Below are 115,343 nucleotides of genomic sequence, written 5' to 3' on the forward strand. Positions count from 1 at the left end.
GGATGAATACAGGCTGATAAGCAGGCGACCCCTGCTGTACATGATCAATAATGAACTGCCAAGCCTCAGGCTCACGGCTCCAGCTCGGTACCCGAAGCTCTGCGGCTGGCGTATACCTGGAATAGCTCCAGGTTAGGCTGGCGTTAGAGGCGTGTAACAACGCTAATAATCTCCCCATCTCTCCAGCCCACAAATGGCAAGGCAGCTCTGGCGGAGCAGGCTGAACATAAGGCTTTCCTGGCAAAAAGGACATAAGCACAGCTGGCATTCCAGCTATACTACCATCTGTATCTCGTGCGATCGCAATAGGTACAGGAAGTCCTGTAGTCGCCGCCGCTCGTAGTGCTTCACTCTCGTGAACGGGCAGATCAGGCTCCTGCTGCAGCCACGCTGCGTCTGTAAAAAGCCTCATTACCACCGCCTGATATGCCGGTAGCCTGTTCGCATCAACAGTAGCATCCGAGATATTGTCAGGTCGAGGACCCGCATACTGTGTCAGATCGCTTGGGCCAACGCTCCATTTCAGCATTTGTGCCGAGGCACCACCCTTCAGTTCTCTGGACTGCAGTGGGACCCCAACATCTATCTCCAGCACTTGTCGCAGCCAGTTCGTGGCAAGACCACCAGTTGGCCGTGTTCGTTCATAATCTCGCTCCAAAGGCTATCCCCCTTGCTCTCAGGAACAGAATGTCCGCACCTGCCAAGCTGTATTTCAAGCGTGAGTATGTTATACTCAAGTCGATTTACACCGTTAGCAGGAGGAAATGCTATGTCCCGACAGTTTGTAACCGAGGCCGTAATGCTCGCCATCTACGGTCAGTTGCTCTCAGCAGCCGAGCCTGTAGAATATATTGTACCCTATACCTCGTTTTTGGAATTATATGAGCTGCAGGAGACGTCCGATCCCCTGATGGACAATACCGCGGATGATGAGTATGTGAAGAAGAAGATCCGGGAGTTGGTCGGATACCTGGAGGAACCGCTGAATCAGAAAAAAATCAGGCGTGCTCTGCTGATGCCCTGGGGCGTCAGCGCTCCGATCCTGGTCGGAGATACTACCGCAGTGACGATTGTCAATGCCGTGGATGCTGCACAATTCGGGGATGATTTTGATCCGATCGAGACCGAGCTTGTGCTTACGGCCCAGCGCAGACAGCTCCCTCTGTTGACAGACCAGATTGAATGGATTCAGCGCCTGCTGGAGCATACCATTCCCGTGCAGGTCTATGATATCGAAGATTTCGAATTCGCGCTGGAGGACCCAATGTTGCATCAGCCTTAGGAGATTATGTACTTCCCTTGAGACCCAAAAGCGGCGCAAGGTGCACGGAGTAGGTCTCCCGTGGCCCTGCAGCCGCTCTTTTTGCATGTAATCTGAATCAATTTCACAATACCTTTAGCTCCTTCAAGCAGGACTACTACAGTCACAAAAATCAACTTGAATGTTGAATGAGCTCTGTCATTGATTCGCTCTAATTAACCCTCGGATTCCTCCGCGTAATTGTACACAATGTCGTCATGCTCTTGCAGATAATTCACTTCCACCCGGTGTCCCTTCAAATACCAAGAGTCCTGATCCTCCATATAGAAAGTAAGCCCCCCGGCGGTATTCTCCATGACAGGACGCTGCGGGGATTCCACTGATATACCCAGTGAAAATCCGGGATGCAGGCCACCACCTGAGCTGTAGCGGGCAAATAAACGAATGCTATCTCCATCCTTCAGCCCCAGCTCCTTCTTGTACCAAGCTGCTGCCTGTTCAGTCACATGGATACTCATATGCTGCCGTTCATCTCCTTATCCTATCTCTAATGCTTAATTTGATTGCATACTCGTATTCTATCATAACACCGCTTCGACGATTAGACCAACCAGTTGATAAACGGAAGTACGGGAAGCACACTTGAATTTTTTGTGAAAAAGGTTTGACAGTCGCCAAAGCCTAGTGATAAGATTCAACCATAACGAGATCAAATTCAAATTTATGACAGCATCGAATCATCTGTTCGGGGATAATGCTCTGGACACCGATGGTCAAGATGACTGACAAGAAAGGGGAATCCGGTAATGATGATTGTATTTACATTTACTACTCAACCAGCAGGTCATTCATTACAATTGCATACCGGAGTAACCGAACTGTCGTCGTCAGAGGAGTCCTGCCAGTAGGTCTGATCCTTTAGCGTACATAATTGCGTCAGGTAGTTAACGGTTACTCACGTCTACACCTGAGCACGCCATATGACATGCATCCAAGGCATATCGTTTGCACACGGTATGTCTTTTTTGTTGTCTTTTAAGCATGATTTCTCATGGCGACAGGTTCACTTTTCGTGAAAGGAAGCGATTTTACATGTTCTCAGTATTAAAGAATTTGGGATGGTTTTTCAGGCAAGAGAAAAAACGCTATACCGTTGGCCTCATCTTCCTCATTGTCGTTGGCGTATTGGAGCTCATCCCCCCACGTCTGCTCGGCACCACAATTGACGAGATCAGCAACGGCTCGGTGACCTGGAATTCATTAACTCAGACAATCCTGCTCATTCTAGGCATGCTCGTATTAATCTACTACATCACCTACATATGGATGCATAGATTATTCGGTGGTGCCAATCTGGTTGAGAGCTTACTGCGCAGCCGCTTCATGCGACACCTGCTCAGCATGACCCCGCCCTTCTTCGAGAAGAATCGGACAGGAGATCTCATGGCGCGAGCCACGAACGATCTACGTTCAGTAGCAGCTACAGCCGGATTCGGCATGTTGACCCTGACGGACTCCACAGTCTATTTGGCCACTGTACTGATCGCCATGTGTACTTTGATCAGTTGGAAGCTTACACTTGCGGCCATTATTCCCCTGCCATTCATCGCCCTCGCCATGAGCATATATGGCAAGGCCATCCATCAGCGTTATACGCTGGCACAGGACGCCTTCGGAGATATGAACGATCAGGTACTGGAATCGGTCGCTGGCATTCGGGTCATTCGAGCCTATGTGCAGGAGCGGCATGATGAGCGTAGATTTGCCCATATTACAGACGATGTCTACCAGAAAAATTTGGCCGTCGCCCGCATGGATGCACTGTTCGAGCCGACCATTCGTCTATGTGTGGGACTCAGTTACGTCATCGGGCTTGGCTATGGGATTCATCTTGTATTTCGCAATGAAATCACACTGGGTGATCTGGTCTCCTTCAACATGTATCTCGGGATGATGATCTGGCCTATGTTCGCCATCGGCGAGCTCATCAATCTGATGCAGCGCGGCAATGCTTCTCTCGATCGCGTCAACGAGACGACCTCTTATCAGCCTGATGTGAAGGATGCAAAACATCCCGTTCAGGTCAGCCATCCCGAATCCATTGTGATGAAGGACGTGACCTTCCGTTACCCATCGTCAACGATGGATAACCTCAAGGATGTCCAGCTTAGGCTGAAGCGTGGGGAGACACTTGGCGTAGTAGGCCGTACTGGTAGTGGCAAGACGACTCTGCTGAAGCAGCTTCTACATGAATATCCTACAGGGAAGGGTGAGATTCTGATCTCGGATACACCTATGGAGAGTATTGCAGTAGATCAGCTTCATAGCTGGCTTGGTTACGTGCCGCAGGAGCAGATTTTGTTCTCCAAATCCGTCCGCGACAATATACGGTTCGGTAAGCCTGGTGCAACGGATGATGACATTATGGAAGCCATTCGTACCGCCGCCTTTGAGCGTGATATTGTGAATTTAACAGACGGACTGGATACGCTTGTAGGGGAAAAAGGCATTGCACTATCCGGCGGGCAGAAGCAGCGTGTATCCCTAGCGCGAGCCTTCATCGCGGACCCTGAAATTCTCATCCTTGATGACGCCTTGTCTGCAGTAGATGCCCGTACCGAGGCTCGCATTATTGAGAATATTCGAAGCAAGCGCGCCGGTAAAACAACGCTGATCTCCACACACCGTCTGTCCGCTGTAGAGCACGCAGACCATATTGTAGTGCTGGAGCAAGGCCGAATTATTGAGGAAGGAACACACGAGGAGCTGCTGCGTGAGCAAGGCTGGTATCATGAGCAATATTTGCGCCAGCAGCTGGAATCGGACCTTTCCTCCAAGGAGGTTAAGTAATTGAAACAGAACATAGGCAGGAGATTATTCCAATACGCCTTGACGACTAAATATACATTCATTGTAGCCCTCATCGCTCTGGCGATCGGTGTGGCTGCCGAGCTGGCGGGGCCATTCCTTGCCAAGTCCATGATTGACAATCATATGCTGGCTATCGAGAAGCCTTTTTATCAGACCAACGATACCCATGAAGCAGCTTCCTACAAGGGAGAACACTTCAAACGAAGTGACCGCTTTACACCGGAAGAGCCTCGCGGCCGCGAGGTACGTATTCTACAGGCTGGCTCTTCCTTCGTATTCGTCAATGAGGTTGTATCCATCGCGGAGGGCGAGCGCAGCTTCAGCGACGGGATATTAACGATTACCCGTGGCGGCGAGACATTCCGTTACCCAGCTCAGGTGCTATCCACGGGCGAGCTGTATGCTTTCTACCAGCCGGAATTGCCGGGAATCTACCAATTGATTATGTGGTACTTCGTATTCCTCGTTATCTCGATTTTCGCTGAATTCGGCAAGACCTATTGGCTTCAATCCGGTGCAAATCGGGTAATCCAGAAGCTTCGACTCGATCTGTATGCGCAGATTCAGCGTTTGCCGGTGAACTTTTTTGACAACCTGCCTGCAGGGAAGGTCGTATCCAGAGTTACCAATGATACCGAAGCGATCAAGGACCTGTTCGTAGCGGTGCTAGCGAATTTCAGTTCAGGCATCGTGACCATCGCAGGAATCTATGTGGCACTGTTCATTCTGGATCTTCGTCTTGGATTGATATGTCTATTCCTTGTGCCGATTCTCGTTCTGTGGGTGGTGCTATACCGCAAAGTGGCTACACGCTACAATACCATCATCCGCTCCCGACTAAGTGAGATTAATGCCATTATTAATGAGTCCATTCAGGGGATGTCTATCATCCGAATCTTCCGTCGGCAGCAGCAAACGCTGGATGAATTCGAGACGCTGAATAAAGATTACATGAAGCATCAGAATAAGATGCTGAACCTAAATGCACTTACCTCCCACAATCTGGTGAATGTGCTGCGGAACTTCTCGTTTGCCATCGTACTGTGGTACTTCGGCGCAGGAACACTGACTGGCTCCTCCGCGATCTCGCTCGGTGTACTCTATGCATTCGTAGACGTACTAAGTCGGCTATTCCATCCGATTACAGGCATGATGAATCAACTTGCGGCTCTGGATACATCCATTGTATCCGCCGGGAGGGTATTCAAGCTTATGGATGAAGACGGAGAGCCTGTCACAGATGGCTCCATGCCACGCTATAAGGGTCATGTGGAGTTCAAGGATGTGTCCTTCGCCTACAAGAATGACTATGTACTAAAGAACATCTCCTTCACTGCCAAGCAGGGGCAGACAGTTGCTCTCGTCGGACATACCGGCTCTGGCAAAAGCTCGATCATCAATCTGCTCTTTCGCTTCTACGATCCGCAGAAGGGAAGCATCACGATTGATGGTCAGAATATACGAGAGCTTCCCAGACAGTGGGTGCGCAGCCACATGGGAATCGTGCTGCAGGACCCTTACCTGTTCACAGGAACAATTGCCTCCAATGTCAGTCTGGACGATGAACGGATTACCCGTGAGCAGATCGAGAAGGCTCTGCAGGATGTAGGCGCAAGCAAGCTCTTGCAGCATTTGCCGCAGGGCTTCGATGAACCTGTCCTAGAGAAGGGGAGTACACTATCCGCAGGAGAGCGTCAATTGATCTCCTTTGCCAGAGCGCTTGCCTTCGACCCAGCCATTCTCATTCTGGATGAAGCGACCGCGAACATTGATACCGAGACCGAAGCCATCATTCAGGCAGCACTTGAGGTGCTGAAGAAGGGGCGTACGACCTTCATCATCGCTCACAGGCTCTCTACCATTCGGAATGCAGATCAGATTCTGGTCCTGCATCAAGGTGAAATTGTGGAGCAAGGCACTCATGATGAGCTGCTTGCCGGTCAAGGTCGCTATCGCCAAATGTATGAGCTACAGCAAGGAAATGTAGGCGGTACGATCCAAGATGTGAACCAGTCAGCTCTTGAAGCTGACGGCACTCATGCGAAGGAGCAGCAAAGCGAGAAAGTCACCGCTGGAGCTGTTCAGGGCTCTAGTGGGCTGAGACCCTCGACCTCAGGCGGCACAGCCTGAGCTGCCGTGAATGCAGAGTGATTCGAAGCAAAGTTCAGATTCAGTAACTGCTGGCTGATAAAGGCCGGAAATGTAAATCTAACCGTTTAGTAGTGATATCCCCTTCTAGTAGACATGAGAAAAAAGACATCTGGTAAGATGGATTTAATCTTGTTGAACGGAGGGGATTATTCCATCCTTCCATCCTTCTGCGGCAGCAATGCTTTGATTCGGAATGCCATGCGAAGACGCAACGTCTCCTCCGGGTCCTTCAGGCTGCGACCGATAATTTCCTCGCATTTTTCCAACCTATAGATCACTGTATTCCGATGAATGTACAGTCTCTTTGCCGTCTCGGCAAGTTGGCAATGGGCCTCCAAATAAACGGATAGCGTCTGGATTAACATATGATGATCCTTGAGCGTCTCATCCTCGAAGCCCTGCATCGTATCGGCGTAAAATTTCCGTAGATGCTCAAGAGGGATCATACGCAAAATCTCCGGCACTTCCTTCGGATGATACATCTCGATAAACCGTGTCTTACCTGCCATGCCGCCGAAGTAAAGGGCTTCGTTCGCCTCTTTGTAGGAGACAGGGATCTGGGCGAGTGGCTGTGCATAGCTGCTGAAACCAAACGACAACTCCGAACCGAAATACGTAGCAATTTTCCCCTGAAGGTGTTCCAGCAGCGCAAAAAAAGAAGGTTTGAGTGTTTTCCATTCCTCGACCATTGGCATGAGCAATACGTAGGCGCGATCGTGAGTGAACAGATGTAGCGGATAGCGAAAATGGACCAGCTCCCCTTCAAGATGCTCAGCGATCCGGTCTTGTTCGGCTTTATACTGCATAAATGAGCTCGTTTTATCTCTGCCGTCGAGTTTGCCGACTGCACAAAGATAGCGGTGATCAATGGATAGACCGAATTCCCTTCCTCGGCTGGCGATCTCCTCGCTGCTTGAAAATGCCCCTCCGATAAAATTGGTAAAAAACTCATTCTGGATGCGCCGGCGATTTTGCTTGAGCGCATTGTCCTTCATCAGCTCGAAAGCAATCACGTTGGTTGCCTGTTCAATAGTCAGAATACTAGAACGTTCCGATGGCGAAACAAATCCTTCAATACAGAGGTAGTGTAGTTGTCTGTGGGTATAGACGGGAAATAACGTCAGTGTCTCCTCTTCTCCGCCCAGCAGGGAAAAAGCAGTGAAATTGGATGTCTCCACATGAAAACGACCGCCGGCAGATAATAACGCTTCGAGCCGCGTGGCGGTGGAGGCGGTGCAACGACCAGATATCCGTTGAAGGTAAGGACCCAGTAAAAAAACAGGTAATCTCAACAAGGAGGACAACTGATCCAATAGCTTCGGGATGCCCTGGCCGCTCATGATATGCTGGGTGAATTGTCGATGTGTCTGCATAGCGTTGTGCAGCTCGGTTGTCCGCACATCAAGGATATGGCTCAGCGACTTGTTGACAATATCGCCGAGCGAAGGCTCGACGGGCAGCTCCATTAGCGGTAGGTCCAACTGGTCAGCAAGCGTGATCGCCGATTCGGGAATGCTGCCGAGGAACCGCTTGCTTTTGATGCCTAAAGCCGCGCAGTTCTGGCGGCTCATTTCCCGAATCAATTCCAACAGCGCTGGCAGATCATCCTTTAAGTGAAAAGCGGTCGTAATGAGTAATTCATTGCTTTTAAGGTATGGAATGATATCTGGGGCGTCCATCATATTGACCGTGTGAACTTCCCGATTCAAGCCCTTTGCTCCCGCGACGATCGTTGTTCCGTCAAATACGGGTAATTTCAGCAGATCATCCATTTTCATCATTCTCACGCCCCCCTTTAGTTAACATGACCAACAATTACTCTGATTCTTCTACATTTTCGTGAATGATTTCCCTTTTGTTTTATTTTACGATTAATTAATAGCATTGCCAAGTTAAACAATATAACACCGATTGGAAAGCTTGGGCTGCCAGATTGGGGGAGATTACATTGATGATCAAACAACCGAAGCCGTCCGCCTTATTCGAACAGGTCGAACATATGATTGAATGGCTGGCTTCGCATGGGGAAGAACAAAGTGGCGGAGTAACACGGTTGCTGTATGACCCGGCTTGGAGCGCGGCCCAGCGGGCGATCGAGGGAAAAATGAAAGAAATTGGACTAACCGCACACTACGACGATGCCGGGAACCTGTTTGGACGTGTCTCTGGACGTGATCCAAAAGCGCGGGTCGTACTGACAGGATCGCATGTAGATACAGTGACCGGAGGCGGAAAATACGACGGAGCTTATGGCATCGTCGCTGCACTAATCGCCGTGCAATATTTGCTTACACATTACGGCCAGCCACTCAAGCCAATTGAGGTTGTGTCCCTATGCGAAGAAGAAGGAAGCCGCTTCCCGATGACCTACTGGGGTTCCGGTAATATTACGGGGGTGAAGAGCCGCGAGGCGGTTCACAACATCAAGGACGCAAAAGGCGTACCGTTCGAACAGGCGATGCGCGATGCCGGGTTCGGAACAGGTCAACACCCGAAGCCAAAGCGCAAAGACCTGGAATGCTTTATCGAATTGCATATTGAGCAAGGCCAGGTGCTGGAACGGGAAGGCAAGTCGATCGGCGTCGTCAGCCACATCGTTGGACAACGCCGTTATGATATTACAGTCCATGGTGAGAGTAATCATGCCGGCACGACCCCAATGCAGTGGCGCCGAGATGCCATGTCTACGGCTGCCGAGCTAATTCGAATACTGACGCATCGAGCCAAAGCAGATGAGAGCGGACTCGTGGCTACCGTGGGTCGAATGGACGTTCACCCCAATGTCGGTAATGTCATTGCACGCGAGGTCACCTTTAGCCTGGACGTGCGCCACAGGGATGCAGAGACGATTCGGAACTTCTGCGAGGAATGCTTCGGGGAATTCGAGATGGTTGCGGCCGAACAAGGAACTCGCGTCGTGTGCTACAAATGGATGGATGAGCCTCCGGTAGCAATGGATCCTGCTCTAAACGCGATTGCTGAGGACATTTTAAAGCGCGAAGGCATTTCATACAAAACTATGACTAGCGGGGCGGGACACGATTCGCAGATATTCGGAACGTATTGTCCAACCGCACTGTTCTTTGTACCAAGTCGGGACGGCATTAGCCACTCACCCGCAGAATTTACGGATACGGAAGATTTGCAGCGCGGCGTGCGCTTGCTGATCGACATGCTGCACAAGTTGGCTTATTGAAGAACAATGAGGAGGCGGTTACGAGATGACGAAGTACCGGGAAATTCATGCACCTTTGAGAACAATCATGACACCAGGGCCAGTTGAGGTCGACCCTAGAGTTCTGCGAGCAATGGCAACGCCGATTCTAGGCCAATTTGATCCGGAATTCACGCGAATGATGAACGAAACTATGGAAATGTTAAGACAAACATTCCAGACGACGAACCAGTGGGCCTTCCCTGTCGACGGTACTTCCCGCTCTGGCTTGGAAGCGGTACTGTGCAGTCTGATCGAACCGGGTGACAAAGTACTAGTGCCCATCTTCGGCCGCTTCGGCCATCTGCTGACCGAGATTGCCGAACGCCATGGTGCAGAGCTTCATCTAATGGAATGTCCTTGGGGAGAAGTATTCGACCAACAGGCGGTCATCAACGAGATTGAGCGAGTACAGCCGAAAATCCTGGCGATTGTGCATGGGGAGACTTCGACGGGCTGTATGCAGCCGTTGGACAAGATCGGCCCGGTCTGCCGCAAGCTCGGCGTATTGACAGTGGTTGATGCCGTCGCTTCAATCGGTGGCACCCCAGTCAAAGTGGATGAATGGCAGCTTGATGCGGTTATCGGCGGTACACAGAAGTGCATTTCCGTACCTTCTGGCATGGCACCCATCACATACAACGAGCGGGTTGAGCGCATTCTGGCGAGCCGAAAAAAAGTCGAGCGCGGTGTCGCAATTGAAAGCGACCATCGGGACGTGGCGCAGCCGATTCGCAGCAACTACTTTGATCTAAGCCAGCTACAGGATTACTGGGGGCCGCGTCGTCTGAACCATCATACGGAAGCAACGTCTATGCTGTACGCGCTGCGCGAAGGCCTGCGCATCCTGCTTGACGAAGGGCTTGAAGAACGCTTCGAACGGCACAAGTTGCATGAAAAGGCGCTGATGTCCGGTATCCGTGGTATGGGCCTAGAGCTATTCAACGATGTGGCATGGAAGCTGCCAGTCGTGACGTGCGTGAAGATTCCGGAAGGTGTCGACGGCGAGTCCGTACGAACAATGCTTCTGAATCAGTTCGGTATCGAGATCGCAAGCTCATTCGGCCCGCTGCATGGGCAGATTTGGCGAATCGGCACGATGGGCTACAGTTGTCGCAAGGAGAATGTGCTATTCGTTCTGTCCGCGCTGGAAGCTGTGCTGATCCGACATCATGCCCCGATCGTGATTGGGCGCGGAGTGCAAGAGGCACTGGACGTGTATGAGCAGGCCCAATCAGGTACCGCCGTACTCGCCTAAATGTGACCATGGTGCAGAAGATGTAGCCCATAGGCCTCTTGCTGTGCACTTGTATTTTAGGGAAAGATAAGGATTCCGGGAATTTCCGGAATCCTTTTGTATAAACTCAGCTTTGTTCAAGGAACCCCGAGTGCGTAATAAATCTGCTCGGATACCATCTCAACGAAGCTCCAAGCGGAGTGTGAAATATGAACAATATCAACTGGCTGCGCTCAGGACTCGCAGGGCTGCAGTGGCTCTTCTTCTTATTTACCAACACGGTAGTCATTCCAATCACGGTCGGAGCAGCGTTTGGGCTACCGCAGGAGAAGATTCAATTTCTGATTCAATGCTCGTTTGTCTTAACAGGGCTCGCTTGCGTAATTCAGGCAGGACTCGGACATAAAAGAGCCGTCATGGAAGGACAGTCTGGCTTGTGGTGGGGTGTCATTCTAAGCCTTAGTGCGGCTGCACCGTCACTGGGCATTTCGTTGACGGAACTGGGCGGTAGCCTGGCCGTTGGAATCTTGATCTCGGGTGTGGTCACCATTCTGATCGGTGTCTGCGGGCTAGCTGCTCCATTGTCGAAACTATTTACGCCGGGAGTGATGGCTGTGTTCATGTTCCTGCTCGGCTGCAGGCTGAACATGATTTTTCTCGAAGGCATGCTCGGCATTTCATCTGGGTCATCGTCTGAAGCCACAGCAATTCAGCCAGCCGTGTTCCTGTTGGCTGCTGCCGTTGCCTTTTTTGTCGCAGTCTTGTCAGTAAAAGCCCGGCCCGCGATCGGGCAGTATGCACTGCTGATTGGTATTTTGGGCGGATGGGTGCTATATGCGCTTAGCTTCGGCAGAGACGATGGAGCATCCAATGTTGGAAGTATAGACATGGGCTGGTTTCCGCTCGGTGGGCCTACGGACGGACTGAACGCCGGTGTGGTAGCGATTGCCGTTATCGCCGGGCTCGTCAACGCCTCCAATACGTTTGGCGCACTGAAGGGAACGGATAGTATTTACGAGCAGGAAGCATCAGGAAGGCAATACAGACGCTCCTTCACGATCAGCGGTGTGCTCGCAGTTGCCTCGGGATTACTGGGACTTGTCCCCTACGCTCCCTACGTTTCCTCTGTAGGCTTCCTCCAGCAGACTCGTATCCGGGATCGGCTTCCGTTTGTAATCGGTGGTCTTTTGTTCGCGGGCATCGGCCTAATTAAGGCGATCAGCGGCGTATTGACGCAACTCCCGCTCAGCATCGGAAGCGCTGTGCTTCTCGTGACGTATCTGCGATTGCTAGGCTCCTCCCTGCAATATTTCGGGCAAATTCGTATGGATGCCGCCAACCTGTACCGAACAGCAGCACCTTTATTCGTAGGGATCATCATTATGGGATTGCCTTCCGAATCGTTCACTTCACTGCCCGCCCTACTGCGGCCGCTACTTGGAAACGGTCTGCTGGTCGGTATTTTACTCGCATTACTATTAGACCGGCTTCGGATCAGCTCTTCCCCACAAGATCAGGCGACTACCTTGAGGAAGATTCAAATCCCTGATACGGTAAAGTCTCATCGTTCCCGTAGCACGCTTACTACGAATTTGAAACCGAAAGGAGAACAGCAATGAGTACGAAAAATGAGAATCAAACGGAGGGATTCCAACTCCACACAAAGTCGAAGATGGTGTCACCCATGTCCGACCAATGGAGAGCATTCGTAGATACTTCCATGAAGCGACCCGCCAACGGAACAGGGTTACTCACTGGACTAACGTTCGCAGTGAAGGACGTCTTCGATATCAAGGGCGCTACAAGCGGAGCCGGCAACCCGGATTGGCTTCGCACACATGAGCCTTCGGAATCTACAGCTCCTTCAATATTGGCATTACTAGCAAACGGCGCAAGGCTTGAAGGCACGACGCAGACGGACGAATTGATGTACAGCCTGAACGGAGAAAACGCCCATTACGGCACGCCGATTAACCCCCACGCACCAGATCGAATTCCCGGGGGCTCGTCAAGCGGCTCGGCCGTAGCTGCTGCTGCAGGACTGGTCGATTTCGCCGTAGGAACGGACACAGGCGGTTCGGTGCGCATTCCATCATCGTATTGTGGCCTATACGGCTTCCGTCCGACGCATGGAGCCGTATCCGCGGAAGGAGTCATTCCGCTGGCGCGAAGTTTCGATACGGTTGGCTGGATGAGTCGGTCTGCCAAGATCTTGCTCGACGTGGGCAGGGTCCTATTGGAACAAAATCCAGCTAATTCTGATGGTGAATCGAGCTTAAGCATCGAGAGTGAACACGACATAGATCTCCTATTCAATATCAGTCCCCCCTCATTCACCCGCTTTCTCACGGCGGAAGAAGCCTGGAGCCTGCCCGAACCGGATGACCGTTCGATCCTCCTTGCGAAGCTACATGGTCTCGGCGACTGGGAGGATAACCACACGGCTATCCGATTAACTGAGCCTGAAGAGAGCCTGGCAGACTGGTCGGCGGCGTTCCGTGTTCTTCAAGGGCTAGAGATCGCGCGTGAACATAGCGAATGGATCGCAAAAGAACATCCGACATTTGGGCCGGGCATTGCGGAACGCTTCGAATGGGCCGGTACACTGGAGGAATCCGCAAGCGCGGTTGAAGCAGCTTTACGTGCTCGTGTACAGCGCACGCTTGTGGAACTGCTGGGTGAAGACGGAATTCTGGCTATACCCACTGCACCTGGCCCAGCTCCACTGTTAGGATTACAAGGTCCAGAAGCTGAGGCATACCGAGCGAAAACAATGCAGCTCTCCTGTATTGCGGGACTTTCCGGTCTGCCTCAGGTTACCGTACCAGTAATCCGTCAGGACGGACTGCCGATCGGACTATCTTTTATCGGCGGTTTGAATACGGATCTCCAGTTGCTGTATTGGGTGACTAAACATTTTACAGAAGAGGTGCATGGATGAAACTCGTGACGATTACGCACAAGGGACGGGAGCAAATTGCTTTTTTGACGGATCGGGGCATGATCCCCCTGGCTTGGCTGAATGAACAGGAAGGCACAGCTTGGAACACAGACCTCTTCACGCTACTGCAACAAAAACGACTGAATTCGCTGCGCCACTGGTATACCAACGGTGGTCAGGAGCACCTCGACAAAGCCCCTGCCCTGCTCGCAGGCGAAGTTTCTTACCGCGCACTTTACAGTCAGCCGGGCAAAATCATCGGCGTCGGCATGAACTATCTGGCAAAGGCGATAGAGCTGTCCGGGCGTCCTCCTGAGGATGAGCCAGTTATTTTCCTCAAGCCGGATACATCACTGATTGGCCCTGGTGAAGCGATCCATCTCCCCACTGGAGCCGGACAGATCACCGCAGAGGCGGAGCTAGCCATCGTCATCGGACACACGTGCAAGAAGCTCCGTGAAGAGGAAGCGATGAGCGTCGTAGCTGGATATACGACAGCACTCGATATGACCGCCAAGGATATCCACGCTCGCAATCCTCGGTTTATGCAGCGTGCCAAAAGCTTTGACACGTTCCTGAGCCTTGGCTCCTCCCTATCCACACCTGACGAATATGACAATCTACCTGATCTTGAGATCGAGACCATACTCAACGGCCAAGTCACTCACAGCAATTCTGTTAGCCGAATGATCTTTTCCCCCGCATACCTGATCTCCTTCCTGTCACATGTGATGACGCTGCAACCGGGAGATGTCATTTTGACGGGGACACCGGGGTCGGTCGTTATTGAGCCAGGAGACGAGGTAGGATGTCGGATTGCAGGGCTGGAGACGCTGAACAATTCGGTAGAGCCAACTCCACCTTTGTAATTTTTCATTCAAAAGATTGTCTCAAAAACAATAACTAACATATATATAACATTATATGATATATTTTTTTGTTCAAATCCAACAAAAAACCTGATTATAATTTACGTTTTTGTCAATGCATTGTGAAACCAAGGTGATAAAATAAGAATCAGTAATCACGAGATAGAATACATTACATATTAAAGTTATGTTATCTAACGATGATTCAATCACCTGTGGTGTATGCAAGGAACTGGCAGAACGACTTAAGTAATCTTGAAGGCGATCAGTTCAGCCTGCGCACCCCATAAAAAAGAGGGAGTGGAGCCGAATATGTCTATGAATTTGACAAGTCGTGTGTTGGAGGAGACACCATTGCAAGAAAATATCAGTGTGGACGACTCCCTAAAACCAAAGCGGGAGAGCGACAGAACGATTGGATCGGTCTCTTACATGTTTATGTGGATTGGGGACGGTGTAAATCTCGGTAACATGACACTCGGCGCGAGCCTGATTGCTGCTGGCATCGCAACGCTTAATCTCTTCCAGACTGTTGTAGCAGCGATCATTGCAATTGGCATCATTTCGGTGCTCTTCGCCTTGAACGACCGCTTCGGCTACCGGACGGGTATACCTTATGTGGTCCAGTTACGGATGTCTTTCGGCATCAAAGGGTCCATCATCTCCTCGTTCCTGCGCGGTGTCCCTGCTATCGTCTGGTATGGCTTCCAAAGTTGGGTCGGAGCAACTGCACTGAACGAGATCGTCAAGGTGCTGAGTAGCGGAAGCTTCGATAGCATCCCGATTTGTTTCGTGGTATTGCAGGCGGCTCAGATTGTCCTTTCGCTTTATGGCTTTCATGCGATCAAGTGGGTGGAGACGCTTGCCTCTGTCGTCATCATGCTAGCACTTGTCTATGTATTCGGCATACTACTCAATTCCCACAGTGCCGCGATTACCGAAAATTGGGTAAATGCACAAGGCACATGGGGACTCCCGTTCTTCGCCTTCATCATGGTGTTCCTCGGCAACTATGCAGCGATCTTCCTGAGTGCAGGTGACTATTCCCGTGAGCTCAAGAGCGGTATTAGCAACAAAAAACGCAGCATGCTGTATTTCTTCCCCATCATTATTGCTTATGGCTTCGTCCTGACAATCGGAGTCATGATGGCTGCTGCCACAGGCATCTCAAATCCGGTCAAAGCATTTGCGGTCATCGTCGACAATCCTTATATCACCGTCGGTGTATCGGCCTTCATCGTCATTGGTGCGGTTGCCGTCAACATGGTCGCCAACATCGTGCCGCCAGCTTACGTTATTTCACTCGTCACCAAGCTTAAATACAAAGCTTCTGTCATTGTAACCGGATTGCTTGCACTCTGCTCCTTCCCGTGGGTTCTCGTGCAGGATTCCTCCGCTAAAGGCTTGAATACATTCATCCTGATTTACTCTGCTTTCTTAGGTCCGATTGTCGCCATTATGTTAGTCGAATACTACATCCTTCGCAAACAGAAGGTCGACACGACAGAGCTGTACCTAGAGAATGGCTCCTTCAAAGGCTACAATCCAAGCGCCATGCTCGCCATGCTCATTGGAGCTGGTGCGGCCTTCCTGCTGGTCGACATCGGCTGGATCATCGGATTTACCGTTGCAGGTATCGCATATCTTTTGCTAAGCAAGCTAGCATTCAAAGGCTCATCTTTCAAGAAGGGTACGATTTTTGAAGAATCTGTCTGAACAATACATTAACACCACCTAATGAGGAGAGATGTGCATGGAACGTTATGATCTGATCGTACGTGGCGGCAGCGTGGTGCTGCCGGATGGGGTCACGAAAGTCGATGTCGGCGTCAAAGACGGAAAAATTGCAGCGATTGCCGCCAAGCTAGTGGGCGAAACGGAGCACGAGTGGGACGCAACTGGATTCCATGTACTTCCTGGTATGATCGATGTGCACGTCCATTTCAGCGAACCAGGCCGTGAGCACTGGGAAGGCTTCACGACTGGATCAGCCATGATGGCTGCCGGGGGCTGCACCACGTTCTTCGACATGCCTCTAAACGGTATTCCATCAACGGTACATCAGGAGGCGCTGCTCGACAAGGCACGTCTTGGAAATGAAAAGTCGCTCGTCGATTTCGGTCTATGGGGTGGACTCGTGCCGGGCAACGAAGACGATCTGCAGCCATTGGCGGAATCCGGTGTAATCGGGTTCAAAGCGTTCCTGTCCACGACCGGCAACAAGGAATTTGAAGCGGTCGACGATATGACACTGCTGACTGGCATGAAAAAGATTGCAGCACTCGGCAAGGTGCTGGCCCTGCATTCCGAGAGCGCAGCAATCACCAACTGGCTGAAAGCAGAAAAAGAAGCAGCGGGGCTCGTGAGCGCCGACGACTATCTAGAGACACGCCCGATCCTGGCCGAAGTTGAAGCCGTGGAACGCGCACTCTACTATTCAGAGATAACGGGTTGCGCGCTGCACTTTGTTCATATCAGCTCGGCAGCGGCTGTAGGTAAAATCGAGGCGGCTAAGGCTCGCGGCATGAATGTAACGGTTGAGACATGCCCGCATTATCTGCTCTTTAGCCACGACAGTCTACGCGAAAAAGGTAGCCTCGCCAAGTGCGCACCTCCCCTGCGAGAAGCAGACGAACAACAACGGCTGATTTCCCTGCTAGCAGAAGGAAAATTCGATATGCTATCGTCAGACCATTCGCCGTGCCCATACGATATGAAGGACCCGAAGGACTATAATCTCTTCCAGGCATGGGGCGGCATTAGCGGCGGTCAGTTCACATTATTGTCAGCGCTGGAACTGGCACAAGCACAAGACATTCCGCTGGAGCAAGTCGCCGCTTGGACAGCTTCGAATCCGGCGGAGCGCTTCGGTCTTGCAGAGCGCAAAGGTCGTATCGCCATCGGAATGGATGCGGATTTCGCCATCGTTGACCTGAACCAAGCGTTTACTGTAACGGAAGAGAACTATTATGCTAAGCATAAACAGAGCCTGTATATCGGACATACATTCCCGAGTAGTGTAATCGGCACGATCGTTCGTGGTCATATCATCGTTCGCGACGGCGAAGTGGCGACTGCTACGGCGAAAGGTAGCTGGCAAAAGCCAGTCTAGACGAACATCAAGAGACCTGAATTTATCATTTCGCTCCTGAAAAATAGACAGCATAAAAACTCCCATCATACGTAGCCATAGAAGTTTTTGCTTCTTCTACTTCTACTATGATGGGAGTACCCTTGGGCCTTCAGAACAGCCCAGCCTTAGTAACGTACGGTACCCGGGCTCGGTTGAGGTAGCTTGGTTCCTGCTACTGGCTTGATGGTTACTTTATACTTACTGTCCACCAGCGTGCTGGTTTGTGTATCGGTGATGACCTGGATATTCATCTCCCCAGGCTTCGGACTCAGCAGCTTGTAGTAGACCACAGCCTCTGTATCATTTACATACTCGATATGATCAACTGCAATCCCATAGCCTGGGTTCGGTGCATCCTTACGTGTCAAAATGACCTTATTCTGGTGATCGTTTTGCTTCTCGATACTCAGCTCAACTCGCTCCTGAATGACTGGCTCTTCAGGCTCAGGCTGTGGCTGTGGCTCATTCTCTACAGGCTGGTTCATCCGGTCTACGAATTCTATCGCATTATAGACCATTTGAGCAGCTTCCATACGAGTGACTCGCTGCTGTGGCAGGAAGTTCTGGTTCTCATCCAGACTGGTAATCTTCGTCAGTAGCAGGAATTGAATTGCCTCCATACTGTTCGGGTTCATTTGCTTCTCGTCAGCAGCCTGGATGTACATTTTAATCGTTGGATACTGTCCAGTTGCATTGATCCCCTCATATAGGGCCTTGGCAAATTGCTCCTTGGTCAGCACTGTAGCAGGCTTCGCATCGGACAACGCAATACCATTCGCCTTGGCGATCTCATAAGCATCTGCATACCATGTCTTGTCATTCTTAGCAACGATAGCTTGGTCAGTCCCCTCTACCTGCAGCTTCAGAGCATTTACGATCATTTGTAGCCCCTGAGCCGCTGTCAACGAGCCCGAAGGGACAAATTGCTGTTCATTCACACCGGATACAACTCCTTGCTGTTGGAGTGCTTGGACAATTTTTGCGTCTTGCGGGTTGCTAATATCGCTGAATGCCGCCGCCGCTGTGGCAGCTGTTAATGAGCAAGTAACCACCAGGGCCATTATCGTTTTTTTTGTATGCTTCATATTCATACCTCCAGATCTTCTCTTTATTATGGATAGATTTCTCAAAATGATGTTCTCTATTCTTACAGACGACATGGAAGACGAATATGTTTCAGTTCATTCGCAAAAGCATCTGCTCCCTCCAACGGCTAGAGAAATAGCAGCCTAGCACCACCCACAACTGTACTCGGTCAAAGTACCACTAATCCAAGCCACTACATCCGCTCAGGTGCCTGAATACCTAGCAGCTTCAACGTACGGGACAGCAACATTGCAGTCACAATCGTCAATTCCCTTCTCCAGACACCACCACCATCTATTCGCTCCTGGTGGTAGAAGCGGTTGAAGGCCTGAGCCGTATCAAGCGCGAATCTCGCTAGCTGCGAGGGCTCCAGCCGTACAGCAGCCCGCTCAAGCGCGGCCTGATAGGTAGCTAATTGCTTCAGCAAGCTCCAGCCAGCCTCACCTAATGTCGGAGCTGATTCCTGTGCATCATTGTTACCCATGCTTGCATTTGCAAGGCCATCTCCACTCGAATCAGAAGCTCGTGCAGACTCTGCCGCTGCAGCTTCAAGCTTGCGAAGAACACTTTGTGTACGAGCGTACGTGTATTGGAGATACGGACCCGTCTCCCCATCGAACTGAACCGCTTCCTCAAGCGAGAAATCAATCTCATTAGTCCGATGATGCTTCAGATCACCGAATATAATAGCTCCTACTCCGACTGCTTCTGCGATAAGCTCGCGCTCGGGTAGCTGAGGGCTCTTTTCTTCAATCACCGCAAGCGCCCGCGCAGCCGCTTCATTCAGAACCTCCTCCAGCTTGAGCACCTTACCACGCCGAGTGGACATTTTCTTACCTTCCATCTTCATCAAGCCAAAAGGTACATGCTCGCAAGCCTGTGCCCAATCATATCCCATTCGCTCCAGAACGGTGAATACTTGACGGAAATGCAGCTGCTGCTCGGCGCCAACCACATACAGCAGGCGATCAGCCTCCATGTTATCATGTCGGTATATAGCGGTCGCCAGGTCCCTTGTTGGATAGATGGTCGTTCCATCCTTCTTCAGAATCAGGCACGGTGGCAACTCCAGATCATCGAGCCGGACCACCAGCGCCCCGTCGCTTTCCTCCAGCAGACCTTTCTCCTTGAGGGCCTCGACTACAGCACCCATCTTGTCATTATAGAAGCTCTCACCGAGCACATGGTCAAAGGTAATACCAAGGCGGTCATACATCCGATTGAATTCCTTCATACTAATGGTCACAAAATAGTGCCACAGCCGCTGTGCCTCCGGATCACCCTGCTCCAGACGTCGGAACCAGTCCCGGGCCTCGTCCTCTAGCTCAGGCTGATGCTCCACTTCCTCATGAAAGCGAACATATAGCTGCAGGGAAGCACCGATCGGATCGGCTTCCAGCAGTTCATCAACACCCCACCGCTTATAAGCTACAATCTGCTTGCCGAACTGGGTGCCCCAATCCCCCAGATGATTGACACTAACGGTCTCATATCCGGCAGCTCGCAAAATGCGATATAGAGCTGCACCAATAACCGTCGATCTCAGGTGTCCGATCCCGAAGGGCTTGGCAATATTGGGCGAGGACAAGTCAATAACGACTCGTCGACCTTCACCCAGTTGAAGAGACCCATAGCTATCCTGGGACATCTGCTCCAGCAGCTTAGGAATATAGGCACTCCGCTCAAATGTCAGATTGAGATAAGCTCCTTCAGCCGAGGCGGATAATCCACCTTCATTCTCTTCCTCGTTCAGTCTTTCGGCCAGCTCTGCGGCGATCCGCTGAGGCGCAAGCCGCAGCCTCTTCGCGAATCGAAAACATGGCAAGGACACGTCGCCCCATTCCGGGCGAGGAGGCGTCTCCAGCAGGTGGATCAATTCCTCCTGCGACTCCTCTACGTACTTGGATAACAGTTGTGCAGCAGCTTGTATCAACATGACAGGTTCCCCCTTTTTTATAAAAGCAAATTTATTGCCCCGCAACCAAAAAAGCCCCCGTCTCTATAAAAGAGACGAGAGCCTAAGTTCCCGCGGTACCACTCTTCGTGAAGAACGAATGCACAGAATCGTTCCTTCCACTCAAACAACGCATAACGTGCGCCACCCGTTCAGACCTGCCTGTATGACGACAATCCATCCCAAATGCGGCATAGACGACGAGCATACACTGAATCTGACGTCTCCCGAGTGCGCTTCACCATGTTTCCCATACCGGCTCCCACCTTCCCGGCTCGCTACAATGGGGATTCACCTGGCTACTCTCCCGTTCCCAGACGTTGGATATTCATATAATGACTCACATTATAGAACAGTTCTGTTGCCAAAAGCAACCTCTACATTACTATTGATGAGAGGCTGGTAGCTATCGGCCATCCATACCACCAATGTCATAAGTTGACATGTAGTCGAAGAATCAAGCAACGCTCATGATGCGGCAGGCTTCGGCACAACGGAGGCAAGCTTCAGCGCATGCCTGGCAATGCTCGTGATTATGCTTACCGCACTCCCTGGCACAGGCCTCACAAGCCTTGGCACACAGCTCGCAAATCTCTGCCGCGAATTCCGTTCCACGACCAAGAGACTGTGCGGCAAATGAACAAATATCGGCGCATTCTCTTGTCAGTCGCAGGCAGTCCCGCAGCAAGGCCAGATCGTATTCCTTCAGACTCGATACATAGCAGAGATTGCATGCGTTCATGGCTTCCAGGCATGCCTCAATGCTTTTATGATAAGAATGATTCATTACACTACCTCCTGGTCGATAAAATACTGTATACCTTTTTACCCATCAGGTACAAAGACTAATCACCCCTTCGGGCTTTCATGCCTGATCCTATGCAATTCATAACAGCATATCAATGTTCACGCGATCCGGCATGTACGCTATCATGATTTCTCCATATGTCTCCTTACCCCGTGACCCGATTACCGTCACACCAGTCGCTTCAAGCTCTGCACTAGCTGCTCCTTATCAAAATGCTCACCAATGAATACAGCAACGTCTCTGATTTGTCCCTGCGGCTCGACCTTCATAAAATCAGACTCTCGGTAAGCGTACTGGAACATGAACCGTCCACTCGTGTCACTAAAGGTCAGAATCCCCTTGGCTCTATAGATATCTCGCGGCAGATTGCGCAGCAGCTCCTCAAAATGTACGCTATTCACCGACTTATCAAAATAATGCGTATACACCATCACATGCTCATGCGATTGGTGGCTATGCCCGGATGAAAGCTGGGCATGCTCATTCCCATGCTCATTCCCATGCTGATGTCCATGCTCATGATTATCGTCATGATTGTACTTAGGCTCAAGATCATGTGTATGCACATCATTATGCGAGTGATCCTCGTGCATATCCTCCTGATGCAGTTCACCATTCGACTCCTCCGAAGAAGGCGTATGGAAGAGAATTGCTGGGGAGACTTCGCAATGCTGGGCCGGAACGATCAGAGCATGGGCATTCCACTGCCTTAGTAGCCTTTCCAGTTGTTCCTGCATCGAAGCGTCAATGCGGTCCGTCTTATTCAAGATTAGAAGGGATGCGCAGCGAATCTGCTCCTGCATCAATCTGTAGGTTCTGCCTTTCTGCTGTTCGTACAGATCGTATAAATGGATAGCGTCCACTACAGTAATAAGCTGTTGTAGGGCCAGTGGCGTGTATAGCGAAACCTCAGCCACTGCATCTAGAATCTCCATCGGATTTGCTGCTCCGGTAGCCTCGATAATGATCAGCTCAGGGGACTCCGTACTGACCAGACTAGCCAACTGAGTCGTCAAATCATTGCGATAAGAGCAGCAGATACAGCCGCCCAGAATCTCTGCCATTGGGATGTCGCTTGCAATCGTTTGTCCATCCAGGTTCACATCCCCAAGCTCATTCATTACGACTGCTGGACGCTTACCTTCACGCTGAGCCTCCGTCAGCATCCGGGCAAGCAGTGTTGTCTTGCCGCTACCCAGAAATCCGGATAGGACGTATACAGGTATTGATTGTGTCATCATGTTCCTCCAACATATCTAATATGCAATTTGTATGTTTCTATTTATATTGAAGCAAAAAAACAACCTGGATACGAGGGTCCAGGCTGCTACCTATGCAACCTATTCAACCATTAATGGTGTAAAGTATGTGACATCTGTTCCCATTTTAGCATGAGAGAATGTAAAATGAAACATAACATCTCAAGCTCAAACACTATCATACCTGAAAGGGAGATTATCCAAATGGCTGACCTATCACCATCTCAACCCACAACACGCTCTGTCGATGAGCATCGCGCAGAAGCACCGCAGCAAGTAGCCTGCATGGTCATTACCGTATCAGACACGCGCACGGAAGAGACGGATACAGGCGGGCAGCTAATGATGCAGCTGCTACGTGAGCATGGCTATGCGATTAGTAAGTATACCATCGTCAAGGACGAACCGGAGGTTATTCGCCAGTTGCTGGTAGACGCTGCAGCTGATCCTTCCATCGAGGCAGTTCTTCTCACGGGCGGAACCGGCATCGCTCCTCGTGACGGCACCTATGAAGCCGTAGCTTCCCTGCTTGAGAAGACACTACCAGGCTTCGGCGAGATCTTCCGCATGATCAGCTATCAAGAGGACATCGGACCTGCAGCGATGCTTAGTCGAGCAATCGCTGGAAGCATCGGCACAACGGCCATCTTTTCCATGCCAGGCTCCAGAGGGGCCGTCAAGCTGGCGATGGAACGCCTCATTTTGCCTGAATTAAGGCATGTTATGCGCGAGCTGTACAAGAAATAAAGGAACGCTGGCACTTGTAGCTTGTCTAAATCTGTTCGAATTTGCTACTTCCTGCGCTTTCCCGAGAAATAATTACTTGTTGATACACACAAGCATACATGAGGAACTAGCCATTGATGCAAATAAGGGCCTGCCCCATTTCATGCGGAGCAGGCCCTTATCTTGTGCTATCATACTCGATTCATGTTCAATGCCTATCAATACCCTAATGCTCGTCGTTCTCTGTGGACATATAGCTGTCAATCATCTTCTGCTTCATCTCCCAGATCTTCTCACTCAGATTGACCCGGTAAATCTCAGGATTCAGCTTCCGCAAATACTGCGGCCAGAAAAGTTGTAGCTGCTCACGATGGTAATCACGAATTCCCTCCAGAGATGGCAGCTCATATACCTGCTCGCCTTCTACGAAGATCGGCTCCAACATAGGAATCGCCTCATAATGCTCTACATATTTCTTAAGGTAAGAATGCACAGGATTGAACAGCTTGAGTCGTTTGCCGTTACGAGGGCGCTCCTCATCCGGGAAAAAGATATAATCAGCGATCGCCTTCTTCTGCTTCGGATCGACGATCCGGTATACTTCCTTCTTGCCTGGGGTTGATACCTTCTCCGGGTTGCTGGAGATTTTGATCGTCGGCACCATCACACCTTCAACCTCTCGCTCTACCAGCTTATATACGCCTCCTAGAGACGGCTGGTCTGAAGCGGTAATGAGCTGAGTGCCCACACCCCAGGTATCAATGCGGGCTCCCTGAGCCTTCAGGTTAAAGATCGTATTCTCGTCCAGATCATTCGAAGCGACAATCTGCACATAATCCAGACCAGCAGCATCCAGCATCTCGCGTGCCTGAATGGACAAATATGCTAAGTCGCCGCTGTCCAGACGAATCGCATTCATCCGCTTGCCCTGCGACTCCAGCCATTTGGCTGTCTGAATCGCATGCGGGATGCCGCTTTCCAGTGTATCGAACGTATCGACCAGCAGAGTCACCTGATCTGGCAACACCTTGGCATAGATGTCGAATGCCTCCTGCTCGGACATAAAAGTCTGTACCCAGGAATGCGCGTGCGTACCTTTGGTCGGGATGCCGAACCGTTCACCCGCCAGCATGTTGGAGGTCGCGTCGAATCCAGCAATGTAGGCTGCGCGTGCTCCCCATACTGCCGCATCTGCCTCCTGCGCTCTGCGAGTACCGAACTCAAGCAGGATATCCCCTTTGGCCACTTGCTTAATGCGAGAAGCCTTGGTCGCGATGAGGGTCTGATAGTTCATGAAGTTAAGCAATGCGGTCTCCACCAGCTGTGCCTCCATGATCGTCCCTTCTACCCGGACAAGCGGCTCATTGGGGAACACCAATGCCCCTTCCTTCATTGAGTACAGATCGCCGCGGAATGAGAAATGACGTAGCTCCTCCAGAAAGCGGGGATCATAGTTCTCCTCCTGCTTGGCCAAATACTGAATATCCTGCTCTTCAAATCGAAGGCTCGCAATATAATTCACAATTCGTTCCAGACCTGCGAACACAGCATAGCCGTTACCGAAAGGAAGCTTCCGAAAGTAGGCCTCGAACACCGCCTTGCGTTGGTGCGTTCCATTCGCCCAATGGGCATACATCATATTAATCTGGTATTTGTCCGTATGTAGCGCGAGACTACTTTGCATCGTAATCATCCTTTCTGCCATGCCGCTTCGGCATCCGTTCACCATGAACCATGAACCATGAACCTGAGTCTGTAGGAGTGGAGCCACATTGCGGTTCCACTCGTTTATTGCTGTATGTCGATAGCCACTTAGAGCCTTGTGATGTAACCGTCCCAGTAAGCCTTTATACTACGTATAATGGTACGTCGTATAACCAGCTACACCGTGAAGATTATGTTGCCAGTACAGTATCCTCAGCGCGCTCTACCTTAGCCCCCAAGCTACTACTGAAGTGTCCGAGCGCCCACTGGTGCCCCGCCTCATTAAAGCTGGCGACCGCATCCTCGTATATGGTGATGGCAAAGCCCTTATTGTAGGCATCTACCGCTGTATGCAGCACACAGATGTCTGTGCACACGCCAACCAGATGCACCTCTGTAATGCCCCGCTCACGCAGCTTCAGCTCCAGATTCGTGCCACTGAAGGCGCTGTACCTTGTTTTGTCCATCCAATAGATACCGTGCCCCAGTTCCATGTACACCGTCGCCAGCTCGCCATACAGCTCACGACCTGCCGTCCCACGAACATTATGAGGCGGGAACAGTGTCGTTTCCGGATGATAGGCATCCTCTCGCTCATGCAGGTCTACCGCCATGACGACGAAATCCCCTTGCGCCACGAAAGCCCGGGTCACAGCAGCAATACGCTCATTCAGGTCGACGGCTGGCTGGCCGACGGGCAGGCTTCCGGTTACAAAATCTTGAGTGTAGTCAATGACAATCAGAGCCTTCATACTCCCATCTCCTTTACGATATCTCAGGTATAGATCGACAAACGCGGAATGCGGTCACTAAAACGATATAGCTGTGCAGGCCGCTGCGAATACTGATTCGAGCTAAGAGGTGTTCCGGACTCATCCCGAACCTCCTCCAGAATCCCCTGCCTGCTGCGTGTAGACGTTATTTTGCGGATAAAATTCGGTTCCTCAAAGTCAGGCACAACCGTCTGAATAACCTGATATAGCTCACCTAGCGTGAAGTGTGGCGGCAAAAATTGCTTCGCTATCGTCGTCTGCAGCATCTGCATCTGAATCTGGCGATAAGCGTCTGTGATAATCTCCTTGTGGTCGAAGGCAAGCTCCAGCTCCTCCAGAGCTTCCTGCACCGTGAACAGTCCAACCTCGGATGCATCATCTGCAGCCTGCCGCTCCTCCAGCATCCATTCCTCTACAAGCGCAAAGAAGGCATGTGATATAATCCATCCGCGTGGATCACGGCCAGGCTTACTGTACACTCCAAGGTACTCCAGATGACCGCCGTCGACCCCAGTCTCCTCCATCAGCTCACGCTTGGCCGCATCATACATGGATTCCTCCTCCTGACAGAACCCCCCTGGTAAAGCCCATCCACCTTCATAGGGCCAGCGACGACGCTTGATCAGCATCACCTTCAGCTCACGTAGCGGCAAGGTCTTGGTTACCGTCTTGCGCTCACGCTTCGTTAACGTAAACATGACGATATCGGCAGGCGCTCCGTCAGGTGTACGGTATTTCTTTACATCGTAAGCATCCTTCTGTCTCTGTTCATGATCATGATTCTTATTTGAACTCATTCTCATCACCATATTATATCATTTTGATATTTTCATTATGACAAGATTACAGGAAAAGTCAACCCTTCTCCTGCAACCTACTCTTTGGGATGGACCGGAAAGTAGCTGTAGCAATGGCTCCCACGGTATCGGCACTGTCCCTGATCTCTGCTTCCGTTGTTAGTGTCCGTCCCCCTTCATGCACGACACGAGCCGTTATAATGAGCTCGCCCTCCTTCATGGCAGAGAGAAAATGAACATTCAGATTGGTCGTTACACAGGCCCCCTGTGGACGCAGGGCAAGTGCTGCCATCCCCATCGCCTGATCCATCAAGGATGTCAGTACACCTCCATGAATGATGCCCATCGAATTCGTATGCTGGAGCCCAGCCTTCATGGCCAGACGCACACGTTCACCGTCATACCCAAGAAATTCACAGCCAAGCAGACCCCAAAACCGGTGATCTCCATCTTCAATCATGTTGCTTAGAACCTCTTCCATGTCGGAAACCCCCTTCTCTTGCTAATTAGTCCATTTTGCACACAACCTGAGTCCAAAAAAAGTACGGAAGCAGCCTCGCTTCCGCACTTGCCTGTTACTTGTACCGCTCTATCCTTTAATCGCCGCAGCTGGATGGAGGAGCTTCGCTCCCCGTCTCAACATGGACCTTCTCGGATACCGTATCCCGAATGGCCGACATCACCGATTGTAGAATATCATTAATCTCGACCTGACTCTGCTGGAACTCTGTCACGATCGGAATGTTGTCCAATTGCTCCTGTAGCTCCTCCAGCTCCTGTTCGATCTTGGCGACCATCGTCTGATTCCGCAGTGATTCAAAGGCAACAATCTCCTTTTGTTTCTTCTTCATGGCAGAGATCAGCTGCTGAATCTGTGGATGCTTCTGCACCTTCTCTTCGGCCTGACGGAAATGCTGGACCTCCTCGCTGCTCTGCAGCAAGCGTGCAATCTCCCCAGCCTTTTTCAATATATCTTCACGAACGACAGGGTGCGCCTGGCCGTTTGAGTTCTGATGAGGCTCTTTCGCCCCATGCTCCAACCGTTCTTCTGACACAGTCGATCGCTCCTTTACGATGTATAAGCTAATATTGTTCTGCTGAAATGCTTAGACCTGCTGGTAGACACCATTATTGCGCTACAGGTGTTGCTACAAGATTACCCTTGATGTACCAAGTCAGTGCATCTGTAATCTCCACTTGTACGAAGGTACCGATCAGATCGGCGGCTCCTTCAAAATGCACCAGCTTATTCGTGCGTGTCCGGCCTGCCAGAACCTGTGCATTATTTTTGCTCTCGCCTTCGACCAGTACCTCTACGATCTGCCCCCGCATCTTGTCATTGCTATCCTTGCTATATTCCTTGATGGTATCGTTCAGGCGCTGCAGGCGTTCCTTCTTGATCTCCATCGGTACATTATCCTCCATGATCGCCGCAGGCGTACCCTCACGTGGAGAATAAATATACGTATATGCCATGTCATATCCGACCTCTCGTACCAGTGACAGTGTATCCTCGAATTGCTCATCTGTCTCCCCGGGGAAGCCCACAATGATGTCTGTGGTCAGAACGACATTCGGTATAGCCTGTTTGATTTTGTACGCCAGCTCCAGATAATGTTCTCTAGTGTATTTGCGGCTCATCTTCTTCAGTACGGCACTGCTGCCAGACTGCACAGGCAGATGGATATGCTCCACCAGATTACCGCCTTTAGCAAGGACATGGATCAGATGATCGTCGAAGTCTCGCGGATGCGACGTCATAAAACGAATGCGCGGAATATTGATCTTACGCATATCATCCATCAGATCCCCGAAGGTGTATGCCATATCTGTAAAATCCTTACCGTAGGCATTGACATTTTGACCAAGCAACGTAATTTCCTTGAAGCCTTGACGGGCCAGCTCCCGCACCTCCGCAATGACATCCTCGGGGCGACGACTTCGCTCTTTCCCCCGTGTAAATGGTACAATGCAATACGTGCAGAACTTGTCGCAGCCGTACATGATATTCACCCATGCCCGCATGCCTTCCCGCTTCTTGGGCAGGTTCTCGATGATATCGCCTTCCTTCGACCATACCTCTACGACCATTTCCTTGCTAAATAAGGAGTCCTTGATCAACTGCGGCAGACGGTGGATGTTATGTGTACCGAAGATCATGTCCACGAAGGCATGCTTCTGAAGAATACGATTCACAACGTTCTCCTCCTGCGACATGCAGCCACAGACGCCCAACAGCATATCTGGCTTTTCCAGCTTCAGATGCTTCAGATGTCCCAGCTCTCCGAATACCTTATCCTCTGCATTCTCACGAATAGCACAAGTATTCAGCAGAATAATGTCGGCAAGCTTGCGATCCTCGGTTGGTCGATAGCCCATTTGCTCCAAGAGACCCTTGATCGTCTCTGTATCATGCTCATTCATCTGACATCCATAAGTATAGACCAGATAATGCTTATCCTTACCGAGGTGCTTCAGTTCATCAGGCACTGCATTCTCATACAGGACCCGAACATCCTCCTTGCCCCGCTTTTTCTCATCTCTATGATTGGGTGTGGCATTGATCTGTATGTTACGTCCCTTGATTCGATAGGTTGTTTTGCCGTCAGTCTCACTGATGACCTTGGCATCGGAGAAATCAAAATATTTGGAATAGTCCTTCGTATTGTCAGACATAGATATCTCACTTCCTTTTCTTTCAGGGTACCTTTTTTAGCCTATATTCGAAGACCACGATCGTATTGACTACAATAAAGCTCTAATCAAAAATTATAGCACAAACCCCTTGACTATTCCATGAATGCCCGCATAAACGAAGCTTTATACAGTAATACCAGCTCTCTTTATCCAGTAATACCAGCTCTCTTTCCACTGCACTCATCTTACCTCCTACATACTTTTCACTCTGCATTTTAATACACAGGCTTCATCTGTACTTTTGTACTATTAATGTAGGCCTCAGATAAGGTAGCCTCAGATGGAATTCCATACTTGAACCGTGAAAAAGCCGCCCCCAACGATACCTTTGGATGACGGCTGCAGCCTAAGCTAGCTGTATTCTCCTAACCGGTAGACATGTTCTAACAACCCTGCAATGCGCTCCCGGGAATCAGATAGGGTACCATAGAGAAACTCTACTGTGGAATCCTGTAATCCCGCATACCCTGCGATTCCGTTATTGGGTTAATCCGAGATCATGTGGGTGTAATTACACTTATCGAATATACGTTTCTTTCTAATATGTATCTATAGTACCAAGGGGCGATCCCGACAAGCTCAAGCTTGCGGAATCGCCCCTTAGTACACCTGCGGCTTCTCTCCGCAGGCAGCTCACCAGTACAAATGACAGTGAGCATGGTTCATTTAATTATTATTCTACGATCTCAGCAGTATCACCGTTGTTAATGCCTGCTGCATTCGCCTCATCTGTATCAATGTGCATGTCCAATGCAAAATCAGGGGATACACGAGCAATGACATTCTCGAATACTACACCACGCTCACCGTTAAAACGTACCTTCAACAGCTGCTTGTCTTGAATGCCCCAATTCTCTGCATCTGAAGTATGGAAATGGATATGGCGAGCAGCAATGATTACGCCCTCCTCCAGATCTACTTCTCCAGCAGGTCCTTTTACTTTGACCCCTGGTGTGCCGTCAATCTTACCCGATTCACGGACAGGCGCTTTTACACCGATCGCAAAGGAATCTGTACGGGAAATTTCAAGCTGGGAAGCTGGACGTGCTGGTCCCAAAATACGAACCTTCTCGAAGGAACCCTTTGAGCCAATTACAGCTACAGTTTCATTAGCTGCAAATTGTCCTGGTTGGGACAATGGTTTGAATTCTGTGAGTTGATATCCTGCTCCGAACAGAGCCTCGATATGCTCTTGAGTCAGGTGAATATGACGTGCGGATACGCCGACTGGTACGATTTTGCTCATCGTAAAGGTCACTCCTTCTTCTCTATACACGCTTATGCGTCATGGACCATTATACTCCTATTTGTAAGGGAATGAAAACCTTCCTGTCGGATGTTCGTAAAAATGTCGAAAACAACGCGTTAAAATGGCAGTCACCATAGCTTAATCTGCTGACCTGACCATTGAACACCAAACATCATTTCATACTTAGACGATCATACCCGTAATACACAGATTAAAATACATTGCAGCACACTGGCATGGACCGACATGGCATCGGCCACATCCCACATTTCTCACACCTTCGCGCTCGATATCGGTGCTTGAGGTAAATGCTTGGCCAGATATCCAAGAGCATTGCCAGCGAGCCAGCCACGAACGAGACCCTCCGGGTAGTGCTTGAGCAACAGCCCTGCCCAAGCTGGATAATCTCCCGGATGCGACAGTCCATGGACATGCTGGTCCATCCCGTCAAAGTCCGAGCCTAGCATAATCTGTCCAGCTCCCCCTAATGAACATATATGCTCGATATGCGGCAACAAATCCTCAGCACGTACATCTGCCCCATCCTTTACGAATGGCGGATAGAACACAAGCCCAATACGTCCATCTCTCGCAATCAGGGCACGAATTTGCTCATCAAGCAGGTTCCTTACATGATCCTGCACATGCCGTGCGTTCGAATGAGAGGCCACCGGCGGTGTATCACTTTGCTCCATGACCTCCCAAAAGCCGGACTCGCTCAGATGTGACACATCCAGCAACATCCCCAGCTTATTACAGTACCGGATCATTTCCCGCCCCTTGTTAGTCAATCCAGCATTACGCTGCTCCAGCACACCATCACCTGCCCAATTGGCATAATTCCAGGTGATTCCGATGAGACGAATACCCAGCTCATAGCTCAAGCGGATATATTCCAGGTTCCCCTCCAGTGCGTCAGCCCCTTCCAGTGACAAGAGACCCCACGCTGGGCCTTCCACGACTATTTTCTGCAGCATCGGCTCAGCCTTCTCTGATGCAATGTCGGCTTGCCTGGACAACCGCTCTGCCTCCTCTCGCCACTTCAGCGTGCTGAGCCCACCCTCCGGATAAGCAATATGTTCGCGAAACAGCTCTACCTGTCTCACAATATGCTCGAATCGCGGGCTGCCGACTTGCTGCGGAATGAAGATCGCGAAGGTCTGCAGGCATACTCCTCCCTCCTTCATTCGGCTACGCGTCACATCCAGCGCCGGATCCTCGAAGCTCAGCGCTTGCCCCAGATGCATTTTGTATAGTACGTCACAATGGAAGTCGATTACAGGCCAGTTCGGTTGCACTGACGTCATTTTATCCCTCCTGTCCTCTAATGCAAGAAATGCAAAAAGACCCGTTTACCGAATGTAAACAGGTCTATGCTATTTAAGCACTCTATCTTTTATCCCTCACCTGGGCTCCACAATCAGCTTAATAGCTGTGCGGTCCTCTCCGTCAATAACAATATCCGTGAAAGCTGGAATGCAAATCAAATCCACGCCGCTTGGCGCTACAAATCCCCGGGCAATGGCTACAGCTTTGATAGCTTGGTTCAATGCACCTGCTCCAATCGCCTGCAATTCAGCTGCTCCGCGTTCACGCAGAACTCCGGCCAAAGCGCCGGCAACAGAATTGGGATTGGATTTTGCTGATACTTTTAATACTTCCATAGTAAGTACCTCCCCTGGGAATAAGTAATGGCTTGATTCTCCACTAGTAGATGTTATTCGAGGATGGGCAAAAAATTCCTGCTTTTTGGTAATATTATTATTTCAAATCTCAACAATTGAAGCTTACTCCATTGTCCATTCGTCCTCACGCAGCCGAATCTTCTGGATTCGTTCTGCCCGGCCCGTCTGATCATTCAGCTCGACGACAACCGCATGGAAGTGCCACTTGCCCGTATCCACCTGGAACCGAACAGGAAGCTGCGTCTTGAACTTCCGCAGGACAGCCTCTCGTTCCATACCAAGTATGCCTTCCCGAGGTCCTACCATGCCTACATCCGTCATGTAAGCCGTGCCTTGCGGCAGAATGATGTCATCATTACTCTGAACATGGGTATGAGTTCCAACGACGATAGAGGCTCTACCGTCCAAGTGCCAGCCCATAGCGATCTTCTCGGAGGTTGCTTCCGCATGGAAGTCCACCAGAATATGCTTCACCTTCTTGCGCATGCTGTCGACAATATCATCCGCAGCCCGGAATGGACAATCGATCGGGGGGAGAAAGGTTCTCCCTTGCAAATTGACGATACCCAGCTCCTTACCGTTGGCCTTGATGATGGTATGTCCACGTCCCGGAGTATCTGGCGGAAAATTCGCTGGACGAATCATACGCGGCTCATCATCAATGAAATCGAAAATTTCTTTGTTATCCCACGTATGATTCCCCATTGTAATGCCATGCACGCCCAGATCAAACAGGTCTTTTACGATCGGAGCCGTAATTCCTCTACCCGAAGCTGCATTTTCTCCATTTGCAATGATGATGTGGGGGTTATGCTTACGCTTGAGCTCTGGCAGATTGTGCTGTATAGCTTTTCTGCCGACACTCCCGACAATATCGCCAATAAATAAAACCTTGATATGAATTCCTCCTAAATTACCGTGCTCTACCTTTAGCATAATACACTCTACCCGATATTACAAAAAGGCTGCTCGTTTGTACATCAGGTCAAGCCTTATCATCATATTGTATGAATTAACTTGGTTTCCAAATGGCTCCTATGCTTTCTTAAGTCTTACGGCATTCTATAAACTGAATGAAAAATGGCCCCTTCGCAGGTGGCCACTTTTCATTGATCATTCTATTGTGTATGCACAACCGATATACCTAAGCGGTAAATCTACTTCGCATACTCGACAGCTCGCGTCTCCCTAATGACAGTTACCTTGATGTGTCCAGGATAATCAAGCTCATTCTCGATCGTTTTGGTAATATCGCGTGCCAAGCGGAAAGCATCTGCATCATCAATCTTCTCAGGCTGCACCATGACACGAATTTCGCGTCCGGCTTGAATCGCATAGGATTTCTCTACACCCTCGAAGGATTCCGATATCGCTTCCAGCTTTTCCAGACGCTTGATGTAAGTCTCCAGCGTCTCTCTGCGAGCTCCCGGTCTAGCTGCTGATAATGCATCTGCAGCTCCTACCAGCATTGCAATTACAGAGGTCGCCTCGCAATCGCCGTGGTGAGAAGCAATACTGTTAATGACAACAGGATGCTCCTTGTATTTCTTCGCCAGCTCCACGCCAATTTCGACGTGTGATCCTTCCACTTCATGATCCAGCGCTTTACCAATGTCATGCAGCAAGCCTGCGCGCCGTGCCAAAACTACATCTTCACCCAGTTCTCCGGCCATGAGTCCAGCCAGATAAGCAACTTCCATGGAATGCTTCAGTACATTTTGACCATAGCTGGTACGGAATTTGAGTCGACCCAGTATCTTGATGAGATCCGGGTGCAGACCGTGTACGCCCACTTCAAAGGTAGCTTGCTCTCCATATTCACGGATACGCTCATCTACTTCGCGACGGGATTTCTCTACCATCTCTTCAATCCGTGCTGGGTGAATTCGGCCATCTGCCACTAGCTTCTCTAGAGCAGTACGAGCGATTTCACGACGGATCGGATCGAAGCCGGACAAGATAACAGCTTCCGGTGTATCATCGATAATGAGATCAATCCCTGTCAGGGTCTCCAGTGCACGGATATTACGACCTTCACGTCCAATAATCCGGCCCTTCATTTCCTCGTTAGGCAGAGTTACTACAGATACCGTAGTCTCAGCCACGTGATCGGCGGCACAGCGTTGGATCGCTAGCGTAATGATTTCACGGGATTTCTTATCCGCTTCCTCCTTCGCCTGTTGCTCGATATCCTTGATCATCTGAGCCGTCTCGTGTCGAACCTCCTGCTCTACATTAGAGAGGATAATACTTCTTGCATCTTCCATAGTCAGATTGGAGATACGCTCCAGTTCCGTAACCTGACTCTTGTAGATCGATTCAATTTGTTGCTGGGTTTCATCAATTCGTTTCTCTTTGTTAGCCACTTGTTCTTCTTTACGTTCCAGCGATTCTATTTTTTTATCCAGTGACTCTTCCTTTTGCAGCAATCGTCGTTCCTGCCGTTGAATTTCATTCCGACGTTCACGAGTTTCTTTTTCAGCCTCGTTACGGATGCGGTGGACTTCGTCCTTCGCTTCCAGTACCGTTTCTTTTTTCAGTGCCTCTGCCTCTTTTTTAGCGTTTTCTACAATTTGAGCGGCAGCGTGTTCTGCACTGGAAATCTTAGCTTCTGCAAGAGATTTCCGAATAAAATAACCGATCACGAACCCAAAGAATAATGCGGCTACAACGAGAATGATCGACAAGATCGTAGTAGGATCCATACTGTTCACCTCCTCGTTGGTTCCTCCAAGGCATTCCTTGGGATTTGCAGTTGTCAGTTTTGCTCATCAATCATTAAGCAAGAATAACGGCAGCATGCCGTTTCATTTCAGATGTACATGTGTACAGATGTCCACTTGTACAGGACCGCTCCAGCGGCATCACTTATGAATAGCAGTGAATCAGACCGTCGTGTCACTTTTTTGGAAGGAAAAAGCGATCATCTGGCAGTACAGATTCATGTCCATTTTATTATTTGGCAATTGTCATTGTCAAGAGAATGACATATTGAATCACATGTCAATGATTTATAGACTCAGCCAAAAGCATAGACTCGTCATACTCCATCATACTCATCCTCATCAAGGCTGGCTTCTTCATGCTCCAATATTTGCTTGAGCACTCCCCTCACCATTTCACCGGAAAACCCACGCCGCAGTAGATAAGCATACGTCTTGTTCCTTCTGTCCCGCAATTCACCACGAGTCTGCTTCCATTTCTTCATACCGGCTGCCAAAGCACTGTCCAGCTCCAGCTCATCCTCGACCTCGGCTAGCGCCTCTGCAATGGTGTGCTTCGCAATTCCCTTTTGCTGTAGCTCCTGCCGCACCCATAGCTTGCCTTTGTACTGCTGCGAAATGCGTTGCTGCACCCACTGTCTGGCATATAGCTCATCATCAATCAGCTTTTCGTTGCCAAGCCGTATCAGGATCTCTTCAATAATGTCGGGAGCGATATCCTTTTGTAACAAACGCTGGGTGATCTCCATTTGAGTTCGAGGCTTGTGTGCCAGTGTCCGAAGTGCATGAATGTAGGCCTGCTGCTTCTCATCCGCGAGTACAATTTCCTCCAGATCGGCCTTGGTGAATGTAGCGCCCTTGGTCATACGGTATTTGATCATGACATCTTCCAGTACAGACAGAATATGCTGACCAAAATGGATCATGTACCGTCCTCGATCCCGCCGTTTGCCAGGCTCTACACGTGTGATCTCCAATGTCACCCCTTCAGGCAAGTAGGATATACCGATTAAGTTCGTAGTTGGCGTAGAATTGTAACTCGCTTCCAATTCCTCTAGCTCGTCACCTTCCATTCCGTCCTTGCTGGTATCGTTATTTCTACCAGGATTTCGTCCCGCTCCATATCGGTTGGTTCTCTTCCAGTTCATGAATTAAGCTCCTCACTTCCATCCGTTCCCCTACTTTGCCAGAAAAGCAGTCTACAGATAAAATAATGCCCTGCAATATCATGCAGGGCATAATGATCATCATATTAAGATTCATTTAAGTTCTTTGGCGACTGGATAATATTGGATAATACTAGATAGTGCTTAGGTAGTAAAGGGAAACACTATTCAAGCTCCAGCAGTTCCTGCTCTTCCTTCGCTTCCTTAGCAGCCTGCTCTGCGGAAGGAGGTGCAACGGTTGTAACCAGATTGCTGACTGCGCGGATCTTTTGCTCAATAGTATCTGCGATAGCAGGGTTCTCTTTCAAGAACTGTTTCGCATTCTCACGGCCTTGTCCAAGACGCTCACCTTCGTACGAGTACCAGGCACCGCTCTTGTCGACAATGTCATGCTCCGTGCCCATGTCAATCAAGCTGCCTTCCTTGGAGATCCCTTCTCCATACATAATATCTACCTCAGCTTGCTTGAAAGGAGGAGCAACCTTGTTCTTCACTACTTTAATACGAGTGCGGTTACCCACGATGTCATTGCCCATTTTCAAGCTCTCAATACGACGCACATCTAGACGTACAGTCGAGTAGAACTTCAAAGCACGTCCACCTGGAGTTGTCTCCGGATTACCGAACATAACGCCTACCTTCTCACGCAACTGGTTAATGAAGATCGCAATGGTCTTGGACTTGTTGATAGCACCAGACAACTTACGTAGCGCTTGGGACATCAGACGGGCCTGAAGACCCACGTGAGAGTCTCCCATCTCCCCTTCAATTTCAGCCTTTGGAACGAGTGCAGCAACGGAGTCTACAACAATGATATCTACAGCACCACTGCGTACCAGCGCTTCAGCAATTTCCAGTGCCTGCTCACCAGTGTCAGGCTGGGACAACAGCAACTCATCAATGTTCACGCCCAGCTTGCTAGCATATGAAGGGTCAAGTGCATGCTCTGCATCAATAAAAGCAGCTTGTCCACCCGTTCTCTGCACCTCAGCAATCGCATGAAGAGCAACCGTCGTCTTACCTGAAGATTCCGGTCCATATATTTCAATAATCCGTCCTCTTGGGAACCCGCCAGTTCCCAGAGCGATATCTAATGCAATCGATCCACTGGGAACAGTTTCCACCTGCATGTGGGTAGATTCTCCGAGCTTCATGATTGAACCTTTACCAAATTGCTTTTCTATCTGACGGAGCGCCATATCCAGCGCAGCACGACGATCTGACAATTAGCTCACATCCTTCATGGTCAGCGTTTGCCTCGTGACTTCACTCAGCCCAACGCTCTATTTATACATACATCATACCTCGTTTGGAGACGTTTGCCAAGCATTTTTTCGAACATACATTCGTTTTTTTACGTCCCAAAACAGCAAAAGAACCGTCGGCCATTTGACCACGGTTCTTCCGTCTTTCTCCATTATAGCATTGTCCTGCCTCCAAAACAACGGCCCAGCACTGGCAAAATAGGTCACCTATCCCCATCTCTCGTGCCCAGCTGCCGCTAATGTCACAAGCAGTTCATACTCTGGATACGGGATCAGACAGCATATCAGAGACCACTCATGCCCCCTGATTCGCTACCAGGCATCTCCAGAGTCGATATAGAATGGACTTCACCGACCGCAGACGAATCGTCTCCCGGTTACCGTTCAGCCTCAACTCATAGATCTGCGTTTCCTGTTCTCGCTGTGCAATGGCAATATACACCAGACCTACTGGCTTATGCTCAGAAAATGCCGGACCAGCGACACCGGTAATCGACAAGCCATAATCACTATCCGTAATCATGCGGACTTGCTCAGCCAGTACCTGGGCCACCTCTCGGCTGACTGCTCCAGGACTGTTCTCACCCTCCAGATAATGATGCGGCACGTTCAAGAGCTTCTCCTTCATCTCATTGGAGTAGCATACTATGCCGCCCTTTAGGACAGAGCCGCTCCCTGGTACAGAGGTAATATGCTCCATCAGCATCCCGCCAGTGCAGCTCTCTGCTGCACTCAACGTCAAGCCATCTCTGATCATCCAGTCGACCAGTGTCTTCTCCAGCGGTACATCCTCACTCGCATATAGATACTCAGCCAAGCGCTGCTGAATCTGTACCTCAGTCGAGTTCAACCGGACCATAGCCTCACTTTCGCTTGAAGCCTTGGTGGATAGGCGAATTGTCACCTCTCCCTCCTTGGCATAAGGAGCAATTGTAGGGTCCGTCTGACTGTCAATGAGATCAAGTAGCTTGGTCTCTAGTGCCGACTCACCAATACCAGCGAACTTGAGCATTTTGGAGTACAGGGCCAACTGCTCACCCTGCAATGCATGCTGCAGCAGCCATGGACGTGCCTCCGTCTCGAACATGGGAATCAACTCTTTAGGAGGTCCAGGCAGTACTACATAATACTTTCCATCCTGCTCCAGGCCATTCCCCACAGCGAGTCCTGTCTCATTCGCCAGAGGCGTCGCTCCTTCCAATGTAAGCGCCTGGCGGCGGTTATTGTCAGTCATCTCGACACCACGATTACGGAAGAAGCCTTCAATCTTGTCCATCGACAGTCGATCCTCATGAAGCTCCCGTCCAAGCACAGCAGCCAACGCATCCTTGGTCAGATCGTCCTGAGTCGGGCCCAGACCACCAGTCAAGAGCACCACATCAGCCCGTCCACTAGCAAGGCGAATGGCCTCCTGCAAGCGGTTCATATTATCGCCTACTACGGTCTGGAAATACACATCAATTCCGATCGCTGCCAGTTCCTGTGACAAATACTGCGCATTCGTGTTCACAATTTGACCGAGCAGCAGCTCCGTACCTACTGCAATGATTTCTGCTCTCATATTCTCGCCCTCCGTTAATTCTTGCCCTAATTATGCGATTACTAGGTACAATATATGGATCACTGCACACATCTGAAATGAAAAAGCAATAGGTAGCGCCCTATTGCAATTTATTTAACGCCTACTTATCAGGATTGACACACTTACGAATGAAAGCCACATAACTTACAGTCCAGTCTTTCAGCTATAAGGAGCAGAATGACCCGGGATCGCCCGAGTCATTCATACACCATCTACACATTGGAAGAACGGATTAAATGCATGTTCTTCGCGAAATAGTCATAGCCCGAATACAGTGTCACGATCGCTGCAGCCCACACCGCAATCTGATCGAACGGGATACCGAAAAATATAAAAGGGAAGTTGTTAATTAGCAGGGCGACAATGGCTACGATTTGTATGATTGTCTTCAATTTACCCCAGTTGCTGGCTGCTACAACAGAGCCATCCAGCAATGCAATTTGGCGCAAGCCCGTTACAGCGAATTCGCGGCTGATAATAATGACTGCAATCCAAGAATCCATCTTACCCAGCTCAACCAGCGAGATGAAAATGGCTGTAACCAGCAGCTTATCAGCGAGAGGGTCCAGCAGTTTGCCCAGATTAGTCACCATGTTATGCTTGCGAGCCAGGTAGCCATCAATACCATCCGTACTAGCCGCAATAATGAAGATTAATGCTGCGAGCAACTGATTAAATGGAAGATGAAATGTTCCCCAGCGAATCGGGTCCGGGTAAAATTCAAAATCCACAAGAAGGCATACCATCATTACCGGAATGAGGCCTATGCGCGCCAATGTAATTTTGTTGGGTAAATTCACAATACACTCTCCCCTATATTCTTTCATCTAATTTCTAATTATGTACAGAAAGCTACCTCTACTATTCTGAAGAAGTATCATGCTATCCGCTATTCAGTATAATACACGCCCGAAATGCATGTCAAAGACGCTTCTCCCCAGCATTTGGACGATTTCCCTCCCGTGCAGTCTCCTGGAACCCCCCACGGAAGCTACTCGGTGATTCACCCGTCCAGCGCTTGAACTGGCGGCTGAAATGGGCAATGCTCTGATAGCCCAGCCTACGCGACACCTGCTCCACAGTGAGCTCCGGGTCCATTAGGAGCAGCTTGGACTTCTTGAGCATCAGCATAGTCATGTACTGCCGTGGAGATAGTCCGTACACACGATTGAACATTCGATTAATTGCGGACGTACTGTAGCCAACCTCGGAAGCAATTCGTGTAATTGTCTCTGTCTCGCGGTATGCACCGTTAATGGACGTATGATCCTCGACGGATCTTTCGATTCGCTCCGCAACACGTGCTGCAGCTTGTGTCATGCGTATATGCCCTGCCCCAATCGCCTGCACAGAGAGCGAGCTGCTAAGCGCAGCAAACAGTTCAAAGAGAGCAGACAACACATTCATGCGCACCTCCAGGCTAGGCGTAGGGGCATCTTGTGTCAGTTCGATCAGCTTGTCCAGCGCAGGGCGAATTGCTGCAGCAAGCTCACTCGAGGCTGCATGGAAGCAATGAGGATTGCGGTTCAGCAATTCGCGAAAGGATACATCATCTACATCAAAATGAAGACAATAGTAGGTCATATCATGCCCCTCAGCGACCCGACTCTCGTGCTCATCATCGGGCCGAAGCAGCAGCAAATCCCCAGGCCCTTGTACATACCTTTGGCGATTCACAACGCTCTCCTGCACTCCCGACAGTACCAGGTTAACCTCGAACAACGGATGTCTGTGACTTTCGTATGTCCATTGCTTCTCTACTGTTCGTAGATGGGCCCCAAACACGCGAAATGTGGAATCCATGTCCGGCAGCATACGTTCTGATCTTGTATATCTTTCATTGATCTGTCCCATTTCCCTTGATCCCTCCGGTACAGTTATCTTCTGAACCACCTTGAACGATTTGGATAAACATGAACCTGCTATGGATATGTATAGCGTGGACTCTCATTGCTATGATAACATTACCGACCCATTTTTTTAAAGTTACAGAATGGGTAAATCATCCGTCATACTTATTTTATAACAAGGAGTGTATAATCTATGGCTAGCATTCAAAATCCAATCCTGACCGGCTTCAACCCTGATCCCAGCATTTGCAGGGCTGGCGACGATTACTACATTGCAGTGTCTACCTTCGAATGGTTCCCGGGTGTAGGAATCTATCACTCCAAGGATCTGAAGCATTGGCGTCTTGTCTCACGGCCTCTATCCCGATTAAGTCAGCTGAATATGACCGGCAACCCCGATTCAGGCGGTGTCTGGGCTCCGCAGCTATCCTACAGCGATAATCAATTCTGGCTCATCTACACAGATGTCAAAGTAACAGAGGGCCCCTGGAAGGACTGTCACAACTATCTGGTTACTTGTGAGACGATCGACGGCGAGTGGAGCGAGCCTATTCATATGAACAGCTCTGGGTTTGACCCCTCGTTATTTCATGATGAGGACGGCAGAACATATTTCGTCAACATGGTGTGGGACCATCGTGCAGAGCAGCACTCCTTCTATGGCATTGTATTGCAGGAGTATAGCGCATCCGAGGGCAAGCTGATCGGGCCGAAGGAAATCATATTCAAGGGCACTGACATCAAGCTAACCGAGGCTCCACATCTGTACAAAATCGGAAATTACTATTACTTGCTAACCGCAGAGGGTGGCACAAGGTATCACCATCAGTCGACGATTGCCCGGTCTAAAAATATACACGGTCCTTACGAGGTACATCCACACAATCCGCTGCTATCCTCCTTCGGAGCACCGCGTAACCCTTTGCAAAAGGCCGGACACTCCTCAATTGTGAAAACGCATACAGATGAGTGGTTTCTTGTGCACCTCACTGGAAGACCGTTGCCGCGAGAGAATGAACCCCTATTAGATCCTCGCGGCTATTGTCCACTGGGGAGAGAGACTGCCATTCAACGGCTGGAATGGAAAGAGGATTGGCCCTATGTTGTTGGAGGCCATGCACCATCGTTGCACATTGAAGGACCTAACATCCCTAATGCTCCCTGGGAGCCTGATATCGCGGAGAAGGATGATTTTGACAGCAATCAGCTGAATCTTCATTTCCAGACCTTACGCATTCCTCTGGGCAATGACATTGTATCCTTGACGGATAATCCTGGGCATCTGCGTCTGTATGGCAGAGAATCCCTGACCTCACGTTTTACACAGGCATTTGTCGCGAGACGCTGGCAGCATTTTTACTTCACGGCAGAGACGAAGCTGCGCTTCGAGCCCGCAACTTTTCAACAAGCAGCCGGCCTTGTCAATTATTATAACACCGAGAACTGGACCGCCTGTCAGGTTACATGGGATGAGGAGAAGGGACGAATTCTGGACATTTCAGTCAATGATAATCTTAGCTTTTCACAGCCTCTGCAGGATCAGAAGATCATCCTGCCGCCAACGTCAGAATACGTATATATGCGTGTAGAGGTGAACCTTGACATCTATAGATACTCTTATTCCTTGGACGGCAGCACCTGGGAGACCGTACCGATTGATTTCCCTTCCTATAAGCTGTCCGACGATTACATTCGCGGTGGCGGGTTCTTTACTGGAGCCTTTGTGGGCATGCAATGCCAGGATACATCAGGTCAAGGCCTACATGCCGACTTTGACTACTTTACTTACAAGCCACGCTCATAATGCGAGCCATCGTCGTCATTGCACCCATTGTTAGACGCTTCAATGTACCACCAATATTGGGTAAGCTCAAATTTGCTAAGATAGTCATTCTACGTGCGATCCAGGCCGCAAACAAAGGCGTGCTAGGCAGCAAAGTATTCAACAGATTATATAAGAAAGGCATCCTGCCAGGACATAGCCCTGAGGATGCCTTTCTTCATATCTTCATATTCTCTCATCCTGGTTGCTCAATTGTAGCGGCACCGCAAGAGGCTTAGCTGATTCTTGTCATTGCTGTTGTTAATTTGGCTGTTAATCTGTGTATTTTCTTCGTTTATTAAAACAGGCTAGAATCAGCCTTTGACCGAACCAGCTGCGATTCCTTCTACTATGCGGTCACTGAGAAAGAGAAACATAACAAGTATAGGCAGAATACTGATCATCAACGTCGCGCCGATCGCTCCCCAATCCGTCGTATATTGACCAATGAAGTTCTGCACGCCAACCGTTAGCGTTTTGAGCATATCCGAGCTAATGAAGGTATTCACGAAAATAAATTCATTCCAGTTATAAATCATGTTAATAATCGTGGTCGTCGCAAGCACCGAGCCAGTCATCGGCAGTACGACCTGAAAAAATACCCGGTGTACCGAGCAGCCATCCATCACAGCGGCCTCCTCCACCTCTCTGGGTAGCGTGTAATAAAAGCCCAGCAGAATCAGGATCGTAATCGGCATATTGAAAGCCACATAGGCCAGAATCAGAGACAACGGATGATCCGTTAATCCAATTCGATTAAACATGCTAAATAAGGGGATAAGTGTGGAATGGACGGGAATCATCATCGCCACCATGAATAAGCCAAGGACGAAGGAGCTCCCCCGCCACTTCATTCTCGTAATGGCAAAGGTTACAAGACTCCCCAGTATTACCGTCAACAAGGTAGCCGTTATTGTAATCCACACACTGTTCAAAAAGTATACACTGATATTCCCCGCGTTCCATACCTTGCCGTAATTCTCCCAGCGCAGCTCCCCAGGTAGAGACAACGGCGGAAGATTGAATACCTCCTGATTGTTTTTCAGTGAGAACAGCAGGAGCCACACGAGCGGGAACAACTGAAAGATAGCCACTGCGCACAAAATTAAATATAGTAGTACATAGCCGAGCTTTCGCAGGGGGCGAGAAATGAAGGTTGTACGCTTGGTTTGCGGCTTATACGCAGCTTCGAATCGCATGTAGCACACCTCCTGACTAGTTATTAAATTGCTGAAGTGGACCATTATATTGACAGTCTTACTCTAGATCTACGCCCTATAGATCCACGTGCTTTAGATTCACGTTTCTACAGCTACGAATACTGAATCGTCTCCTTGCTCGCCGTCGCCCGGCGAATGATCCACGTCACGATGAGACAAATCAGTAACAAGAAAAATGCGATAGCACTTCCATATCCAAAATCATAGGCACGGAACGCTGTCAAATACATGTAAGATGCCATCACCTCACTCGCTCCATTTGGCCCACCGCCTGTCATGACATAGATGAGGTCAAAATATTTCAAGGAGCCGACGACGGCCAGCACGATCGTCACCTTGATAACCTCCAGCATGAGCGGGAGCCGGATGCGCAAGGCAATTTGCAAAGACGTTGCACCGTCAATTCGTGCGGCTTCCTCCAGCGTGGAGGGGATATTCTTCAGTCCAGCATAATAGATCAGAATATAAAAGCCCGCATATTGCCATAAAATCGGTACGAATAGCGCATACAGCACAAGATTAGGCTCGGCCAGCCATGCTGGTGGATTCGCGATCCCCATCGTCTCCAGCAGGCTGTTCACAATCCCGTTCGTCGGATGGTACATACGCAGCCAGAGCTGGGCAATAGCTACGGAGGACAGAAGCATCGGAATCAGATAGATTTTACGAAATAGATTGGCCCCCTTAATCCGGGAAGCCAACACCATGGCTACTGCCAGATAGATGATTAGACTTACTGCCGAGAATAGTGCGAGCAGCAGCGAGTGCCATGCACTGGCCCAGAACTTGTCGTCGGTGAGCAGTGCTGTATAATTCTCCAAACCGATAAAAGTCAGAGCCCCAATCCCATTCCAATTATGCAGTCCATAATATGCGGTAAGGAGGATCGGTATGTAGACGATTCCCAGAATGATGAGCAAGGCAGGAAGTACATACAAGGTAATGATCTTCTTGTTGGACATGACTTTATCCAATATACTCAGACTCCTTTCTCCGTGCTGGCCCTTGGCAGGTCGATATGGTGACCATACTCCGCCAAGCGCGACCCGGCAACATGCCGGATCGGATGGCTCAGTCGGATCATAACCTCTCAAGTGTTGAACTGATTATTTCCACAGCAGAGCGATTGATATCAGGTGATTCTGGTGTTAAATATCAACGATGTCTAGAACAAAGACCGAATAGCGAGTTATTTCTGCCCGGAATTGCTCTTGGCCATCGCCGCATCATGCTCCTCGGAGAATTTCTCAGGGGTTGCCGCCTTTCCGAATAGGGCCTGAATCATATTCAGGTGTGTCTCAGCCGCATTGGCCTCCATCTGCACATCTGCAAACAATGTAATGCTGCTCGCCTGATTCATTTCTTCGAATAGCTCAATGTAAAGCGGAGGCAGTTCGAGCGTATCCGTATTTACTTTCGTGGCCGGGATGACGCCTGCACCTGTCACAGACTGCTCACCCCACTCACTCACGAAATACTCAACGAATTTCTTCGCTTCCTCCTTCACCTTCGAGTTCTCCGAGATGAACAGCCCGACACCTGGTCCGCCAACCCAGCTATTGATATTACCTTTGCCATCAGAGGCAGCTGGAAATTTGAAGAAGCCCACACTGTCACGGAATTGCTGTGGAATCTCTTCGTTCGTCGTAAAATTCGGCAGCTCCCAGGTGCCCATCATGTACATGGCTGCCTTGCCATTGAGGAACTCGGACTTGGCTTCTTCATTGGACAAACCGTTAAAACCTTTTACAAAAGCATTCATATCCACCAGCGTCTGTACCTCATTAGCTGCCTGAAGTAATGCGGGGTCGTTGAAGCTATTTTTTCCTTGAATGGCACCTGCCAGTGTCTCCTGGCCACCAAGCCGGTCAGCCAAATACATATACCACAGTGAACCTGTCCAGCGATCCTTGTTACCCAGCGCAATCGGAGCCATCCCTTGATCCGCCAACGTTTTCACTACATTCTTGAACTGGTCATACGTCTCGGGTACCTCCACACCATACTGTTGAAAGATTGCTTTGTTGTAATACACAGGTGCAATATTGAATTCCAGCGGCAAGGCATACGTCTTGCCATCCACTGCATAAGCCTCCGTCGTGCCCGCTACGAACCTGCCATTCAGCTCTCCGACGAGCAAATCATCCATGGGTGTGAACAGGCCTCCTTCTACATATGGTTTCAGAAATCCAGCAGCCCAAGTGACTCCCACATCCGGCAGTTCATTTGAGGCGGAGAGCACCTTTAGCTTGTTCTTGTATTGCTCATTATCGAGCACCTCCTGCTTGATCGTTACATTCGGATGCTCCTTCTGATACTCGTCAATAATTTGATTCACGATTTTGTTCTGTCCTGCGGACACGCCTGCTGGCCATAAATGCATGAAGTTCACCGTCACTTGATTGCCTTCATTGCTGCCTGAGCCTTCACCTCCAGAATCACTACCTGCACTACCACAGCCAGCTACAACCAAAGTAAGGCACCAGATGAGGAGAAGAATCGTCCACTTTTTGTTGAACATGCATACAACCCCTTTTCTCATGTATAATTGCGGGAAATGTAACCGCTTCACCAAAATTGTAACAATGTGCTACCCTCGAGATAAGGTAACAACGATTAGGATTAATACCACTATGATTAGAATATTTCAGTACGGATTAGATCTGCTTATCAGGGTCGGACAGACTTTGACGATATTGACCTGGGCTTAGCCCTTCCAGACTACGGAACACCTTCACGAAATACCGAGCCGTCTGGTAGCCTACCTGCTCGGCAATCTCTGCTACTGGCATGGATGTACCTACCAGCAATTCTCTCGCCCGCTGGACACGTCGGTGGGTGAGATATTCGCTGAACGTAAGTCCGGTCTGTTCCTTGAATAGCACGCTCAGATAGCTTGAATTCATATGTAATGCATAGGCTGTCTCACGTAGTGATAAGGGGTCCTGTAAATGCTGATCAATATATCGAAGCGCCTCCTGCACCTTGGTCACATAGGCCTTCTCCTGTCCAGCTGTCTCCAGTAGCTTCACATCAATTAACTGCTCCATGCGTATAACCCGCTGCATATTCTCTTCTTTGGCTAATGCCGCTTCTACCGCGCCTACGAGCTGTTCTTTATCCAAAGGCTTCAGCAAATAGTCCACTACACCAAAGCGGAGTGCCTGACGGGCCAATTCAAATTCAGAGTAACCGGAGATCACAATAATCGCTGGTGGACGAGACCTGTGATGAATGCGTTCAATCAGCTCCAGCCCGCCTAGCTCAGGCATACGGATATCGGTTACTACCAACTGTGCTTCCTGTGCCTGCAGCCATTCCAGTGCCTCTAAGCCGCTGGCAGCAGTCTCAATCCGGCAACGCCCAGAGGACCAGGTGCTTATGGTCTTTTTAACCCCTTCACGTGTCCTTGGTTCATCATCTACGATCAGAATTGTCTTCATATCGCTTCACCTCTTCTACTTCCTCCAGCATGATCAGGGATTTCGAAGGATATCGTCGTGCCATGTCCTGGTTCGCTTTCTATCCGTAGGCAAGGTCCACAATTGTCAAAAAATAACCGCAGACGCCGCTCGACATTGGCAAGACCCACACCACTACGTTTATTACTCTCTGTGTGCGCTGCGCTAAAACTAGCATACAGCTCCTCCACCTTATCCCGGTTCATGCCCGGACCATTATCCGTTACCGAGATGAGCGTATGACCCGGACGTTGAGCAGGAATAGCGCGTACGACGACTTGTCCGCGCTCCAGACGCTGCTCCACACCATGCCAGATGGCATTCTCGACGATGGGCTGAATCAGGAGCTTCGGGATTAGCAGGCGCTGGCTCGCCTCGTCTACCTCCATGGACCAGGAAAGACGATGCATGAGACGCATGTTCATAATGACCAGATAACGTTCGACATGCTCCAGTTCTTCACGAAGCTGGACCCACTCATCGCCCTCTCGGCGATGAATAACGTAACGGAACAATCCGGACATCGCCACGACAATACGGGCCAGCTCTTCCTCTCCACGTTCATCCAGCTCCCAGCACAGCGCCTCCATCGTATTGAACAGGAAATGCGGATGGATCTGCGCCTGAAGTGCCTTCAGCTCCGTTCTGCTCTGGAGGATTTCCTTCTGGTAGACGACCTGGATCAACTCATTCAATGAATCTACCATCTGATTATAGGAAAGACTGAGCTCCCGAATCTCAACCGTTCGTGAGCTGAGAGGTATAGGATTCATCGTCCCTGAGCCTATTCCCCGCATTCCTCGAATCAAATACCGAATCGGCCGAATGAGCATGGTCGTCAGAATAAAGCTCAATATCAGAAACAATACGGCTCCAATCAGCGCAGATAGCAGGATCGACTGGCGTAGTACTGGAACCCATTCTGTCGTATAGTTCACCGGTGTCAGCATGATCAGCCTCCAGCCAGTGGGCTCCAATTCGTTGTGTACAGCCACATAGTGCTCTTTCCCGAGCTGTAACGTCCCCTGATCCCGCTCAGCTGCAAAAACATCTGCGGCGTCCACAGCAGAGACAGAATTCGCCGATAGCACATGCCCTCCCTGATCATATAGCCATATCCCTTCCCTAGTGACGGTAGAGAAGCTACTCGTAGCATCCGTTAAAGTGAAGTAGGCCTTATCTAATCGAATATAAAGATATCCACTGTGAGTGAAGGATTTCTCGACCAGACGTATTCTCCTTACTGCTACAACTGCACTGGCATCAACCGGATCTTCACCGAACCAGACCAGCTGTCCCTTCCCCGCATCAGCCTGCTGAATCCAGTCAGGAGGGAGCCTGTCCACGAGACTTCCATCATCCAGAGGAAGTAATCTACGATAATTACCTGTATAGATCTCCAGTGACTTGATGTCTGTAGCATAAGCTTCATATTTGCTAACCTCACGCTGGAGCTGCTGGCGATTTTCGAACGATAGAGCACTGCCCTCCGCCTCCTGCATCAGCAGGCGCTGAACTGTAGCATTAGTCGATACCTGCGCCGTCAGCGTATTGACCTGATTCAGCATCGCTTCCAACCTGCCCATTGTCTGCATGGAGGTCTGCTGGATGTGACGCTCAGCACTGTTGCGGAGCAATACGGACACCTGCTTATACACAATCATCCCGATGAAAATAAGTACAATGACCATTACGAGCATAAAGCCAAGAAAAATCTGATTCCGCAACGTATTCAGACTGTTGATCCATCTATACACGCGCCTGCACTCCTTTCCAATAGAACATCCTTATTCACGAAAGCAAGGGAATATGGCAGCACAAAAAAGCCTCCTTGCCTCCAATGTGCCGGGCAGAAAGGCTTTATTGTCTATTTCTCCAGCCAAAGGACTCGTCCGCCAGCTGTGGTCAATGGGAGGCGAGCAAGCTAAGCACGCCTACAAGGGACCCTCGCGCTTTGATCCACACAAACATCAGAACGAACCCGCTCTATTTATCTGCCTGTGGGGTGGTTATACCTTGCGAGCTGATGAAACGCCGGCTTGGGGAGATGGGACTCATCGAACAGGAACGGCCAGTTTTTTCGCCCCCGTACTGGAAAATCATCCAGCCATGTATAATCGTCTGCTGCCCCCCAGAAGGTTACAGACGACACATGCTGGCGATACTCCTTCAGCAGCTCGAAGACGTCCGCATAGCGGCGAGCCTGCAACTCCAGCATTTCTTCGCTCGGTTGTGTAAGATCCTTACGATGATCGTCGAAGCGATACATGGACATATCCAGCTCGGTGATCTGCAATTGCAGACCAAGCGAAGCATATCTTTCGATGGCTGCGCGGATTTCCTCTAGACCTGGCTCATAGAGATTCCAGTGCGCCTGTAGCCCTACTCCATGAATGGGTACACCCTGCTCCAGCAATGATTGAAGAAGCTTATGAATCTTCCGGCTCTTCTGCGGATCGGATTCATTATAGTCGTTATAGAACAACAGCGCGTCTGGATCAGTCTCATGCGCGTACTCGAACGCTTTTGCAATGAAGTCTGGCCCTGCAATCTCCAGCCAATGCGAGGGACGAAGCAGCTCGTCTCCTTCATCCGCAATCACCTCATTGACCACATCCCAGGCGTAAATATCATTTTTGTACCTGCTCATAACGGTTCTAATGTGAGATTTCATGCGCTGCAGCAAGGTCTCCTGATCCACCCTAGATCCGCTATGGCTCTCGAACATCCAATCAGAGGTCTGATTATGCCACACGAGTGTATGGCCTCGCATCTTCATGCCATGCTCGCGTGCGAAGGAGACGATACGATCTGCGTCCTCGAAGGTATATTCGTCCTCTGTCGGATGTACACTTATGAACTTCATTTCGTTCTCGGCGGTGATACTGTTGAAATGCGTCGCTAGCAGATCACGCTGCGTATGAATGGTTCGTGTGCTCACTGCCGCTCCAATCAGAAAGTCGTGTCTGAATTGCTCCTGAAACAGCTCCTTCAGCTTAGGCACTTGGCCCTTGTACTGCGACATCTAGATCGCCTCCTGTAGCCTGTATATTTCGAGCGGATAAGCTTATGACAGCATGCATGCTATCCCTTGACGCCGCCCAACGTCATGCCCTTCACAAAATATTTCTGAAGAAACGGATATACGAGAATGATTGGCACGCTTGCTACAATGGTCATTGTGGCCCGAACCGAGGTCGGTGTGACCTGATTGACTCCACTCTCAGATCTGGCGAACTGACTGGCATAGTCATTCCCAGAATTAAGCGAGGAGTTGGAATTTTGCAGAATCTTCATCAGCTCGTATTGCAATGTGCTAAGCTCACCGTATGAGGAATTATACAAAAAGACATCGAACCAGGAATTCCATTGGAACACAGCCGTGAACAACGATACTGTAGCTAGTACCGGGACACATAGCGGCAGGACAATTCGGATGAACGTACTGAACTCGCCAGCTCCGTCGATACGTGCGGACTCCAAAATGCCCTCAGGCAAGCCCTCGATGAAGGAACGAATTACGATGACATTAAATACCCCGATCAGTCCTGGAATGATATAGACGGCGAACGTCCCCAGCATACCGAGCTCACGAATGAGCAGAAAATTCGGAATGAGGCCTCCATTGAAATACATGGTCAAAATAAAAGCGATGGATACAAATTTGCGCAGAACATACTCCGGGCGACTGATCGTATAAGCGACCATAGCACAGCAGAATACGGAGGTGAGTGTGCCAATAATCGTCCGCAGCACCGAGATGAGTGTAGCGTGAAAGATAGTCGCTTCCTTGAAGACATACTTGTAGTTCTCCCAAGTAAACTCTCTTGGCCACAGATAAATACCGCCTTTGACCGAGTCATTCGCATCATTAAGCGATACCGCAAGTGTATTAATAAAAGGATACAACGTTACAACGATCAAAAATGTCATGAACACGATGTTACACGTATCGAATATCCGATCCGATGGTGATTTGAACCGGGCATGCATACGCGGTGCAGCGGATGTCTTCGCCATAGCGGTCCTCCCGTCGTTATTGTGCCAATTTCACTGTTACACTATCTTACCTGCCACTCCAAGCTTGCTCCCCTATCTGCCCTCATGAAGAGCACCGTCTCAAACCGAGACGATTTGTATGTTAGAATAGCCTCTCACCACCAAGCCGCTTCGCGATATGATTCGCACTGAATAGCAGGATGAAGCTGACGATCGTCTTGAACATCCCTGCAGCAATTGAGAGCGAGAAATTCCCCATCTGAATCCCGTATTTCAGTACGAAAATATCGAGGTTCTCCGAATAATCTACGTTCATGCCATTTCCGAGCAAATATTGCGGCTCAAAGCCTGATTCCAGCAAATTACCGATATTCATGATAAGCAGGATGATAAACACGGGCTTAAGTCCCGGAAGTGTGATGTGCCATATTCGTTGAAAGCGCCCGGCTCCGTCCATCTCTGCTGCCTCATATTGTGCCGGATCAATCATCGTCATGGCTGCGAGATAGATGATCGTATTCCAGCCGACATTCTTCCATACCTCCGAGGCTCCTAGAATCCCCCAGAAATATTCACCTTTGCCGAGCCACAGAATAGGCTCCTGGATCAGGCCAGACCACAAGAGTAGCTCATTAACAATTCCGCCGTCAGCGGATAGCGCAGTTGAGATAATGCTTGCCGCGACGACCCAAGAGATAAAGTGCGGCAGATAGCTGACAGTCTGTACGAAGCGCTTGAACATAATGTTGCGCAGCTCGTTCAGCAGAACAGCAAGAATGATTGCCGTCGAGAAGCCCAGAATCAGATTAATGAAACTCATGGCAAGCGTATTGCGCATCACCCGGAAGAAATGCTCATCCTGAAACAAAAACACAAAATGCTGTAAGCCAACCCATTCCTGGTCAAAAATTTTCTTCGCTGGCTTGAAATCCTGAAATGCAATTGTCCAGCCCCATAAGGGAAGATATTTAAAGATGAACAGCCATATCAAAAAAGGAATTGACATGAAGACGAGCGTTCTCTGCTGTAGCAGCTTCTGAAAAAATCCCTTTCGGCTAGCTTTTACTTCCGTTAAGGTCTGATGCTGTACAGGCTCCAATGAATTCGCCTTATTCACAGCTTCTACTCCTCTCTCTCCCAAAATCCGGTGTAGCCCCTCTCATGCCTTTTGAAGACATATCTTCACGATATACCGGGAAGCCCCTCTGTACGGGAGATCCCGGTGGGCCTGTGAGCACTCGTTTATTTGCCCTGCACTCTGTCGATCTTTTTTGCTATCTCTGCAGTAATGAACTCCTCGTAATCCTTGACACCCAGCTTGTCGAATTCGGCAATGTACTCATTCCAGATGCCTTCGAAATCCGCTGGATTGGCCAGTACCAGGCGTGGGAAGTATTTCCGCTGCAAATCGCTCTTCTTCTGGGTGAAAATCTGTGCCGGGGAGCCCTGTACCATAGGAATGCTCCAGGCCGGGAACCAAGGACGCTCATCAGGTGCGGCAAACAATTGGGAGAAGGATTCGATACCATAGGCATCCAATATCTTCTTGTCGCCCTCGGTATAGGACATCTGCGCTACCTCGGGTTGACGCCCGGCACCCACCGAGTTGCCATCGGGGAGCGTAGAGCCGCTTCCGTACCGTGGCCAGCTGTACTCGAAATATTTGAAGCCGAAGGTCTCACGGAATGCCTCGGCATTGGTCTGGACAATCTGTTCTGGCGTGCGGTAGAAGCGACCGCTCTCATCAACAGAATAGGTCTCGTCCTTGATGCCCCACTGCGATAGAATCTGATTCTCATCCGTCAGCAGATTATCGAAGAACTTAATGATCCGCTCTGGATTCTTGGCGCTGACCGAAATGCCAACCCCACGGTTGTTGATAAAGGAAGGTGGATCCAGATACTGATCCTTAGTGTTCTCGTCAAATACGATAGGCAAAGCCATATATTCCAGATCATCATTGCCAGAGGCTCTGGAGGCTTCACGCAGATTGTTCAGCGCTTGCCCGGCCTGCCATCTGTAATCGAAGAAGCCAAGCACCTTACCAGAAGCCAGCTTCGCCAGATATTGGTCATAGTTGTCTACGAAGGAGGACTTGTCGAACAGCCCTTCCATATTCAGTTGGTTCAGTTCCTGCAAATACCGCTTCGTAATGTCATCATCCGAGTAATCGTTCGCCTGATGCGTCTGCATATCAATAAGGACATCGCCCTCGTTAGGGTAGCCAGCCAGGTGCATTGGCGGATTCGTAAAGGCAAAGAATTTATCCTGTGTGGTCAGTGCCAGGTAGCCAGTCAAGCCCTCGCCTGGATGCTTTTTGACATAATCGCGAATCAGGTTCAGATACTCATCCAGCGTCTTGACCTTCGGGTAGCCAGCCTCCTTCAGCACACGGCGCTGAATCCAGAATGCTCCCTGCTCCACATTCGGATCGGAGATAAATTCACCTACGACCGGGCTCATAGGCAGGAAATAGATGTTCCCATCCTCGGCCTTCATGAGATTATAGTACGGCTCATAGACCCGCTTGATATTCGGACCATACTGGTCAATCAGATCGTTAAGAGCAATGAAGGAGCCTGAGCTGACCAGCTTGTCAATGGAATCCCCAGGTACGATCACGTCAGGATAATCGTTACTGGCAATAAAGGTACCTATCTTCGTATTTTCATCACCTACAAGATGCTCCATTTTAAAGTTGACGCCGGTCTGCTCCTCCAGCATTTTGCCTATCGTCGTTTCGTTAGTATTTTTGTCTTTACCAGCTACGGAGTTGAAATAAGTAAAGGTGACCTTGTCATCCGGTCCGCCATCCCCTTCTGCCGATTGGGTTCCTTTTCCGCTACAGGCAGCGAGTAAGGATACCATCATCACCATTGTCAAACAGCCAAGCCAAAGTTTCTTGTACATGCTCTGGGCCGACCCCTTTCGCTTCTGGTATTTGAAAGCACTTTCATTATATGGGAGCCAATGACACATGTTTACCCGCCAATCTTTAGAGGATACTTAGAAAACTATAGAAGCTGTACCTATGACGTGGCTATCCACCTGCCCAAGGCCCGATCTGAACCTTTCAGACCAAATTAAGCTTCCAGAAGCTTCAGAGGAATCGAAAGCTGGATGCGTGTTCCCTCCCCAAGCGAGCTATCCATCTGGAATTGAAATTCTATGCCGTAATACAACTTTAGACGATAGATGACATTCTGAATTCCGATCCGCTCCCCCATCTGCGTTTCTGAATCCACATAGCTATGGATTCGCTCTACCTGCTCCCGTGGCATCCCGGCTCCATCATCCTGAATGATGCAGATCAGATGATCCTGCTCACGCTTCACAAGTACACGAAGGCTGCCGCCAAGCTTCAGCGGCTCAATACCGTGGATGACAGCATTCTCTACGAATGTAACGATGGACATCTTGGGGATTAGCCACTCTCCTTCTTCTACAGGGGAATCGACCGAATATTTAATCTTCTCACCGAACCGGTAGCATTGAATTTCAAGGAAGCAGTGTACAAAGCCAAGCTCCTCCTTGAGCGTGACCATATCCTTCTTCCACACTAACGAATTGCGCAGCAGCTTCGCGAGATGATGAATGATTCGTGCGGTCTCATCCTCATCCTTCATCAGGCTTCTCATCCGGATCGTCTCCAGCGTATTGAACAGAAAATGCGGATGGATCTGGCTCTGCAGAGCATTCAACTGGGCATGCCTCCGCTGTAGCTCCAGATCCTTTTTCTGAATATCAGCCACATATACGTCGTTAATCAAGCTCTCGATCCGCCTTGTCATCCGGTTGAACTCATCGGTCAACTGCCCGATCTCATCTCGCGCCTCCGCTCCTTCAATCGTAGCGTAATTCTGATGCTTGACCTGCTTCATATGCTTGAGAATTCGTACTAGCCGTACATTAAGCGATTGACTAATCCAGAGGATGACCATTGTCGGCAGCAAGAAATTCAGACACGTAAGCACCACAATGAATCTGAGCGACTGCTGGACATCACGTAGAACTACATTTTCGGGAATATGAGCTACCAGGGTCCAGGTATTCAGATTATTCGTGCTGAAGGGCTGCGTCTGGAAGGTGATGTATTTCTCGTCATGCGTGATATGACTATAAGGAACACTTGACTTCAGTACATCTACATTCGGGTCCGTTGTATATTCGACCTTGCCACTGCTGCCTAGCAAATAGATTTTGCCAGGAATATTGAGATTGCTCAGAATCTGCCGGATGGCATTGGTCTGCATGTCGATCTTGAGGTATTTATCATGATGATCCTGAGAAGTAAAGTAGTCCATTCTGCGCACAACACTGAAGCTGTCCAATTGCCCGAATTGGCCTGTTCGCAAGACCACCGGCTGGGAGGAGGGGTTCTGTGATACTTGTTGGTACCAGCTTTCCTGCTGTACATCGTAGTCAATCAAGTTGATCCCTCCCGAAGGAAGCAATGTGGGGTTATCAACATACACCGTAATCTTCTCAACTGAGTTGTATACCGCACTGCCCGAGTTAAGGATACGACGCAGATATGAATCGTAAGCTGCGACATAGTTAGCGGGATCTTCATAGACGGTATCCACAATCTCGTTCAGTTGAATATCGGTGTAGAACACAGATGAAACCTCCGTAGCAGCTTGTAGCTCGCGACTGAACTCATTTTTCATTTGCTCCAGTGCCACACGCACATCCTGCATTCGTTGCTCTCTAACACTGGTGGAGGTGACCTGATAGAATACCAGGTTGGTAATCAGGATGGGCAGGAAAACAGCCAGAAAATACATCAGGAGCATTTTATCGCGAAGGCGAACGTGATTCAGACTAAGCTTCATCATGCTGTCCCTTCCGCAAGGTGCTTGCCATGTTGCTATCTATGGTGCCATTAGCGTTACCGGCCTGATTATCGTTAGCAACGTTATTAGCATTAATAGACTCATTGGTCTCATTGGTCTCATTGGTCTCATTAGTTTCATTAGTTTCATTGGTCTCATTGATTTCATTGATCTCATTAGTCTCATCAGCATGATCCCTCATCCTGGCCTGGGCTAATCCAGTCTCATTCAGCAAGCGAGTACGATACTCGGTCGGTGTAGAACGCTCCATCTTTTCGAATTGGGTCACAAAATAATCCGGATTGGCAAAACCCACGTGCCCCGCAATCTCATAAATACGAAGATCCGTCTGACGCAACAGGCGTTTGGCTTCACTCACACGTAGCTGCAGTAAAAAGTCATTGAAATAGATGCCATATGTTTTTTTGAACAGCTGCCCGAGATAGACTGGATTCATATAGAACTTCGCTGCAATGCTCTTGAGACTAATATTATGATGAAAATGGGTCTCGATATAGGCTCTGATCTGTCCAATACCGCCCTTCTGCTGCTCACGGCGAAGCTGAGCAATATAGTGTGCGCTCTCTACAGCAAATGCCGTAAATAGCCTCTTCAGCTCTCTCAAGGACAGATTATGGTCATGCCAGATCATCATCGCTTCAAGACTGGCTAGCTGGTCCTGCTGTCCACCCATCCGATTCAGCACTCGCACGACACCAAGCACACATTGGTTAATGGCGGTCTTCACCGCTTCAGGCGCGTACAGCTTGCTCTGGAATGAGTGAAACAGTTCATGAATTGTCTGCTCCAGCTCCTCAAATTGTAGCTCCTCGATCTGCTCTAGCAGCTTCGTATACAGACTCTCCTCCAGACCAATATAGTGCAGCTCCAACTTGACAGTGTCCTCGAAGATGACAATACCACACTCATCATAGACATACTTGTACTGCAAGGCTTCCTTCACAGAAGCATAGGCTTGCTGCATTTTATCCAATCCTTGGACGGGCTTACTGAAGTACAACAGTACTCTTCTTTGCTCTCCACTCAGAAGATGCTGCACCTGAACTGCAAAAGCCTGCAGATGTCCATCCATCGACATAATCATCCGCTCAGGTACGATAACTCCGATCCGATTACGATGCTCATGCAAATATAACGGATGGTCGCTCCCTATGACCTCTCGTAGTGCCAGCTCGACCTGCGTCTTGAGCGCCTCTCCATCCGATTTGTCCCCCACGCTGGGACGAATGAAGTCATGATCATTCAGCTCCACAAAAAGATAATACAGCCGCTCACTGGGCTGTAGCTGCAGTCTGGATTCCCATTCCCGCAGCAGTACACTATCCACCTCTCCCATAATGAGGGACTCCATCAGACTTCCTGACAGAAGCTGATTCGTTCGATGGCGGACCTCGCGTTCTTCTGCCAGCCGCTTGCTCAGACGAATAAGAGCATCGCTCAGTTCGGCTTCATCGATCGGCTTCAATATGAAATCATGCACACCAAAACGTACAGCTTGCTTGGCATAATTGAATTCATCATATCCGCTTACGATCATAAAATAGGGATTGGCCGTTCCTTGCGACTTGACCCGCTTGATTAGCTCCAGACCATCCAGCACTGGCATACGAATATCCGTGATGACCACATCTGGCTGTAGACGCTCAATGATTTCCAGTGCATCCTCTCCATTGTCCGCCTCTTCCACGATTTCAAACCCGCAGGCCGTCCAATCCACCAGCTTCAGTAGTCCTTTGCGCGTGAATACCTCATCATCCACCAAGATCACACGGTTCAAATGCACGGTATACCCCTCTTCCCTCATCCTTATAGTCGTTCACCTCGATAGGCAAACGCTTTCATTTCTAATTCTTTATTCTATCTACATAAAAGTCAACATATCTCAGATGCAAGTCATTAAGTATATTGAGTATGAGTATGAGTAGCATGGGTACGTGTAACATTGGTATGTATATGCCGGAGCAATCTTCAACTATTCTTTCAATGGAGCCTATTGAATCTATGAAATGAATTACAGCAACCACAACAACAGCTAAAAACCGTCCAGGACTTTTTGACTCCAGGACAGCTTTTAGCTTTTAGCCGTTAGCCTTTGAATACAATCTCATCTGCTGGCCCAGTTACGCTCGTACAGCTTCATACAGATCACTTGTAGCACGATATCCCTGGTTGCACTTATACAACGCAGCTTCACTTGGCTATACCACCTCAATGCTATAACCTGACGGTATATAATGGACCGAGACATCCGGAAAGTCATCTTGCAGCCCTCTAGCAATCGCTGCCATTCCTGGCTCCTCACTGACGGCGTGCCCTAGTAGGAACAGGACCTTCCCCATGCCCTGAGCAATACTGTCCCCAACATACTCCGGTGTCTCCCATTCGGGACCTTCACCGATCATGAGCAGCTCCACCCCCTCATCCTGAAAAAGTGGAATCGCATGTGCCCCACTACCTCTGTATCCCACAGTAATGCCGATACGTCGGCAGAGGGACTCATGATCGCCAATATACCGAAGATATGGTAAGTGCAGCTTTTTCTTGATCAGATTCGCTATCACTGCTACTGGTAATGCTTCAGGTAACAGCACGATCGTTGAGGTCGACATCGCCGAGATGACATAGGCTTCCCAATCGAGAGCCGTCACCAAGCTATGCGTTATGATATCAGGGCTATATCGATGTGGAGCATCGTGATGACGATAAATAACAATCCCCGACGAATGTATCAACTCCTGCTTGGCTTTGTATACGGGATCTCCAATCAGTTCAGCCGAAGCTTGGATTCGATGACTATAATAGATACCTTCGTGTGTAATCAACAGATTGGCATCAAGCTCCAAAGCTCGTTGTATAACGTCATGAGATGCACAAAAGGTAACCGCTATTCCCCTTACGAATGTATCTGGTGTACCAGCCAGCAATCCATCTACGTTCTGATCCTGTTGTGCCAGTCCTTCCCATCCTGCAGTCGGCTCTGCTAGTCGTTGAATGACATCCTGAACCGTAAGCCTCATTTGCAGCCTCCCTCACCTTTACGATTGCGTGTAAATCTATACCGAATCTCTCCCTGCGGAGCGGCGGAATTGGAACCAGCCGAAGTCAAACTGACTACCAGGCAAAAAGAGAAAGGTGACCTTCTGCATGCCCCGAATCGGCTCCAGATGAAACATCCGTTCTGTGTAATCATCCGATTGATGGAACTCCACCAATTGACGATGCTCCTGATTCCCATCATGAAACCGCAGATGTAATGTATTCTTATCAATTGAAGATCGGCCATAGAGAATAAGCTGGTCTGCTCCCTCCTCCTGAAAATCCATATGCAAATATTCCAAGGAAACATTATTGCCTATGCCCTCAACAAAATCACCTGTGACTGTAAAGGTATCGCCATAGATGTGATCACTAGCGGCTGCCGTATGGCGTGCAAAAGCCCGATTGATTGGCTCGAAGGAGAAGCCCTTGATATGGACCTTCTCCTGCAATACGAAGCAGACCGACGTAATTCCCCGCAGCGGCTGGGACAGCACATATGTCTCCTCCTGATACACGTTCCAGCGTGATTCCTTTTGATAGATGACATCGGCCAGCATCGTGCTGCCCGCTTCACCAGGCATACCCTCCCATATTTGCAATGCATAAGGATCACTTGACAGAGCAAAGATGGGGATCGTGATCGTATCTGCTCCGAGCGAACCGAAATCCAGCTCATGGAAGCCAACCTGTGTCTCTCCGTCGCGGCTAGTCGCAACCCCCTTCTCGTTGCCATTGCTGAGGTCGCCTTGGCTATAATCGTACAGTCCTGCAGAAATGAATTCATAGGGATTCTTGAAAGCGGGTCCCAATCCTGTCCCCGTGAATTCCAGCTGTGACATAAGCCTGATATGCTCTGTCCCATTACGACTAGTACAACGTACGCGGAAATCCCCATCTCCGATTGCGATAACAGTCGCACTATTCCCCGCCGGGACGATGCGAGCCATGTTAGACACAATTCCGGCTTCATTGACGACAGACCATTCCAATTCAGGATAGGTGGCATGTGGGGGATGGAGCTCGGCGCGGACGATCACTGCACGAGTCATTGGATCAAGCTGCTGCCCTCCCTCGCTGATCAACTCGATTTTACGAACAGGAATTTCATCCTTGCAGCCCGTCACGATTGGCAGATCTTCATTTCGCTGTTGCGCGTCGATTCTATCTAGCTCGCCTGAATCGACAGCTGCTACGGTGTTCAGCAGTATAGACACAGTAGGCAAGCCTGGTGATGATACACGAAGCTGAATTGACCCAGCTTGTAGAGTTGATCCTATGATCGCCATTACCTTGCCGCTGAACAACCGTCTGCTCCTTCCTTTATAAGGGTCATAGTCTGTACTATCCCCATTGTCCAGTCCCAGCAGCCTACCTGCCCCTGTTACCTCTACGTGGATGCGATTGTTGGCATTTTCTACAATACGTCCGTTCCTATCTTCCATGGCAATCTCAACAAAGATCAAATCGGTACCGTTAGCCAACATCGACTTAGAATCAGCATGCAGGACAATACGTTCAGGATCTCCGAAGGAGGCTCTTGTGTCTGTAGCAAGTACATGCCCGTTGTCGTCATATGCAATAGCCACCAGTTCTCCCGGTTCATATGGAACCTTCCACCAGCCGAGCAGCTCATATCCCTGAGTATGGTCAACGTAGTGGATACCCAAGCTTCTTCCGTTCAGACGCAGCTCGACCTTAGGTGCATTGGAGCAAACACGTACATCGATCATCTGACCGGGATTGAAATCCCAGTAAGGAAGCAGATGAACCATGGGGTTCGTCCGATAATCCGTCCATGCAGCTTGATAAATAAAGTAGGCATCCTTCTTGAAAGTAGCTGTATCCAGCTGTCCGAAATAGGAGCTCTTCGTATGATATGGGGTAGGTTCGCCAATGTAATCGAAGCCTGTCCATATGAATTGGCCCAGCGAGAAGGGAGTATCCCGCTCAGCCACAATGCAAGCCTCGGCTGACCTAGCTCCCCAACTTGTAGGGCTGTTGCCCAGCGAAGAGCACTGTCTGTCGTCTTCCGTAAGAATGGATTGCTCATACGGGAAATGATACACCCCTCTACTGGATACGACGGAAGCCGTCTCACTGCCATAGATGATCCAGTCGGGATATTGCAGATGATGGGCAACATAATATTTATCGCCATAGTTATAGCCAGCCACTTTGACAAGGTCAGCACATTTGCGGGCATTCTCCCAGGGCATATAGTTCGACCCAATGGTTACGCTTGCATTTTGCCGTGGATCGTGCTGCTGCACATACTCCATCAGTCTGAGTGTAATCGCCTGTCCTCGCTCATCCGCATGCGTATCATAGATTTCATTGCCGATACTCCACAGCATCAGACTAGGATGGTTACGGTCTCGCCGAATCCAGCTCCTGACATCCCGTTCTGCCCATTCCCCGAAGAATCTGGCGTAGTCATAAGGTGTCTTCGAACGCTCCCACATATCGAAGGCCTCCGACACAACGAGCAGGCCCAGCTCATCCGTCAACTCCATAAGCTCCTTGGCGGGCATGTTATGTGCGGTCCGGATAGCATTCGCCCCCATCTCCTTCAGCAACCGCAGTCTTCTTAGCACCGCTGCCTTATTAAAGGCTGCCCCCAGCGCACCCAGATCATGATGCTCGCATACACCATTCAGCTTCATCCGCTTCCCATTGAGCAAGAGTCCCTGCTCAGGATCAAGCACGATATCACGAAAGCCGATAGACTGGCTAATCGTCTCCAGCAGCTCTAGCTCAGAGGTCGCTCCCTGCGTCATAACCTCGGCCTGACCAGCATGTAACTGCCCGTTAATCGCCTGAGAAGGCAACCTGTGAATTGTAGTGATAAGCTGATACAAATGCGGTGTATCTGGGCTCCACAGTAATGGGCATTGTACCTGCATGGTTAGCTGGCTGGTAATGACTGGACTGGTCTGTGTATCTATCAGCTCGCCTTGCCCGATAGGATTTTGTATAGCTGCAACCACCTGTCCGGCCTGCCAGAGCGTATGCGTCAGTTGAACGGCATGACTCAGCCTGAGCTCTGTCTCTATGTTCAATTGCCAGAACAGGTCCTCCTGCTTGGTAGACACATAGATGCCATCCGTTACGATGTGGCTTGGCCCTCTAGTCTTCAGCCAGACGTTGCGATAGATGCCTGCACCCGAATACCAGCGGCTATTAGGCGCCTGATGTACGACTTTGACTACAAGCTCGTTATCCCCTTGTACGAGTGCATCCGAGATCACATGCTCAAATGCCGAATAACCATATTTCCACTCCCCTACAACCTTGCCGTTGACGTATACATATGAGTCCATATAGACCCCATCGAAGCACAGAACGAGCTCTTGCCCATCCCAGTCCGGGCTCCATGATATTACCTTGCGATACCAGCCAATGCTGTCCTCGTAGAGCTCTTGGGTATTGTAAATGAGCCAATCATGGGGAATGTCTACCTGTTCGAAATTCAATGCATTCCAATCGGTTGTACCCAGACTGCTCTTGGCGAATGTCCAGCCTTCGTTGAAGCGTACCTTGCTGTTCACAGTGCATACTCACATCCTATGTTTAGTATTCAGACTAAAATAGAGAACTATGACTATTCTCAAGCAAAGAGATTTGATCCTTCTACTATATCACGCCATTTGGTAAAAGATGTATTTATATGACAAGTTCTATATTTCTCAAAGGATTATCTTTATGCACCGTCTGTAAAAACCGGCTCGGATCATATCATCTCCTGCATTTGTGATTACACATTCGTCTACTTGGAATAATTTTCATGTATTGATTTACACAAATCTCGACTTACGTTTACTTTGCAATTACGAAATCTTTCTATACTAAAGCAGATATATGGCCATGAGCTAGAATAAGGACCTGATCATGAAAGGGGAATCTGTTACGTTGAACAAGAAAAAAACCTGGCTCGCCGTGCTCTCCACGGCGGCAATCCTAGCTGGTGGAGTAACAAGTAGTCCTCTATCCACGCATGCAGCAGATGCCGCAGAGGCTGTGCAGCTACGTACTGTTATCCAGAATATGCAAGGGAAAGTACAATGGAATCCTCGCACCAAGCAGGTGGATATCCGAGCTGATGGGCTGAATGCCAGCCTTCAAGTGGGATCAGGCAAAGCCACGATTAACGGCAGCTCTGTGAGCCTTGACAGCAGCACTTACTTGGCTAATGGCAAGACCTATATTTCCGGCAATACGTTCTCTCTCTTGCAAGACGCTGTGTTGAAAGCGCAGAACAAAACTGGATTCGAGCTGGCAGCTTCCTTCCAGATGCCAGGGAATAAAGCGGAGATTGCTACCTCCACACCCGATGGCAACCGCCTGCTCGTAACCGAAGCGGATCTAGGAAGCATCAGCGTGCTGGATATTGCAGATCTGAAGCAGGTTCGTGTCTTGAAGACCATCAGCTTCCATGAGTTGTCTCCCGCTGCAGAGGTAACCAGTGTCACCGTCTCCAAGGACGGACAGTATGGACTTGCTGTGCTTCGTACTGGAGACACGGATCTTAACGCCAACAAGGGCTTGCTCGCTATCGTAGATCTCTCTACGTATACTACAGTCAAGACCTATGAGCTCGGGATCGGCCCCGACTCCATCGCACTCTCACCAGATGGACAGCAAGCTGTAATTGCGATCGAGGATGAAGAGCTTAATAAGGAAGCAGATGAGATCGACTACGCAAATACTAAGAGACCTGGCAGCATTATGATCGTGAGTTTCCCAGACGGAGATGTCCTGCATGGTGAGGTCACGGATATTCCTGTCTCGCTTGCTGAAGTACCTGGAGCCATTTATCCGCATGATCCCCAGCCGGAGTATGTAGCGATTAGCCCAGACAGTACAACGGCTGCTGTGACTCTCCAGGAGAATAATGTAATTGCCCTGGTTGATTTACGTACCAAGCAGCTCAGCCATGTCTTTTCATTGGGGACGACCTCGCATCCAGCAGATCTAGAGGATGATGGCGTCGTAGACTTCACTGATGCGCTGACTGCACGCTATGAACCGGATGGCATTGCCTTTACGGCAGATGGCCAGTATGTACTGACCGCGAACGAAGGCGATCTCGGGAAGAATGAATTTAAGGATGGAGTCAAGGCGGGCGGACGCAACATTGCAGTCTGGAATTTGCAAGGCCAACGTATATACGACAGCCAGAACCTCATTGATGAGGCCACCGCCAAAGTAGGACTGTATCCGGATGATCGCAGTCCGAACAAGGGCAGTGAGGTTGAGAATGTAACCATTGCTGACGTAGACGGCGTGACGATAGCTGCAGTAGCCTCAGAACGAGCAGATGCCATTTTGTTCTTCAATCTGAGCAATCCAGCCGAGCCGAGTTATATGGGTCTCATCCCGACTGCAGGTAAATCGCCGGAAGGCATCCACAAGATACAAGGGCAAAGCGTGTTCGTTAGTGCAGATGAAAGCACCGGAACCTTGAGCTTCTTTGCCAAATAGGACTTCTAGGATAACAGAGTTGAATTCATATCTATAGTAAGTATCACTATTAAAAAATACACCCTTTGGAGTAAGCTGAGCCACTTTGCCCGCTTGATTCCAAAGGGTGTATTCATCATCATTTGAAATTCGTAAATTGCAGATCCAACGACAGATGTTCAGCCCCGCGCAATAGCTGCATGACCGATTGAAGATCATCTCTGCTTTTGCCTGTCACACGAATCTGATCGCCCTGAATCTGGCTCTTAACCTTGAGCTTCGAATCACGAATAAGGATATTGATCTTCTTGGCATTCTCCTGGTCAACACCTTGCTTGAAGCTTAGCTTCTGGCGAACCGTTCCCATAGAAGCAGGTTCAATCTTTCCATAATCGATGTTCTTCACTGCCAATCCGCGCTTGATCATCTTCGACTTCAGAATATCCAGCACAGCATTCAGCTTATAATCATCATCCGAAGTGATAACCAATGCATCCTTCTCCAGGCTAAGATCGCTCTTGCTGCCTTTAAAATCAAAGCGAGTCTCGATCTCACGTTCCGTCTGATGAACAGCGTTCGTCAGTTCCTGCATCTCCATTTTACTAACGATATCAAAAGAGTGTTCAGAAGCCATATGTATCATCCTTTCCAACCATTTCAATTGTATTATATGTAAAAAAGGAAGCCCTGTCTAATCTGGCAATGACCTGCACTTGGCCAACCACACGAAAAAGGTATTCTGGCAATGAACCAGAATACCTTTTGCTATGCACTTATCCAACTCGTACATACGCTTGCCTTAGGAACGGCTTTCGACGGGACGTCTGAACATATCCAATATTCCGAGCACGATATGTGCCAGACCAAAGCCCAAAATGCCATATCCCCAAGCATTTGGTGTCAGATAATAACCTAATAGGCTGACGATAATACCCAGTCCTGTTACGATCCAGCTAACGGTCAAGCTGATGCACCTCCTTCAGTCGGAGTCTAATTACTGCCTGTCTGTAGACAGTCATAGTATCTCCGGAAGGCACTAGCTATATGCGTGAACTACTACGCATCCTTGATCCTTCAACAAAGATCAAATTCGGCCATGATCCTAAAGCTTATTTTCCCTTAATTGTTGGAACCGGAAGCATCAGCTTCAGAATCAGCGCTCACGTCTGTCGTGGAATTGGAGTTCGAGTTGGCGGCTGAATCATCCATCACAAGACGAATGCGAGTTGTCGCTTTTCCATCCGTGATCGGCTGTCCAGCAACCGTGATTGCTGTGGCCGCGGAGTAACCTGACTTGATATACATACCCTCAGCGCTCAGATCCCAAGAGAAGGAGTCACCGCTTGCCGTATTGCCGTATTCCAGCTTCTCGCCCCGCGAATTCTCTCCCTTGTATACTTCGAGCCAGCTATGGCCAGTTGCATTAATTTCAACCTTCACTGGAGTACCAGCTGCACCAGATACCTTAAAGATCGTCGTACTCCCAGCCTTACCATCCTCAGTTACAGTAACTCCTGTTGGAGTTGAGGTTTCTGGCTCATCATCATTTGGAGTAGAGGACCCATCCTCTGCACCCGTACCACCTCCAGGCTCATTCGTATCCCCAGGCGTCGTTCCTTGCCCCGGCTCAGTGCTACCACCATTTTGCTCAGGTGTAGAGGTAGATGGAGTCTGCTCTGTAGGAGGAGGGTTTTGTTCCGTTACAGGCGTAGTTGGCGGCTCCTCTGCATTATTCTTGCCGAGAGAATTAACATACCCATAGATCAGCACCACGATCAGAATCGGGAAAAGCCATAACAATATGGAAGACAGACGTTTAATGCTTCTTTCACTTCCATTTGAACGATTGGAGCGCTTCTGCATCACTGGCTCCATCACAGTTTCCGGCTCGCTGGCAGGGACATCCTTCTTATGACCTTCCATCAGCTCATCAGGGTTCAGACCTACCGTCTCCGCATAGGTCTTAATGAAAGCCCGCACATAAAAGGTCCCTGGCAATACCTTATAATCTCCAGCCTCGATCGCTTCGAGGTACCTTTTACGAATTTTGGTCATTTCCTGGACATCATCCAGGCTCAACCCTTTTTGCAGCCGGGCCTCTCTAAGTTGTTGACCCAGTTCAGACATGCCATCATCTCCTCGTTCATTACGCAATATTATAGATCATCCGTATAGCTTGTAGTAAATGTATCGTAAATGATTTCCTCATTCGGATTGTTCCGCAACTCAATAATAATATCAAAATCATCGAAGCTATAGCCGGATTCACGCACAAAAATGTCCGGATGCTCAATAACCTTCGTACTGCGCATACTCATAATCTCCTGCAGGAGATTGTAGTGCTTCTCATTAGAACGGATTGTGCTTACAATGCCATCAATGATAAATACATTGTTGGGATTCATCTCTTCCTCAGAAAGCTGGCTTCTTACGGTCTGGCGGAGCAAGGTAGAGGATACGAAAGTCCACCGCTTCATGGCACAGACGCTGCTTGCAATAATGGATTCGGTCTTGCCTACTCTCGGCATGCCACGTAGCCCGATTACCTGATTGCCATCCCTTTTAAATACTTCACCCAAAAAGTCGACCAATAACCCAAGCTCATCGCGAGTAAAACGAAAAGTCTTGCGATCATCCGAATCACGATCAATGTATCGACCATGGCGTACAGCGAGAATATCCACCAGCTTCGGTGGGCGAAAGGCTGTAATCGTAATGTTGTTAGCCTTTTGCAGCATTTCTCCCAGAATTCGGATCTTCTCATCATCATCGGATTCCAGCAACATACCTCTACGCTGACCTTCCACTCCATTGATGGTGATAATGTTCACCTCGAGCATCCCTAGCATGGAAGCAATATCCCCGAGCAGCCCCGGGCGATTTTTATGTATTTTATATTCCATATACCATTGCTTGGTTTCCGTCACATTGACACCTCATTCAAACCTATATTCTAACACATATCGACATCAAATATCGAATTTCGTCATAGAAAACCTATTCCTTAGTCTCCACGGACAAAAGAGTCAAGTTTATGATATATAAAAAAGATTCAAAAAACAAGAACAGTCGTGTAACTATTAAAGACAGCCTCCTGCTGCTGCCGTCTGTTTCAAGCCTGCTAGACGCTTACATGCCCAAAGCATGTGCATTTAGGCAGAAAAGCCCCCTTACAGGGAGCTTTATCTGCAATTACTGCTACTTCGGCTTAAGCGTTCAGCTTGGCAAGCTTCACCATGCATCTGGCAATGGTGTGACGCTCATCCTCATCCGCAACCTCCCACAGCTCCTTCAAGGCACGGTTGGAATAGTTGGACGGGTCTACCTTTTCATCCAGGAACTCACCGATTTCAAAAGCAAGCTCGGCAATCGTGTCCTGACTGATCCCCATTTTCTCGGCCTGTTCTACACGTTGGCCAAGGAACTTCTTCCAGCTATCAAAATTTTTGAGTACTGACGACATTTCGGATTCCTCCTTACAGGCAGTTATAATTGGGATGGACAATTGTAATATGCGCTGTCAGCCCGTTCTCTATACTGCCTGAAGCTCAAAAATCCTCGAACTTGTGATGAAATCATGTCAGGTCAGCCAGCCACCATTAGGGCTAATTATCTGACCATTGATGTATCCCGATTCAGGCAGAGCCAGAAAGTACACAAGTGACGATATCTCGTCTGGTGTAGCAAGACGCCCGGCAGGGATCTCTTCCTCCAGCTCGCTTAATTCCTCGTGGCTCAGATGTTCCAGCATAGAGGTATCGACTGCTCCCGGTGCAACAGCGTTGACCGTCACGCCAGAGCGCGCAGTCTCCTTGGCCAGCGCTTTGGTGAACGCGTTGACCGCTCCCTTCGTGGCGGAATACAGCACCTCACAAGAGGCACCCGTCAGTCCCCAGATGGAGGATACATTGATAATACGCCCGTATTTCTGACGGATCATATGCGGGAGGAACGTCTGTGTACATAGAAATATACTTTTTACATTCACCGCCATCACGCGGTCCCACTCCTGCTCGGATATGTCTTGCAGCATACCATAATGCGATATTCCCGCATTGTTCACCACGATATCCGGCTTCATGGCATGGTTCTCCAGCTTCTCATACATACGCTTGATCTGCTCATGATTGCACAGATCGGCAGCTACAGTCATCGCTTGCCCTGGATAGGTCATACAGCGACGAGCTACTTCATTGGCCGCTTCATGGGAATTGCGATAATGAATAACGACCTTCATGCCAACCGAGGCGAATCGTTCCGCTATGGCTGCACCAATCCCCCGGCTTGCGCCCGTGACAAGAACCGTCATGGATGCTAATGCTTTTTGCTCAGCTCCGGTCTCCCTCTCCACGTTAAGGACTCACCACCAGAGATACTGCCATTTGATTCCAATCCAGATGCTCCTGCAGTCTGCGATTGACGTCCTCTAAGGTAATACTCTCATAGACCGGCAGCACCTCAAATAGATCGCTACCTCGGAAACGATGTCTGGTGAATTCGTGCGCAATATTTTCGGGCGAGTTCAGCATGCGTAAATATCCGCCAATTCTCTTTTTCCGGGCACGTTCAAAATGAGCCTCCTCGAAGCCTTTTGGCTTGATCGCCTCGACTTCCTCGCGGATACGAGCCAACAGCTGGTCAGGGTCCTTCGTATCGCCACCAATCGCCGAGAAAGCATACTGAGGAGAGCTGTTATACTCATGTCCGAAGCTATCCGAGATTAAGCCCTCATCATACAGCTTCTGATATAACTGTGTACTGGTGCCAAAGAGCATATCCAGCATCAGCTTGCTCTCCAGATCATGTCGGAGCAGCGCCTCGCCTGTCAGGCCAAGACGGGTCTCCTTGAATCCGAACAAGCACTTGGGCAAAGAAACTGCCAGCTTCATTTCCTTGCGCGGATTTGCCACCGTAGACGGTTCCGGCTCGAACAGACACTCAATCTCGCCTTGCGGCTCGTAGGTTTTGGCGTTCTGATTGTTACGTACAAGCTCGAATACTTTCTCAGGCTCCACACCACCTACTACGAACAACAGCATGTTGCTCGGGTGATAGAAGGCATGATAGCATTCGTAGAGCGTTTCCTTCGTAATCGTATTAATCGACTCCACCGTACCCGCAATATCGATATGCACGGGATGCTTCGAGTACAATGCCTCAATCAGTCCAAAGTAGCTTCGCCAGTCCGGATTATCATTGTACATATTGATTTCCTGACTGATGATGCCCTTCTCCTTGTTGACATTCTCATCGGTAAAATAAGGATGCTGAACGAAATTAACGAGGGTCTCGAGATTATCATAGATGCGCTCCGTCGCTGAGAACAGATACACGGTCTGATCAAAGCTTGTAAATGCATTCGCGGATGCCCCATTGGAGGAGAACGTAGCGAAGATATCACCCTCAGGCTCCTCGAACATTTTGTGCTCCAGGAAGTGGGCAATGCCGTCCGGGACCTGATGCTCTTGCCCTTTTACTCGAAAATGATTATCCACGGAGCCATATTTTGTCGCAAACGTTGCGAATGTCTTCTGAAAACCTGGCTTGGGCAGCACATATACCTGAAGTCCGTTATCCATGACCTCATGATACAGCGTCTCCTGCAAATGCTCGTAAGGTATGCTCTGCACGTCTATTCCTCCTTCTGGTCTCGCAAAAAGTAAATGGTGTCCAGATGAAACGTGTCAGCCGCATTCTGCACGTCCTGCACGGTAACAGCCTCGATCTGTGCTAGTAGCTCGTCAACAGAGCGATCCTTGCCCGACAACTGTCTGTTGAAATCATACGATATCATCTCAAAGGCAGAATCCTGAGTTTCCTTCAGCAGGTTGCGGATCATCGCCTTCGTCTGTGACATCTCAAGTTCACTGATATTGCCACTACGCATATCATCCAGCTGCTGACGAATAATCTTGACTGCTTGCTCGTAATTAGGAATCTCAATTCCGGATTGAATCGTACCAATACCTTTGTGGCCATCATATCGCGATGATGCATAGTAGGCCAGACTTGCCCGTTCGCGCACATTTACAAACAGCTTCGAATGGGGATAACCACCGAGCACGCCATTATACATCAAGGCAGAGGCATAACGAGGATCATCGTATGTGATGCCTGTGCGGAAGCCCATGTTCAGCTTGCCCTGATTCACATCAAGGCGTTCAACGACGGTCTGCACCTCGCGTGTAGCCGCACGCGATGATTCCTTCCGGTAGTCTGGTGCAGCAGAGCGATCCATCTGGAAGTAGCGATCGACTAACGACTCCACCTCTTCAAGACTCGTATCTCCTACAACGTAGAGATCCAGACTGGCTTGCCCCAGCCATTGCTGATAACTGTTGTACAGGCTACTCGCATCTATATTATCGAGATCCTTACGTTGTCCAAGGGGATGCAGTCGATACGGCTCTTCCTTGCACATTTCTTCAAGGCAGCGCTCGCCAGCATAGCGTATCTTATCGTTCACGATCGCTTCGAGCTTCTTGCGAACTGTATCCTTCTCCTGCTGTACATACGACGAACGGAAGGCTCCGTTCTCCAGCACAGGGCTGGTAAACACTTCCCCAAGGAAGGCCAGAGAGCGATCAAGCAGACTTTCACTACTGCTGACGAAGCTGTCATTTATCGCGTCCATTCGAAGCTGCACGATCTGATAATCGCCCCGCTTGTAAATGTCAAAGCCGAAGCCCGTGCCATACAGCTGTTCGAGCTGTTCCCTGAATTGAATGGTCTCAGGATAGCTTGAGGTTCCGCGGCGAAGCACGAAGGGCGTTACCGCCACACTAGTTACCGTGTCCTCTGTAAGGGGTACACCGGCGTACAAGGATATAGCAAAAGTCTTGAAACGTGTCGTTGGTAACACATGAATGCGCAGTTGCCTGCGGCTGCCTCGCTCAAAACTCGTCTTAGTCAAGTTCAAAACCCCTTTGCAGCATCAATTTCATTTCAGTAAATATTGGCAACATCTATCTCTTTATTGTAAACGATGAAAATGACAAGAAGCAACCGAAGACAGGCCCCGGTTGCTCATGTCAGGATTACATGGGCGTGGATTGTTCACTTTCAACGCATGTGAGGGCATTGGCTAGCATCTAGACTGAAGCACTTCTAAGCTACATACAGAAAATATGCTGCCCGATCGTCTTCACCTGCGGACGGGTCCAAATCCATTTGGAGGTCGCTGTCCGTGGGTTAAAGTAGTACAAGCATCCTCCAGATGGGTCCCAGCCATTCAATGCCTGCTGTACCGCCTTACGTGCCTGCTCGTTGGGCTCCAGCCAGATTTGTCCGTCTGCTACAGCCGTGAAGGCTCCTGGCTGAAAGATTACACCTGATGACGTATTAGGGAAGCTTGGTGACTTGACGCGATTCAAAATAACGGCTGCTACTGCTACCTGTCCCTCGAATGGTTCTCCGCGAGCCTCGCCATACACGGCGTTTGCCATAATCTTAAGATCATTTTCGGATAGCCCCATTGTATTCCCGGAGCTAATTGAATCTGCTCCCTTATCAGCCGCTTGTCCTCCTGCCCCTGCATTCGCATTGTTTTTCTTATGCAAGGGTGTCTCGGTTGGCTTCCAGTGCTTGGTCGCGTTCACCAGCTTCAGCTTCGTTTTTGCACCAACCACTCCATCTGCTTTCATGCCAAATTCACCTTGAAACCATTTGACGGAGTTCAACGTTTTGCTGCCAAACTGACTATCTACTTTACCGTGATAAAAGCCCAAAAGCTTAAGGCGACTCTGTAGCTCATAGACATCCTGGCCATAGGAACCAAAATTGATGCTCTGTGAGCTGAATGTAGGAGCAGCAGGCTGTAACTGTTCGGTCTCAGAAGCACTTACCTTGCTTGAGCTGGCGCCTTGCTTATCGACAATCCCTGCGTAGATGGCTGTAGATATCACCATTGCACAAGCGCATATCCAAAGTGTCAGTTTTCTCATAAGCTGTGATCTACCTTTCTGTGGTGGAATGAACAGGATAGCTACGCTTATTATGACAAGCTAACAGAAATGCTATTCATTGCTTCTCTCTTCGGGCAATTCCTTGCGAAAGTTCAGGAAATACAACAAGAAAACGCCTATCGACGTACTTTCACAGAAGAGAGACCGCCTTTAGTTGAAGTTTTTTTTGCAATAATTGAATTGCCTCACTTCGCTAAAAACGTATAATTTCGATTATCAAAAAAAAACAGCGTCTCTCCAAAAAGGAAAGCCGCTGTTTCTGTTATTTCAAATGTGTTAAAAGTCGACGTTCAGACGTTCAGACGTTCAGACATTCAACAATGCATCTGTCTTAAATTTTATGCCTATGTGATTCAGGAGCTAATCTTGTTCTGCTGATATTGCTCCAGTGAAATTAGTACCTCACGCGGCTTGCTTCCCTCATAGGGACCAATCACACCACGTGCCTCCATAGAGTCAATTAGTCGTGCTGCACGCGTATACCCAATTCTCATACGTCGCTGCAGCAGCGAGACGGAGGCTTGCTTGGCTTCGAGAATGATGTTTACGGCCTGCTCATACAGCTCGTCCACAATCTCCTCACCCTCCATGGATGATTCCTCAACCTCAGGAACGATAGATTCGTCGTATTCAGCTTCAGCCTGATCTCGTACATAGCTGACAATGTTCTCTACCTCCTGATCACTCAGGAATGCACCCTGAACACGGACAGGCTTAGAGGCTCCCATCGGCATGAACAGCATATCACCACGCCCGAGCAGCTTCTCGGCTCCACCCATATCCAAGATGGTCCGTGAATCGACCTGTGAGGATACACCGAACGCGATCCGTGAAGGAATATTGGCCTTAATAACACCAGTAATGACGTCGACAGATGGACGCTGTGTAGCAATAATCAAGTGAATGCCTGCCGCACGGGCCATCTGCGCAAGACGAGCAATAGCATCCTCTACATCTCCAGCCGCTACCATCATCAGATCAGCAAGCTCATCCACGATAACTACGATATAGGGAAGCACTGCCGCCGGGTTATCACGCATCAGTTGATTATAGCCCTCAACGTTCCTCGTTCCCGATTTGGAGAATAGCTCATAACGTTTCTCCATTTCCACAACAATCTTCTTAAGAGCAAGTGATGCACGCTTGGGATCGGTAACCACTGGCGCCATCAAATGAGGGATCCCATTGTATACGTTCAGCTCCACCATCTTCGGATCGACCATGAGGAACTTGACCTCATCAGGCTTGGCCTTATACAGAATGCTGGTAATAATACCATTAATACAGACGGATTTACCCGAGCCTGTCGCACCAGCTACCAGCAAATGGGGCATCTTCGCGAGGTTGCCTACAATCGTCTGTCCGGCAATATCCCGCCCAAATGCTATCGATAGCTTCGACTCGGCATCCCTGAACACGTTTGTCTCCATGACCTCACGCATTGTAACAACCGAGACCTCACTATTAGGCACCTCGATACCAATAGCTGATTTCCCCGGAATCGGTGCCTCCATCCGAATATCCTTGGCAGCCAATGCCAGGGCAATATCATCGGTCAAGTTCACAATTCGGCTAACCTTCACACCGATATCCGGTTGAATCTCATAGCGCGTAACCGCTGGGCCTCGTACAACCTCCAGTACCTTGGCCCGTACACCAAAGCTCTCAAGCGTAGCTTCCAGCTTGCGTGCCGTCTGCATATAGTCATTCTGATCACCCGCATTGCCTGCACCCGCAGGTCGATCAAGCAGCTTTAATGGAGGCAATCGGTAAGGCTTGGGCTGCGGTTGTTGGTCAACTACCGTTGTCCCTGTTGCCGTTGCCCCATTCGCTGCACCTTCCTCTGACTGAGTAACCGTCTCAGAAGCTAATTGCTCTTCTGGCAGTGGCAGCTCCTCGTCCCCAAATTCCTCATCGAGTGGGTGCTGAATCATGCCATCCTGAGCAGACACATTACCTACATGTGCTTGGCTATCCGTAATTGCCACGGTACTATCCAACGTGTTATCCATGTTACCATACGGCTCTCTCTCTAAATCAGACAGCGGGGCATGACTACCCGGCTGATTCGGCGAACGCCCCACATAGCCATCCTCCTGAAGATCCTCATCAAGAGGGTCTTCCTCACTTCGTACCTGCTCGAAGAAATTGCGGATAATTGGGGAACTACTTGGCTGCTGAGCATTCTTGCTATTATCAGACTCTTCAACTACCTCCGGCATATCATCTCGCTCTGCTACATATATATCCTCATCTGTAGAATCAGTAGCATCAGACCTGTCTTCTGCAGGTGCTGTCTTGTTGCCGAACAGCTGAAAGAATAGCGGCTGACGCTTCTTCGGCATTTCAAGCTCTTCAAAATCCTCCTCCAGATCGTCATAATCCGGTATGGGCTCCGCCTTGATCTTTCCATTAGCTGCACGCGCGCGAGTGGCGGCAAGGGGACCTTGCCGCTCATTCCACTTGTGCTGCAATGCTCCCCCGACCTTGCCCATGCGAGTCCGTACGAACTTCGCCAGATCCACATAGGAAAGCTGTGTTATTAGCATGAAGGAAATGACGAACATCACAAGCATCACCAGCTTTGCGCCAGTCAAGCCGAACAACCATAGCAGGAGTGTCAGTTGAAGAGCCCCAACGTACCCTCCGCTAATCTCTTTATTGAGCATTGAGCCATCATCTGCTGGCCTTGGAGCAAGCAGCTCCGTATTCATATCCGTATGTATTTGACTCATCACATTTCCAGGCTCAAGCGCCTGAATCGGTCCCAGACGCTGTTCCATGGACGAGATTGCACTCATCAGCGTGAGAGCACACACCAGCAGAACCACACCACTTCTTCTTGTGTTCCATTGATGAGGCCACTTTCGATTAATCATGACCATAAGTCCGACAAAAATGCCGATGAGAGGGATCACAAAATAGAATTTGCCGAGCACCAAACCGAACATTTTGGACAGAGAGCGGCCTACAGCGGCTTCTCCGGATAATGCTATTACAGATAAGGTAATCAGCACGATACCATAGATTTCATACTTGAGTACACTGCCTAATATGGATTTCTTTTTCTTACGTCTTCTGGCCATCCGTTTCACCCCTCCAGAAGCATATTATAGCATGACTGGCATGTATCCGCACATATGTTCTTTTCTGATACTTTTCGACAGAACCGTATGCTTGGATTAATCACCGTCTATGTCCACTCAATTTCGCTCCCAGGCGCATACATGGGGTTCAGATAGGCTTCTAGTGGACAGTCCAGCAGGCGGACAATCGTTCCACTACGGGGCCCTGTAGAGCGAACCTGCATCAGTAGCCCCCCAACACGAATATCCTGGTACTGTCCCGTATCCTTCCATAGTCCTTCCCAGATCAATTCAGGTGGCATCACGGTGTAGAGCGTCATTGTGGAAATCCTCCTCCATGCGGGGCTGACAATGGATTAGGAGAACTCCCCGCCTGCTGAGCTGAAGCCCCACTCGAAGTTTGCAGAGATTGCAACGATTGCATTTGCTGGCGCCGGATTTCACGACGTTCCTCAATCATGCTATTCAGTTTCGCCAGCGCTTCACCAATCCCGCCCACCTGATCCATCAATCCGTATTTGACTGCTTCTGCGCCGCCAACAGCGGTGCCTATATCCCGATTCAGCTCCCCAGTCTTGAACATAAGCTCCTTGAATTGCTCTTCTGTAATTCTGGAATGTGCCATTACGAAGCGTACGACTCTCTCCTGCATTTTCTCCATATACTCAAAGGTCTGCGGAACCCCGATTACAAGCCCGTTCATTCGAACAGGGTGAATCGTCATTGTTGCACTTTCCGCAATAAATGAATACGAAGCCGAGACCGCAATAGGCACTCCAATACTATGCCCACCTCCAATAACTACCGTAACCGTAGGCTTAGTCAGAGAAGCAATCATTTCGGCGATCGCAAGACCCGCCTCTACATCTCCACCTACCGTATTCAGTAGAATCATGAGGCCCTCGATTTTTGGATTTTGCTCAGCTGCAACAAGCTGGGGAATCATGTGCTCGTATTTGGTCGTCTTGTTCTGTGGCGGCAATATATAATGACCCTCGATCTGACCTATGATCGTCATACAGAATACGTTGGACTCTGCGGCTGGCAACGCTGTCTGCCCGAGCTGTTGAAGGCTCTCAAGTACAGGATTCCGCTTCGGCTCCTCCTCTCGTGGTGCTTGCTCCTCATTTCCCTCAGATGAACCATGTACCTGATACATATAATCTTCCTTTCTTAACCAGTTTTATGATAACAATTCACTTCTAGTATGAGGTTCGGATGGAAGAATTTATACATACACTAAGATGAAATCAAACAAAAATGTCAGTAGTGGACGAAAGACTCTTATCACATTTGCTACCTTTCTATGTAGGCTGTCATCCCCTGTCCAGAGGACACCTTTCACAAAAAAAAGCCTTTCCACGGGAAGAAACCGTCCATATTTCTTCCGGGAAAGGCGACTGTGTGCCAGATATTTGATTTCAATCTATTAATTATACTTCCATAATGATCGGCAAGATCATTGGTCTGCGGCGAGTCTGTTCGTACAGGAAGCGCCCCAAAGCATCCTTGACATTCGTCTTGAGGGAAGCCCATTCATTTACATTCTCACTCATCAATCTCTGCAGCGTGTTGGATACGATACGATTGGCCTCATCAAGCAATCCTTCTGATTCCCTTACGTATACAAATCCACGAGATATGATGTCTGGACCCGATACGATGGTTCCGTCCTGCTTGCTCAACGTGACCACGACCACCAGAATTCCGTCCTGCGACAACAGCTTACGGTCGCGCAATACGATATTACCTACATCGCCTACACCCAGACCGTCGATCAACACATTTCCTGCCGTTACTTTACCGGCCTTGCGTGCTGAACCGCCCTGAATTTCGACAACCTCACCAATATCCGTAATGAAGATATTATCATGCTCCACACCAACGGATTCCGCGAGCAATGCATGTCTGCGCTGCATCCGATATTCACCGTGAATTGGAATGAAGAATTTAGGCTTCATCAGGTTCAGCATCAGCTTAAGCTCTTCCTGACTACCATGGCCGGATACGTGAACACCCGGGTTGGCACCACTGTAGTATACTTCAGCACCTAGCTTGAACAAATCATCAATGGTGCGTCCTACATATTTCTCATTACCAGGTACAGGTGTCGCAGCAATGATCACTGTATCACCAGGCAGAATGTCCACCTTACGGTGAGTCGAGCGAGCCATGCGTGTCAAGGCTGACATTGGTTCTCCTTGGCTACCTGTGCACAGAATTACGACACGGTCTGCGGACATCTTGCCTACTTCTTCAGGCTCAATAAGCATTCCATCTGGAATGTTCAAGTATCCAAGATCTTCAGCGATTCCCACCACGTTCACCATGCTGCGACCAATGACTGCAATCTTGCGTCCTGTCTTCTCAGCAGCATGAACAACTTGTTGGATACGATGTACGTTAGAAGCGAAGGTTGCTACTACAACCCGCTGTCTGGATTTGCGGAAGATATCCTCAAGCACAATCCCTACGCTCTTCTCTGAAGGCGTGAAGCCAGGCTTCTCTGCATTCGTACTGTCAGACAAGAGGGCCAGTACACCACGGCTACCGATCTCAGCCATGCGCTGCAGGTCAGCATAGTGCCCATTTACTGGTGTATGGTCGAACTTGAAGTCTCCCGTGTGAACAACAGCACCTTCTGGCGTATCAATACACACACCTACTGAATCCGGAATACTGTGGTTCGTGCTGAAGAACGATAGGCGAAGATTAGTTCCCAGCTTGATCTCGGAGTCTGCATGGATCAGAATACGCTTCGTCTCGCCAAGCAGATTGGCTTCCTTCAGCTTATTCTCCACCAGCCCCATTGTCAGCTTCGTGCCATATACAGGCACATTCAGATGCTTCAGCACGTATGGGAGACCACCAATATGGTCTTCATGACCGTGCGTCAGCACAATTCCTTTTACTTTGTCACGATTTTCCGTCAAGTATGAAATATCAGGAATAACCATATCTATTCCGAGCATATCTTCCTCAGGAAATTTGAGTCCGGCGTCCACCACCACAATATCATTGGCGTATTGAACCACGTACATATTTTTCCCGATTTCACCGACGCCGCCCAAAGCAAAAATCAGCAATTTATCGTTGTTTGTTTTCTTAGACAAAAGAATCTAAACCTCCTATGGTAGTTGGACGTCGTACCTTAATTTATTCAGCAATTTAGCAACATATCAAGCGCATAAGACAGCAATGTATGCAGATCACGCTGCTGAAATCCGGACACATTCCTGCAAAGCGTTGTCAGATGATGCAAACGCATATGCAAAATTAGTGCTTTGTGATTTACAAAACACGAAATTTCAAAATATTACCGCACCCAGTCACTTGCAATCATTATACATGATTAAAAAGCGAAAAAACAAGTCGCCTGTTTGTCATTTACAGGTTACCCCGTAATAGCACATCCCATGACAACGCAGTATAGCAGCAATGTTGTCAATATATGCTTACCTTAAAGGAAGGATACAATGCAGTAAAAAACATGGTCATTCTGCAGATCTGCCCATAGCCACGTGGCGATATGACCTGCTCATTAATTAAGCATAAGACAATCGTCTTTCGGCGTACCTTCATACAAGGTCAGACCGCATCTAGTTGAAATGATGACCCGGCTGAAGAGATATAAATCCTATTATCTAAAACAAAAAGGGCGTCCCGCCAGCTCTGGCCTTGGACACCCTTCAATGCAATCGCATTATTTTATTCGTACAGCTGTTTAATCAAAGCTTTCTCTGAATCATTCGGCGCAACGAGCGGAAGCCTCACGGACCCTACATTCAAGCCCTTCAGCTCCAGTGAATACTTCACCGCTACCGGGTTGGGGCATTCAAACAGCCCCTTGAATACAGGCAGCAGCTCACCATGAAGCTTAGTCGCCTCTTCTATACGCCCAGAGATAAAGGCATCCATCATTTGCTTCATCTCCGCACCAACGACGTGACTGGCTACGCTCACAATACCATAGGCACCAACAGACATGGCTGGCAATCCAGAGGAATCATCACCAGAATAGACTTTGAAGCCTTCCGGTGCACTACGGACAATCTTGCCTACCTGCTCTGTCGAGACACACTCCTTCGTCGCTACAATATTGTCGATCTGAGCCAGTCGCAGTGTCGTCACACTGGACATACTTACTGCTGTACGTTGCGGAACATTATAGAGCATAACAGGCAACTTCGTAGCTTGCGCTATACTTTCAAAATGCCGGAATATGCCTTCCTGATTCGGCTTGTTGTAGTAAGGCACCACAAGCAGTACCCCATCCACTCCCGTGCGCTCTGCTGCCTGGGTCAAATGAATGGAATGGCGGGTGTTATTGCTTCCTGTACCCGCTATAATCTTGCAGCGACCTGCTGCCTTCTCTACAGCAAAGGAGAACAGCTTTATTTTCTCCTCATCACTGAGCGTAGGTGCTTCTCCTGTAGTTCCGGATATAACAAGTGATTCGGACTTCTGAACATCTATCAAGTAATCCATTAATTGAGCGGTGACTTTCCAGTTAATCTCACCTTGCTCGTCGAACGGAGTAACCATAGCTGTAATTAATCTGCCAAAATCCAAGCTTGCTTCCTCCCTTCCTACTTCATGCAAAATCTAGCGATGGAGCTCAAACTTGGCATGCAACGCACGCAAAGCCTGAACCATATCTTCCTTCTTGACGAGAACCCATATGGTTGTATTGGAATCCGCTGATTGCAGAATAGGAATACCAGCTACGGTCAATGCCTCTACGATCATGGCCATGATGCCGGGAACGCCATTAATGCCACCACCAATAACCGACACCTTGGCACAGCCTGACAGAATTTTAGGCTCAAGCCCAAGCTCTCCCAGCACCTGTAGCGCCTTGAGGCCATCCTGATCTGACACCGTATATACAGCTCCAGTAGGAGTCACATTGATAAAGTCAACACTGATTCCGTGCTCAGCCATCGTCTTGAACACCTTCAGTTGCAGCTGTTCAATTCCTGCCTCCGTCTCCACGGTAATCTGCGTAACATTTCCCACGTAGGCAATTCCAGTTACATAACGATCCACCACACCTGGCTGCACCTTCGTGAAGCCTTCCGGATGGGTCACCAAAGTCCCCTCGGATTCCGAGAATGTCGAGCGCACCCTTACAGGAATGTTAGCCTGCATGGCAATCTCTACAGCACGCGGATGAATGACCTTTGCTCCCTGATAAGCCATGTTGCAAATTTCATTATAGCTGACATACGTAAGGGGGCGTGCATCCTCCACAATCCGCGGATCTGCCGTAAGAATGCCGTCTACATCTGTATAGATATCTACTATATCAGCATGCAAAGCGGCTCCAATAGCTGTAGCTGAGGTATCGCTTCCACCCCTGCCAAGTGTCGTGAAATCTCCTTGTTCATCCTGCCCCTGGAAGCCGGTAACGATAACGACACGTCCCTGCTCCAGCTCTTGCAGCACCCGATCCGGGCGAATATCTACAATACGCGCATTGCCGAACTGGCTATCCGTCAGGAAGCCTGCCTGTGCTCCTGTCAATACCGTCGCCTCAATGCCCTCATGGCAGAGGAGACTGCACAAGGTGGCTGCAGAGATAATCTCCCCACAGCTCATAAGCAAATCCCGCTCCCGGGTAGGCAGACTGTCCCCATTACTCGCAGCCCAGCCCAGCAGAGTATCGGTAGCATATGGCTCACCTATGCGCCCCATAGCAGATACGACCACGACCAGTTGATATTGATTAGCCAGTTCTCTTTTAATATGTCCAATAACAAGCTCACGGGCTTCAGGTGTAGATAGTGAAGTTCCCCCGTATTTTTGCACTAATATCCCCATTACCTATTTCTCCTCTACGGTAGACACCTTTGGAACCTTATGCTTTCTTTGCTGCGATGATCTCGGCAATCTGAACAGCATTCCATGCTGCGCCCTTAAGCAGATTATCCGATACGATCCACATATTCAGACCACGACTATTGCCCAGATCCTCCCGAAGACGTCCTACAAAGACATCCAGTTCACCCGCAGCCGTCGTAGCCAGCGGATACGCTTGATTCGTTGGATCATCCACCAGTGTAATTCCAGGGGCTGAGGCCAGAAGCTCTCGTACATCCTCCAGCTTGTAATCCTGCTTCAGCTCGACATACACGGATTCCGAATGCCCGTAGACGACAGGAATGCGCACACATGTAGCCGTTACCGACACGGACTCGTCATTCAGGATCTTCTTCGTTTCACGAACCATCTTCATTTCTTCCAGGGTGTAACCATTATCTTGGAATTTATCAATTTGCGGTACTGCGTTGAAGGCGATCTGATGCTTAACAGGCAGGGCACCTACAGGAAGAATGTCCGGCTCGAAAGCATCCCCATTCAGCACTGCCGCCGATTGTCTGTTCAATTCGCTAATTGCTTTGGCGCCAGCGCCGGATACAGCTTGATAGGTCGATACGATAATGCGTTCAATTCCATAGCGGTCATAGAGCGGCTTCAAGGCCGCTACCATTTGAATGGTAGAGCAGTTCGGATTCGCAATAAGACCATTGTGCTCAAAGATCTGATCTGGATTCACTTCTGGGACCACCAACGGAGTGTTCGGGTCCATGCGGTACGCATTGGTATTGTCAATGCAGACAACTCCACGCTCAATGGCATGAGGAGCCAACGCTTTACTTACGTCTCCGCCTGCACTGAATAATGCAATATCGACACCTTCGAAGCTCTCAGGGGCTGCTGTTTCTACTACGATATCTTGGCCCTTAAAGTTAATGACTGTGCCAGCAGAACGCGGAGAAGACAGCAGCTTGAGTGATTTAATCGGAAAATTCCGTTTATCCAGCAATTTAATAATTTGCTCTCCAACCGCACCTGTTGCTCCAACGACAGCGACATTAAACTCTACATTGCTCATCTGGCATATCTCCTCTTCTAATCGCACTCATTAATAGTTGCTGCATACAGAACACGTCTATCGTCGTATTCACGATGAAGACCGACCGCAATTCGCGATCATTTTTTCTGATGATGACAGAATCACCCTGCCCTACTAAAAGCTTATGAATCATGCCATCATAAATAAAACTAGCATTTTGCCAGCGCACATCTCACTCAGCAAAATGCACGAAAGGCCCTTCCTCTTACTCATCACTCGTACAAGGAAGGAATATATAATTCTTCAGCTTAGCTGAATTATTACCTGGATGTTAGCTTAGTCTGACCGTTATGCGTCAGTCATGACGTTCAATAATCATGGGCTGTAGCTGTTGTCCTTGTATGGCAGCATAGCATGCTTCTGGAATAATCGACATTTTGGCCACGAGTGAGTTAGGCTTCTGCTGGGGATTATCCTGACCGAAAGGTACGAAGTATATGTTCTTTGCCACCAGTAGCTTGGCGATATTGGCAGCATTCAAGCCCAGACCATCATTGGTCGAAATGGCGAGGACAAGCGGTCGTCCGTTCCTCATCTGTGCTTTGGCAGCCATCAGCACAGGACTGTCCGTCATCGCATTCGCAAGTCGACTGATCGAATTGCCGGTGCACGGCGCAATGACCAGTACATCCAGCAATTGCGAGGGGCCTAGCGGCTCAGCCTCCACAATTGTAGAAATGATATCATTCCCTGTTATATCTTTCAACTGTTTTTGCCAACTTTGCGAGGTGCCAAACCGCGTGTCTGTAGTCATGACTGTATTGGAGACAATCGGAATTACCTTAGCCCCACTGTCTACAAAACGTTGAATAACGGGCATCACTTCCTCAAAGGTACAGTGAGAGCCCGTAATTGCATAGCCGACTGTTTTACCCTGCCAGTTCATTTGCCTTCCCCCCGATTCGGATTATCTTCCATTAACAGCTGCACCAATGCATTTGCCATAATCACGCCTGCCGTCTTGGGAGCTACGATGCCGGGGAGTCCCGGAGCCAGGATCGCCTTAATGCCGCGTTTGGCAGCATATCGGTAATCACATCCGCCGGGGGAAGAAGCAATATCTATAATCACTGCACTTGTCTGCATTCTGGACAGGATTTGTGCTGTGATTATCATAGAGGGTATCGTATTAAAAATCAAGTCGATCTCCCCGACCTCATCGGCCAGATCCCTTGTCATAAAAGGCCTCCAGCCCATCGCACTTGCTCTTGCCGCTTCCTCTCGCAGCTGTATTCCTACCTGCACATCAGCACCAAGCCCTTGCAGCGTCCTGGCCAGAGTAAAGCCGGTTCGGCCCAGCCCCAGTACCATACAGCGCGCCCCATGCAGCGTGATATCCGTATTCTGAATTGCCATCATAATGGCGCCTTCTGCTGTGGGGATGGAATTATAGATGGCAACATCATCGCGCTCCAGCAGCTCTACAAGCCTGAGATTGTACTTATCACACAACTTTTGTAAATAAGGTTTGGCCATTCCCGTATACACCACACAATGAGGCGGTAAAGCGGACGCATGCTCATGCTGAAAGTGAAGTGGCTGTTCCGTAAAATCAGCCTTCACACTCCCATCCTCTTCACAGCCTACCACTGGCAGTACAATGGCATCTGCAGATTCAAAAAGCCGGACACTCAGCTTCTCGTTGCTCACACCCTTAAGCTGATCGGCGATCCGGTCAAAACCAACTACACTTACAGTCGCATCCATATCTACACACTTCCGAATGACCTCAAGCTGCCGTGCATCACCGCCAAGAATGACGGTACGAACTCCTGTCAGCATCTGGACCTCACCCCTTTCCCAGATACGGTATGCATTATCCTATGCATTAGCCCGTGAAGGGTGATACGTAGCACAAAAAACCACTCCAGAATTGGAGTGGTCTAGTGCCATGCGCTCTATTGTCATGTTTTCTTTATTTCCCTGTGTGACCAAAACCACCTGCACCGCGTACGGTCTCGGATAGCTGATCCACTTCCTTCCACAGCACCTCAGGCACCTCCTGAAACACCATTTGAGCTATACGCTCATGACGAGTGATGGAAAAGGGCTCCTGACCAAGATTAATGAGTAGCACCTTGATTTCTCCCCGATAGTCCGCATCAATAGTTCCTGGTGTGTTCAGGCAAGTAATGCCATGCTTGAGAGCCAGTCCGCTGCGTGGGCGGATCTGTGCCTCGAGTCCTCCTGGCATAGCTATCGCAATTCCTGTCGGGACCAGACAACGCTGTCCCGGCTCCAGCACCAGCGGCTCATGCACAGCAGCATGAAGATCAAAGCCAGCAGCGAGCTCAGACATTTTGCGAGGAAGCTGAATATCCTCATTGCCTGCCAATCTGTTAATTTCTACGTAATGCGGCAAGTTCATTCCTCCTCATTCCCGAGATAGGGGCATCCGATGCGCCTACCATCGCCAGTGCAAATGGCTGTGAGAACACACGGTCCAGCACAGCATGCACATCATCCATCGTTACTCGTTCTATTTTACGAATCATTTCATCCAATGTATAGTGCTTGCCTAGCATCAGTTCATTTTTGCCCAATCGATTCATTCGACTGCCTGTGCTCTCCGAGCTGAGAATCAAGCTGCCCTTAAGCTGCTCTTTGCCCTTGCTCAGCTCATCGTTCGTCAAGCCATGGATAGCAACATCTCGCAGCAGTTCATGCGTGAGCTCAAGCACATCCTTCGTCTGCTTAGGAGCGGTTCCCGCATAGATCGTCAGCAGACCACTGTCTGCGTGAGAGCTATGATAGGAATAGACGGAATAAGCCAGACCGCGCTTCTCGCGAATCTCCTGAAACAGCCGGGAGCTCATACCGCCGCCAAGGGCATTATTGAGCAGCACCATAGCATATTGCAGATCATCGCCGATACGGTTGCCCTGGAAGGACATACAAATATGATTCTGCTCTGTAGCCTTCTCATGGAATATAAGATCACCGTTAAAGGCAGGCTCTAGCAGTGGAGGAGATTGTCCATGGTTGTTGAAATGTCCAAAATGACGCTCCAACAGCTCAACTACATCATCATTAATATTCCCCGCAAGACTGATTACGGTATTTTCAACCGTATAGTGCTCTTTCATGTAGCTTCGTAAGCTGGAACTGTCCATTGCATGCAGCCGTTCCTCAGTACCAAGAATGGGGTAAGCAAGCGGATGCTCCTTGTAGGCTGCTGTAGCCACCAGATCATGCACCAGGTCATCAGGAGTATCCTCATACATGGAGATTTCCTCCAGAATAACGTTTTTCTCCCGGCTGAGCTCCTCCTCATCCAGCTTCGAATGGAAGAACATATCTGATAACATATCAACTGCAATCGGCAAATGCTCATCAAGTACCTTGGCATAATAGCAAGTGTATTCTTTAGACGTAAACGCATTGACATTTCCGCCGATGGAATCGAACCGTTCTGCGATATCCTTGGCAGAATAACGTTCTGTTCCTTTAAATAGCATATGTTCAATGAAATGGGTTACTCCATTTTGCGGCAGCAGCTCATTTCTGGACCCGGCCTTCACCCAGATCCCGAATGAAACGGAGCGATAGTTCGGAATCTTCTCCAGAACTACCCTTAGCCCATTGCTTAGCTGTATTCGTTCCACGCATAGTCCTCCTAATTAACATAGACTTACCTACTCTGGCATAATTAAAACAAAAATGCCCGTACAATCCCTTCATCGTAACAGAAAAATACGCATCACTCAACCTGTGTGGATGGTACACGTCTAGAGGAAAGCGTCTCACTAACCGTTCCAAGCGTCAGCCCCTTACTTCTGATGCCCTGAATCATGCCTTTGAGTGCCTGGGAGGAGGAGGAGGTTGGATGCATCAGAATAAGAGCCCCTGGCTCTACTCGTTTGGTGATTTTATTCACGACAGCACCAGGCTCCGGCTTCTTCCAGTCCACTGTATCCAGAGTCCAGAGCACTGTCCTTAGCCCAGCCTCCGCAGCAACCTCTATCGTCTCTTGATCAAAATCACCCGATGGGGGTGCGAACCAGACATTTTTCACCCCTAATGTATCCTTGAGCAGCTGCTCCGTCTTGGTAATCTCCAATCTCGCCCGCTCCCGGCTAACTCTGCTCATGGCTGGGTGAGAATAAGCATGATTACTTAGCTCATGTCCTCGCTTCTGAATGGTTTTGGCTAGCTCCGGATTCTTCTTCAGCCAGCTACCATCCAGGAAAAAGGTCGCCTTCACTCCCTCAGCATCCAGCGTATCCAGCATGGGCACAATGAATTCATTGCCCCACGCTACATTGATCATGAATGCGACCATCGGCTTGTTCGGATTCCCACGATAGGTTGGGTGCTGTCCGAGCTGTTCAAGCTGGACCTTCGGTGCAACCTCTTTGTAAATATACTTTATTGGCGTGCCAGGGGCTGCCAGTGCCTGTCTGTAAGTCGCCTCTACGTCAACCTCAAGTCCATTATAGCCCGGGATTGCCTTCCAGATCGGGTCCATACGCGCATCTACGGCTGGCTTGCTTCGTGTCTTCGCCTCGGCCTGGATCTGTTCTAATAGTGGCTGCTCCGCTACAGATGCTGCAATGGCGGGTACAGAGTTGCTGTCCTCCAAATGTCTATTTCTCATGTCCTGCAGGTAATCGCGTACTCCAGTGAGTTGTCCAACTAGCAGCACGGCTGCTGCGCTGATGACAATGACTGCCGCTTTATTAGACCTCATTCTCATTCATCCTTCCGCTAGCCTTTGTCCCCAATTTATGCAGGGCGGACAAGGTTTATGCCGTCAGGATGAGCAAGCATGGCAAAAGAAAAAAGAGCCAGAAATCACTCTCTGCCTCTTTGACTTTTATATGCTTTTTGTGAAACGATAACGCTTCTTCTCATGCTGCCTAGGACTTTGCAGGCTCCTCGGCTGTCAGCACAGCTTTACGGGATAGATTCACGCGCCCTTGCTGATCAATCTCGGTCACCTTTACGGTAATAGTATCACCGATCGCTACTACGTCCTCAACCTTGCCGACACGCTCAGTGGAGAGCTGTGAAATGTGCACAAGGCCGTCCTTACCAGGCAGAATTTCTACAAACGCACCGAACTTCTCGATTCGCTTAACGGTTCCTACATAGATCTCGCCAACAACCACTTCGCGAACGATACCTTCAATGATTGAACGTGCTTTTTCATTCATTTCCTGATTGGAGGAAGCGATGAACACACGGCCATCCTGTTCGATATCGATCTTGACGCCAGTCTCTTCGATGATCTTGTTAATGATCTTGCCACCTGCGCCGATTACATCACGGATCTTGTCCGGATTAATGAACATCGTGATAATCTTAGGTGCATATTGTGACAAAGTCGCTCTTGGAGCCTGGATAGCCTCCATCATCTTGCTCAAAATGAACAAGCGGCCTTCCTTCGCCTGGGTCAGTGCATCCTGCAAAATGTTACGGTCGATTCCATCAATCTTGATATCCATCTGGATCGCTGTTACTCCTTCCGCAGTACCAGCTACCTTGAAGTCCATATCCCCGAGATGATCCTCCATACCCTGAATATCTGTCAGAATGGAGACATGCTCCTGATCCTTGATCAGACCCATAGCTACACCAGCCACTGGCGCCTTGATCGGCACACCTGCATCCATCATTGCCAGCGTGCTTGCACAAATGCTAGCCTGTGAAGTTGAACCATTGGATTCAATAACCTCAGATACCAGACGAATCGTGTACGGGAATTCCTCTTCCGAAGGAATAACTTTGGACAGAGCACGCTCACCAAGAGCACCATGCCCAATCTCACGCCGACCTGGAGCACGTAGCGGACGAGCTTCACCCACGCTGAACGGAGGGAAATTGTAATGATGCATGAAGCGTTTGGTTTCTTCCAGAGAGATCCCGTCCAGAATCTGTACATCTCCCAGAGCACCAAGAGTACATACGCTAAGCGCTTGTGTCTGACCACGCGTGAACAGACCGGAGCCATGCGTACGCGGAAGCAGACCTGTGTCAGATTCGATTGGACGAATTTCGTCCAGCTTACGACCATCTGGTCTTACCTTATCATGGGTAATCAGACGGCGTACCTCTTCCTTCACAATGTCATAGAGCACTTCATTCACGTCTTTCATGAATTCCGGTGTGTCTATGTATTTCTCTTCAAAATGAGCCACAGTCTCCGCATTAATCGCATCAATCGCGTCCTGGCGAGCATGCTTCTCAGCAATGCTTACAGCCTCAACCAGTCGTGCAGAAGCATATTCACGCACTTCCTTGTTAACGGACTCGTCTACCGCATGCAGCTTGACTTCCATTTTTTCCTTACCAGCAATCTTCACCAGTTCTTCAATGGTAGCTACAATGTTCTTGATCTCGTCGTGCCCGAACATGATTGCTTCCAGCATCGTCTCTTCAGGAATCTCATTGGCTTCTGCCTCTACCATCATGATAGCGTCCTTCGTACCTGCAACCACAACATACAGATCACTTACGGTCTGCTGTTCAATGGTTGGGTTAATCACGAATTGGCCTTCAATACGTCCTACAGCCACTCCACCAATCGGTCCGTTGAAAGGAACGTCCGAAATACTGAGGGCAGCAGAAGTACCAATCATAGCAGCAATTTGCGGCTCACAGTCCTGATCCACACTCATGACCAAATTCAATACCTGTACATCATTCCGGAAGCCTTCTGGGAACAGTGGACGAATCGGACGGTCTGTCAGACGGCTGGCCAGAATAGCCTTCTCGCTCGGACGACCCTCTCTTTTAATGAATCCACCAGGTATTTTACCAACAGCATATAGTCTCTCTTCATAGTTCACAGTGAGTGGGAAAAAGTCCAAATCCTTAGGCCCACTGGATGCTGTAACTGTACACAATACGGCTGTGTCACCATATCGAACCATTACTGCTGCATTTGCCTGCTTAGCCAGTCGGCCTGTCTCCAGGACCAGCTTTCTTCCGCCAAGCTGCATCTCAACTTGTTGTTGCATGGGATCCCTCCATTCTTCAAAATAGTTACTTCGGCATAAAACAAGTATTTCCTGCTTCACGCGTATTCATAATGGATGCAAACCACTCACTTAAAATGTATTGGATTGTATCCATAAATCAAATCATTTATATTAAGAAATCTTCAATGAACATACTGCGTTGCAATGAAAAGCTTGTCCATTTATAAATTCGATTATCTTAAAAAATAACCTGGCTGCTGTCCGCAGTCGCCTCCTAAGGGACAAGCGGTGAACAACCAGGTTGTTTTTTTGGATAGCTTATCTAAAAATTAACGACGCAATCCAAGTCTTTCGATCAACGCGCTGTAACGTTTAACGTCAGTCTTCTTCAGGTAAGCCAAAAGCTTACGACGTTGACCAACCATTTTCAGCAATCCACGACGGGAGTGATGATCTTTCTTGTGCGAACGAAAGTGGCTTTGCAAGTTAACAATGTTCTCCGTAAGGATCGCGATTTGTACCTCTGCAGAACCAGTGTCGGATTCATGAGTTTTGTACTCACCAATCAATTGTTGTTTGCGCTCTTGAGTCAATGCCATTCTGTTCACCTCCTTCATTATAATCGCCATTAGCCTCGTAACCGCCGGTGAGAGCGAGAAACCAAGCTAAGGTTCAGTGTTGCTTGACACAACATAAAACAGTATAGCACACCAGCATGTCCTATGTAAATCATGGAATGCTGTTTTGCATGAATTTACATCTATTCAGCTGAGGTGAGCAATTGACGTGCTGTGTCCGCATCATGGCCAATCTGAGCCACCAGTTCATCCACAGAAGCAAATTTCCGTTCAGGTCTTATGTAATAGTACAAATCAACCTTCACCTGCTCGCCGTAAATATCCTCCGCAAAATCAAACAAGTGTACCTCAAAGGAAGGTCGAGTTACTCCATCGTGGAAGGTAGGCTTCACACCCACATTCATAACCCCGCTGTACACCGCGTCTCGTACATGAGCCTTCACAGCATACACGCCCTTCGTCGGCATTACAAATTTATCCTCTAGCTGCAAATTCGCTGTCGGAAAACCAATCGTCCGTCCGCGCTTCTCACCGTCCGCTACGATTCCACGTACTCGGTATGGACGCCCCAGCCAGCTACGTGCTCTTGCAAAGTCTCCGTCCTGAAGTGCACGACGAATACCCGAGCTACTGACCTTCTCTCCACTCAGCTCATAAGGAGGAACCGTCTCAACCTGCATTTCTTGCCCGCCCAACTCACGTAGCAGGGCTTCATTGCCTTCACCGCGATATCCGAAGCGGAAATCAAATCCAACTACAGCCTGCTTGACCTGAAGCGGGAGCAACAATTGCTGTACGAAGTCAGATGGAGATACCTGCGAGAATTCCGGATTGAATTCCACAATATATAGAATATCCACTCCCATGGATTCCAGTACCTCCTGCTTCTCAGCAAGTGGCGTAAGATAGCCTTCGTAATCCCCCTTCTTCATCACTTCCTTCGGATGAGGGTAGAAAGTCATTACGGCTACGGGATATTCATATTTCCGGCCGAATGCAATCGCATTGCGGATCACACTGGCATGTCCCATATGAAGGCCGTCAAATTGGCCAATAGCCATCACCTGCGGACGTCCCCATGTCTGCAGTAGCTCCGGTAAAATTGGGTACGACAGTGATACGGTTATCATATGATTTCACCTGCAATTCATCTTCGATTTCACGGGAGCCCGTGCATCTATCCATTGCCTGGAAGAAATACCTTCACTGGTGCAATAGCGCCCGACGATTCTTCGCGCTTGTAGATTCCTAGAAACTGTCCATTCTCCCGATAAAGACGAATCGGTTGATCTGTACTTACAGGAGGATGAACTACAGTGAAGGACAGACGCTGTCCCTGTAATGCTGCTGTCGCCTTGGCTTCCTCAACAGTATGTGAGGCTAAGAAGGATATCGCCTCATCCACAGGAATCAGATATTTATCCAGGGTCCCATCTGCAGCATACTGCTCAATCTGCTCCAGCGTCAAGCAACGATCGAGAGGAATCCCTGCCGACATCGTACGCTGCAGCTCTACCATCGTAGCTGGCAATCCAAGCGCTTGTCCAATGTCTACACATAAGGTTCGAATATAGGTTCCCTTCGAGCATAGTACGCGGAAGGTAATATCCGTAAAAGAGTCATGATGTGCACACTCCGTCATTTCGATCTCATGTATAGTTACCTGGCGACTTTTTCGCTCAACGGTCTTTCCCTCACGAGCCAGTTCATACAATCTCTTGCCATCAACCTTGACGGCAGAGTACATCGGCGGCACCTGAGAAATGGTTCCTATGAACTGCTCCAGAACCGCCTTGGCTTCCTCCAAAGTCACATGACTACCATCTGCCTGCTCCAGAACGGTTCCCGTCAGATCTTCTGTATCTGTCGAGATGCCAAGGCGTAGCGTGGCTCGATATTCCTTGGGCTGCTCCTGCACATATTCGACGACACGCGTAGCTTTGCCCAAGCACAAGGGCAGTACGCCTGTCACCTGTGGGTCCAGCGTCCCTGTGTGTCCGATACGCTTCATACGCAGCAATCTGCGAGTCTTAGCAACGACGTCATGAGAGGTGAAGCCCGCTGGCTTGTATACAGGTAGTATTCCTTCCCAGTGGCTCATAGCATCTCCTTCGCCTTCATAACAATCTGGTTAATCGCCTGCTCCAGCGAGTCCTCGATACGACAGCCAGCGGCACGTACATGCCCCCCGCCACCGAAGCTCTGAGCCAGAGCGGCAACATCGACATGACCCGCAGAACGAAGACTGACCTTGACAGACTGCTCTTCTACTTTCTTGAATAGAATGCCGACTTCCACACCCTCGATATTTAGCGCATAATTCACAATGCCCTCAAGATCTTCATTAATAGCACCACAGGCAGCCATCGCTTCCGGCGTTACATAGACCCAGGCAATTTTACCATCATCCGTCATGGACAACGTCTGCAGTGTATTCGTTAGAATCCTGAACTGGGATCGGGTCAGCCGCTCCAGAAGCATTTCTGACAAGCCTGGGCCATCCACTCCGTAAGTCAGCAGCTTCGACGCGATAGCCATAACCTTCGGCGTAGTATTGGAGTAGCGGAATCCGCCTGTATCCGTCAACAGCCCGGTATACATAGCTGTAGCAACGTTAACATCCAGCTCCAGATCGAACTGCTCCAGTAGATCAAACAGGATCTCAGCCGTTGCCGCTGCATCCGTCTTGATGAGGTTCACGGCACCATATCCGTTATTGGTCGGATGATGATCGATGTTCAAAATAAGGGCATCCTCCGCAAAATACTGCTCGGTTAGTCCAACCCGTCGGTAATCAGCACAATCGACAGCAATGACCCGGCTATACTTCCGTTCAAGTGGCTGAGCCGACAAATCATGTATTTGATCGGCGTTCCACAAGAAACGCATTCGCTGCGGAATCGGTCCCTCATTCAGCATTGTGAATTTTTTGCCCAGACATGAGAGAAGCCAGCCCACCGTTAAGGTGGAGCTGACTGCATCTCCGTCAGGCTGTACATGCGACACGATCAGGTAATCATCATGCTCCATCAGAAATTCCTTTCCTAGTTGAAGCGCCTGTTCATAAGTGTGCATCGCCGTCTCCTTTACATTCAGTTCAAGATTGTTCTTCTTTCTCGATATCACTCAGCAGTCTCTCAATGCGGCTGCCGTAGGCGATGGACTCGTCGATCTTGAAGATCAGCTCAGGCACATGACGAAGGCGGATACGTTTACCTACCTCCGAGCGAAGAAATCCGCTTGCCTTCTCTAATCCCTTCAGAGACCCTTGCTTCTGTTCCTCATCGCCCAACACACTTAGATATACTTTGGCCTGTGACAAATCGTTGGTTACCTCTACACCGGTTACTGTAATAAAGCCGATGCGCGGGTCCTTTAATTCCGACTGGATTAAAAGACTCAGTTCCTTTTTGATTTGTTCACTGACTCGTCCCGTACGTATTTTAGCCATGGATGTTCTACCTTTCTGCCCTTAGCGCTCCACGGTCTCCATGACGAAGGCTTCAATAACATCCAGTTCCTTCACATCATTGTAGCCGTCCAGAGTAATACCGCACTCGTAGCCTTGTGCAACTTCCTTGGCATCATCCTTGTAGCGTTTCAAGGAATCAATCTTGCCTTCGAAAATTACAATGCCGTCACGGATGAGACGCGCTTCTGCCGAGCGAGTAATTTTACCGGAGGTCACCATACAACCAGCAATCGTACCGACCTTGGTAACTTTAAATGTACTTCTTACTTCAGCATGCCCGATAATATTTTCTTTATAGATTGGATCAAGCATTCCCTTCATGGCCTGCTCAATCTCTTCAATTACATTATAGATAACGCGATGCAGACGGATATCTACCTTCTCAGACTCAGCTGTAGCTTTCGCCTGATTATCCGGACGGACGTTGAAGCCGATAACGATCGCATTCGAAGCCGCCGCGAGAATAATATCCGATTCATTGATAGCACCCACGCCATTATGAATAATCTTGACGCGAACACCTTCTACTTCAATCTTGTTCAAGGAGCCCTTAAGCGCCTCGACCGAGCCCTGCACGTCACCCTTGATAATAACGTTCAGATCCTTCATTTCGCCATCTTTAATGTGCTGGAACAGGTCATCCAGGGTAACTCGAGTATTGCTGCCCAGCTCGGACTGACGATGAGTAATAGCACGTCTGTCAGCAATCGCACGAGCTTTACGCTCATCCTCGAACACCATGAATGGATCACCAGCCAGAGGCACCTCTGTCAGACCTGTAATTTCTACAGGCGTAGATGGGCCAGCTTCCTTCAAACGGCGACCCTTGTCGTTCACCATCGCACGCACACGACCGAAGCAGTTACCAGCTACGAAAGCATCCCCGACTTTCAGCGTACCGTTCTGCACCAAGATTCGCGCTACAGAACCGCGACCTTTGTCCAGCTCGGCTTCAATAATCGTACCACGAGCACGCTTATTAGGGTTAGCCTTGTATTCATTGACCTCAGCTACCAGCAGGATCATCTCAAGCAGATCCTCCAGCCCCATGCGCTGCTTGGCAGACACGTTTACGAAGATCGTATCGCCGCCCCACTCTTCAGGTACCAATTCATATTCAGTCAGCTCTTGCTTGACTTTATCCGGATTCGCATCCGGCTTGTCAATTTTGTTGACAGCCACAATGATCGGAAGACCTGCAGCCTTGGCGTGATTGATCGCTTCAACGGTCTGTGGCATGACACCGTCATCCGCTGCCACGACGATGATCGTCATATCTGTTACTTGAGCACCACGAGCACGCATCGCTGTGAAGGCTTCGTGACCTGGCGTATCCAGGAAGGTGATCTTCTTGCTATTAATCTCAACCTGATAAGCACCAATATGCTGGGTGATACCGCCAGCTTCTCCGCCCGTTACGTTCGTGGAACGAATCGCATCAAGCAAAGTCGTCTTACCATGGTCAACGTGACCCATGATTGTAACAACTGGTGGACGTGTAACCAAGTTAGCTTCATCGTCAACCTCTTCTACAGTCTCGAAGCGGTCTTCTTCAACTGGAATCTTCACTTCAACTTCAACACCGAAGTCACCGGCAAGCAGCAAAATAGTGTCCATGTCAAGCTCTTGGTTGATTGTCGCCATTGTACCAAGGGTAATCAGCTTCTTGATTACCTCGGATGCATCCTTGTGGAGCAGCTTAGCAGTCTCGCCTACAGTCATCTCTCCACGCACAATAATCTTCTTAGGCGTGTTGTCGATCTTCTCGCGACGCTCTTGCTGTTGGCCTCCACGACCTCGGTTATTGAACTTACCGCCTCGGTTATTGCCACCTTTGTTGCCACCACGGCTATTGTTACGATTGCCGCCCTGACGGTTGTCATCAAAACGGTTCTGTCCCGGACGGCCGCCACCGCTATTGTTGTTGCTGCGGTTGCCGCCACGATTATTGCCGCCTCCGCTTGAATTACTGCCCGAACCACTGCGTTCGGCTGTTCTTACTGGAGCTCCACCATCACGTTGTCCACCTTGCCCACCTTGTGGACGGCTATTAGCTGTCGCTGTACCTGCAGGGCGGTTACCACCTTGCGGACGAGGGGAAGAGCCTGTATTACCTTGACTACCTTGGCGCGGTGCGCCACTGCGATTTGCATTCGACTGACTGCCTTGACTGCGGGAAGCACTTCTTTGACTTGAGTTTTGGTTTGAGTTTTGGTTTGGTTTATTATTCATACTTACCTGCTTTTCCTGTTGATTTTTGGACTGCTCTGTTTTCTGGGAACTGATCTGGGCAGTTCCGCTGTCACCAGGCTTCGCAGCACTGGATTTAATATCCTTGAAGAACTTTTCAACCTTGCTAACCGAATCGTTCTCCATTACACTCATGTGATTGTTAACGGGAATGTCCAGCCTCTTGAGGATGGTAATGATTTCTTTGCTGCTCATATTCAACGATTTGGCATATTCGTATACCCGCAATTTATCTTTGCTTTCCTGTTTACTCAATATACTCCACCTCCGACATGATCCCAGCATGTTTTACGATCAGCTTCGCGAACCCTTGATCCAGAACTGCCAGCACCACCCGTTCAGGCTTGCCGACACTATTCCCCAAGCTTTCCCGGTCAAATCCTATCAGTAGAGGAATGTTGTAAGATCCGCATTTATCACGGAATTTTTTTTGAGTATTCTCTGAAGCATCTTTAGCAAGGATGACCAGCTTGGCTTCGGAAGAGCGGACAGCCTTTAGCACGATTTCATCGCCGGTTGCCAATTGTCCTGCCCTCATCGCGAGCCCTATATTAGACAGTGCTTTATTCATCATCATCAGCCCTGTGCTGTGCCGCTAGGAATTCTTCCTCGGCGGCAGCGAAATCACGAGCAAGCTGTTCGTGAATTTCCGGTTGCACTTGATGTTTGAGCGCCCGGTCCAACGCTTTATTCTTCTGAGCCAGCTTAAAGCAAGCAGCCTTGCCGCACAAGTAGGCTCCGCGGCCTGATTTTTTTCCGGTCAGATCAATCAGCACCTCATCTTCAGGGGTCTTGACGATGCGGATCAGCTGCTTTTTAGGCATCATTTCCTGACAAGCCACGCACTTGCGCAGTGGTATTTTTCTCTGTTTCATGACCACACCCCCTCTAATTGCCACTAATCGACGGATACGGAATCCTGATGCATTTCTCCATCGGATGTTCTCGGTCTGCCGAATTCCTCTTCCGCCTGCGTCTCACTCTTAATATCGATCTTCCATCCAGTGAGCTTGGCAGCCAGACGGGCATTTTGTCCTTTGATACCAATCGCAAGGGAGAGCTGATAATCCGGTACGATTACTCGTGCCATCTTCTCTTCTTCAAACACCTGTACTTCCAGTACCTTGGATGGGCTGAGTGCATTTGCCACATATTCATCCACATTATCAGAGAAGCGCACGATGTCAATCTTCTCACCACGCAGCTCGTTCACGATGGTCTGGACACGAGTCCCTCTCGGGCCAACACAGGAGCCAACCGGATCGACTTCTGTATTTCTCGAATACACAGCAATTTTGGAGCGGAAGCCTGCTTCACGCGCAACGGAGCGAATCTCAACGACACCATCAAAGATCTCAGGCACCTCGAGCTCGAACAGGCGTTTGAGGAGGCCTGGATGCGAGCGAGACAGCATAATTTGCGGCCCCTTGGTGGTGTTCTCTACCTTAGTAATGTAAGCCTTGATTCGATCCAGATGATTGAACTTCTCGTTCGGCATGAGCTCGCCCAGCGGAAGCACAGCTTCTACCTTACCCAGATCCACATAAATATTACGCAGATCCTGACGCTGTACCGTTCCAGTAACGATGTCCTCTTCTTTGTCTACGAAGGCATTGTAGATCAGACCACGCTCAGCTTCACGAATTCGCTGTGTGACAACCTGTTTGGCCGTCTGTGCTGCGATGCGTCCGAAATCACGCGGTGTAACTTCGATCTCCGCAATATCCTCCAGTTGGAAATGTGGGTTGATTTCGCGGGCAGCTGGCAAAGAAATCTCCGTACGCGGGTCCAGCACCTCTTCCACAATCAACTTGCGGGCATACACCTTAATTACCCCAGTGTTACGGTTCATATCAACACGCACATTCTGAGCCGTATTAAAATTACGCTTGTAGCTGGAGATCAAAGCGGCCTCAATCGCCTCGAACAGAACATCCTTACTGATGCCCTTCTCTCTCTCCAATTCATTCATTGCTTCAATAAAATCCATACTCATGGACTTGTTTCTCCCCCTTTCATATCATGGCGCCCTGCTATGAGAAAGCTTGCTGATACATCAAGGCCGCCTCTCACCGCAGGACTAAACAGTCATTCGTGTGTGTGTCAAGCATTAAAATATGATCGCCAGTCTCGCTCCCGCTACCTTGGCATATGGCAATGTATACGTTTTGTTACCTATTTGAACCGTCAGCTCATCGTTCTCAAAGGAAACCAGCTTGCCTTCGAATTCCTTGAGACCGCTTATTGGTTCGTAGGTGGTCACAAACACATTTTTCCCAACTGCCTTGGCTACGTCCTGTGCCTTCTTCAGCGGACGCTCAGCTCCAGGAGAAGATACCTCCAGGAAATAAGCATCAGTGACCGGATCATTCTCATCCAGCTTCTGACTGAGAAATTCACTGATCATACTGCAATCGTCCAGATCAATACCGCCATCCTTGTCAACGAAGACACGCAAAAACCAGTTGCTTCCTTCCTTGACATATTCGACATCGACCAGTTCGAAGCCATGCTCAAGTAAATAAGGTTGGACCATTTCTTCCACGATAGATTTGATCTTTGGTGTGCTCAAAGATTATAACCTCCAAGAGTATCGTTTCCAGTTCGCCTGCTATGGTACATAGACCAAGCAAGCTGAACTCAAGTGATGTTGTCGGCGTTTACAGCCAACGGGCTGCCTTTTTATGGCGTAATATATGAAGTTATCCAGAGAAGCAATCCAAGTAGATCAGATTACTTGTCGGGCAGCTTTCGTTAGTTACAGCGCATAGGACATGAGAAAATCATCAATTTCGGGCGAATTTCATCTGTAGCAAATATGAAAGAGTGGGTTTCCCCACTCTTTTAGCAACGAGCCTATATCCGTAATTACCAAAAAAATTATACCATACCATAATGTAAGTGACAAGTGCCGGGACTTGACTGAATCCGTATCCCGCAGCAACGCATTGACTGCTAGAACAGTGACAATTGATTGCTTTCTGGGAGTCCACGGAAGCAGCCCATTTGCGACAGCAATTCAATAATCGTCTTACTTGCCTTGGATTTCTGCTGGAAGTCCTCAACGGACAAGAATTCTCCCTGCTCGCGAGCTGCGGCAATGTTACGTGCGGCATTCTCACCAATCCCCTGTAAGGCACCGAATGGAGGAATCAATGCATCGCCATCTACCTTAAAGCGCGTCGCCTCGGAACGGTACAGATCAATCGTCTTGAAGCTGAAGCCGCGGGCAGTCATTTCGAGTGCCATCTCTAGTATTGGCAGCATGTTTTTCTCCTTCGGCGGCGCCTGGAAGCCTAGCTGTTCAATCTCCACAATTTTACGATAGATGGCCTCATAGCCCTGACAGCAAAGCTCAATATCGAAATCTGCAGCACGAACAGAGAAATATGTCGCATAATATTCGATCGGGTGATATAGCTTGAAGAAGGCTGTACGTACGGCAGAGATAACATAAGCCGCGGCGTGCGCCTTAGGGAACATGTACTGGATTTTCAAGCAGGAATCAATGTACCATTGTGGTACCTTGCATTTCTTCATCTCCTCGATCCACTCTGGCGGCAGCCCCTTACCCTTACGAACACTTTCGGTAATTTTGAAGGCAAGGCTGGCATCCATGCCCGCTTTATAGATCAGGAACAGCATGATATCGTCACGACATCCGATTACTGTTTTGATGTTACAGGTTCCATTTTTGATCAGATCCTGCGCATTTCCCAGCCATACGCCCGTACCGTGAGACAATCCCGAAATCTGCAGCAAATCCGCAAAGGATGACGGCTGTGATTCCACAAGCATCTGCCTTACGAACTTTGTTCCCATCTCCGGTACCCCGTATGTGGCCACTGGGGTTCGAATCTGTTCGGAAGAAACACCCAGCGCCTCTGTGGAGTTGAACATGCTCATGACCTTTGGATCATTCATCGGAATGCTAGTCGGATCAACACCCGTCAGATCTTGCAGCATTCTCATCATGGTCGGATCATCGTGGCCCAGAATATCGAGCTTCAGCAGGTTCGCATCGAAAGCGTGATAATCAAAGTGTGTCGTCTTCCATTCAGCATTCGTATCATCGGCCGGGAATTGAACCGGAGTAATGTCCTCAACTTCCATATAGTCAGGAACAACCACAATCCCGCCCGGATGCTGCCCGGTACTCCGCTTAACCCCTGTACAGCCAGAAGCAAGACGGTTCAGCTCGGCCCCGCGCCATCTTTGGTTATGCTCTTCTTCGTATTTCTTGGCGAAGCCGAAGGCAGTCTTCTCCGCTACCGTACCGATCGTTCCTGCCCGAAATACACTTTTTTCCCCGAACAGCTCCTTCGTATAGTTGTGAGCTGTCGGCTGATACTCACCGGAGAAGTTCAAGTCGATATCGGGAACCTTGTCCCCCTTGAAGCCCAGGAAGGTCTCAAACGGAATATCCTGCCCTTCTCCCTTCAGTTTACCTCCACAGTGCGGGCAATCCTTGTCCGGGAGATCGAAGCCGCTCGGAATACTTCCGTCGAGGAACCACTCACTGTATTTACATTCCGAATTGACACAGATATAATGCGCAGGAAGCGGGTTAACCTCCGAAATACCGAGGAAGGTCGCAACGACAGAGGAACCAACTGAGCCCCGTGAGCCTACCAGATATCCATCCTGATTCGATTTCTTAACGAGACGCTCAGAAATAAGATAGTTGGCAGAGAAGCCGTATTTGATAATTGGCTCCAGCTCCTTCTCCAGACGAGCCACTACTACTTCAGGCAGATCCTCTCCATATATGGACTTGGCTGTTTCATAGCAAGTATTTCGAATTTCCTCATCTGCTCCCTCCAGAACTGGAGTGAACAGCTCATCCGGGAACAGCTTCAGCGATTCAAAGCGATCCGCGAGATCATTTGTGTTGGTAACAACGACTTCGAACGCCTTCTCTTCCCCCAAAAACTCAAACTCTGCCAGCATTTCTTCGGTGGTCCGCAGATGAGCATCTGGCTTGCGCATTCCTTTCAGTGGACTGAAGCCCGTGATCCCATGAATGGTAATATCCCGGTACAGCTTATCTCTTGTCTCCAGGTAATGTACATTGCCGGTAGCAATGACTGGCTTGCCTAGTCGATCTCCGATATCACAGACTTTGCGAATAGCTATTTTCAGCGCTTCGGGATCACTCACCAGCTGCTTCTCCACCAAGTGCATGTACATCGTAAGAGGTTGAATCTCCAGCACATCATAGAAGGCCGCTACCTCCTCAGCCTCTTCCACCGACTTGTTCAGCACCGCCTCGAAGAATTCACCCTTCTCACAGCCTGAGATGATAAGAAGACCCTCTCGCATCTCTGTCAGCTTGGACTTGGGAATACACGGCACGCGCTTGAAGTATTCTGTGTGAGACATGGAGACCAGCTTGTACAGGTTTTTCTTCCCGACAGGATTGAGCGCATAGATGCAGCAGTGGAACGGACGTGCTGTAGACAGATCCTTACCGACATAGTCGTTCAGTCTGTCCAGCATGGTCATTCCCTTCAATTGCGCCGCATCATTCAGGAGTCCATTCAATACTCCGCCGAGTGCAAGCGTATCATCAATGGCCCGGTGGTGACTCTCCAGCGCTACTTTATATTTATCTGATAAAGTGTTCAGCCTGTGATTCTTCATCGTTGGAAAGAGCATCCGTGCCAGCTCCAAAGTATCCAGCACCGGGTTTTGCAGCTCCGGTAACCCCATCTGCTTCAGGGTAGCCTGGATAAAGCCGATATCAAAGCGGGCATTATGAGCAACAAGCACTCCATCCCCCACGAATTCGACAAATTCTCTCATAACAGGCTCGACATCCGGAGCATCCTTCACCATCTCATCATTGATATTGGTCAGCTGCTGAATATTGTAGGGAATTCGTTCATGCGGATTGACGAAGGTAGCATAACGGTCAATTTCCTTACCCTCCTGCATTTTGACAGCAGCAATCTCAATAATCTTGTTCTGGGTTACGGATAATCCCGTCGTCTCGATATCAAATACGACAAAGGTAGCCGTCTTCAGCTCCAGTGGTACGGCCTGCATGACGACCTCTACCGCATCATTGACGACATTGGCCTCTACTCCGTATATCATTTTTATATCATTCTTTTTGGCTGCCTTCGCAGCTTCTGGATAACACTGCACACCACCATGATCGGTCACGGCAATCGCCTTATGCCCCCATTTGGCTGCAGTCTTCACATACGTATCTATCGAGGTTACCGCATCCATCGTGCTCATCTTCGTATGGAGATGGAATTCGACTCGCTTCACGGGAGCGTTGTCCTTGCGCGAAGGCGGAGCCTGAACCTCAACCAGATCAGAAGGAATCATCGCGAGCTCCGGTACCTGCATGAATCGGTCATATTCGACACGTCCGCGTACCTTGACCCATTTACCGTTGGCCAGCAGGCTAAGGATCTTAAGGTCCTCCTTGGTCTTGGCGAACATTTTCATCTGTAAAGAGTCAGTAAAGTCAGTCAGGTAGAAGGTGAACAACGTACTGCCGTTTCTTAGTTCTTTGCGATCCAGACCGAAGATCGTCCCCTGCAGGGTCACCTTCTTCTCCTCATCCTGAATCTCTTGCATTGGAACAGCTGGCTCCTTGATATCATAGCCGAACTGAAGTCGAACATCGCCTTCGTCCTCATCTGCCGGTGGCATTTCCGACTCAATGCTCTCCATCATGGCCTGGATGACTTCCCGTTCCTCTTCAAGCTTCTTCTGCTGGAATTCTTCCAAGGCTGCCTGATCTGTTTCTCCCGCCTGGATTTTAATACGAAGCGGAACATGGAAATACTGATTGTAGAAACGGATGATCGCCTGATCAATCTGCTTCTTGCGGGCAAGCTCCAGTGACATGGCGTCTGTCATGTTCAAGGTCAACAGCCCCTCTTCCCATTCCTGCCCTGCTCTCGTTAGCCACCCATTCACAGAAGGAATCTCTCTATGCACCCACTCCAGAAACAATCTCCAGTACTCTTTAACGATTGCTTCATGCTCCACAGCCTCTGCATACTGGAACCCGAAGGTGATCTTCGCGATATGCTGCAGCTTCTCTTGAATCCGCAGACAGAAGGTTCGATATACCTGGGCAGGTACAAGCGTCTCCTTGTGCAGAATAATATGCCATTCTTTATTAGCCTTGCTGATCTCTACCCGCTCAATTCGTCCATCCAGAAAATAGGGATCAACGACAGCCGCCGGCATCTCAGCCTGCTTCATCAATAATTCCAGCCTATGTCTCTTATCGTCAGTTCCGCTCATGCTTTCCCCTCCTGGAACTTTGAAATTCTCCTGTTCTCTCACATCATTATATCAGGATATCAGAATTAGTTGATTGAACAATACTATCCTCTTATTAAGGAACTATACGAAAAGGATGCTTATACATACGACGCCTATACATAACGGCGCTTGTATGAACGCCCATGTAAAAAGCTTCTGTGCGTCACTGCTCTGCAACAGAAGCTTCTTATATACTCTATTCATACCGTGCCGAATACGGTGGTGGTGAATATCATTCACCTTAACACATACATATCCCCACAAAGTAATTGCTGCGTCGAGCTATTAATAGGCTCTAGCGAACACCACAGTATGTGCCGCAGGCTTGCCACAGCACAGACATGTCTCCTTCACCACTGCAGGCTTGAATGGAATATTACGGCTAGTTGCTCCCGTAACTTCCTTCACTTGGTCCTCACAAGTCTCAGAACCACACCAACCTGCCAATGTGAAGCCACGTTTTTCTTCCATTAAGGCTTTCATTTCATCCAATGTGTCAACGTCATAGAAATGCTCATTCATGAAACCTTTGGCCCGCTCATACATCTCACGCTGCACTTGCTCCAGCATAGCTTGAACTTCCTCGACCAGCCTTGCTTGCTCAATGACCTTCTTCTCTCCGCTGATGCGGGATACGAGCACACAGACGCCATTCTCCATGTCACGTGGTCCAAGCTCGAGACGTACAGGAACTCCGCGCATTTCATATTCGTTAAATTTCCAGCCTGGGCTGACATCTGACCGATCGTCAACCTTAACCCGAATGCCAGCCTTCTTCAAATCTGCGAACAGCTCATCGGTACGCGCGAGGACAGCATCCCGTGTCTTTGGTGGGCCGATTGGAATCATCACGACCTGCGTAGGAGCTACCTTCGGTGGAAGAGCTAGACCACGGTCGTCACCATGCACCATAATCATGGAGCCAATAAGACGTGTGCTTGTTCCCCAGGACGTCGTATGCGCATACTCCAGATTATTGTCCCGGCTCAAATACTTGATATCGAACGCTACCGCAAATTTTGTTCCGAGATAGTGGGAGGTTCCCGCTTGTACTGCGCGTCCGTCTCTCATCATCGCTTCCAACGAGAAGGTATCCACAGCACCAGCAAATCGCTCAGAAGGAGTCTTCTGCCCTGTAATAACAGGGATCGCAAGTACTTCCTCAATCACTTCGCGATAGACCTCCAGCATCTTCATGGTCTCTTCGCGAGCTTCCTCTTCATTCTCATGAGCGGTGTGACCTTCTTGCCACAAAAATTCGCTCGTGCGCAAGAATGGAAGTGTTCTCTTCTCCCATCGAACTACGTTTGCCCATTGGTTAATGAGTACTGGCAGGTCACGGTATGACTGAATCCACTTGGAATACATGTGACCGATCATCGTCTCTGAGGTAGGACGAATGGCAAGTCGCTCTTCGAGCTTCTCTCCGCCTGCCTCAGTTACCCATGGCAGCTCTGGATTGAAGCCTTCCACGTGCTCCTTTTCTTTCTGGAAGAAGCTCTCTGGAATGAACATTGGGAAATAAGCATTACGATGACCTGTTGCCTTAAAACGCTCGTCCATCGCATCCTTGATATGCTCCCAAATCTCGAATCCGTCTGGACGGAACACAATACAGCCACGAACTGGGGAATAATCCATTAGTTCAGCTTTTTTGATGACATCAATGTACCAGCGGGAGAAGTCTTCTCCCTGTGGTGTTATTTCGGATACAAACTGTTTATCTTTTGACATTAGAAAAGCGTCCTCCCGTACCGTCTACAAGCATTCTAGCCTGCATACGACCATTAATTAACCGCTGATCAAGCGTAATATATCGTTATAAGTTACCGCAAGCATAAGCAGGAACAGCATCGCAAATCCAACGAAATGCACCATGCCCTCACGGCTAGGATCAATAGGCTTGCCACGAACGGCTTCAATCCCGAGGAAGATCAGTCTGCTACCATCAAGCGCTGGAATTGGCAGCAGGTTGAAGATACCGAGATTAATGCTGATCATAGCTGTCCAATACATCATCTGCACGAGTCCTGACTTTGCCACCTGGCCTGTAACCTCAATTGTTCTGACGGGGCCACCAATGTCATCAAGTGCAAAATTCTGAACGAGCTGCTGCAATCCGCGGAAGATTAGCATGGATGTATCTACTGTGTACTGTCCAGACAGCTTCAATGTCTCACCAATCCCGGCGCTCCGAGTCGGCAGTTCCAGACTAATCCCCACCTTGCCGCCTTCCTGGCCAGGCATCGCTCTCGGAACTACAGTGATATCCATCGGCTTATCCTCACGCTTAATCTGCCAGCTCATTGGCACATCCTGTGAACCAGAGATCAGTTCAATGGCTTTTTGCTGGTCCGCTCCAACAGGGGTACCATTGATCTCATTGATGATATCACCCTTCTGCAATCCAGCCTGCTCGGCTGGTGAGCCTGCAGTGATTTCTCCTATTTTTATGTAGGTTGGGTTATCAATTTGAACACCGTTGACCTGAATGTAGATAGCAAATAAAAAAAAGGCCAACACAAAATTCATCAAAGGTCCAGCAAAAATAGCCAAGGCACGCTGTCCGACCGTCTTACTGCCGTACTGCCGATCTCTCGGAGCAATCTGTATCTCACGGCCTTTGCTCACAATGATAGCCTGGGGGTGGACTGAATAGGTCATCGTTTCACCGTCTGCGAGCAGTGTAATCGTGAGTGCATCCTCCAGATCGATATGCTGTACCTCACCTTGGATGACATTCTTCTGCTTGTCCAGATCGTCAGTGAACATTCTCTTAACCAATCCGTCAGTCAGTCTAACATTAATGGTCTGACCGGGCTCGATCTGAATCAAATCCGGGTCTTCCCCGGCCATTCTAGCGAAGCCACCAAACGGTAACAGGCGAAAAGTGAACTGAGTTTCATTCTTCTTATATGAAAACATCTTGGGCCCAAAGCCAATAGCAAACTCACGGACCAAAATGCCAGCACGCTTTGCAAAGTAGTAATGACCCCATTCATGTACCGCAACAACTAGAAAAAACATGAAGAAAATATAGATCACGATCTTAATAGTCTCCAACTGGTCGACACCTCCTTATACTATAATATGCATGTTCTAGGATAACATTATTCTTTTATAATACCAAGAGTTTTTGATGGTTGGCAAATGGTTCATACTCTCAACGAATTCTCAATCTACTCTACGAAAATCACGCTATAAGCTTAAAAAAACGAGACTGCAGATCAGCCATGAATCATAGCCTATACAGTCTCGTGTTAATCGTTCTAACGCAGCTCGTTCATATCTCTGAGGTGCTCATTGGCTTACTAGCGTGGCTATAGGCCTATAGCACTGACGCAGCCTTGCGAGCTTCCTGATCCGCCCATTCAATAGCTTCCAGGTCAGGCTGGCTCACCGGCTGATGCTGGCTGACGATTCGCTCAATAATCTCTTCGATCCGGAGGAAAGGAATCTCTCCCTTCAAGAAGCGGGCCACCGCCACTTCATTGGCTGCATTAAATGCTGTGGCCGCCGTGCCACCAGCCTTACCGCATTCAAAAGCCAAGCGTAATGCCGGATAACGCTCATAATCCATCTCGCTAAAATGCAACTTCCCTACCTGAGCAAGCGACAGTGGCTTGGCCGGAGAAGGCATCCGGTCAGGATAGGTCAGTGCATATTGGATCGGGACACGCATATCTGGATTCCCTAGCTGAGCAATCATGCTAGTATCAACGAATTCTACGTAGGAATGGATAATACTCTCTGGATGAAGCAGCACATGAATGCGATCATAGTCGATTCCGAACAGCCAATGGGCCTCAATGACCTCAAGGCCTTTGTTCACCATGGTAGCTGAATCAATCGTTATCTTCGCTCCCATGGACCAGTTCGGATGCTTGAGCGCATCCTCCACGCTCACATGCTCCAGCTCGGCGCGAGTGAGATGGCGAAAGGATCCCCCCGAAGCAGTCAACGTAATGTGCGATACTCGATTCGGATCCTCACCATTCAAGCATTGAAAAATCGCCGAATGCTCACTATCAACAGGCAATAAAGCTACACCTTTCTGGCGTGCTCGCTCCGTAACAATGTGTCCGGCAGTCACCAACGTCTCCTTGTTGGCTAGTCCGATGTGCTTGCCTGCCTCAATCGCTGCGAGTGTGGAGCGCAGGCCCACGCTTCCCATCACCGCGGTTACGACGAGCTCAGCATCGGTTCCCGCAGCTACCTCTACTAGCCCCTCGTCTCCCCAGTAGACGGCTATGTCTTCTGGAAGCTGCTGTCTCACTTGTTCGGCTAGCTTCTGCGTAGCGACGGATACTTTTTTGGGTCGGAAGCGCAGCGCCTGCTCCAGCAACAGCTCTACATTCTGGCCAGCTGCCAGACCTTCAATCTGATAGGCTTCGGGATGCATAGCCACTACATCCAACGTCTGTGTACCAATGGAGCCCGTGGAACCAAGTAATGAAATCCTCTTCATCATGCACCTTCCTCACGATAACTCATAAACCTTCCTGCATCTCTCAAAAAGGGAGCAGAAACATATGTATGAAAGGAAATACTACAATCCAGCTATCACAACGGTCCAGAATACCGCCATGACCCGGCAGTAATCGACCTGAATCCTTGATATCATAGGACCGTTTGTAAGCAGACTGAATTAAATCTCCTAATTGTCCAACGAGGGAGCAGGCCAGCCCAATGACAATCGCATGTCCCACTGTAAGAAGCCCACCCGAGAACCAGGAAAATACTACAGCTACGACAACAGCAAGTATAATCCCACCTACAGAGCCCTCAATTGTCTTATTCGGACTGATGGAAGGCCACAGCTTCGTACGACCGAACGCCTTTCCTGCAAAATAAGCTCCTGCATCACTGGACCATATACTGGCCAACAGCAATATAGTCCAAAATAGTCCATATGCCATATGTCTTGAATCCGCAATCGCAGAAAATCCAACCCCCACGTAAACAGTTCCCAGAAACAGTAGTGCTGCTGTATTGATGTTTACCCTATTTTTGGACAGTACCGTAACAACCAGAAATAAAGTCAACCATATCCACAGCATACTGGACAATTCCAGAGGTGGCTGTACATGTAGAGGCTCATATGGAAATACCAATAGCAGAACTCCTACATAGCTCAGAAGAGCTTCTATGCTAAAGGAAGAGACCTTGATCATTCGAATGAATTCATGTATGCCAATCAAGGCCATAGCAAGAATCAGGATATGATAAGGTAGCCCTCCCAGATAGACCATCATAAAAAACAGGGCACCTGCTATAATGCCTGTCAGCAATCGCTGCTTCAACGGCTTCAACCTCCATTACTTCAGGCCGCCGTATCTCCGTGTCCTGCGTTGATACTCAGCCACTGCTTCGTATAAATGCTCCTTGGTAAAATCGGGCCAATAGATATCTGTGAACCAAAGCTCACTGTACGCCAGCTGCCAGAGCATAAAGTTGCTCAGTCTGAGCTCCCCACTTGTACGGATCAGCAGATCCGGATCAGGCATTCCATTCGTAAGCAAGGATTGATCGATCAATTCTGACGTAATATCCTCAGCCTTCAGACGGCCCGCTTCAACCTCACGTCCGAGCGTTTTCATGCATTCCGTTATTTCCATACGACTCCCATAATTCAGGGCAAAATTAAGCACAAGTCCTGTATTATGCTCCGTCCGCCGGATCGCCTCCAATAATGGTTCCCGTGCATACGAGGGCAAATACTCCTCATGCCCCATCATACGTACTTGAACATTATTTTCGATCAGTTCATCCAGCTCAATCGCTAGAAATTCCTGTGGAAGCCGCATCAGAAAATCGACTTCTTCTTTGGGCCGCGTCCAGTTCTCAGTTGAGAAGGCATACATCGTCAAATACCGGATACCGAGATCACTTGCGGCGATTGTCGCACGCTTTACAGCTTTCATACCGTTCTGGTGTCCTACTGTGCGCGGCATGCCGATCCTCTTAGCCCATCTGCCGTTCCCATCCATGATTATGGCAACATGCTGCGGAATATTATCGTTTGAAATGGTCGGTGTCTGCTCTTTATGTCCCCCGCTCCACCAGGACCGAACCCGTTTGATCATGCTAATCCTCCAACATTCTCCCCGAAATGAATCATGGCCCAGAAAGAGACAAACCCCACCTTGACGGAGGGGTCCGAGGTCTCTCACTTATACTTCCATGATTTCTTTTTCTTTCGCAGCGAGTACTTTATCTACCTCTGCAATGAATTTATCTGTCGCTTTCTGAATATCATCCTGATGGCGACGAGACTCGTCCTCAGAAATATCTGTCTTCTCCAGCTTTTTGATATCATCATTAGCATCACGACGAATATTACGCACGGCAACTTTGGCTTCTTCACCGAACTTCTTTGTCATCTTCACGAGCTCCACACGGCGCTCTTCCGTTAACGCCGGGATGCTCAGACGAATCTGGTTACCGTCATTTGACGGAGTCAGACCAAGATCCGATTTCTGAATAGCACGCTCGATGTCAGCCAACGAGGACTTATCCCAAGGCTGAATCATGAGTGTACGAGAATCTGGCGTGTTAATGTTCGCCAACTGGTTCACCGGTGTCGGCGCTCCATAATATTCTACCTGAATCCGATCGAGAAGACTAGGGGTCGCTCGACCTGCACGCAGTGTTGCCAGGTCCCGTTTGAGTGCCTGGATCGCTTTATCCATACGCTCCTCTGCGTTCTTTTTAATCGCTTGTGGCATTAGTCTACACTCCCTTTTACAATTGTACCGATTTTCTCGCCAAGCACAACACGTTTGATGTTGCCTTGCTCCGTGATCGCGAACACGATCAACGGGATATTATTATCCATGCAGAGGGATGAAGCTGTAGAGTCCATTACGCCCAGATTCTTGTTCAGAACATCCAGGTAGGTCAGCTGCTCATACTTCTTAGCAGTGCTATCCTTGAATGGATCTGCTGAGTATACTCCGTCCACTTTGTTCTTGGCCATCAGAATGACTTCAGCTTCAATTTCAGCCGCACGAAGAGCTGCTGTCGTATCTGTAGAGAAGAATGGGTTACCTGTACCTGCCGCAAAAATAACTACTCTGCCCTTCTCCAAATGGCGAATCGCTCTGCGCCGTATGTATGGCTCAGCAATTTGTTGCATGGCAATGGAGGTCTGTACGCGAGTAGGAACGTCAATCTGCTCCAGGGCATCCTGCAATGCCAGTGAGTTCATGACGGTGGCCAGCATGCCCATATAATCAGCCGTTGCACGGTCAATACCGTTGGCGCTGCCAGCAATCCCCCGCCAAATATTCCCGCCTCCGCACACAATCGCTACCTCTACACCCAACTCTACTACATCTTTAACCTGTTGGGCAATCGACGCAATCGTATCGGCATCAATTCCGTATCCATTTGGACCCGATAATGATTCACCACTAACCTTCAGGACAACACGTTTAAATACTGGACTTTCCAAATGTTCAACCTCCATTGATATTCCATATTTGTTAATGCGCCTGACGAAACAAAAGCTCCTGACGGAGCCTGGCCCCGTCCGGGGACCGAAGGATCGTGCCCGCAGGAAGCTTATGCTGTCAAGGAGCTGTAAGACAGACCACATATAGTAGTTGTTTTCCTTGCGATTATAGAAGCATTTCAGTTCGGCTGAAATCTTATTCATTCTATAATCTAAAGAAAAGGAACACTGCTGTTGCCGTGTTCCAATTCTGTGTCTAATGTACTATAGACCCCGAGGGGCTATCATTATTGCTTAACTTGAGACATAACTTCTTCGTAGAAGTTGTCTTCTTTCTTCTCCAGACCTTCGCCCAGCTCGTAACGAACAAAACGACGAATGGAGATGTTCTCACCAATCGTGCTGATTTTTTCGTTCAGCAGTGTAGCGATTGTCTTGTCTGGATCTTTAACAAAGGATTGCTCCATCAAGCAGAACTCTTCATAGTACTTGCTGATGCGGCCTTCCACCATTTTCTCAACGATGTTAGCTGGCTTACCTTCGTTCAGCGCTTGAGCTTTCAGAATTTCCTTCTCTTTCTCAAGCTCTTCTGCGGATACTTCTTCACGACGTACAAAGCGAGGGTTGGAAGCTGCGATATGCATCGCGATGTCGCGCACGAACTCTCTGAATTGGTCTGTCTTCGCTACGAAGTCAGTCTCACAGTTGATTTCTACCAGCACACCAATTCTACCGCCAGCGTGGATGTAAGATTCAACTACACCTTCAGTTGCGATACGGCCAGCTTTGTTCGCTGCTGCTGCCAGACCTTTTTCACGCAGGAATTCGATTGCTTTCGTCAAATCACCGTTTGTTTCTTCAAGTGCTTTTTTGCAATCGAGCATTCCTGCGCCCGTTTTTTCACGAAGTTCTTTTACTGCGCTAGCATTAACTGCCATATTTAATTCCCTCCAAAATTGAATTTAATTCCTTTTGCTTTAACGCAAGGCTGAATTTATTCCTTAAAAAAAGGGTAGTGAAAGGCTTCCACCTACCAACCACCCTTTTCATTTAATTCATGTGTATTAGCAATCCAGGGCTAATTAAGCAGTTGTCTCTTCGCCTTGGTTTGCTTCCATAACAGCGTCAGCCATTTTGCCAGTCAGCAATTTAACTGCACGGATTGCATCGTCGTTACCAGGGATAACGTAGTCGATTTCGTCCGGATCACAGTTAGTATCAACGATACCAACAATTGGGATACCCAATTTGCGTGCTTCTGCAACAGCGATGCGCTCTTTACGAGGATCGATGATGAACAGGGCACTTGGCAGACCCTTCATGTTTTTGATACCGCCCAGGAATTTCTCAAGACGATCTTTCTCTTTGCGGAGAAGGATGACTTCTTTCTTAGGAAGAACTTCGAATGTGCCGTCCTCTTCCCAAGTTTCCAGTTGTTTCAGGCGATCAATACGTTTTTGAATAGTTTGGAAGTTAGTCAATGTTCCACCCAACCAACGTTGGTTGATGTAGAATTGACCAGCACGAGTAGCTTCTTCTTTTACAGAATCCTGTGCTTGTTTCTTAGTTCCTACAAACAGGATTGTGCCGTTATCAGCTGCGATGCTTTTAACGAAGTTGTAAGCTTCCTCTACCTTTTTCACTGTCTTTTGCAAGTCAATGATGTAAATACCGTTTCTTTCAGTGAAGATATAACGATCCATTTTTGGGTTCCAGCGACGAGTTTGGTGTCCGAAATGAACCCCAGCTTCCAGAAGCTGTTTCATGGAGATTACTGCCATCTTCACGCACCTCCTAAATTTGGTTTTTTAGTGTATCCTCCGTCGACATCATTTTCCACAAAGACTTCCTTACAGAAGCACCCCTTTGCAAAATTAATCGACGTGTGTTTTTAACACCGTCATTTAATATACCATAACACAAAGCTCCTTGCAACAACAAAACCGTCCCCTGTCCGATAGTCTTATCGGGAAGGGACGGTCGTGAATTTGGTAATGATGGAATTCAGGCTCTCACCTTTTTCAAGCGTATAGGTGCCAGAGCGAATTTTGCGGTTTATTTTCTTGGCATTAGCTGCCTCCATGAAGTCACTGGCACTTTGCACAACCCCTGACTTCTCCAGCTCCTCTGCTACTGCGGTCAGATTCTTGCCTGGAGCAATCCGAAAGGTGACAAGTTGCTTCGCGGCCTTTGCCTGCTGCGGTGCCACTGCCTCCTTAGGTGTATCCACTGCCTTCACTGCTGCTGTCTGCTGCTTATTCGTCTCCTGGGGAGCAGAGCTTTGTGGTTCCGAAGGGGTTGATGGCTCCTGAGAGGGATTTGCCGTGTCTGGAGCTGTCGGATCAGCAGGCGTTTTGTTGCCTTGCTCAATGACCTTTTCACGCCACTCATCCTCTGTCATAAGCTCCTCAGAGCTTTCAATCACCTTCAGATCCAGTCTCGCAGCAGCTTCCTCCAGTTGCTCGCGTGTCAGCTCTTGCGTATTCATGGAGGACACGCTCTGTGCCTGACCAATAAGGGCTAGCTGCAGCAACAGAGCGCCAGCGATCAAGCCTGTACCAAGGCCAAAAATAAATAAACGTTTTTTAATCATGCTGGTCCTCCTGCTCGGCAAGCTGTAAAATCAACTGGACCTCTCCGCGCTGAATTCCTGTCTGCTTCACGATGAAATCGACAGACTTTCCTTGCCCGTATAAAGCAAACAATTCGGGATAACGATCCCGTATGCTTGGCCTTGTCTCTGGAACAGCCACCTCCGACTCTTCTGCCTGAAGCACTGCTTCCTCCGTAATCGCGGCTTCTTGTTCAGCTACGACCAAATTCGCAGCTTGCCTCTCCTGGAACTGGATGAAATCTGCAGCTTGCTTCGACAATTCAACGGGCTCGCTACCTGTCCGTTCCAGATCCATTACGCGCTGCCTCAACTCGACAACCTGTTCTTGCAAGGCAGCATTCTTCGCTGCATGCTCACTCTTGATCTGAGTTACGATCTCAATGAGCTCATCGTTACCATGCTCAATGTCAGCCATGTATTGCTCAAGCGTAGCCTCTACATTACTCAGGACCTTTTCGTCCGAGGCTTGTGCATTCTGATTCTTTGGCAGCATCCAGGCATATAGCATGAGCGCCAGCCCCAGCAGGGCAATCATGATCCATGGCTCCACAACCCATCTTCTCCTTCTTATGATGATTTTCTGCTATAGCGACAGGTCCAGATGGTGTCCTTTGTACGGATGCTCTGCCTTGGGCTCTTCTGCTGACTCGGTCTGAGTGCGAGTCTTCTGATCCCGATGTCGTTGCGACTGCTGTTGTCCGTCCTCTTGATCCTTCAGCTTCACGAAGGCCTCCGAGGATTCCGAGACGTTGACCGGCTTGTTCCGCTCGGCATCGGCATCTTTTATTGCCTGTTCTCCAAGATGTGATTGTTCATTCATAGCTCTATGCCGATATTCGCTTTGATACTTCCCTGCTTCACTTGTACGAGGCACGGCTATCTGCAATTCAACGGCTTTCAAACTCATCATCACCACACCCTTCACTGGTTTGCATTTTGCAAAGTCGACTCAAGCATCACACGTGATGTCTGCAAAACGATCAGTTCAACTGAACAAGCTATTACGCCAAAGCTGACATAGTGATATCTCCGTCAAAATAATAAAATGACATTCTTGATACCGGATCTTTAATATATTTCGTGTATCTGCCGATAACTATTTTAGAGCCACCATAAATGACATTCTTAACCTCTACCTTTGCCATGGTGGTATCCTCCAGCATTTTCTCAATTTCAAAAATGCGAACCTTGATTTCACTAACTTCACGCTCGCTGGATTTCTGAGTAGCTGAGAGCTTTACTCGCATCGCCAGCTTATCAGGCGTCAATTGACCGGCTGCTGCCAATTGGTCCAAAATATGAAGCGCTTTATTTGTCTTGTCCATGCTGGCCAGTTGCAGCTTCAACTGGTCCCGCAATGTTGTTAATTCATTACGCAATTCTGGCAACACGCCTACTTCAATGGAAGTCAAGGTGGACATTGTATTCCCCACCGTGCGTGCACTTACCCTTTCACCCGCCTGAATACTTCCGCCAACAATCAGGCCCTTCGGACCACCACAAGTTACGTTTCTTCCGGCCCTTACATGGGAATGCATGATGCTCTGGGATACAAGAATATCCACTCCTGCAATGACGTTTCCATCCTGAATAAATGAGCATTTGACATCCTGCCCAGCCTTGACATGTCCTTTATTGTAACCGATGATGCCACTGCTGATCTCTACAGAGCCTGAGGCTTCAATTTCAGCCCCCTCGACGCCTCCGATGACACGGATATCCCCATCTGCTCGGACACGAAAGCCTGTCAGCACGTTTCCACGGATGACCACAGTACCAACAAAATCAACATTGCCAATGCTGTAATCAACATCTCCATTGATTTCGTAGACCGGAAAAACATTAATCTTATCGTTGTCTGTTTTGGTAACCAGGCCATCAATTGCCGCATACATGGCGATTCCTTCAGGATGAATAACTACGTTTTTTC

Annotated in this window: 95 protein-coding genes (2 of these 95 only partly in view); 13 read left to right on the forward strand and 82 right to left on the reverse strand. The window is 49.2% G+C overall.

What is annotated here, in order from left to right; genetic code table 11:
* A protein-coding gene (locus D328_RS28225; RefSeq protein ID WP_018883286.1) for an aminoglycoside phosphotransferase family protein crosses the window boundary here: on the reverse strand, positions 1–658 show its 5' portion. 362 nt of this gene lie to the left of the window's left edge; 658 of the gene's 1,020 nt are visible here — the first part of the coding sequence; its start codon is at positions 656–658; its stop codon lies beyond the left edge, outside the window.
* A 111-nt stretch (positions 659–769) separates the two neighbouring features.
* Between D328_RS28225 and D328_RS0102080 the strand changes: the two genes are divergently transcribed.
* The gene (locus tag D328_RS0102080; protein WP_018883287.1) at positions 770–1,282 is read left to right on the forward strand and encodes a hypothetical protein; all 513 of its coding nucleotides are present in this window, start codon (positions 770–772) and stop codon (positions 1,280–1,282) included.
* A 194-nt stretch (positions 1,283–1,476) separates the two neighbouring features.
* Here the strand turns inward: D328_RS0102080 and D328_RS0102085 are convergent, their stop codons facing one another.
* Positions 1,477–1,779: a HesB/YadR/YfhF family protein gene (locus D328_RS0102085; protein ID WP_018883288.1), complete on the reverse strand. Its 303-nt coding sequence runs from the start codon at positions 1,777–1,779 to the stop codon at positions 1,477–1,479.
* 574 nt (positions 1,780–2,353) lie between these two features.
* On the opposite strand from D328_RS0102085, the gene D328_RS0102090 reads away from it, so the two are divergent.
* Together D328_RS0102090 and D328_RS0102095 are read left to right on the forward strand one after the other, a co-directional pair.
* Positions 2,354–4,111, forward strand: coding sequence for an ABC transporter ATP-binding protein (locus D328_RS0102090; RefSeq protein ID WP_018883289.1), 1,758 nt, complete (start codon positions 2,354–2,356; stop codon positions 4,109–4,111).
* Positions 4,112–6,262 (forward strand): ABC transporter ATP-binding protein, encoded by a 2,151-nt coding sequence (locus tag D328_RS0102095; RefSeq protein ID WP_018883290.1) that lies wholly within the window; start codon positions 4,112–4,114, stop codon positions 6,260–6,262.
* A 167-nt stretch (positions 6,263–6,429) separates the two neighbouring features.
* Here the strand turns inward: D328_RS0102095 and D328_RS0102100 are convergent, their stop codons facing one another.
* Complete coding sequence (locus tag D328_RS0102100; protein ID WP_018883291.1) at positions 6,430–8,064, reverse strand: PucR family transcriptional regulator; 1,635 nt, start codon at positions 8,062–8,064, stop codon at positions 6,430–6,432.
* Positions 8,065–8,234: 170 nt separating this feature from the next.
* On the opposite strand from D328_RS0102100, the gene allC reads away from it, so the two are divergent.
* From allC to D328_RS0102135, 7 genes are all read left to right on the forward strand, one after another.
* Complete coding sequence (allC, locus tag D328_RS0102105; RefSeq protein WP_018883292.1) at positions 8,235–9,479, forward strand: allantoate deiminase; 1,245 nt, start codon at positions 8,235–8,237, stop codon at positions 9,477–9,479.
* A gap of 25 nt (positions 9,480–9,504) precedes the next feature.
* The gene (locus tag D328_RS0102110; RefSeq protein WP_018883293.1) at positions 9,505–10,755 is read left to right on the forward strand and encodes a pyridoxal-phosphate-dependent aminotransferase family protein; all 1,251 of its coding nucleotides are present in this window, start codon (positions 9,505–9,507) and stop codon (positions 10,753–10,755) included.
* A gap of 188 nt (positions 10,756–10,943) precedes the next feature.
* Complete coding sequence (locus tag D328_RS0102115; RefSeq protein ID WP_018883294.1) at positions 10,944–12,353, forward strand: uracil/xanthine transporter; 1,410 nt, start codon at positions 10,944–10,946, stop codon at positions 12,351–12,353.
* A 65-nt stretch (positions 12,354–12,418) separates the two neighbouring features.
* On the forward strand, positions 12,419–13,675 hold the full coding sequence (locus D328_RS0102120; protein ID WP_026280970.1) for an amidase family protein: 1,257 nt from the start codon (positions 12,419–12,421) through the stop codon (positions 13,673–13,675).
* A complete protein-coding gene (locus D328_RS0102125; RefSeq protein WP_018883296.1) occupies positions 13,672–14,544 on the forward strand; it encodes a fumarylacetoacetate hydrolase family protein in 873 nt (290 codons plus the stop codon). Before D328_RS0102120 ends, D328_RS0102125 begins: the two co-directional genes overlap by 4 nt.
* Before the next feature lie 312 nt (positions 14,545–14,856).
* Entirely contained in the window at positions 14,857–16,260 is a 1,404-nt protein-coding gene (locus D328_RS0102130) for an NCS1 family transporter (protein WP_018883297.1), read from the forward strand.
* A 37-nt stretch (positions 16,261–16,297) separates the two neighbouring features.
* Entirely contained in the window at positions 16,298–17,656 is a 1,359-nt protein-coding gene (locus D328_RS0102135) for an allantoinase (protein WP_018883298.1), read from the forward strand.
* 146 nt (positions 17,657–17,802) lie between these two features.
* Here the strand turns inward: D328_RS0102135 and D328_RS0102140 are convergent, their stop codons facing one another.
* From D328_RS0102140 to D328_RS0102155, 4 genes are all read right to left on the reverse strand, one after another.
* Positions 17,803–18,762: a protease complex subunit PrcB family protein gene (locus D328_RS0102140; protein ID WP_018883299.1), complete on the reverse strand. Its 960-nt coding sequence runs from the start codon at positions 18,760–18,762 to the stop codon at positions 17,803–17,805.
* Between the two features lie 194 nt (positions 18,763–18,956).
* A complete protein-coding gene (gene argS, locus D328_RS0102145; protein WP_018883300.1) occupies positions 18,957–20,699 on the reverse strand; it encodes an arginine--tRNA ligase in 1,743 nt (580 codons plus the stop codon).
* A 475-nt stretch (positions 20,700–21,174) separates the two neighbouring features.
* The gene (locus D328_RS0102150) at positions 21,175–21,504 is read right to left on the reverse strand and encodes a four-helix bundle copper-binding protein (RefSeq protein ID WP_018883301.1); all 330 of its coding nucleotides are present in this window, start codon (positions 21,502–21,504) and stop codon (positions 21,175–21,177) included.
* Positions 21,505–21,692: 188 nt separating this feature from the next.
* Positions 21,693–22,763: a CobW family GTP-binding protein gene (locus D328_RS0102155; protein ID WP_018883302.1), complete on the reverse strand. Its 1,071-nt coding sequence runs from the start codon at positions 22,761–22,763 to the stop codon at positions 21,693–21,695.
* 225 nt (positions 22,764–22,988) lie between these two features.
* Between D328_RS0102155 and D328_RS0102160 the strand changes: the two genes are divergently transcribed.
* Positions 22,989–23,531, forward strand: coding sequence for a MogA/MoaB family molybdenum cofactor biosynthesis protein (locus D328_RS0102160; protein ID WP_018883303.1), 543 nt, complete (start codon positions 22,989–22,991; stop codon positions 23,529–23,531).
* Between the two features lie 205 nt (positions 23,532–23,736).
* On the opposite strand, the gene D328_RS0102165 is transcribed toward D328_RS0102160, so the two are convergent.
* From D328_RS0102165 to D328_RS0102240, 16 genes are all read right to left on the reverse strand, one after another.
* The gene (locus D328_RS0102165; RefSeq protein WP_018883304.1) at positions 23,737–25,194 is read right to left on the reverse strand and encodes a nicotinate phosphoribosyltransferase; all 1,458 of its coding nucleotides are present in this window, start codon (positions 25,192–25,194) and stop codon (positions 23,737–23,739) included.
* Positions 25,195–25,405: 211 nt separating this feature from the next.
* The gene (locus D328_RS0102170; protein ID WP_018883305.1) at positions 25,406–25,966 is read right to left on the reverse strand and encodes a cysteine hydrolase family protein; all 561 of its coding nucleotides are present in this window, start codon (positions 25,964–25,966) and stop codon (positions 25,406–25,408) included.
* A gap of 23 nt (positions 25,967–25,989) precedes the next feature.
* Positions 25,990–26,796, reverse strand: coding sequence for an NUDIX domain-containing protein (locus D328_RS0102175; RefSeq protein WP_025679808.1), 807 nt, complete (start codon positions 26,794–26,796; stop codon positions 25,990–25,992).
* A gap of 46 nt (positions 26,797–26,842) precedes the next feature.
* Positions 26,843–27,265, reverse strand: coding sequence for a PaaI family thioesterase (locus D328_RS0102180; protein ID WP_018883307.1), 423 nt, complete (start codon positions 27,263–27,265; stop codon positions 26,843–26,845).
* A gap of 115 nt (positions 27,266–27,380) precedes the next feature.
* Positions 27,381–27,839 carry a RicAFT regulatory complex protein RicA family protein gene (locus tag D328_RS0102185; RefSeq protein ID WP_018883308.1) on the reverse strand — a complete coding sequence of 153 codons (459 nt, stop codon included), beginning with the start codon at positions 27,837–27,839 and terminating at the stop codon, positions 27,381–27,383.
* Between the two features lie 73 nt (positions 27,840–27,912).
* On the reverse strand, positions 27,913–29,460 hold the full coding sequence (gene miaB / locus D328_RS0102190; RefSeq protein WP_018883309.1) for a tRNA (N6-isopentenyl adenosine(37)-C2)-methylthiotransferase MiaB: 1,548 nt from the start codon (positions 29,458–29,460) through the stop codon (positions 27,913–27,915).
* A gap of 694 nt (positions 29,461–30,154) precedes the next feature.
* Positions 30,155–30,727 (reverse strand): phosphate propanoyltransferase, encoded by a 573-nt coding sequence (gene pduL / locus D328_RS0102195; protein ID WP_018883310.1) that lies wholly within the window; start codon positions 30,725–30,727, stop codon positions 30,155–30,157.
* Between the two features lie 275 nt (positions 30,728–31,002).
* Positions 31,003–32,037 (reverse strand): dipeptidase, encoded by a 1,035-nt coding sequence (locus D328_RS0102200; RefSeq protein ID WP_018883311.1) that lies wholly within the window; start codon positions 32,035–32,037, stop codon positions 31,003–31,005.
* A gap of 96 nt (positions 32,038–32,133) precedes the next feature.
* The gene (locus D328_RS0102205; RefSeq protein WP_006286829.1) at positions 32,134–32,394 is read right to left on the reverse strand and encodes a stage V sporulation protein S; all 261 of its coding nucleotides are present in this window, start codon (positions 32,392–32,394) and stop codon (positions 32,134–32,136) included.
* 123 nt (positions 32,395–32,517) lie between these two features.
* A complete protein-coding gene (locus D328_RS0102210) occupies positions 32,518–33,351 on the reverse strand; it encodes a TIGR00282 family metallophosphoesterase (RefSeq protein WP_018883312.1) in 834 nt (277 codons plus the stop codon).
* Positions 33,352–33,572: 221 nt separating this feature from the next.
* The gene (gene rny / locus D328_RS0102215) at positions 33,573–35,120 is read right to left on the reverse strand and encodes a ribonuclease Y (protein ID WP_018883313.1); all 1,548 of its coding nucleotides are present in this window, start codon (positions 35,118–35,120) and stop codon (positions 33,573–33,575) included.
* A gap of 335 nt (positions 35,121–35,455) precedes the next feature.
* Complete coding sequence (locus D328_RS0102220; RefSeq protein ID WP_018883314.1) at positions 35,456–36,286, reverse strand: regulatory protein RecX; 831 nt, start codon at positions 36,284–36,286, stop codon at positions 35,456–35,458.
* A gap of 182 nt (positions 36,287–36,468) precedes the next feature.
* On the reverse strand, positions 36,469–37,530 hold the full coding sequence (recA, locus tag D328_RS0102225) for a recombinase RecA (RefSeq protein WP_018883315.1): 1,062 nt from the start codon (positions 37,528–37,530) through the stop codon (positions 36,469–36,471).
* A gap of 334 nt (positions 37,531–37,864) precedes the next feature.
* Positions 37,865–39,130 (reverse strand): competence/damage-inducible protein A, encoded by a 1,266-nt coding sequence (locus D328_RS0102230; protein WP_018883316.1) that lies wholly within the window; start codon positions 39,128–39,130, stop codon positions 37,865–37,867.
* Positions 39,131–39,363: 233 nt separating this feature from the next.
* Complete coding sequence (pgsA, locus tag D328_RS0102235; protein ID WP_018883317.1) at positions 39,364–39,951, reverse strand: CDP-diacylglycerol--glycerol-3-phosphate 3-phosphatidyltransferase; 588 nt, start codon at positions 39,949–39,951, stop codon at positions 39,364–39,366.
* Positions 39,952–40,072: 121 nt separating this feature from the next.
* Positions 40,073–41,005, reverse strand: a complete 933-nt coding sequence (locus tag D328_RS0102240) for an AraC family transcriptional regulator (RefSeq protein WP_018883318.1) — start codon at positions 41,003–41,005, stop codon at positions 40,073–40,075.
* Positions 41,006–41,194: 189 nt separating this feature from the next.
* Between D328_RS0102240 and D328_RS0102245 the strand changes: the two genes are divergently transcribed.
* Positions 41,195–42,805, forward strand: coding sequence for a glycoside hydrolase family 43 protein (locus D328_RS0102245; protein WP_018883319.1), 1,611 nt, complete (start codon positions 41,195–41,197; stop codon positions 42,803–42,805).
* A gap of 332 nt (positions 42,806–43,137) precedes the next feature.
* Here D328_RS0102245 and D328_RS0102255 read toward each other — a convergent pair whose 3' ends face one another.
* The 13 genes from D328_RS0102255 to D328_RS0102315 form a co-directional block, all read right to left on the reverse strand.
* Positions 43,138–44,022, reverse strand: coding sequence for a carbohydrate ABC transporter permease (locus tag D328_RS0102255; protein WP_018883321.1), 885 nt, complete (start codon positions 44,020–44,022; stop codon positions 43,138–43,140).
* Between the two features lie 113 nt (positions 44,023–44,135).
* Positions 44,136–45,017, reverse strand: coding sequence for a carbohydrate ABC transporter permease (locus D328_RS0102260; RefSeq protein WP_018883322.1), 882 nt, complete (start codon positions 45,015–45,017; stop codon positions 44,136–44,138).
* Between the two features lie 215 nt (positions 45,018–45,232).
* Complete coding sequence (locus D328_RS0102265) at positions 45,233–46,564, reverse strand: extracellular solute-binding protein (protein ID WP_018883323.1); 1,332 nt, start codon at positions 46,562–46,564, stop codon at positions 45,233–45,235.
* A gap of 136 nt (positions 46,565–46,700) precedes the next feature.
* The gene (locus D328_RS0102270) at positions 46,701–47,486 is read right to left on the reverse strand and encodes a response regulator transcription factor (protein ID WP_018883324.1); all 786 of its coding nucleotides are present in this window, start codon (positions 47,484–47,486) and stop codon (positions 46,701–46,703) included.
* The gene (locus D328_RS0102275; protein WP_018883325.1) at positions 47,483–49,261 is read right to left on the reverse strand and encodes a sensor histidine kinase; all 1,779 of its coding nucleotides are present in this window, start codon (positions 49,259–49,261) and stop codon (positions 47,483–47,485) included. The genes D328_RS0102270 and D328_RS0102275 overlap by 4 nt, the downstream gene beginning before the upstream one ends.
* 233 nt (positions 49,262–49,494) lie before the next feature.
* Entirely contained in the window at positions 49,495–50,529 is a 1,035-nt protein-coding gene (locus tag D328_RS0102280) for an endo-1,4-beta-xylanase (protein WP_018883326.1), read from the reverse strand.
* 59 nt (positions 50,530–50,588) lie between these two features.
* Positions 50,589–51,524 (reverse strand): carbohydrate ABC transporter permease, encoded by a 936-nt coding sequence (locus D328_RS0102285; protein WP_018883327.1) that lies wholly within the window; start codon positions 51,522–51,524, stop codon positions 50,589–50,591.
* A 121-nt stretch (positions 51,525–51,645) separates the two neighbouring features.
* Positions 51,646–52,620 (reverse strand): ABC transporter permease, encoded by a 975-nt coding sequence (locus D328_RS0102290; RefSeq protein ID WP_018883328.1) that lies wholly within the window; start codon positions 52,618–52,620, stop codon positions 51,646–51,648.
* A 125-nt stretch (positions 52,621–52,745) separates the two neighbouring features.
* Positions 52,746–54,413 carry an ABC transporter substrate-binding protein gene (locus D328_RS0102295; protein WP_018883329.1) on the reverse strand — a complete coding sequence of 556 codons (1,668 nt, stop codon included), beginning with the start codon at positions 54,411–54,413 and terminating at the stop codon, positions 52,746–52,748.
* Between the two features lie 173 nt (positions 54,414–54,586).
* Complete coding sequence (locus D328_RS0102300) at positions 54,587–56,338, reverse strand: sensor histidine kinase (protein ID WP_026280973.1); 1,752 nt, start codon at positions 56,336–56,338, stop codon at positions 54,587–54,589.
* Entirely contained in the window at positions 56,328–58,142 is a 1,815-nt protein-coding gene (locus D328_RS0102305) for a response regulator transcription factor (protein WP_018883331.1), read from the reverse strand. Before D328_RS0102305 ends, D328_RS0102300 begins: the two co-directional genes overlap by 11 nt.
* Positions 58,143–58,557: 415 nt before the next feature.
* Positions 58,558–59,376, reverse strand: a complete 819-nt coding sequence (locus D328_RS0102310; RefSeq protein ID WP_018883332.1) for a Nif3-like dinuclear metal center hexameric protein — start codon at positions 59,374–59,376, stop codon at positions 58,558–58,560.
* 36 nt (positions 59,377–59,412) lie between these two features.
* Positions 59,413–62,946: a glycoside hydrolase family 2 TIM barrel-domain containing protein gene (locus tag D328_RS0102315; RefSeq protein ID WP_018883333.1), complete on the reverse strand. Its 3,534-nt coding sequence runs from the start codon at positions 62,944–62,946 to the stop codon at positions 59,413–59,415.
* Between the two features lie 361 nt (positions 62,947–63,307).
* On the opposite strand from D328_RS0102315, the gene D328_RS0102320 reads away from it, so the two are divergent.
* Positions 63,308–64,879, forward strand: a complete 1,572-nt coding sequence (locus tag D328_RS0102320; protein ID WP_154658935.1) for a choice-of-anchor I domain-containing protein — start codon at positions 63,308–63,310, stop codon at positions 64,877–64,879.
* A gap of 118 nt (positions 64,880–64,997) precedes the next feature.
* Here the strand turns inward: D328_RS0102320 and D328_RS0102325 are convergent, their stop codons facing one another.
* The 46 genes from D328_RS0102325 to D328_RS0102550 all read right to left on the reverse strand — a co-directional run.
* A complete protein-coding gene (locus tag D328_RS0102325; protein ID WP_018883335.1) occupies positions 64,998–65,492 on the reverse strand; it encodes a YajQ family cyclic di-GMP-binding protein in 495 nt (164 codons plus the stop codon).
* 165 nt (positions 65,493–65,657) lie between these two features.
* Positions 65,658–65,822 (reverse strand): hypothetical protein, encoded by a 165-nt coding sequence (locus D328_RS31160; RefSeq protein WP_018883336.1) that lies wholly within the window; start codon positions 65,820–65,822, stop codon positions 65,658–65,660.
* 155 nt (positions 65,823–65,977) lie between these two features.
* Positions 65,978–66,985, reverse strand: coding sequence for a helix-turn-helix domain-containing protein (locus D328_RS0102335; RefSeq protein ID WP_018883337.1), 1,008 nt, complete (start codon positions 66,983–66,985; stop codon positions 65,978–65,980).
* 29 nt (positions 66,986–67,014) lie between these two features.
* On the reverse strand, positions 67,015–67,761 hold the full coding sequence (locus tag D328_RS0102340; RefSeq protein WP_033412136.1) for a DUF3388 domain-containing protein: 747 nt from the start codon (positions 67,759–67,761) through the stop codon (positions 67,015–67,017).
* A 305-nt stretch (positions 67,762–68,066) separates the two neighbouring features.
* On the reverse strand, positions 68,067–68,321 hold the full coding sequence (locus D328_RS0102345) for a DUF3243 domain-containing protein (protein WP_018883339.1): 255 nt from the start codon (positions 68,319–68,321) through the stop codon (positions 68,067–68,069).
* A gap of 117 nt (positions 68,322–68,438) precedes the next feature.
* Entirely contained in the window at positions 68,439–69,167 is a 729-nt protein-coding gene (gene ymfI / locus D328_RS0102350; protein ID WP_081625214.1) for an elongation factor P 5-aminopentanone reductase, read from the reverse strand.
* 43 nt (positions 69,168–69,210) lie between these two features.
* The gene (yfmH, locus tag D328_RS0102355) at positions 69,211–70,488 is read right to left on the reverse strand and encodes an EF-P 5-aminopentanol modification-associated protein YfmH (protein ID WP_018883341.1); all 1,278 of its coding nucleotides are present in this window, start codon (positions 70,486–70,488) and stop codon (positions 69,211–69,213) included.
* Positions 70,489–70,490: 2 nt separating this feature from the next.
* Entirely contained in the window at positions 70,491–71,771 is a 1,281-nt protein-coding gene (gene yfmF, locus D328_RS0102360; RefSeq protein WP_018883342.1) for an EF-P 5-aminopentanol modification-associated protein YfmF, read from the reverse strand.
* A gap of 199 nt (positions 71,772–71,970) precedes the next feature.
* Positions 71,971–72,801: a spore cortex-lytic enzyme gene (gene sleB, locus D328_RS0102365; RefSeq protein WP_025679841.1), complete on the reverse strand. Its 831-nt coding sequence runs from the start codon at positions 72,799–72,801 to the stop codon at positions 71,971–71,973.
* Between the two features lie 374 nt (positions 72,802–73,175).
* Complete coding sequence (locus tag D328_RS0102370; protein ID WP_018883344.1) at positions 73,176–75,908, reverse strand: FtsK/SpoIIIE family DNA translocase; 2,733 nt, start codon at positions 75,906–75,908, stop codon at positions 73,176–73,178.
* A gap of 107 nt (positions 75,909–76,015) precedes the next feature.
* Positions 76,016–76,228 carry a YlzJ-like family protein gene (locus D328_RS0102375; protein WP_018883345.1) on the reverse strand — a complete coding sequence of 71 codons (213 nt, stop codon included), beginning with the start codon at positions 76,226–76,228 and terminating at the stop codon, positions 76,016–76,018.
* Positions 76,225–77,067 carry a ClpP family protease gene (locus tag D328_RS0102380; protein ID WP_018883346.1) on the reverse strand — a complete coding sequence of 281 codons (843 nt, stop codon included), beginning with the start codon at positions 77,065–77,067 and terminating at the stop codon, positions 76,225–76,227. Before D328_RS0102380 ends, D328_RS0102375 begins: the two co-directional genes overlap by 4 nt.
* Before the next feature lie 274 nt (positions 77,068–77,341).
* Entirely contained in the window at positions 77,342–79,021 is a 1,680-nt protein-coding gene (locus D328_RS0102385; RefSeq protein ID WP_018883347.1) for a ribonuclease J, read from the reverse strand.
* A gap of 595 nt (positions 79,022–79,616) precedes the next feature.
* The gene (dapA, locus tag D328_RS0102390) at positions 79,617–80,480 is read right to left on the reverse strand and encodes a 4-hydroxy-tetrahydrodipicolinate synthase (RefSeq protein ID WP_018883348.1); all 864 of its coding nucleotides are present in this window, start codon (positions 80,478–80,480) and stop codon (positions 79,617–79,619) included.
* 33 nt (positions 80,481–80,513) lie between these two features.
* On the reverse strand, positions 80,514–81,731 hold the full coding sequence (gene dapG / locus D328_RS0102395) for an aspartate kinase (RefSeq protein WP_018883349.1): 1,218 nt from the start codon (positions 81,729–81,731) through the stop codon (positions 80,514–80,516).
* 37 nt (positions 81,732–81,768) lie between these two features.
* Complete coding sequence (locus D328_RS0102400) at positions 81,769–82,806, reverse strand: aspartate-semialdehyde dehydrogenase (protein ID WP_018883350.1); 1,038 nt, start codon at positions 82,804–82,806, stop codon at positions 81,769–81,771.
* 316 nt (positions 82,807–83,122) lie between these two features.
* Positions 83,123–83,713 carry a dipicolinate synthase subunit B gene (locus D328_RS0102405; protein ID WP_018883351.1) on the reverse strand — a complete coding sequence of 197 codons (591 nt, stop codon included), beginning with the start codon at positions 83,711–83,713 and terminating at the stop codon, positions 83,123–83,125.
* Positions 83,710–84,609 carry a dipicolinate synthase subunit DpsA gene (gene dpsA, locus D328_RS0102410; protein WP_018883352.1) on the reverse strand — a complete coding sequence of 300 codons (900 nt, stop codon included), beginning with the start codon at positions 84,607–84,609 and terminating at the stop codon, positions 83,710–83,712. Before dpsA ends, D328_RS0102405 begins: the two co-directional genes overlap by 4 nt.
* Before the next feature lie 133 nt (positions 84,610–84,742).
* Complete coding sequence (gene dut, locus D328_RS0102415; RefSeq protein ID WP_018883353.1) at positions 84,743–85,189, reverse strand: dUTP diphosphatase; 447 nt, start codon at positions 85,187–85,189, stop codon at positions 84,743–84,745.
* The gene (locus D328_RS0102420) at positions 85,167–86,432 is read right to left on the reverse strand and encodes a M16 family metallopeptidase (protein WP_018883354.1); all 1,266 of its coding nucleotides are present in this window, start codon (positions 86,430–86,432) and stop codon (positions 85,167–85,169) included. Before D328_RS0102420 ends, dut begins: the two co-directional genes overlap by 23 nt.
* Before the next feature lie 95 nt (positions 86,433–86,527).
* Positions 86,528–87,517 (reverse strand): polysaccharide deacetylase family protein, encoded by a 990-nt coding sequence (locus D328_RS0102425; RefSeq protein WP_018883355.1) that lies wholly within the window; start codon positions 87,515–87,517, stop codon positions 86,528–86,530.
* 169 nt (positions 87,518–87,686) lie between these two features.
* Positions 87,687–89,789, reverse strand: a complete 2,103-nt coding sequence (gene pnp, locus D328_RS0102430; RefSeq protein ID WP_018883356.1) for a polyribonucleotide nucleotidyltransferase — start codon at positions 89,787–89,789, stop codon at positions 87,687–87,689.
* A gap of 290 nt (positions 89,790–90,079) precedes the next feature.
* Complete coding sequence (gene rpsO / locus D328_RS0102435; RefSeq protein WP_025679857.1) at positions 90,080–90,349, reverse strand: 30S ribosomal protein S15; 270 nt, start codon at positions 90,347–90,349, stop codon at positions 90,080–90,082.
* 161 nt (positions 90,350–90,510) lie between these two features.
* The gene (locus tag D328_RS0102440) at positions 90,511–91,458 is read right to left on the reverse strand and encodes a bifunctional riboflavin kinase/FAD synthetase (RefSeq protein WP_018883358.1); all 948 of its coding nucleotides are present in this window, start codon (positions 91,456–91,458) and stop codon (positions 90,511–90,513) included.
* A gap of 47 nt (positions 91,459–91,505) precedes the next feature.
* Complete coding sequence (gene truB / locus D328_RS0102445; RefSeq protein ID WP_018883359.1) at positions 91,506–92,429, reverse strand: tRNA pseudouridine(55) synthase TruB; 924 nt, start codon at positions 92,427–92,429, stop codon at positions 91,506–91,508.
* The gene (locus D328_RS0102450; RefSeq protein WP_018883360.1) at positions 92,426–93,403 is read right to left on the reverse strand and encodes a DHH family phosphoesterase; all 978 of its coding nucleotides are present in this window, start codon (positions 93,401–93,403) and stop codon (positions 92,426–92,428) included. Before D328_RS0102450 ends, truB begins: the two co-directional genes overlap by 4 nt.
* Before the next feature lie 22 nt (positions 93,404–93,425).
* A complete protein-coding gene (rbfA, locus tag D328_RS0102455; RefSeq protein WP_018883361.1) occupies positions 93,426–93,779 on the reverse strand; it encodes a 30S ribosome-binding factor RbfA in 354 nt (117 codons plus the stop codon).
* 21 nt (positions 93,780–93,800) lie between these two features.
* The gene (gene infB / locus D328_RS0102460) at positions 93,801–96,305 is read right to left on the reverse strand and encodes a translation initiation factor IF-2 (RefSeq protein ID WP_018883362.1); all 2,505 of its coding nucleotides are present in this window, start codon (positions 96,303–96,305) and stop codon (positions 93,801–93,803) included.
* The gene (locus tag D328_RS0102465) at positions 96,298–96,621 is read right to left on the reverse strand and encodes a L7Ae/L30e/S12e/Gadd45 family ribosomal protein (RefSeq protein WP_025679865.1); all 324 of its coding nucleotides are present in this window, start codon (positions 96,619–96,621) and stop codon (positions 96,298–96,300) included. Before D328_RS0102465 ends, infB begins: the two co-directional genes overlap by 8 nt.
* A complete protein-coding gene (gene rnpM / locus D328_RS0102470; RefSeq protein WP_018883364.1) occupies positions 96,614–96,925 on the reverse strand; it encodes an RNase P modulator RnpM in 312 nt (103 codons plus the stop codon). The genes D328_RS0102465 and rnpM overlap by 8 nt, the downstream gene beginning before the upstream one ends.
* 23 nt (positions 96,926–96,948) lie before the next feature.
* Positions 96,949–98,046: a transcription termination factor NusA gene (gene nusA, locus D328_RS0102475; RefSeq protein WP_018883365.1), complete on the reverse strand. Its 1,098-nt coding sequence runs from the start codon at positions 98,044–98,046 to the stop codon at positions 96,949–96,951.
* Positions 98,047–98,160: 114 nt separating this feature from the next.
* Positions 98,161–98,622 (reverse strand): ribosome maturation factor RimP, encoded by a 462-nt coding sequence (rimP, locus tag D328_RS0102480; RefSeq protein WP_018883366.1) that lies wholly within the window; start codon positions 98,620–98,622, stop codon positions 98,161–98,163.
* A gap of 383 nt (positions 98,623–99,005) precedes the next feature.
* Positions 99,006–103,322, reverse strand: a complete 4,317-nt coding sequence (locus D328_RS0102485; RefSeq protein ID WP_018883367.1) for a PolC-type DNA polymerase III — start codon at positions 103,320–103,322, stop codon at positions 99,006–99,008.
* Positions 103,323–103,628: 306 nt separating this feature from the next.
* Complete coding sequence (gene proS, locus D328_RS0102490; RefSeq protein ID WP_018883368.1) at positions 103,629–105,077, reverse strand: proline--tRNA ligase; 1,449 nt, start codon at positions 105,075–105,077, stop codon at positions 103,629–103,631.
* Positions 105,078–105,134: 57 nt separating this feature from the next.
* The gene (rseP, locus tag D328_RS0102495; protein ID WP_018883369.1) at positions 105,135–106,406 is read right to left on the reverse strand and encodes an RIP metalloprotease RseP; all 1,272 of its coding nucleotides are present in this window, start codon (positions 106,404–106,406) and stop codon (positions 105,135–105,137) included.
* A gap of 265 nt (positions 106,407–106,671) precedes the next feature.
* Positions 106,672–107,811: a 1-deoxy-D-xylulose-5-phosphate reductoisomerase gene (locus D328_RS0102500; RefSeq protein ID WP_018883370.1), complete on the reverse strand. Its 1,140-nt coding sequence runs from the start codon at positions 107,809–107,811 to the stop codon at positions 106,672–106,674.
* A 43-nt stretch (positions 107,812–107,854) separates the two neighbouring features.
* Positions 107,855–108,646, reverse strand: a complete 792-nt coding sequence (locus tag D328_RS0102505) for a phosphatidate cytidylyltransferase (protein WP_018883371.1) — start codon at positions 108,644–108,646, stop codon at positions 107,855–107,857.
* 15 nt (positions 108,647–108,661) lie between these two features.
* Entirely contained in the window at positions 108,662–109,429 is a 768-nt protein-coding gene (locus D328_RS0102510; protein WP_018883372.1) for an isoprenyl transferase, read from the reverse strand.
* A gap of 87 nt (positions 109,430–109,516) precedes the next feature.
* Entirely contained in the window at positions 109,517–110,071 is a 555-nt protein-coding gene (gene frr, locus D328_RS0102515) for a ribosome recycling factor (RefSeq protein ID WP_018883373.1), read from the reverse strand.
* On the reverse strand, positions 110,071–110,799 hold the full coding sequence (gene pyrH / locus D328_RS0102520) for a UMP kinase (RefSeq protein WP_018883374.1): 729 nt from the start codon (positions 110,797–110,799) through the stop codon (positions 110,071–110,073). Before pyrH ends, frr begins: the two co-directional genes overlap by 1 nt.
* A gap of 287 nt (positions 110,800–111,086) precedes the next feature.
* Positions 111,087–111,737: a translation elongation factor Ts gene (gene tsf / locus D328_RS0102525; protein ID WP_018883375.1), complete on the reverse strand. Its 651-nt coding sequence runs from the start codon at positions 111,735–111,737 to the stop codon at positions 111,087–111,089.
* Between the two features lie 144 nt (positions 111,738–111,881).
* Positions 111,882–112,580, reverse strand: coding sequence for a 30S ribosomal protein S2 (rpsB, locus tag D328_RS0102530; protein ID WP_018883376.1), 699 nt, complete (start codon positions 112,578–112,580; stop codon positions 111,882–111,884).
* A gap of 182 nt (positions 112,581–112,762) precedes the next feature.
* Positions 112,763–113,392, reverse strand: coding sequence for an endolytic transglycosylase MltG (locus tag D328_RS0102535; RefSeq protein WP_018883377.1), 630 nt, complete (start codon positions 113,390–113,392; stop codon positions 112,763–112,765).
* Entirely contained in the window at positions 113,385–113,963 is a 579-nt protein-coding gene (locus tag D328_RS0102540) for a hypothetical protein (protein WP_018883378.1), read from the reverse strand. The genes D328_RS0102535 and D328_RS0102540 overlap by 8 nt, the downstream gene beginning before the upstream one ends.
* Before the next feature lie 33 nt (positions 113,964–113,996).
* A complete protein-coding gene (locus D328_RS0102545) occupies positions 113,997–114,323 on the reverse strand; it encodes a hypothetical protein (protein ID WP_018883379.1) in 327 nt (108 codons plus the stop codon).
* Between the two features lie 91 nt (positions 114,324–114,414).
* Positions 114,415–115,343: the 3' portion of a DUF342 domain-containing protein gene (locus tag D328_RS0102550; protein WP_018883380.1), read on the reverse strand. The gene runs 481 nt beyond the window's last position; 929 of the gene's 1,410 nt are visible here — the last part of the coding sequence; its start codon lies beyond the right edge, outside the window — the gene reads right to left on this strand; its stop codon occupies positions 114,415–114,417.

It is taken from the genome of Paenibacillus massiliensis 2301065 = DSM 16942 (assembly GCF_000377505.1).
In the GTDB taxonomy this organism is placed as follows: domain Bacteria; phylum Bacillota; class Bacilli; order Paenibacillales; family Paenibacillaceae; genus Paenibacillus; species Paenibacillus massiliensis.

Coding starts and splice junctions, on each gene's coding strand:
- D328_RS0102450 (WP_018883360.1), bottom strand. CDS start 93,403: ATGCACACTTATGAACAGGCGCTTCAACTAGGAAAGGAATTTCTGATG.
- D328_RS0102425 (WP_018883355.1), bottom strand. CDS start 87,517: ATGAGGTCTAATAAAGCGGCAGTCATTGTCATCAGCGCAGCAGCCGTG.
- D328_RS0102165 (WP_018883304.1), bottom strand. CDS start 25,194: ATGCAAAGTAGTCTCGCGCTACATACGGACAAATACCAGATTAATATG.
- argS (WP_018883300.1), bottom strand. CDS start 20,699: ATGTTGATACAAGCTGCTGCACAACTGTTATCCAAGTACGTAGAGGAG.
- D328_RS0102140 (WP_018883299.1), bottom strand. CDS start 18,762: ATGAAGCATACAAAAAAAACGATAATGGCCCTGGTGGTTACTTGCTCA.
- D328_RS0102100 (WP_018883291.1), bottom strand. CDS start 8,064: ATGATGAAAATGGATGATCTGCTGAAATTACCCGTATTTGACGGAACA.
- D328_RS0102510 (WP_018883372.1), bottom strand. CDS start 109,429: ATGATCAAACGGGTTCGGTCCTGGTGGAGCGGGGGACATAAAGAGCAG.
- D328_RS0102155 (WP_018883302.1), bottom strand. CDS start 22,763: ATGACACAATCAATACCTGTATACGTCCTATCCGGATTTCTGGGTAGC.
- D328_RS0102090 (WP_018883289.1), top strand. CDS start 2,354: ATGTTCTCAGTATTAAAGAATTTGGGATGGTTTTTCAGGCAAGAGAAA.
- D328_RS0102110 (WP_018883293.1), top strand. CDS start 9,505: ATGACGAAGTACCGGGAAATTCATGCACCTTTGAGAACAATCATGACA.
- allC (WP_018883292.1), top strand. CDS start 8,235: ATGATCAAACAACCGAAGCCGTCCGCCTTATTCGAACAGGTCGAACAT.
- D328_RS0102160 (WP_018883303.1), top strand. CDS start 22,989: ATGGCTGACCTATCACCATCTCAACCCACAACACGCTCTGTCGATGAG.
- pduL (WP_018883310.1), bottom strand. CDS start 30,727: ATGAGCAAAATCGTACCAGTCGGCGTATCCGCACGTCATATTCACCTG.
- rpsB (WP_018883376.1), bottom strand. CDS start 112,580: ATGGCAGTAATCTCCATGAAACAGCTTCTGGAAGCTGGGGTTCATTTC.
- D328_RS0102310 (WP_018883332.1), bottom strand. CDS start 59,376: ATGAGGCTTACGGTTCAGGATGTCATTCAACGACTAGCAGAGCCGACT.
- rnpM (WP_018883364.1), bottom strand. CDS start 96,925: ATGAAACAGAGAAAAATACCACTGCGCAAGTGCGTGGCTTGTCAGGAA.
- D328_RS0102170 (WP_018883305.1), bottom strand. CDS start 25,966: ATGAAGGCTCTGATTGTCATTGACTACACTCAAGATTTTGTAACCGGA.
- D328_RS0102485 (WP_018883367.1), bottom strand. CDS start 103,322: ATGAGCGGAACTGACGATAAGAGACATAGGCTGGAATTATTGATGAAG.
- truB (WP_018883359.1), bottom strand. CDS start 92,429: ATGAGCCACTGGGAAGGAATACTACCTGTATACAAGCCAGCGGGCTTC.
- D328_RS0102230 (WP_018883316.1), bottom strand. CDS start 39,130: ATGAGAGCAGAAATCATTGCAGTAGGTACGGAGCTGCTGCTCGGTCAA.
- D328_RS0102120 (WP_026280970.1), top strand. CDS start 12,419: ATGTCCGACCAATGGAGAGCATTCGTAGATACTTCCATGAAGCGACCC.
- D328_RS0102130 (WP_018883297.1), top strand. CDS start 14,857: ATGTCTATGAATTTGACAAGTCGTGTGTTGGAGGAGACACCATTGCAA.
- D328_RS0102270 (WP_018883324.1), bottom strand. CDS start 47,486: ATGAAGACAATTCTGATCGTAGATGATGAACCAAGGACACGTGAAGGG.
- D328_RS0102285 (WP_018883327.1), bottom strand. CDS start 51,524: ATGGCGAAGACATCCGCTGCACCGCGTATGCATGCCCGGTTCAAATCA.
- D328_RS0102335 (WP_018883337.1), bottom strand. CDS start 66,985: ATGTCTGAACTGGGTCAACAACTTAGAGAGGCCCGGCTGCAAAAAGGG.
- D328_RS0102295 (WP_018883329.1), bottom strand. CDS start 54,413: ATGTACAAGAAACTTTGGCTTGGCTGTTTGACAATGGTGATGATGGTA.
- D328_RS0102080 (WP_018883287.1), top strand. CDS start 770: ATGTCCCGACAGTTTGTAACCGAGGCCGTAATGCTCGCCATCTACGGT.
- D328_RS0102340 (WP_033412136.1), bottom strand. CDS start 67,761: ATGGAATATAAAATACATAAAAATCGCCCGGGGCTGCTCGGGGATATT.
- dpsA (WP_018883352.1), bottom strand. CDS start 84,609: ATGCTGACAGGAGTTCGTACCGTCATTCTTGGCGGTGATGCACGGCAG.
- D328_RS0102280 (WP_018883326.1), bottom strand. CDS start 50,529: ATGTCGCAGTACAAGGGCCAAGTGCCTAAGCTGAAGGAGCTGTTTCAG.
- D328_RS0102135 (WP_018883298.1), top strand. CDS start 16,298: ATGGAACGTTATGATCTGATCGTACGTGGCGGCAGCGTGGTGCTGCCG.
- D328_RS0102240 (WP_018883318.1), bottom strand. CDS start 41,005: ATGGGACAGATCAATGAAAGATATACAAGATCAGAACGTATGCTGCCG.
- pnp (WP_018883356.1), bottom strand. CDS start 89,789: ATGCAACAACAAGTTGAGATGCAGCTTGGCGGAAGAAAGCTGGTCCTG.
- D328_RS0102255 (WP_018883321.1), bottom strand. CDS start 44,022: ATGCGATTCGAAGCTGCGTATAAGCCGCAAACCAAGCGTACAACCTTC.
- D328_RS0102535 (WP_018883377.1), bottom strand. CDS start 113,392: ATGATTAAAAAACGTTTATTTATTTTTGGCCTTGGTACAGGCTTGATC.
- D328_RS0102400 (WP_018883350.1), bottom strand. CDS start 82,806: ATGAGCAATGTAGAGTTTAATGTCGCTGTCGTTGGAGCAACAGGTGCG.
- frr (WP_018883373.1), bottom strand. CDS start 110,071: ATGCCACAAGCGATTAAAAAGAACGCAGAGGAGCGTATGGATAAAGCG.
- rbfA (WP_018883361.1), bottom strand. CDS start 93,779: ATGGCTAAAATACGTACGGGACGAGTCAGTGAACAAATCAAAAAGGAA.
- D328_RS0102440 (WP_018883358.1), bottom strand. CDS start 91,458: ATGATAACCGTATCACTGTCGTACCCAATTTTACCGGAGCTACTGCAG.
- D328_RS0102205 (WP_006286829.1), bottom strand. CDS start 32,394: ATGGAAGTATTAAAAGTATCAGCAAAATCCAATCCCAATTCTGTTGCC.
- tsf (WP_018883375.1), bottom strand. CDS start 111,737: ATGGCAGTTAATGCTAGCGCAGTAAAAGAACTTCGTGAAAAAACGGGC.
- D328_RS0102375 (WP_018883345.1), bottom strand. CDS start 76,228: ATGACGCTCTACACCGTGATGCCACCTGAATTGATCTGGGAAGGACTA.
- D328_RS0102220 (WP_018883314.1), bottom strand. CDS start 36,286: ATGAACTGGAAGAGAACCAACCGATATGGAGCGGGACGAAATCCTGGT.
- nusA (WP_018883365.1), bottom strand. CDS start 98,046: ATGAGTATGGATTTTATTGAAGCAATGAATGAATTGGAGAGAGAGAAG.
- D328_RS0102465 (WP_025679865.1), bottom strand. CDS start 96,621: ATGAATAAAGCACTGTCTAATATAGGGCTCGCGATGAGGGCAGGACAA.
- D328_RS0102500 (WP_018883370.1), bottom strand. CDS start 107,811: ATGAAGAGGATTTCATTACTTGGTTCCACGGGCTCCATTGGTACACAG.
- D328_RS0102175 (WP_025679808.1), bottom strand. CDS start 26,796: ATGGTGATGAGAATGAGTTCAAATAAGAATCATGATCATGAACAGAGA.
- D328_RS0102370 (WP_018883344.1), bottom strand. CDS start 75,908: ATGGCCAGAAGACGTAAGAAAAAGAAATCCATATTAGGCAGTGTACTC.
- D328_RS0102405 (WP_018883351.1), bottom strand. CDS start 83,713: ATGAACTGGCAGGGTAAAACAGTCGGCTATGCAATTACGGGCTCTCAC.
- sleB (WP_025679841.1), bottom strand. CDS start 72,801: ATGAGAAAACTGACACTTTGGATATGCGCTTGTGCAATGGTGATATCT.
- D328_RS0102210 (WP_018883312.1), bottom strand. CDS start 33,351: ATGCTAAAGGTAGAGCACGGTAATTTAGGAGGAATTCATATCAAGGTT.
- D328_RS0102300 (WP_026280973.1), bottom strand. CDS start 56,338: ATGAAGCTTAGTCTGAATCACGTTCGCCTTCGCGATAAAATGCTCCTG.
- D328_RS0102125 (WP_018883296.1), top strand. CDS start 13,672: ATGAAACTCGTGACGATTACGCACAAGGGACGGGAGCAAATTGCTTTT.
- miaB (WP_018883309.1), bottom strand. CDS start 29,460: ATGTCTGACAATACGAAGGACTATTCCAAATATTTTGATTTCTCCGAT.
- D328_RS0102345 (WP_018883339.1), bottom strand. CDS start 68,321: ATGTCGTCAGTACTCAAAAATTTTGATAGCTGGAAGAAGTTCCTTGGC.
- D328_RS0102545 (WP_018883379.1), bottom strand. CDS start 114,323: ATGATGAGTTTGAAAGCCGTTGAATTGCAGATAGCCGTGCCTCGTACA.
- proS (WP_018883368.1), bottom strand. CDS start 105,077: ATGTCAAAAGATAAACAGTTTGTATCCGAAATAACACCACAGGGAGAA.
- D328_RS0102180 (WP_018883307.1), bottom strand. CDS start 27,265: ATGGAAGAGGTTCTAAGCAACATGATTGAAGATGGAGATCACCGGTTT.
- D328_RS0102265 (WP_018883323.1), bottom strand. CDS start 46,564: ATGTTCAACAAAAAGTGGACGATTCTTCTCCTCATCTGGTGCCTTACT.
- ymfI (WP_081625214.1), bottom strand. CDS start 69,167: ATGACGGTTCTTGTCACGGGCGCAAGCCGGGGGATTGGTGCAGCCATA.
- dapG (WP_018883349.1), bottom strand. CDS start 81,731: ATGGGGATATTAGTGCAAAAATACGGGGGAACTTCACTATCTACACCT.
- D328_RS0102380 (WP_018883346.1), bottom strand. CDS start 77,067: ATGTATCAGGTACATGGTTCATCTGAGGGAAATGAGGAGCAAGCACCA.
- D328_RS0102200 (WP_018883311.1), bottom strand. CDS start 32,037: ATGACGTCAGTGCAACCGAACTGGCCTGTAATCGACTTCCATTGTGAC.
- D328_RS0102245 (WP_018883319.1), top strand. CDS start 41,195: ATGGCTAGCATTCAAAATCCAATCCTGACCGGCTTCAACCCTGATCCC.
- rny (WP_018883313.1), bottom strand. CDS start 35,120: ATGGATCCTACTACGATCTTGTCGATCATTCTCGTTGTAGCCGCATTA.
- rpsO (WP_025679857.1), bottom strand. CDS start 90,349: ATGGCATTGACTCAAGAGCGCAAACAACAATTGATTGGTGAGTACAAA.
- D328_RS0102115 (WP_018883294.1), top strand. CDS start 10,944: ATGAACAATATCAACTGGCTGCGCTCAGGACTCGCAGGGCTGCAGTGG.
- D328_RS0102085 (WP_018883288.1), bottom strand. CDS start 1,779: ATGAGTATCCATGTGACTGAACAGGCAGCAGCTTGGTACAAGAAGGAG.
- D328_RS0102325 (WP_018883335.1), bottom strand. CDS start 65,492: ATGGCTTCTGAACACTCTTTTGATATCGTTAGTAAAATGGAGATGCAG.
- D328_RS0102150 (WP_018883301.1), bottom strand. CDS start 21,504: ATGAATCATTCTTATCATAAAAGCATTGAGGCATGCCTGGAAGCCATG.